This window comes from Paenibacillus sp. NPDC056579 (assembly GCF_042793215.1).
GTDB lineage: Bacteria > Bacillota > Bacilli > Paenibacillales > NBRC-103111 > Paenibacillus_S.
The window spans coordinates 1-115,343 of the sequence record NZ_JBHTVD010000006.1; the positions used below are offsets into that span (position 1 = coordinate 1).

The 115,343-nt window shown below is 42.9% G+C and carries 103 protein-coding genes and 7 pseudogenes (1 of these 110 running past the window's edge); 89 read left to right on the top strand and 21 right to left on the bottom strand.

Features of this window, described 5'->3' with window-relative positions:
* Positions 1 to 143: 143 nt before the first annotated feature.
* Positions 144 to 1,061: a GTP pyrophosphokinase gene (locus ACFQ88_RS22290; protein ID WP_379456878.1), complete on the bottom strand. Its 918-nt coding sequence runs from the start codon at positions 1,059 to 1,061 to the stop codon at positions 144 to 146.
* A 398-nt stretch (positions 1,062 to 1,459) separates the two neighbouring features.
* On the opposite strand from ACFQ88_RS22290, the gene ACFQ88_RS22295 reads away from it, so the two are divergent.
* From ACFQ88_RS22295 to ACFQ88_RS22305, 3 genes are all read left to right on the top strand, one after another.
* The gene (locus ACFQ88_RS22295; protein ID WP_379456879.1) at positions 1,460 to 1,726 is read left to right on the top strand and encodes a hypothetical protein; all 267 of its coding nucleotides are present in this window, start codon (positions 1,460 to 1,462) and stop codon (positions 1,724 to 1,726) included.
* Between the two features lie 197 nt (positions 1,727 to 1,923).
* Positions 1,924 to 2,118, top strand: a complete 195-nt coding sequence (locus tag ACFQ88_RS22300; RefSeq protein ID WP_379456880.1) for a hypothetical protein — start codon at positions 1,924 to 1,926, stop codon at positions 2,116 to 2,118.
* Positions 2,054 to 2,512, top strand: a complete 459-nt coding sequence (locus ACFQ88_RS22305) for a hypothetical protein (protein ID WP_379456881.1) — start codon at positions 2,054 to 2,056, stop codon at positions 2,510 to 2,512. Before ACFQ88_RS22300 ends, ACFQ88_RS22305 begins: the two co-directional genes overlap by 65 nt.
* Before the next feature lie 1,102 nt (positions 2,513 to 3,614).
* Here the strand turns inward: ACFQ88_RS22305 and ACFQ88_RS22310 are convergent.
* From ACFQ88_RS22310 to ACFQ88_RS22325, 4 genes are all read right to left on the bottom strand, one after another.
* A complete protein-coding gene (locus tag ACFQ88_RS22310) occupies positions 3,615 to 3,788 on the bottom strand; it encodes an epoxide hydrolase N-terminal domain-containing protein (RefSeq protein WP_379457860.1) in 174 nt (57 codons plus the stop codon).
* Positions 3,761 to 3,925: an epoxide hydrolase N-terminal domain-containing protein gene (locus tag ACFQ88_RS22315; RefSeq protein WP_379456882.1), complete on the bottom strand. Its 165-nt coding sequence runs from the start codon at positions 3,923 to 3,925 to the stop codon at positions 3,761 to 3,763. The genes ACFQ88_RS22310 and ACFQ88_RS22315 overlap by 28 nt, the downstream gene beginning before the upstream one ends.
* A 358-nt stretch (positions 3,926 to 4,283) precedes the next feature.
* Positions 4,284 to 4,595 carry a YbjQ family protein gene (locus tag ACFQ88_RS22320; RefSeq protein WP_379456884.1) on the bottom strand — a complete coding sequence of 104 codons (312 nt, stop codon included), beginning with the start codon at positions 4,593 to 4,595 and terminating at the stop codon, positions 4,284 to 4,286.
* Between the two features lie 275 nt (positions 4,596 to 4,870).
* Positions 4,871 to 5,554, bottom strand: coding sequence for a CPBP family intramembrane glutamic endopeptidase (locus tag ACFQ88_RS22325; RefSeq protein WP_379456886.1), 684 nt, complete (start codon positions 5,552 to 5,554; stop codon positions 4,871 to 4,873).
* Between the two features lie 548 nt (positions 5,555 to 6,102).
* Here ACFQ88_RS22325 and ACFQ88_RS22330 point away from each other — a divergent pair.
* From ACFQ88_RS22330 to ACFQ88_RS22440, 23 genes and pseudogenes are all read left to right on the top strand, one after another.
* Positions 6,103 to 6,828, top strand: coding sequence for a response regulator transcription factor (locus ACFQ88_RS22330; protein ID WP_379457862.1), 726 nt, complete (start codon positions 6,103 to 6,105; stop codon positions 6,826 to 6,828).
* Entirely contained in the window at positions 6,825 to 8,564 is a 1,740-nt protein-coding gene (locus ACFQ88_RS22335) for a sensor histidine kinase (protein ID WP_379456888.1), read from the top strand. Before ACFQ88_RS22330 ends, ACFQ88_RS22335 begins: the two co-directional genes overlap by 4 nt.
* 1,033 nt (positions 8,565 to 9,597) lie before the next feature.
* Entirely contained in the window at positions 9,598 to 9,831 is a 234-nt protein-coding gene (locus ACFQ88_RS22340) for a hypothetical protein (RefSeq protein WP_379456890.1), read from the top strand.
* Between the two features lie 1,273 nt (positions 9,832 to 11,104).
* A complete protein-coding gene (locus tag ACFQ88_RS22345) occupies positions 11,105 to 11,356 on the top strand; it encodes a hypothetical protein (RefSeq protein ID WP_379456892.1) in 252 nt (83 codons plus the stop codon).
* 359 nt (positions 11,357 to 11,715) lie between these two features.
* On the top strand, positions 11,716 to 12,390 hold the full coding sequence (gene radC, locus ACFQ88_RS22350; RefSeq protein WP_379456894.1) for a RadC family protein: 675 nt from the start codon (positions 11,716 to 11,718) through the stop codon (positions 12,388 to 12,390).
* A gap of 14 nt (positions 12,391 to 12,404) precedes the next feature.
* Positions 12,405 to 12,917 carry an AAA family ATPase gene (locus ACFQ88_RS22355; protein ID WP_379456896.1) on the top strand — a complete coding sequence of 171 codons (513 nt, stop codon included), beginning with the start codon at positions 12,405 to 12,407 and terminating at the stop codon, positions 12,915 to 12,917.
* Positions 12,914 to 13,897 (top strand): hypothetical protein, encoded by a 984-nt coding sequence (locus ACFQ88_RS22360; protein ID WP_379456899.1) that lies wholly within the window; start codon positions 12,914 to 12,916, stop codon positions 13,895 to 13,897. The genes ACFQ88_RS22355 and ACFQ88_RS22360 overlap by 4 nt, the downstream gene beginning before the upstream one ends.
* 219 nt (positions 13,898 to 14,116) lie before the next feature.
* On the top strand, positions 14,117 to 14,446 hold the full coding sequence (locus ACFQ88_RS22365) for a hypothetical protein (RefSeq protein ID WP_379456901.1): 330 nt from the start codon (positions 14,117 to 14,119) through the stop codon (positions 14,444 to 14,446).
* Between the two features lie 90 nt (positions 14,447 to 14,536).
* Positions 14,537 to 14,926, top strand: a complete 390-nt coding sequence (locus tag ACFQ88_RS22370) for a DUF6573 family protein (RefSeq protein WP_379456903.1) — start codon at positions 14,537 to 14,539, stop codon at positions 14,924 to 14,926.
* Positions 14,927 to 14,928: 2 nt separating this feature from the next.
* Positions 14,929 to 15,669 (top strand): hypothetical protein, encoded by a 741-nt coding sequence (locus tag ACFQ88_RS22375; protein ID WP_379456905.1) that lies wholly within the window; start codon positions 14,929 to 14,931, stop codon positions 15,667 to 15,669.
* Between the two features lie 749 nt (positions 15,670 to 16,418).
* Positions 16,419 to 21,536: an RCC1 domain-containing protein gene (locus ACFQ88_RS22380; RefSeq protein WP_379456907.1), complete on the top strand. Its 5,118-nt coding sequence runs from the start codon at positions 16,419 to 16,421 to the stop codon at positions 21,534 to 21,536.
* A gap of 312 nt (positions 21,537 to 21,848) precedes the next feature.
* A complete protein-coding gene (locus ACFQ88_RS22385; protein ID WP_379456909.1) occupies positions 21,849 to 27,290 on the top strand; it encodes a polymorphic toxin-type HINT domain-containing protein in 5,442 nt (1,813 codons plus the stop codon).
* A 16-nt stretch (positions 27,291 to 27,306) separates the two neighbouring features.
* On the top strand, positions 27,307 to 27,573 hold the full coding sequence (locus tag ACFQ88_RS22390; protein ID WP_379456911.1) for a hypothetical protein: 267 nt from the start codon (positions 27,307 to 27,309) through the stop codon (positions 27,571 to 27,573).
* A gap of 315 nt (positions 27,574 to 27,888) precedes the next feature.
* Positions 27,889 to 27,999 (top strand): annotated as a pseudogene (locus ACFQ88_RS39830) (RHS repeat-associated core domain-containing protein); the annotation flags it as partial.
* A gap of 668 nt (positions 28,000 to 28,667) precedes the next feature.
* Entirely contained in the window at positions 28,668 to 29,102 is a 435-nt protein-coding gene (locus ACFQ88_RS22400) for a hypothetical protein (RefSeq protein ID WP_379456915.1), read from the top strand.
* A gap of 160 nt (positions 29,103 to 29,262) precedes the next feature.
* Positions 29,263 to 29,356, top strand: a pseudogene (locus tag ACFQ88_RS22405) (carbohydrate ABC transporter permease); the annotation flags it as partial.
* 458 nt (positions 29,357 to 29,814) lie between these two features.
* Entirely contained in the window at positions 29,815 to 31,323 is a 1,509-nt protein-coding gene (locus tag ACFQ88_RS22410; RefSeq protein ID WP_379456917.1) for a stalk domain-containing protein, read from the top strand.
* A gap of 844 nt (positions 31,324 to 32,167) precedes the next feature.
* Entirely contained in the window at positions 32,168 to 33,295 is a 1,128-nt protein-coding gene (locus ACFQ88_RS22415; protein WP_379456919.1) for a hypothetical protein, read from the top strand.
* A complete protein-coding gene (locus ACFQ88_RS22420) occupies positions 33,273 to 33,425 on the top strand; it encodes a hypothetical protein (protein ID WP_379456921.1) in 153 nt (50 codons plus the stop codon). Before ACFQ88_RS22415 ends, ACFQ88_RS22420 begins: the two co-directional genes overlap by 23 nt.
* Positions 33,426 to 33,527: 102 nt before the next feature.
* Complete coding sequence (locus ACFQ88_RS22425) at positions 33,528 to 33,668, top strand: hypothetical protein (protein ID WP_379456923.1); 141 nt, start codon at positions 33,528 to 33,530, stop codon at positions 33,666 to 33,668.
* Positions 33,669 to 34,070: 402 nt separating this feature from the next.
* Entirely contained in the window at positions 34,071 to 34,766 is a 696-nt protein-coding gene (locus ACFQ88_RS22430; protein WP_379456925.1) for a hypothetical protein, read from the top strand.
* Between the two features lie 108 nt (positions 34,767 to 34,874).
* On the top strand, positions 34,875 to 35,432 hold the full coding sequence (locus ACFQ88_RS22435; protein WP_379456927.1) for a hypothetical protein: 558 nt from the start codon (positions 34,875 to 34,877) through the stop codon (positions 35,430 to 35,432).
* Between the two features lie 570 nt (positions 35,433 to 36,002).
* Complete coding sequence (locus tag ACFQ88_RS22440; RefSeq protein WP_379456929.1) at positions 36,003 to 36,740, top strand: hypothetical protein; 738 nt, start codon at positions 36,003 to 36,005, stop codon at positions 36,738 to 36,740.
* Between the two features lie 51 nt (positions 36,741 to 36,791).
* Here the strand turns inward: ACFQ88_RS22440 and ACFQ88_RS22445 are convergent, their stop codons facing one another.
* Both ACFQ88_RS22445 and ACFQ88_RS22450 read right to left on the bottom strand, forming a co-directional pair.
* Complete coding sequence (locus ACFQ88_RS22445) at positions 36,792 to 36,926, bottom strand: helix-turn-helix domain-containing protein (protein ID WP_379457864.1); 135 nt, start codon at positions 36,924 to 36,926, stop codon at positions 36,792 to 36,794.
* Between the two features lie 152 nt (positions 36,927 to 37,078).
* Positions 37,079 to 37,336, bottom strand: coding sequence for a DDE-type integrase/transposase/recombinase (locus ACFQ88_RS22450; protein ID WP_483875134.1), 258 nt, complete (start codon positions 37,334 to 37,336; stop codon positions 37,079 to 37,081).
* A gap of 355 nt (positions 37,337 to 37,691) precedes the next feature.
* Here ACFQ88_RS22450 and ACFQ88_RS22455 point away from each other — a divergent pair, with 355 nt between their 5' ends.
* Positions 37,692 to 39,182, top strand: coding sequence for an FAD-dependent oxidoreductase (locus ACFQ88_RS22455; RefSeq protein WP_379456933.1), 1,491 nt, complete (start codon positions 37,692 to 37,694; stop codon positions 39,180 to 39,182).
* Positions 39,183 to 40,069: 887 nt separating this feature from the next.
* Here the strand turns inward: ACFQ88_RS22455 and ACFQ88_RS22460 are convergent.
* Both ACFQ88_RS22460 and ACFQ88_RS22465 read right to left on the bottom strand, forming a co-directional pair.
* Complete coding sequence (locus ACFQ88_RS22460; protein WP_379456935.1) at positions 40,070 to 40,411, bottom strand: winged helix-turn-helix domain-containing protein; 342 nt, start codon at positions 40,409 to 40,411, stop codon at positions 40,070 to 40,072.
* A gap of 63 nt (positions 40,412 to 40,474) precedes the next feature.
* Positions 40,475 to 40,801 (bottom strand): winged helix-turn-helix domain-containing protein, encoded by a 327-nt coding sequence (locus tag ACFQ88_RS22465; protein ID WP_379456937.1) that lies wholly within the window; start codon positions 40,799 to 40,801, stop codon positions 40,475 to 40,477.
* A gap of 815 nt (positions 40,802 to 41,616) precedes the next feature.
* On the opposite strand from ACFQ88_RS22465, the gene ACFQ88_RS22470 reads away from it, so the two are divergent.
* The 6 genes from ACFQ88_RS22470 to ACFQ88_RS22495 all read left to right on the top strand — a co-directional run bounded on the left by ACFQ88_RS22470 (position 41,617) and on the right by ACFQ88_RS22495 (position 46,627).
* Positions 41,617 to 42,108, top strand: coding sequence for a MauE/DoxX family redox-associated membrane protein (locus ACFQ88_RS22470; protein WP_379456939.1), 492 nt, complete (start codon positions 41,617 to 41,619; stop codon positions 42,106 to 42,108).
* Positions 42,105 to 42,509, top strand: a complete 405-nt coding sequence (locus ACFQ88_RS22475) for a hypothetical protein (protein ID WP_379456942.1) — start codon at positions 42,105 to 42,107, stop codon at positions 42,507 to 42,509. Before ACFQ88_RS22470 ends, ACFQ88_RS22475 begins: the two co-directional genes overlap by 4 nt.
* Positions 42,510 to 42,557: 48 nt before the next feature.
* Entirely contained in the window at positions 42,558 to 43,046 is a 489-nt protein-coding gene (locus ACFQ88_RS22480) for a hypothetical protein (RefSeq protein WP_379456944.1), read from the top strand.
* Complete coding sequence (locus ACFQ88_RS22485) at positions 43,043 to 44,794, top strand: ATP-binding cassette domain-containing protein (RefSeq protein ID WP_379456946.1); 1,752 nt, start codon at positions 43,043 to 43,045, stop codon at positions 44,792 to 44,794. Before ACFQ88_RS22480 ends, ACFQ88_RS22485 begins: the two co-directional genes overlap by 4 nt.
* The gene (locus ACFQ88_RS22490) at positions 44,763 to 45,188 is read left to right on the top strand and encodes a hypothetical protein (protein WP_379456948.1); all 426 of its coding nucleotides are present in this window, start codon (positions 44,763 to 44,765) and stop codon (positions 45,186 to 45,188) included. Before ACFQ88_RS22485 ends, ACFQ88_RS22490 begins: the two co-directional genes overlap by 32 nt.
* A 779-nt stretch (positions 45,189 to 45,967) precedes the next feature.
* Entirely contained in the window at positions 45,968 to 46,627 is a 660-nt protein-coding gene (locus tag ACFQ88_RS22495; RefSeq protein ID WP_379456950.1) for a hypothetical protein, read from the top strand.
* Positions 46,628 to 47,360: 733 nt separating this feature from the next.
* Here the strand turns inward: ACFQ88_RS22495 and mreC are convergent.
* Positions 47,361 to 48,152 (bottom strand): rod shape-determining protein MreC, encoded by a 792-nt coding sequence (mreC, locus tag ACFQ88_RS22500; protein WP_379456952.1) that lies wholly within the window; start codon positions 48,150 to 48,152, stop codon positions 47,361 to 47,363.
* A gap of 615 nt (positions 48,153 to 48,767) precedes the next feature.
* Between mreC and ACFQ88_RS22505 the strand changes: the two genes are divergently transcribed.
* Together ACFQ88_RS22505 and ACFQ88_RS22510 are read left to right on the top strand one after the other, a co-directional pair.
* Positions 48,768 to 49,286: a hypothetical protein gene (locus ACFQ88_RS22505; protein ID WP_379456954.1), complete on the top strand. Its 519-nt coding sequence runs from the start codon at positions 48,768 to 48,770 to the stop codon at positions 49,284 to 49,286.
* Between the two features lie 152 nt (positions 49,287 to 49,438).
* Positions 49,439 to 49,924, top strand: a complete 486-nt coding sequence (locus ACFQ88_RS22510) for a hypothetical protein (protein WP_379456956.1) — start codon at positions 49,439 to 49,441, stop codon at positions 49,922 to 49,924.
* A 70-nt stretch (positions 49,925 to 49,994) separates the two neighbouring features.
* Here ACFQ88_RS22510 and ACFQ88_RS22515 read toward each other — a convergent pair whose 3' ends face one another.
* The 3 genes from ACFQ88_RS22515 to ACFQ88_RS22525 all read right to left on the bottom strand — a co-directional run bounded on the left by ACFQ88_RS22515 (position 49,995) and on the right by ACFQ88_RS22525 (position 52,624).
* On the bottom strand, positions 49,995 to 50,771 hold the full coding sequence (locus tag ACFQ88_RS22515; RefSeq protein WP_379456958.1) for a DUF4367 domain-containing protein: 777 nt from the start codon (positions 50,769 to 50,771) through the stop codon (positions 49,995 to 49,997).
* A complete protein-coding gene (locus ACFQ88_RS22520; protein ID WP_379456960.1) occupies positions 50,768 to 51,268 on the bottom strand; it encodes an RNA polymerase sigma factor in 501 nt (166 codons plus the stop codon). Before ACFQ88_RS22520 ends, ACFQ88_RS22515 begins: the two co-directional genes overlap by 4 nt.
* 1,221 nt (positions 51,269 to 52,489) lie before the next feature.
* Entirely contained in the window at positions 52,490 to 52,624 is a 135-nt protein-coding gene (locus ACFQ88_RS22525; protein WP_379456962.1) for a hypothetical protein, read from the bottom strand.
* Between the two features lie 187 nt (positions 52,625 to 52,811).
* Between ACFQ88_RS22525 and ACFQ88_RS22530 the strand changes: the two genes are divergently transcribed.
* The 8 genes from ACFQ88_RS22530 (at position 52,812) to aac(2')-IIb (ending at position 58,731) form a co-directional block, all read left to right on the top strand.
* On the top strand, positions 52,812 to 53,303 hold the full coding sequence (locus tag ACFQ88_RS22530; RefSeq protein WP_379456964.1) for a hypothetical protein: 492 nt from the start codon (positions 52,812 to 52,814) through the stop codon (positions 53,301 to 53,303).
* Positions 53,242 to 53,850 carry a hypothetical protein gene (locus tag ACFQ88_RS22535; RefSeq protein WP_379456966.1) on the top strand — a complete coding sequence of 203 codons (609 nt, stop codon included), beginning with the start codon at positions 53,242 to 53,244 and terminating at the stop codon, positions 53,848 to 53,850. The genes ACFQ88_RS22530 and ACFQ88_RS22535 overlap by 62 nt, the downstream gene beginning before the upstream one ends.
* Positions 53,851 to 54,140: 290 nt before the next feature.
* The gene (locus ACFQ88_RS22540; RefSeq protein ID WP_379456968.1) at positions 54,141 to 54,434 is read left to right on the top strand and encodes a hypothetical protein; all 294 of its coding nucleotides are present in this window, start codon (positions 54,141 to 54,143) and stop codon (positions 54,432 to 54,434) included.
* A 344-nt stretch (positions 54,435 to 54,778) separates the two neighbouring features.
* Positions 54,779 to 55,081 (top strand): hypothetical protein, encoded by a 303-nt coding sequence (locus ACFQ88_RS22545; protein ID WP_379456970.1) that lies wholly within the window; start codon positions 54,779 to 54,781, stop codon positions 55,079 to 55,081.
* 84 nt (positions 55,082 to 55,165) lie between these two features.
* Positions 55,166 to 56,035 carry an N-6 DNA methylase gene (locus ACFQ88_RS22550; RefSeq protein ID WP_379456972.1) on the top strand — a complete coding sequence of 290 codons (870 nt, stop codon included), beginning with the start codon at positions 55,166 to 55,168 and terminating at the stop codon, positions 56,033 to 56,035.
* A 147-nt stretch (positions 56,036 to 56,182) separates the two neighbouring features.
* Positions 56,183 to 56,956, top strand: coding sequence for a DNA cytosine methyltransferase (locus ACFQ88_RS22555; protein WP_379456974.1), 774 nt, complete (start codon positions 56,183 to 56,185; stop codon positions 56,954 to 56,956).
* Complete coding sequence (locus ACFQ88_RS22560; RefSeq protein WP_379457866.1) at positions 56,902 to 57,633, top strand: DNA cytosine methyltransferase; 732 nt, start codon at positions 56,902 to 56,904, stop codon at positions 57,631 to 57,633. Before ACFQ88_RS22555 ends, ACFQ88_RS22560 begins: the two co-directional genes overlap by 55 nt.
* 378 nt (positions 57,634 to 58,011) lie before the next feature.
* Positions 58,012 to 58,731, top strand: coding sequence for a kasugamycin N-acetyltransferase AAC(2')-IIb (aac(2')-IIb, locus tag ACFQ88_RS22565; RefSeq protein WP_379456976.1), 720 nt, complete (start codon positions 58,012 to 58,014; stop codon positions 58,729 to 58,731).
* Positions 58,732 to 59,174: 443 nt separating this feature from the next.
* Here aac(2')-IIb and ACFQ88_RS22570 read toward each other — a convergent pair whose 3' ends face one another.
* Positions 59,175 to 60,065 carry a hypothetical protein gene (locus ACFQ88_RS22570; RefSeq protein WP_379456978.1) on the bottom strand — a complete coding sequence of 297 codons (891 nt, stop codon included), beginning with the start codon at positions 60,063 to 60,065 and terminating at the stop codon, positions 59,175 to 59,177.
* A 1,163-nt stretch (positions 60,066 to 61,228) separates the two neighbouring features.
* Between ACFQ88_RS22570 and ACFQ88_RS22575 the strand changes: the two genes are divergently transcribed.
* The 9 genes from ACFQ88_RS22575 to ACFQ88_RS22615 all read left to right on the top strand — a co-directional run bounded on the left by ACFQ88_RS22575 (position 61,229) and on the right by ACFQ88_RS22615 (position 66,735).
* Positions 61,229 to 61,504 (top strand): VOC family protein, encoded by a 276-nt coding sequence (locus tag ACFQ88_RS22575; RefSeq protein ID WP_379456980.1) that lies wholly within the window; start codon positions 61,229 to 61,231, stop codon positions 61,502 to 61,504.
* A gap of 182 nt (positions 61,505 to 61,686) precedes the next feature.
* Entirely contained in the window at positions 61,687 to 62,070 is a 384-nt protein-coding gene (locus tag ACFQ88_RS22580) for a hypothetical protein (RefSeq protein WP_239633566.1), read from the top strand.
* A 128-nt stretch (positions 62,071 to 62,198) separates the two neighbouring features.
* On the top strand, positions 62,199 to 62,597 hold the full coding sequence (locus ACFQ88_RS22585; protein WP_379456983.1) for an Imm26 family immunity protein: 399 nt from the start codon (positions 62,199 to 62,201) through the stop codon (positions 62,595 to 62,597).
* Positions 62,598 to 62,960: 363 nt separating this feature from the next.
* Entirely contained in the window at positions 62,961 to 63,350 is a 390-nt protein-coding gene (locus ACFQ88_RS22590) for an OsmC family protein (protein ID WP_379456985.1), read from the top strand.
* A gap of 188 nt (positions 63,351 to 63,538) precedes the next feature.
* Positions 63,539 to 64,171, top strand: coding sequence for a hypothetical protein (locus tag ACFQ88_RS22595; protein ID WP_379456987.1), 633 nt, complete (start codon positions 63,539 to 63,541; stop codon positions 64,169 to 64,171).
* Between the two features lie 488 nt (positions 64,172 to 64,659).
* Positions 64,660 to 65,082 carry a hypothetical protein gene (locus ACFQ88_RS22600; RefSeq protein ID WP_379456989.1) on the top strand — a complete coding sequence of 141 codons (423 nt, stop codon included), beginning with the start codon at positions 64,660 to 64,662 and terminating at the stop codon, positions 65,080 to 65,082.
* Positions 65,083 to 65,247: 165 nt separating this feature from the next.
* Positions 65,248 to 65,817: an adenine nucleotide alpha hydrolase family protein gene (locus ACFQ88_RS22605; protein ID WP_379456991.1), complete on the top strand. Its 570-nt coding sequence runs from the start codon at positions 65,248 to 65,250 to the stop codon at positions 65,815 to 65,817.
* Between the two features lie 226 nt (positions 65,818 to 66,043).
* On the top strand, positions 66,044 to 66,247 hold the full coding sequence (locus ACFQ88_RS22610; RefSeq protein WP_379456993.1) for a hypothetical protein: 204 nt from the start codon (positions 66,044 to 66,046) through the stop codon (positions 66,245 to 66,247).
* 293 nt (positions 66,248 to 66,540) lie between these two features.
* Positions 66,541 to 66,735, top strand: a complete 195-nt coding sequence (locus tag ACFQ88_RS22615; RefSeq protein ID WP_379456995.1) for a hypothetical protein — start codon at positions 66,541 to 66,543, stop codon at positions 66,733 to 66,735.
* Positions 66,736 to 67,028: 293 nt separating this feature from the next.
* On the opposite strand, the pseudogene ACFQ88_RS22620 reads toward ACFQ88_RS22615, so the two are convergent.
* Positions 67,029 to 67,520 (bottom strand): annotated as a pseudogene (locus ACFQ88_RS22620) (MerR family transcriptional regulator); the annotation flags it as partial.
* Between the two features lie 68 nt (positions 67,521 to 67,588).
* On the opposite strand from ACFQ88_RS22620, the gene ACFQ88_RS22625 reads away from it, so the two are divergent.
* The 6 genes from ACFQ88_RS22625 to ACFQ88_RS22650 all read left to right on the top strand — a co-directional run bounded on the left by ACFQ88_RS22625 (position 67,589) and on the right by ACFQ88_RS22650 (position 72,411).
* A complete protein-coding gene (locus ACFQ88_RS22625; protein WP_379456997.1) occupies positions 67,589 to 68,446 on the top strand; it encodes an SDR family NAD(P)-dependent oxidoreductase in 858 nt (285 codons plus the stop codon).
* A gap of 587 nt (positions 68,447 to 69,033) precedes the next feature.
* The gene (locus tag ACFQ88_RS22630) at positions 69,034 to 69,624 is read left to right on the top strand and encodes a TetR/AcrR family transcriptional regulator (RefSeq protein ID WP_379456999.1); all 591 of its coding nucleotides are present in this window, start codon (positions 69,034 to 69,036) and stop codon (positions 69,622 to 69,624) included.
* Positions 69,625 to 69,685: 61 nt separating this feature from the next.
* Entirely contained in the window at positions 69,686 to 70,909 is a 1,224-nt protein-coding gene (locus tag ACFQ88_RS22635) for an MFS transporter (protein WP_379457001.1), read from the top strand.
* Between the two features lie 207 nt (positions 70,910 to 71,116).
* A complete protein-coding gene (locus tag ACFQ88_RS22640) occupies positions 71,117 to 71,416 on the top strand; it encodes a GntR family transcriptional regulator (protein ID WP_379457003.1) in 300 nt (99 codons plus the stop codon).
* A gap of 132 nt (positions 71,417 to 71,548) precedes the next feature.
* Complete coding sequence (locus ACFQ88_RS22645; protein ID WP_379457005.1) at positions 71,549 to 71,899, top strand: hypothetical protein; 351 nt, start codon at positions 71,549 to 71,551, stop codon at positions 71,897 to 71,899.
* Positions 71,900 to 72,168: 269 nt separating this feature from the next.
* Entirely contained in the window at positions 72,169 to 72,411 is a 243-nt protein-coding gene (locus tag ACFQ88_RS22650) for a hypothetical protein (RefSeq protein WP_379457007.1), read from the top strand.
* A gap of 131 nt (positions 72,412 to 72,542) precedes the next feature.
* On the opposite strand, the gene ACFQ88_RS22655 is transcribed toward ACFQ88_RS22650, so the two are convergent.
* Entirely contained in the window at positions 72,543 to 72,899 is a 357-nt protein-coding gene (locus ACFQ88_RS22655; RefSeq protein ID WP_379457009.1) for a stalk domain-containing protein, read from the bottom strand.
* A 580-nt stretch (positions 72,900 to 73,479) separates the two neighbouring features.
* Positions 73,480 to 74,626: pseudogene (locus ACFQ88_RS22660) on the bottom strand (IS110 family RNA-guided transposase).
* A gap of 389 nt (positions 74,627 to 75,015) precedes the next feature.
* On the opposite strand from ACFQ88_RS22660, the gene ACFQ88_RS22665 reads away from it, so the two are divergent.
* The 20 genes and pseudogenes from ACFQ88_RS22665 to ACFQ88_RS22760 all read left to right on the top strand — a co-directional run bounded on the left by ACFQ88_RS22665 (position 75,016) and on the right by ACFQ88_RS22760 (position 92,147).
* Positions 75,016 to 75,708, top strand: a complete 693-nt coding sequence (locus tag ACFQ88_RS22665) for a response regulator transcription factor (protein ID WP_379457868.1) — start codon at positions 75,016 to 75,018, stop codon at positions 75,706 to 75,708.
* A complete protein-coding gene (locus ACFQ88_RS22670; RefSeq protein WP_379457011.1) occupies positions 75,705 to 77,162 on the top strand; it encodes a HAMP domain-containing sensor histidine kinase in 1,458 nt (485 codons plus the stop codon). The genes ACFQ88_RS22665 and ACFQ88_RS22670 overlap by 4 nt, the downstream gene beginning before the upstream one ends.
* A complete protein-coding gene (locus ACFQ88_RS22675) occupies positions 77,159 to 78,058 on the top strand; it encodes a carbohydrate ABC transporter permease (protein WP_379457013.1) in 900 nt (299 codons plus the stop codon). Before ACFQ88_RS22670 ends, ACFQ88_RS22675 begins: the two co-directional genes overlap by 4 nt.
* Positions 78,059 to 78,080: 22 nt before the next feature.
* Positions 78,081 to 78,938: a carbohydrate ABC transporter permease gene (locus ACFQ88_RS22680; protein ID WP_379457015.1), complete on the top strand. Its 858-nt coding sequence runs from the start codon at positions 78,081 to 78,083 to the stop codon at positions 78,936 to 78,938.
* A 19-nt stretch (positions 78,939 to 78,957) separates the two neighbouring features.
* Positions 78,958 to 80,091 (top strand): efflux RND transporter periplasmic adaptor subunit, encoded by a 1,134-nt coding sequence (locus ACFQ88_RS22685; protein WP_379457017.1) that lies wholly within the window; start codon positions 78,958 to 78,960, stop codon positions 80,089 to 80,091.
* Between the two features lie 13 nt (positions 80,092 to 80,104).
* Positions 80,105 to 81,463 carry an ABC transporter substrate-binding protein gene (locus ACFQ88_RS22690; protein ID WP_379457019.1) on the top strand — a complete coding sequence of 453 codons (1,359 nt, stop codon included), beginning with the start codon at positions 80,105 to 80,107 and terminating at the stop codon, positions 81,461 to 81,463.
* Positions 81,456 to 82,013: an RNA polymerase sigma factor gene (locus ACFQ88_RS22695; RefSeq protein WP_379457021.1), complete on the top strand. Its 558-nt coding sequence runs from the start codon at positions 81,456 to 81,458 to the stop codon at positions 82,011 to 82,013. Before ACFQ88_RS22690 ends, ACFQ88_RS22695 begins: the two co-directional genes overlap by 8 nt.
* Before the next feature lie 3 nt (positions 82,014 to 82,016).
* Entirely contained in the window at positions 82,017 to 82,328 is a 312-nt protein-coding gene (locus tag ACFQ88_RS22700; protein ID WP_379457870.1) for an LPD1 domain-containing protein, read from the top strand.
* A complete protein-coding gene (locus ACFQ88_RS22705) occupies positions 82,319 to 82,564 on the top strand; it encodes a Spo0E family sporulation regulatory protein-aspartic acid phosphatase (RefSeq protein ID WP_379457023.1) in 246 nt (81 codons plus the stop codon). Before ACFQ88_RS22700 ends, ACFQ88_RS22705 begins: the two co-directional genes overlap by 10 nt.
* 592 nt (positions 82,565 to 83,156) lie before the next feature.
* The gene (locus tag ACFQ88_RS22710) at positions 83,157 to 83,660 is read left to right on the top strand and encodes an RNA polymerase sigma factor SigV (RefSeq protein WP_379457025.1); all 504 of its coding nucleotides are present in this window, start codon (positions 83,157 to 83,159) and stop codon (positions 83,658 to 83,660) included.
* 1 nt (position 83,661) lies between these two features.
* Complete coding sequence (gene rsiV, locus ACFQ88_RS22715) at positions 83,662 to 84,549, top strand: anti-sigma-V factor RsiV (protein WP_379457028.1); 888 nt, start codon at positions 83,662 to 83,664, stop codon at positions 84,547 to 84,549.
* 181 nt (positions 84,550 to 84,730) lie between these two features.
* Positions 84,731 to 86,167 carry an acyltransferase family protein gene (locus tag ACFQ88_RS22720; protein ID WP_379457035.1) on the top strand — a complete coding sequence of 479 codons (1,437 nt, stop codon included), beginning with the start codon at positions 84,731 to 84,733 and terminating at the stop codon, positions 86,165 to 86,167.
* Positions 86,164 to 86,724 carry an SGNH/GDSL hydrolase family protein gene (locus ACFQ88_RS22725; RefSeq protein WP_379457039.1) on the top strand — a complete coding sequence of 187 codons (561 nt, stop codon included), beginning with the start codon at positions 86,164 to 86,166 and terminating at the stop codon, positions 86,722 to 86,724. The genes ACFQ88_RS22720 and ACFQ88_RS22725 overlap by 4 nt, the downstream gene beginning before the upstream one ends.
* Before the next feature lie 237 nt (positions 86,725 to 86,961).
* The gene (locus tag ACFQ88_RS22730) at positions 86,962 to 87,174 is read left to right on the top strand and encodes a bacteriocin immunity protein (protein ID WP_379457041.1); all 213 of its coding nucleotides are present in this window, start codon (positions 86,962 to 86,964) and stop codon (positions 87,172 to 87,174) included.
* Between the two features lie 73 nt (positions 87,175 to 87,247).
* A complete protein-coding gene (locus ACFQ88_RS22735) occupies positions 87,248 to 87,523 on the top strand; it encodes a hypothetical protein (protein ID WP_379457043.1) in 276 nt (91 codons plus the stop codon).
* A gap of 412 nt (positions 87,524 to 87,935) precedes the next feature.
* A pseudogene (gene tnpA, locus ACFQ88_RS22740) lies at positions 87,936 to 88,328 on the top strand (IS200/IS605 family transposase).
* A gap of 9 nt (positions 88,329 to 88,337) precedes the next feature.
* Positions 88,338 to 89,411 (top strand): IS200/IS605 family element RNA-guided endonuclease TnpB, encoded by a 1,074-nt coding sequence (gene tnpB, locus ACFQ88_RS22745; RefSeq protein WP_379457045.1) that lies wholly within the window; start codon positions 88,338 to 88,340, stop codon positions 89,409 to 89,411.
* A 667-nt stretch (positions 89,412 to 90,078) separates the two neighbouring features.
* The gene (locus ACFQ88_RS22750) at positions 90,079 to 91,335 is read left to right on the top strand and encodes a toprim domain-containing protein (RefSeq protein ID WP_379457047.1); all 1,257 of its coding nucleotides are present in this window, start codon (positions 90,079 to 90,081) and stop codon (positions 91,333 to 91,335) included.
* Positions 91,336 to 91,433: 98 nt separating this feature from the next.
* The gene (locus tag ACFQ88_RS22755) at positions 91,434 to 91,601 is read left to right on the top strand and encodes a hypothetical protein (RefSeq protein ID WP_379457049.1); all 168 of its coding nucleotides are present in this window, start codon (positions 91,434 to 91,436) and stop codon (positions 91,599 to 91,601) included.
* Between the two features lie 96 nt (positions 91,602 to 91,697).
* Complete coding sequence (locus ACFQ88_RS22760) at positions 91,698 to 92,147, top strand: GNAT family N-acetyltransferase (RefSeq protein ID WP_379457051.1); 450 nt, start codon at positions 91,698 to 91,700, stop codon at positions 92,145 to 92,147.
* Positions 92,148 to 92,389: 242 nt separating this feature from the next.
* On the opposite strand, the gene ACFQ88_RS22765 is transcribed toward ACFQ88_RS22760, so the two are convergent.
* Positions 92,390 to 93,121, bottom strand: coding sequence for an NAD-dependent protein deacylase (locus ACFQ88_RS22765; protein WP_379457053.1), 732 nt, complete (start codon positions 93,119 to 93,121; stop codon positions 92,390 to 92,392).
* Positions 93,122 to 93,545: 424 nt separating this feature from the next.
* On the opposite strand from ACFQ88_RS22765, the gene dnaN reads away from it, so the two are divergent.
* The 6 genes from dnaN (at position 93,546) to ACFQ88_RS22795 (ending at position 100,377) form a co-directional block, all read left to right on the top strand.
* Entirely contained in the window at positions 93,546 to 94,721 is a 1,176-nt protein-coding gene (dnaN, locus tag ACFQ88_RS22770) for a DNA polymerase III subunit beta (RefSeq protein WP_379457055.1), read from the top strand.
* Between the two features lie 87 nt (positions 94,722 to 94,808).
* On the top strand, positions 94,809 to 95,855 hold the full coding sequence (locus ACFQ88_RS22775; protein ID WP_379457057.1) for a DUF6094 domain-containing protein: 1,047 nt from the start codon (positions 94,809 to 94,811) through the stop codon (positions 95,853 to 95,855).
* 26 nt (positions 95,856 to 95,881) lie between these two features.
* Entirely contained in the window at positions 95,882 to 96,532 is a 651-nt protein-coding gene (locus ACFQ88_RS22780; RefSeq protein WP_379457059.1) for a hypothetical protein, read from the top strand.
* The gene (locus tag ACFQ88_RS22785; protein ID WP_379457061.1) at positions 96,533 to 99,397 is read left to right on the top strand and encodes a DEAD/DEAH box helicase; all 2,865 of its coding nucleotides are present in this window, start codon (positions 96,533 to 96,535) and stop codon (positions 99,395 to 99,397) included.
* Positions 99,398 to 99,612: 215 nt separating this feature from the next.
* Positions 99,613 to 99,849: a hypothetical protein gene (locus ACFQ88_RS22790; RefSeq protein WP_379457063.1), complete on the top strand. Its 237-nt coding sequence runs from the start codon at positions 99,613 to 99,615 to the stop codon at positions 99,847 to 99,849.
* Positions 99,850 to 100,026: 177 nt separating this feature from the next.
* Positions 100,027 to 100,377 carry a hypothetical protein gene (locus ACFQ88_RS22795; protein ID WP_379457065.1) on the top strand — a complete coding sequence of 117 codons (351 nt, stop codon included), beginning with the start codon at positions 100,027 to 100,029 and terminating at the stop codon, positions 100,375 to 100,377.
* A 2,012-nt stretch (positions 100,378 to 102,389) separates the two neighbouring features.
* Here the strand turns inward: ACFQ88_RS22795 and ACFQ88_RS22800 are convergent.
* The 3 genes and pseudogenes from ACFQ88_RS22800 to ACFQ88_RS22810 all read right to left on the bottom strand — a co-directional run.
* Positions 102,390 to 102,638 carry a hypothetical protein gene (locus ACFQ88_RS22800; protein ID WP_379457067.1) on the bottom strand — a complete coding sequence of 83 codons (249 nt, stop codon included), beginning with the start codon at positions 102,636 to 102,638 and terminating at the stop codon, positions 102,390 to 102,392.
* The gene (locus ACFQ88_RS22805) at positions 102,623 to 103,153 is read right to left on the bottom strand and encodes a hypothetical protein (RefSeq protein ID WP_379457069.1); all 531 of its coding nucleotides are present in this window, start codon (positions 103,151 to 103,153) and stop codon (positions 102,623 to 102,625) included. Before ACFQ88_RS22805 ends, ACFQ88_RS22800 begins: the two co-directional genes overlap by 16 nt.
* Positions 103,154 to 103,637: 484 nt before the next feature.
* A pseudogene (locus ACFQ88_RS22810) lies at positions 103,638 to 103,774 on the bottom strand (ATP-dependent DNA ligase); the annotation flags it as partial.
* A gap of 1,103 nt (positions 103,775 to 104,877) precedes the next feature.
* On the opposite strand from ACFQ88_RS22810, the gene ACFQ88_RS22815 reads away from it, so the two are divergent.
* The 5 genes and pseudogenes from ACFQ88_RS22815 to ACFQ88_RS22835 all read left to right on the top strand — a co-directional run.
* Positions 104,878 to 105,558 carry a stalk domain-containing protein gene (locus tag ACFQ88_RS22815; protein ID WP_379457071.1) on the top strand — a complete coding sequence of 227 codons (681 nt, stop codon included), beginning with the start codon at positions 104,878 to 104,880 and terminating at the stop codon, positions 105,556 to 105,558.
* 220 nt (positions 105,559 to 105,778) lie between these two features.
* A pseudogene (locus tag ACFQ88_RS22820) lies at positions 105,779 to 107,210 on the top strand (IS4 family transposase).
* Between the two features lie 625 nt (positions 107,211 to 107,835).
* Positions 107,836 to 108,225, top strand: coding sequence for a hypothetical protein (locus tag ACFQ88_RS22825; RefSeq protein WP_379457073.1), 390 nt, complete (start codon positions 107,836 to 107,838; stop codon positions 108,223 to 108,225).
* Positions 108,203 to 109,615 (top strand): right-handed parallel beta-helix repeat-containing protein, encoded by a 1,413-nt coding sequence (locus tag ACFQ88_RS22830; protein ID WP_379457075.1) that lies wholly within the window; start codon positions 108,203 to 108,205, stop codon positions 109,613 to 109,615. Before ACFQ88_RS22825 ends, ACFQ88_RS22830 begins: the two co-directional genes overlap by 23 nt.
* A gap of 16 nt (positions 109,616 to 109,631) precedes the next feature.
* Positions 109,632 to 115,343, top strand: partial view of a golvesin C-terminal-like domain-containing protein gene (locus ACFQ88_RS22835; RefSeq protein ID WP_379457937.1) — the 5' portion only. 264 nt of this gene lie beyond the right edge of the window; only the first 5,712 of its 5,976 coding nucleotides appear in the window; the start codon lies at positions 109,632 to 109,634; its stop codon lies beyond the right edge, outside the window.

Consider the following 115,343-nt stretch of genomic DNA (forward strand, 5'->3'; position numbering starts at 1 on the left):
GATGCTTCTCAGTCTAATACTTATTATCTGATTTGATTCTATTTTGAGGACTCACTCGATGTCACAGTCTAAAACTTATTTTTTAAAACCTGACGTTTTCAAAACGGCAAACCGCGTCAAATCAACAACTCCGGTCTAATACTTTATTTTCCCCATACAGTAACTCCTGCATTCGATAAAAAATGTACCCATTTATCCTTCATTACAAACATGAGATCTCTGTATGCACTTCCGAAGAATTTATCTGCGTCGATTGTTATCATTACAAGTCGCAGAAAATCTGTGAAGTCATTAGTATAAAAAACTAAATCTGGTGGTGTAGCATCTATAAGCTGATCAAGGTCGTTAATGGTGCTAATTCCAAATAAGAGCAGTTCGTCGATAGTTGTTGTTAAACCGGAAGTACCAAATACCGGATTTATTTTTCCGAAACGAATACGCTCGAGAAGTTTTTTATTAAGATAATTCAGCAAGGTTGTTGCATTAATGGGGATGTTTAATTCGCCATCTTTCGTTTTTTTCGCCGTTTCCTGTTCATATTCTTCTAATGCTTTGGCTATGGAATCAAATTCTCTATCTACTAGTTCGAGGGTGGCAGAAGCAAGCGAGAATCTTCGCTCAATATCGTACTCCGCTGGGAACTTTCCCTTATATTTGTAGCTGCGATCATGAGCAATATCGGCCCAAGCATGTTCTAAAATGGTTCGAACTTGGATTTCAAACCGTAAATCCTTGTAAAGAAGGATTTCCCTTAACGCTGCCCTATCCTCGGTTAGGGTCGCAACGTAATGCACGGAGCGGTAGCCTACTTTGTCTGTTCCTAATTCTGTGGTTTTATCTCCGCTATTTTGCTCATCGATCTTGAATAGCTGCTTGATGGCTTCGCAACATTGATATACTTCAGATTTTACATAGGTGATCACGCGAATCCCTGCCAAATCGGTGATTTGATGAAGTGGGTCGGTGTACTTATCTTTCGATGCTTTACTCATAAAGCTAGCCATGGTTTTTTCTCTGCTTGAGATGGAATAGTAGGTCAATCCCTCATCATCAAGCAGCACTTTTTTAATAATTCTTTCGATTTCTTGAGCAAATTCTTATATGTAGGTTGCAGCGATGCATATTGTTCCTTAATCGCTTTTCCCCCAGCTCGTCCGGTCCGGAAGTCAAAGCGACTGACCGGCTCTAAGGCGCAACGGCCGCGCTTAAAAACCGGTAGCATTCCATTGGACTTCTGATCGTCCCTTGCGTTCCGAAGCTCTTTTGAAAGGAAATTCCGGTCCCCGGAACCGCGCGGCCAGATTTGGCCCATTGCCACCTTTCACCATGTTATCATACCCGCCGAACCGTTCCCGGAAGAGAGCGGGGGAGCTTATTCGAGGATGTTTTTCGATATGATGCCTTTGTGCCAGACGGCAAGCGAATAGGCCGATTCTTATTTTGAAAGGGGCACATCCCAATGAACAACCCTCAAAAGATTCAATTGTTGGATGGATCGGTATTTTGTCGTACGGAATATACGCGCCGATGCGAGATGTCTGGCAGGATGTTTCCTGTTTTTAAAGACGAATCCGATCCGAGCCGAACGATTTTACTTCATGATTGCGGTGATTGGTTCAATGGTGAACCTTCTTGGCTTCCCGGTGATGAGGAAGTGTTGTTTACGGAAAGCAGCGAAGCCGCGGTTCGCTTGGGGGAAGGTTCAACGTTGGTTGAAGAATGCTAACCCGTCTCATTACGCAATGAGTTCTCAAGTAGAAATTGCATTGACTATATGCTATGTCTGATTCAAAACGATGGTTAGTTCGAGTGGAGCAGCTGGATAGTAAGTTCTATACAAAGTTTGTATTTAACGGTCCCAGTGCGGCGATCGGGAAGGAAGCCGAAAGAATTTATGGTCCGACTCAAACAGGGGGCATTACGATGGCCGAAATGAATGGTGACAAGGTTCCTGTTTATCACTGCCCGCGATGCGGTCAGGTGGCGCAAGAGGTTGGTCGTCTCGTTTACATCGAAGTAGGGGCATGGGATGCATCCGAGAAGCAGTTTGAAGGTGAAACGGACGCAGAAGAATTTCAGTGTACCTCCTGCAATATCGCGTTTTTTATTGAGTTTTAGAATAAATTTGCCGGGGCTAACGCCACGGCCACTCAATCCGATGATGGTAGAGGAAACGATAGGCGAGCAGCTGGATTTATTTGCGCTGGATATTCATTACGAGATCACAGAAGAACAGGTTCAACAAGCGCTGCAAAAGGTCATTGCTCAGGCAAAGAAGGCAGGGAATCACGATTCCTTTCATGTGTACGGGGCTAAAGGTCGCTTATTGGACATGTCTACCACGAATATGCTGCCGGAGCTAGAGAAGCGCGGGTATTTACAGCTTTGGAACAACGGACGGAGGTGCCATTTGTTTCAGGAGTATCGAGATTGGCATGATCCAAAGGAAATTGCTGATGCCTATCGTGATCTTTGTTTACAGGCCTTGGCCAATGGAAGGCAGTTTTTATGACTTACATACGATTTATTTATGGTGAGAAGGACCGGGCATCCGTGAAGCGGTTGGCGAGGTTTCGATTGAGATTGCGGAGCAGCTGGGACTCCAACATGCAAAGGACAAGCCAGGTACTTTGGGGATGAAGAGTAATCTGATCAAAAAGCGTCATGTTGCGGCCGTTCAAATGATCTATGAGGGAATCAGGGACGTGCAAGATTTCAAATCATTTGTGATCGAGCAGCCCGCAAGTTATCTGAAGGAAGGGTTTGTATATTTCCAGTTACGTCCTACGGTTTTCGAGTGTGTTTGCTTGGTCGAAGCTTCGACGATGGAGGACATTTCTTGGATATTGCTCTACGTTGGGGGATGTTCTTGGGGACCAAGCCGGAGCTTGAAGGGTGTACCCTATTCCGAGATCATGTTGGACAGGAAGAATATATGGAGGAAGATGCAGCGAGATTGATGAGTTGGGACTTGAAGAAGAATGGGAAGAAGATTTAGAAGATGAATAACGGGTTCGCAGCGGAAAACACCGGAATCCGGTGGGTTTTTTATTGCTCGGCTGAAGGTAACGAGCTGCGCTGCAGCTCCTCTTGAATGAATTTTGTGTTAATAAAGTAGTTTAAAGAACTAATCCTTGATATTTCCTAGCCTTTTCACAAAGCCATAAACAAAACTCCCTATAACGTAATCGGACATAATGGGGCGCAGTATTTAGCACCGGATTTCGGCTTGTTCTCGTTTACAACCTTCCAGACGTAATTTGTATACGTCTTCAACTCGCGCGCAATATCCACCTGTTTCATCCCCTTACTGTGTAAACGAATAATCTGTTCCTTTAGCACATGTTTTCGTAAGGCATCGTTCAATTCCTCCCCTGAAACGTTCTTTACTGGATTATATAACGAATTGAAATATTGCGTAAGTAATGCTGGGTATCTATAATAAAAGCAGTGTACAAAATGAAAAATATCCTGCTATCTATTATGTAGACTTGATTTACAATAAGTATGACAATTGTGCATAAATAAAAGTGAGCATAATAAGAAAAAAATTATGCTCACTTTTCTATGTATATAAGCAAAGTTATGAATCAATATTGATATGTCATCTCACCTTATCCAATTGTCATAATCGAGTTGATTAAACTATCTGGCCATCCGTGGGTTAGAATAATAGGTATGGGATTGGGACCCTTGCCGCACTCATGAACAAAGTGCACATCAATTCCATTGATGTTGCAGCGAAACTGGGAAAAATGGTTTAACTGAGATTCATGTTCGCGCCAAATTTTAAATAAGTTAAATCAGCACCTCGATCCCAGCCTGAGTTTTCCAATTGATCCGGCCAGCGGATGTGGTGTAATCTTCTCTTTAAATCATCAAGGACTTCATCTGCAATGTGAGTATGAGAACGTTCAATGGACATTATAATTCTCTTCCTTTTTTTGTGCACATCTTAATGATATCCCTTGAACTTCTGTGGTACATTCCAGGCAGTCTTGATCAAGTATTCCCCGTTTGGAACCCTATTTGTAGGAACTTCAATGTGACCCAGTGGCGGTAAAGAATGTGATTTCTCGTGTCTCGAGGTTTTTCTCGCCCTCGCGGGTCTGTTCGCCCGCAGCCAGTGCCGCTAGTATCAGCTCTGTCGCCTTCAGTGCGAAAAAGGTTCCGCCGAGAAGTCGGTTATTGACATCCAATATCTTGGCGAGGTCGGGGTACTCACGTTACGATGTTGAAGAAAAACGCCGCTACCTGAATCGTAGCGGCGTTGGTGAGGTGGCTTAAACGATCACAGCCGTCCCACTTACGGCGACCATCAGCATGCCATCGCGAATGACTTCATAATCAATGTCGACTCCGACAATTCCATTAGCTCCCATCCCCGAAGCTTTCTGGGTCATGTCAGCAAATGCCACATCGCGCGCTTCTTGAAGCTTGCCTTCGTAAGCGCGCGAGCGCCCCCCTACGAGGTCGGTAATCGAAGCCTTAAAGTCTCTGAATACGTTGGCTCCCATAATGACTTCACCGGTGGTAATGCCCAGATACTGCTTGATCGGGGAGCCTTCAATAGTTGATGTAGTGGTTATAATCATAAAATATCCTCCTCAATTAGCCTGGCTATATGGAGATACGCTTGTTGCTGTTTTCCGCTTCAGGCCTCAACCGACCTTCTTCGGATGACCTCCCAAAGGTTTTTCCAAAGGCGGCTTGACCTCGGTAGACTTGCTATCGACCGCTGGCTGGTTCGACGAAGCCGAGGCGGAGAACGAAAATGACGACATAAATACAACAAGAGCTGCGGCGACTAGGGACAAACTCAGTCTGACCGAGCTGTTTGTCTCTGCTACGATGTCTCATGAAATTAGATCTATAGCGTAGAATAGTAGAGAAGGTTGAGGCCGTTATACACGATATGCACCACGACCCCGGGCCAGATGGAATCCGTCTTACGGAACAGTATGCCCGTCAGGATGCCGACCATGAATGCGTCGAACAGGATGACGTTGAATCCATGAACGACGCCGAAGATCGCAGCGCTGCCGACCACGCCGGCCCATGCTCCGTAACGGTTCAGCGCATTGGCAATAACGCCACGGAATACAAACTCCTCGCCGAGCGGCGTGAGGATGGCGCCAGAAATAATCAGAACGAAGAGTGAGAGCGCGCCGCCTTTCGCCGCCGCCTGGAAGTCCGCTTGGTTGTTCGGCTCAGTGATGAAGTGAAAATACACCCCCTCTATAACGAAGCATCCGCCGAACGCGACAACACCGAGGGCGGCTCCCACAAGCAGCCATTTCCGTTTGATCACCCGGAAACCGAAAGCGCGCAGATCGCGAACTCGCAGGGCGTAGGCTGCGAACAAGGCGACGAGGCCAACGAGACCATTGCCTACACCCCCGATGTTAATTCGCAAGATGGCTTGCTCGTCAGGGATTTGCGTCATCCAAAGACCGAGCATAATAATGCCGATCAGATAGAGACCCAGTGCAGTTAGGCTCTCTGGCCAGCTAGGTCGGGCTTGGGGCATAGTGGACGTGGACGGGCTACTCATTTCTAGCCTCCGATAGTGTTGATCGCAACGTTTTCAATTGATGTGGCCAGTTCTTGTCGCTTGAGAGTGCACAACACGCAGGTGCGCTCCGCACGAATTCGCGGCTAATCCCGGCCTGCCTCCCGAACGCTAGTTGGCACCAGCTTTTACTCATATATCTTTCCCCTTCCGCTCTCTGTTTTCATCTGTCTTTTCATACTAATCATTTGATTGCGTAATATATCATTCATTACGTTTATAATCGTGATCCTTCGTCCGGGTTGGACTATGGCCATATGCCGACCTCCCGAATGACTTTGGGTCTCACGTGACCGGGAATGCTGTAAGCTTCTTGACGACATGAGTACAACGACAGTAGCGGCGACTTAGGACGACTCCTCATCCCCTCCTCCTGGATATTCGAATTGGCTGCTCATTCCCTATTCTACCAGCCCCAATGAAACAGAACCTAAACGGCTAGATAAACATCAGCTTAATTTTTCTTCCGCCGTTTAGGTTCTGTTAAGGTGAATATGCTACTATGGGAATGGGTGAAAACGATGACAAGTATATCCGATATTAAAATCGCAATCGTCGACGACGAGCCTTCGATTGTCACCATGCTTCAAATGGTACTTCGCAGAGAAGGGTTTCATCAGCTGTACGCGGCTTCCACCTGCGCGGAAGCTCTCGATTTAGCGAAGCGTGAAGCCCCTGATATCGTCCTGCTCGACATTATGCTTCCCGACGGCAGCGGCCTGGAGCTCTGCTCCAAGCTCCGCGAATACGGGAATCCGCATATTTTGTTTCTGACAGCCAAGGCTTCCGATCTCGATGTCCTGCGGGGCTTCGCCATGGGCGGGGACGATTATATCACGAAGCCCTTCAATCCCCTGGAGGTGGCCGCAAGAATTCAGGCGCGTATACGTCGTCTAGAGCCGGAAGCCCCCACAGCCAGTCCGGCGAAGCGGTCCGATCTGGGGGTTTACCGGTTCGGCCGCTTCACCGTCAACGAGGCGGAGGGCGAGCTGACTGTGGAGGGACAGCCCGTTCCTTGCCCCGCACAGGTCTTCCAACTACTGCTGCACTTCTGCAAATATCCCGGAATTGTATTTTCCAAAACACAGCTCTACGACAAGGTTTGGGGGATCGACGGACAGGGCGATGACTCCACCGTGATGGTGCATATCCGGCGCATCCGGGAGCGGATCGAGAGCGATCCCGGCAACCCGACGCTGCTGCTTACCGTACGCGGGCTCGGCTACAAGCTGGTAAAGGAGCAGCAGGAGCGATGAAGATCCAGCGGCGCATGGCATTCCACTTCACGTATCAATTGATTTTTTATGCCCTGCTGATTGTGGCCATTACTCTGGTTGCCTGCATCATGTTTTTCCAGAACATGACAAGTAATGAGATACGCCGGAACTTTCCCGTTGGCGTCCTGCAACATATCGCTCAAGAAGCTCATTACAAGGGCGGGACGATTCAGATCTCCCCCGAGTGGGACAAGCTCATCGAGGAGAAAGGAATGTGGCTGCAGGTTATCAGTTCCGTAGGAGAGGTGATCTACGCCGTCAATACAACTCCGCATCATGCTCTACCGACCTCATACTCCATCGCTCAACTGCTCGATATTCAGGAGACACGGACGCTTGGGACGTATGCCGTACACACTCAGCTGAATTTTTCTTTCCAGGAGCCTCTTCTGTATATGCTGGGCTACCAAAATCCTGACCTTGACCAGCTCGTGGCCTGGTTCGACGCTTACGGACAGCACGGAATGGTGCGTAGCGAAGCGGTTCCCTTCTTGGACCAGCGGCTGCGCGAAAACTTCAGCTATCTGCAGGTGATCGATCCCGAGAGCCATACCGTACAAGGCATCGGCGATGGAGCATACGAGCAGAAGGCATATCGACCGATGGATATCCTGGCCATCCAGCAATCTCCCAGCAACTATGACACGAATATTGTCTCCCATCGGGACAAGCTGAGCGGAATGACCTGGATCCTTTATACGACCCATGCAGCGGGAGCCCCTCTGAAGCATCCTGTAATGGAAACGGCAACACGTGGACTCATCCGGTTAGCAGGTCTGATCCTGCTCTTGGCACTGCCGATCTCAATCTGGCATGGATACCGCTACGGTCAGCCGCTGATTCTGTTCGCAGGCTGGTTCGAACGTATGGGCCGGAGACAGTACGACCAGGTGCTGACCGCTAAGGACATGCGCAAGGTATTCCGCCGCAACGGCACGATGCGAATCAGCTACAGGCTCTATAAGGAAGTGATCGAATCCTTCTATCAGATGACCCATCAATTGGCTCAGACGGAAAAGGAACGGGAGCGGCTAGAGAAGGCGCAAGCCGAGTGGATGTCTGGAATCTCTCACGATTTGCGCACGCCCTTGGCCACGATTCAAGGCTATGGGTATATGCTGGAGAGCTTGCCTGAGCAATGGAGCCATAAGGAGATGCGGATCATGGGCGCGACGATTCGGGAGAAGGGCAATTATATGCTGGAGCTGGTCTCCGACTTTTCTTTGATTCATCAGCTCAAGCAAGGCGATTCGATCATGAAGTTTCGAGAAATTGACTTGGTTGAGCTGGTGCGCTGCTCCGTACTGAAGTACGTCAACGATCTCATGATGTCTGAGTATCGGTTCCACTACATTGGGGATGATTCTCCCTTACTGATACAGGCCGATGAAGCCTGGCTGCTGCGGTTGATGGACAATTTGCTATCCAACGCTGTGAAGCATAACCCGCCTGGCGTGATCGTCACCGTCTCTGTCGGCAGGATGAACGACAAGGCATGTATACGAATAATCGATAATGGCAAAGGGATGGACGAGGAAACGCTGCATCATTTGTTCAATCGCTACTACCGGGGAACGAATACCGATGAATCGACGGAAGGCTCTGGGCTCGGGATGAGCATCGCCAAAACCATCGTGGAAGCGCACAGCGGGGAAATCCAGGTAAAATCCAAAGTGTGGCAAGGCACGAAAATTGAGATCTTATTGCCCAACTGAGCGTTTGGCTGGGACTGATTCTATGTAAACGCTCAGCTGAGCAAAATCAGGATTGAAGCGTTGGTCAAACACTTTGGGCTTTTTTAATGGGTATTCTATGACGGGCATTGCTTCTAAGCTTTCAAAAAACAAGTATGGGAAGTTATACTTATTTAAGGTGAAGTACGGCCTTGCCGGAAATGTTCCTGTCCAAAAGATACTGGGCAACATAGTGTAAAATACTCTTTATAAACGTTTGAATTAATCTAACTACATTTACAAACATTCCATGGTATAATATGGATGTCTAATTGCTGAGAATCTAAATCCTAGGTAACTGCATCACTATGGTTAAAATGGTTTTTAACTAGATAAGACTCAGAATATGTAAGTCATCGAAGTTAAACCAACTAACATTAATATCAAACCTATTGCCCCTTTTCCATGATTAGGCTATAATACAAGGTATTACGAACCTTTATTCATTTTCTCCGCTGTCAATTTATTCAGCTGGAGAGGGAGCTGTTGTCTTTACCGACAACTTATAGAACAACGCCTAGAAGTAGAAAAGTGTATGACCAGTTTTATTTGGCCGTGCCTTTTTTAACATTCTGGGCTTTTTTGTGTCAAAAACACGAGAGGAGGCTTAAGAGATGGATCATCGAAAACAATTTGGTCCGAGGAGTGGAGTGTATCAGAAAAGGTATGGAACGAGCTATGAAACAACCATCTCAAAAGCACTATATGGTTGACCATTACGGCAATGATGAGTATCCTGAAAGGGTTTTTGACGAGCTTGATATTTTTTAGAAATTGCCCATGGTTGCATCGTCGAGGGCTTCGATCATGGGGAGAAGGGCCTTAATCGGGACCCAGAACGCACCATTATAGGTCTTGTAATGTCTTTCCGGCAGAGCGGGAGCGGTACACGGATACATTCCTGTATTAGGGAATTCAAATTCAGCTGGAGTTGGTATTAACGACGCCTCGTTTGATACAATCCATGTAAGGTCATTGGAGGGATGCTTAATGTCTCGTTCAGGAGTTTATAAAAATGCTCATAACGAATGAACGCCCATTTCAAGGCGGGACCTTGGTTGTAACCGGTGTGCCCGCTCAAAAGTGTGATTGTGATGAACTGATTTTGCTCGGTGATAATGCGCTGATGGCAGGGTACGCTAAGTTCCTTGCGAAGCAAAACATTATCGGCAAAGTCACGGTTTTCTTGGAAGAATTGAAACAAAAGTTTTTTCAAGATTTCCTTCCTGGGAACGTTATTCCATCGTAATAACATTAATGGACTTATCATTCATAGGTTTGGAAATAGGAGGACGCTGCGGCGTCCTCTTTTTTTATGCCAAGAATAGAGATGATAAAGCGGATACCGATTCAACTGGATCAAAGCCTGATTTGTGGTGGTATGGCGATCGTGGAGCGGGATGGGCTGGAAGATTGCATCTACTTTGATGTTGTCAAAGGACTCATTCCACAAGCATTGTCGGCGGACGCGGTAAACAGGTTTCGGAAGACGAGGCTGATCAGCTCGAAGCAGAACTGCTCGATTTTTTTTAAAAGCACAAGGTGCAGATGAAGCTGGGGAGATTTTCTTTCTCAGCATAACGAATAAATATCAAATCGGAGAGTGGCAATAGGGATGCAACAACTTACACAAAAGCAAGTTTGCCTCTTATTAAGTCTTGGAGGCTTTGAGACCCGAATGGATGAAAATCTGGATCTTGCCAGGAAATATGGAAAAACCATTTACTCCTTAACCGGAGATGGACAGATAGAGGTTCAAGAAAAGGCGCTTGTACCCGTCAATGTGATAACCTTGACCCCGGCGGAGCTTATGATTTGGTCTTCATTGTCAACGAGCAGCTGCATCAAGCAGGCTTTCAAACCGAGGAATTGTAATCCTGGCTGCCGGTCGCTAATACCGCGGTGTCCTACCCTTAGGGACAGCCATTAGCGAAGGCTTTGGGTTAGGAGCGTGACAGGATGAAGCTGCGCTACATTGTGGCATTTGGACGCACCGATCGATGTAGTTCCATGTGTTTTCGATCAAGTTGGGCTTCGTTCAAGTAAAAAACATGTCTGGATTCGCTCCATCGGCGAGCACACTCTGCAGGTGGAGTATCGGGCAAGTATGAGTGGCCAACAGCGGTACTATTTCTGGATCCGATTCTTTCATCCAAAGTCGTCAACCGATTATTCGGTGTTGGATCGTGTGTTACTGGTTTTTCACAATGAGCAGGCATTTTCCAACATACGTCAATTGGATGCAGGTTGCTCTGGAGATTAAAGAGTTCCGTCCTATTTATGGCTTCACCGAGAGTTCACCAAAGATATGGACCAAAACGGAAAAGCAGGTTCGCTTTTCGGTTTCCTTATCAAGACCATTATTTATTTGAGGTCAAGAACAAGGACTTACAAAAAACGATCCAGCATCAGCGATTTTCCTTTTGGATCGATGAGCTGAACCATAATGTACTTGGTTATGAAAGACCTGATGACCAAATTCGGTTTGATCTGGTTGTTTAGAAAATGAGAGGGTGGTCCTTATGTACGAAAAAATAATGCGGACAAAATATCAAATCTATGAACCGTCTACAGGGTTACTACACGCTGAGCATTGCGGGCAACTGGGAGATGTGAATAGAGAAGAAGCTATCAAAATGACAACGAAACTAGTGAATGCCTATAAGCTCAAAATTCTTGTTATTGGCATCCACCAGGTAAGTGGTGATTTTGTCGAAGCGATTCCTGTTGATAGCACTTTAGTAGACCGTGTGGAAAACAACAGTATCTCATAGCAAACCTTGTTATGCGCTTCACCAAGTAAGAAGCTGGCGGTAATAAATAGATAATTTCGTAGTGCGAGGAGGTAGCCCAAAGCCGGAGTGAGTGCAAGGGGGAGCTCCCCAGCACAATGGAATGGGCAAATAAAAATGAGCAAACTTCAATTAATGAAGGTCCAGTACCAAATGGAAGTTCGAAAAAGGCTAAAGGGTTACACTGTGATCGGAAGATTACTTTCGAGATCCTAGTCTCCCCTGGTACTGTTCAAAGCTAGTAGCCATAAATAACAATAAACGATATGTGAGGAGGCAGCCCCTCTGCCATTTGTGCGAAGGGGCAATGCCTCCTTTCACAATGCATGGGCGACGAACAGATGTCAATTAAAGCCTTAAATAAGACCGCCGTGAGAGAAGTCCGTGATGTTTATTATCGAAATTGTGACGCAAACCGTCTCTCCGATAGAGATCTAATGATCCTAGTGCTGGAGCCGCTAATCCGCAATCATTGTCTATCTGTGGTTGCCGACCAGATCCTTGAAAAAGGATTGTCATATTTGGCGTCACTCTCCGAATTTGAACTATCGGTCCTCCTTAATCTGGACGAGAAGCAGAGCTTTCATTTAATGGCGGTATTCGAGATTTCACGTCGTATGCAGGCACGGAAGTGTGACAGTGCTATGATTATCCGTTCGCCCGAAGACTTAGTCAGTTTTGTTAGCGATCTTCAGTATCTGGATAAAGAGCACTTTGTTTTAGTCTACCTGAATACGAAAAATCGGGTTATCGGTCGGGAAACCATTTCTATTGGTACGCTGAACGCCTCTCTGGTACATCCGAGAGAAGTGTTTAAAGCAGCGATACGACGGGGGGCAGCTACGATTTGTGCTGCTCATAATCATCCGAGCGGGGATCCAACCCCCAGTCCTGAAGATATAGACACAACCAAACGCCTTATTGAGGTCGGTGAATTGGTTGGTATAGAGTTCCTCGATCACGTGATTATTGGTGGAGAACGGCATATAAGCCTAAAACAACAGGGGTATGTGTGAGGAGGAAATAAATCATGAAGCTTGCCGGGTTGGATGTCTCAGGATTTAAGCTCTATGGGCAAAAGCAGTCCTTTACCTTTGGTATGGTGAATGAAATTATGGGCGACCGGGGGAAAGGGAAGACAACACTCTGCGAAGCCATCATATGGTGTCTCAAAGGGTGCGATATGAAAGGAAACTCCCGCGGGATCCTGAAGCACTTGAAAAATGAGTCCACCAAGGAAATGACGGTCGTAACTCGTTGGCATTTTCCGAGTCCTGATGGGGGCATAGCCCACCATGAGCTAAGCCGAATGAGTAAAGGGCGGTCCATGCGATTACTTCTCGATGGCGAGCAAGCCGATCAAGCGGCCTTTGATTCCTTGTTTGGCCCAACCGATGTCTTTTTGAGCGTTTTCCTCCCAGGATACTTCGGTGGGCTTGCAGCAGCAAAGGCGAGGGAAGTTCTTCTTGCTTTACTGCCGGCTGTAGATGTTCATGCCGTTTTCGACAGTTTATCTGGGGACACCTCGGCAGCTGCGATATGACAGACCCGCTTCGGTGCATGAGAGAACTTCAATACGAGCTGAAAGAATGGAACGAGTATATCCGGGATGTGGAATCAAGAATCAGTACCACTCGAATGGCTGAATCGATAAATGGCGGTAACTCCTTCGCCTCGGAAGATGACTGTAAACTCAAAGCAATGAAGGAGCACATGGAGCAACTCCTCCAGATGAACCCTCCAGCCCTTCCTAAACTCATTCTCGAATGGGAGGAGGAACGTATGGTCATGGGCAAACAATACCGGGAACTCGTTACGAAATGGAACGAAGTAAAGAATAAGGGGATGCCTGGTCTCAATCCGCAGATCGAAAAAGCAGAACGTCGCTTACATTTAGATTCCATTGCATCCAAATGTCAGACGTTGTTAGAGCAAGGTTTTGTGCTTTGTGACCAGATAGAACGTGAACGGAAGCATCATGAGCAGGATGTGGCTGATTTTGAAACACACCAACAGAACGAGATTCAGCAACTTCGTGGGCACATCCAGCGGTTGGAGGATAAACAATCACTTCGTTTCCAACATGCCCAGCACGCGAAAAGATTGCCTAAGATGGAGGAACGGCTCAAGGATGGGAACGAGGAGCGTCATAGGGTACTGGCTGCCATCGAGTCTGTTCAAAATTTCTTACTCCGTTATGCTGCGATGCAGGTTGAAGAAGCAAACCAAGTCTTTCACCATGCAGAAATATTGCTAACAACGAAGCGGGAGACCGAAGGAAGTATAACACTTCAGTATCGACTTCTCTATGACAAAAAAGTGTATTACTCCCTGTCCAGTTCAGAAAAAATTAGTTGCTCTTTTGATCTATCCAAGCTGGCGGCACTTCAAGGACAAGGCCGTATTCCCGTTTTCATTGATGGTGAAGAATCTAAGGAGGCTTTTTGGGCTTCACAAATCCAATATTTTGTGACAACTAGGATCCCTGATGCTGCCTTATCTTATGAAGTCATTGTTGCTTAAAAAAAATCAATTGAGGACTGCAGGTATATTGAGCTTGCGTCCTCCCATGTTTCAGGAGGGTCATATATTATGTTTCTGACTAAAGGTATTCTCGAGTATCTTCTAATCGTTACTGTGGTTACAATCCCATCCGCTTCTATCCTCTACACGGTAATTACAATTGCTTCTGGCGGTATTTGAATCGATATTACGTATTCAGCCGCAAGGGAAATAGCGTTTTTGAGCAATCCGGCGTTTGGCTATTACTATAGCTTGCCAGGAAGCTATTACGAAATTCGTGAAGATGCTATCCGCAAATTCAAAAAACACTATCCTCATGGACAACTGTATGCAGTATCTTCAACACTTCAAGGCTTTTATGCTCGAGAAGGGATCCAAGGGACACCGGTAGCGGAAACACGCTTCATGCGGAAGCTTGGAAAGATTATGAATTATTTCTTGATTCTGCGAAATCTCGCGAATTACCGGAAGCGCGATGGATACGAGTGGCAGGTTGCCCATTTGATACGCCGAGTGAAGCATGCTACTCCACAGCGTTACGACTTATAGGATGGTACGAACTTTCATAACAAGGCTAGAACTACAGGAAGAATTACACCTGTACTTTGATTATATAAAAATGAAAAGAGGACGATCTATATGATAGAACTGTTTGGGGACCTTGAAATCCATCAATATACCCGAGACGATATGATTCAAGACGGACGTCTGATTGATGTAACAAGTACTGCTAAGGAGATCGGCTTTCATTTACCTGTCACCATCACGCGTGCGGTATGGACCGATAACATTGAGCCTTCTGACGGTAAAGGATTACATGAAAACAATGAATCGAGTACGCTCTGGCACTGCTTAGAGATGCTATATATCGGGCTCAGACATACGAAAACAAGTGAACCGCAATTCATGTTTCCGGTTATAGTAAAGGATGAGAAAGGGGAGGAGCAGATCATTATTCTGAAAGCCATTCTGTGTAAGGATACTGAAGGCGAGCCCGTCATCACGATTATGGAGCGGGAGGAAGAGTAGCCATGCCTAATCTTGGAGCCTCGGAGATGATCATTAATGGAAGGGAAATAGACTCGACTGACATAAAAAGCGATAAATCGTTTGAAGGGTTGGTACGGACCGGTTTGGTCCGTACCCTTTACCCAGACATTCAAATGCACATAGAGCGTTTCTGTGGCTGTCTGAGGACACTATTTGGGCTGGTGCCATGGATAAACGTATACACGGTTTCCCGTGCTTTTGGAGGAACAGAGGCGGGTGAGAACTGGTACTATCGGAAATACACTTGCATTGATAGCCGCCAAGTTTGGTTCAAAGAGGCTGATCCCATTCAACTAAAGCTCCGTCAACGGTTCTCCGGGCTTACCTGGGGAATCATATCGTCTGAAACAAGGGGACAGGAAGTAGCAGTGTTCATTGAAAAGGAGAGAGCAGCTCTAGAAACGACAGAGCGACCGACCTATCATTCAGATCTTGTTATCGGACCTTTGCCGGAGGAATATCCATTGACTGCTAAGAGTCATCACGCTGCAGTAGATAGTAATGAAACCATTGCAGCACTTCAGTCTCATCCAACAGTACACGCACCATCCAGAATTCGGCTATACCGATCCACAAGTGAACCAAGAAAGCTAATCAATTCGTTATTAGAAATGTCTGGTTTACAGAGACGTTGTATTCGTTGTGGTGGTACCGGAAAAACCCAGTGGACTCACATAAAGATTGGTATTTGTTTTAACTGCAAAGGAGAGGGGAGCATGTGAGATACCCCCTGCAAATGATGAAAAACTATTTATCATAATAATTCAACAAGCCGATCATATCTGTTATGGATCGGTTTTTATATTTTGTAAAGAAAGGTAAGGGGTATATACGTAAGCAACGATGATAATGCAAGAAAAAAGCATAACGAATTTGTAATGCAGTTTGAACAAAACAGGATATTGTCCATAAAAAATATGCCTCAGAGCCTTCCAAACCATTTGTGAGTGTTTTTCATGTTCTGAAGGCATAGAACTCATGATCTTCAATATCCTAAAATGTTCGAATAGAATGACAAGTATCGTGCCCCCTGAAATTGATATGTATTCAGTTTTCTGTGTGAAAGCAATCGTCAAAACCTAACTTCTTTCAGGAGCCGCGGTTTAGAAAATAAATAGAATGAGAGGGTACTTCAAAGATTCTAATTATTTTTTTACTTGAAAAAGGGAACGTTTGTTCCTATACTAAGATTGCCAAATAAATACTGTAGTTGGAACTTGGGGGAGAACGTTGCCTAATGTTCCCCAGACCATGAAAGGAGTTTAAATATGGATAAATAGGTCTATATGACTATTATAACAAAGTATCTATTCGACAAATAATGACAATTTCCACCCCTATCCATAGTCGAAGTTTTCAATTACACTGTGAGTTGTGGAATTTTTTGTTGAAAAAGGAAAGAATGGAGGTTGTTTTTATAGGTCTTAAGTATTTCAATGAGTCATCATTACTATTACAGGGGGAAAAATCCTTGCATCGTTGGAATAATGCTAAAAAAATATTGATAGTTTGTTTTAGTATGTTTTTATTGTTATCTTGTGTTCCTTATTTTGGATACGCAGAGACAACACCTATGGAGTCTTTCCGCAACATTCCTGGGATGTCCAAAGGATCGGATTTATCAAATAACTCATCTGATCCGCAAAAGACCTCTTTGTCTAAAGACCAAAGTGGAAGTAGTAAGCTAGTGGCTCAAGATGTATACCAGGAAAATAAAAGAGAACCAATAGATGTACCAGCAGCTACATATGGTGATGTCTTTACACAAATCCCTTCGACAACACCAGATGCTTTAAAACAATTTCTCGATAAGCATTATAAGCATGAAGTGAAATCATTTCCAAATATTAGTAGGATTAGTGCCGTTGGTAAAGCGACCTACACTCCTTACTACTACTATAGCGGGCAAGATTGGAAGAGAATTGATACTGGGATTTATCAAGATAATACCAATTCCAATTTTACACATAGTATGTTAAGTAATTACTTTAACGTCAGGCTGAATAATAAAGAAGCAAACCCATACATTACATTTTCATTAGAGGATCAAAGCGTTACATATCAACCCTATGGTATGAATAACGTCACAGGTGTTGTTTATGATAATAGCATCATTTTCAGGGATGCATGGCAAAGCACTGATTTGCTCTATCAAGTACTTAATGACCAACTGAAGATGGAAATTCATTTGGAAAACAATAAAGCCCCCTCAACTTTTGAGTTTGAACTTAAAACAAAAAATGTGAAGTATTATTCAAATGCTAATGGTTCGATAGATTTTATTGATGAACAAGGTGAAGTATCTTTCCGAATTCCGCAACCATGGGTCATGGATGCAGCAAAGAATATTAAGCGGTACGATAAACTAGACGTTAAAGTACTACAAAAAGGTAATAAAACCTTTGTAGAGTATACGTTGGATGATCGTGGACTGGTTTATCCTATCGTCATAGACCCCACGACCACTACAGTTGAGATGGGTAACTCTCATTCGATCAGATTAACTGCAAACGGAAGAGTACTGGCATGGGGAAGTAATTCTAATGGACAATTAGGGAACGGGTCAAACTTATCACAAAGTTTATACCCCATTGGTGTGTATGGACTAACAGATGTTATTGATATTGCAACAGGATGGGATCACTCCATAGCACTAAAACAAGATGGCAGCGTATGGTCGTGGGGAATGAGTTTTGTCGGTGCTCTCGGTACTGGAATAACCATAGACACAAAAGTTACCCCGACACAAATTACTGGATTATCCGATATGATTGCTGTTGCATCAGGAGATGATCATGGACTAGCACTAAAACGAGATGGAACCGTGTGGTCATGGGGATATAACAATTATGGGGAATTAGGGAACGGAACCAATACGACGAGTACTACACCGGTTCAAGTAATTGGATTAACGGACGTGAAAGCTATTGCAGCTGGAAAAGATGCATCACTAGCCCTTAAGAAAGATGGCTCTCTATGGGCATGGGGAGGTGTGCCATTTTTAGGGAATGGATCAATGAATAATAGTTATGTTCCGGTAAAGGTCAGCAACTTATCAAATGTTATTTCCATGTCGGTAAGCGAAATGAATGCCTTTGCCGTACAACAGGACGGTTCAGTTTGGGCATGGGGATTAAATCAATACGGATTGCTCGGGGGAAATGCAACAAACTTACAATACAGTCTAACACCGGTTCAAGTTAAAGATCTTTCAAATATTACAGACATCAAGACGGGGCGTAACCATGCTTTAGTTTTAAAGCAAGACGGCACCGTATACGGATGGGGAAAAAACAATAATGGACAAATGGGTAATGGAGCAACTACAGATAGCTTCACTCCAGTCCAAGTCACTGGATTATCGAATGTAGAGTCTATTGCAGCATCATGGTCGAGATCGTCAGCAATATCACAAGATGGGTACTTTTGGTCTTGGGGAGAAGACAAAAGTGTTTCTGGTGAATATCGAACTATTCCTACTCGTGTAGATCAACGATTAGAAATGGAAGACATCCAACCCCCAACATCACCAAATTCACTAGTGGTATCCAAAACTAAGCCGACTGCACTAACATTAAGTTGGGATCGATCAACAGATAATGTAGGCGTGTTTGGTTATCATATTTACAAGGGATCTGAGCTAATTGGTATAACAATGGATACCTCTTTTATCATTAAGGATCTCACTGAACTAACATCTTATACTTTTGAGGTGAAGGCTAGAGACATAACTGGAAATGAGTCTCAGGCCAGTAGTATCACAGGCACTACCTCGGAGTTTATACCATCAATTGATTTGAACATAACCAAGAGAACTAGCACGAGCATCTCACTATCTTGGAAACATAATCTGTTCCAACCTGCCAAATATCAAATTTTTAATGGAGATACATTAATCGCAACGCAAGATGCAGTAAACGAAAGCTATATTGTACAAGGATTGAATGAGAATACAACATATACCTTCAAAGTAAAAGGGATTGATACGAATGGTATCGTATTGGAAGTAAGTAATCAAGAAATAGGGAGTACGGATGTGACGCCCCCAACAGCTCCTACTTCATTAATTGTTACCGACCGGGAAATAGAAAGTGTAACTCTTGCCTGGGGTGCTTCCTCAGATAATATTGGAGTAAAAGGATATTATATTTATCTTAATGGATGGAAAAGATATGAGGCTATAGTTGATGGTTCAATGACAAGTTATACAGTAAAAGGTATACGACCGAATTATTGGCACACTTTTACTTTGGAGGCTATTGATTATGCGGGGAATATTTCTCCAATGAGCAATAGTGTGACTGTAAGTACAGATGTATCTCCCCCAAGTTTTGTGTTTTCCAATCTTACAGTTTCCAACAGGACTGAAGACAGCATCTCATTCTCCTGGGATCGAGCAACTGATAATATTGGGGTTACGAACTATGACATTTTTATCGGGGGATCCCTAGTAGCAACAGTTGATGGAACAACAAGGAGTTATACGATTTCAGGACTTGAACCAAATCGTACTTACTTGCTTGAAGTTAAAGCAAGAGATGCAGCAGGGAATACATCTAGTAAAGGTCCTGTAGCAAATGTAAGTACCGATTTAACTCCCCCAACAGCACCGATAGTAAAAGTAGATAGCTGGACAGGGTCAAGTATTACGATTTCTTGGACCGCTTCTACAGATAATATTGCGGCTATTGGTTACGAGATTTTTATGGGTTCATCTAGAGTCGGATCCGTTTACGGAGAGCCATTAAAATATACAATAACAGATCTAAACGCCAATACTTCCTACACTTTAACCGTTAAAGCTATAGATGGAGCTGGTAACTATTCTGAATCAAGTAACAGCGTGTCAGCAAGCACAGACGCTACGCCTCCGTTACCACCAGCCTCAGTGTTTGTAACCAACCGCACGGCGACAAGTGCTGAACTAAATTGGTCTGCATCATCTGATAATATCGGTATAGCAAGTTACAACATTTATCGGGAAGGTTATCAACCAATATTGATTGCAACAGTAGCAGGTACATCTTTGAATTACACGGTTTCAGGATTAGGAGAGAATTTAAAATACACATTTTCTGTGAGGGCAAAGGATGCTGCAGGGAATATTTCAGAACCAACTCATGTGGTAGTAAATACTGATGTAAAACCACCATCTATCCCAAATGTGTATGTATTCGAGCGAGCAGCAAACAGAGTTGGCATCAAGTGGTTTGAATCGTATGACAACATGGGAGTCACGAATTATGACATCTATAACGGATCAACATTGGTTACCTCATTACCTCGGACAGCCCGGAATTATACTTTAACAGGACTTATAGAAAATACAACATATTCCATATCAGTAAAGGCAAGGGATGAAGCAGGTAATGTCTCATCTGAGACCGTGACAGTTAGCACCGATATAACGCCACCTAGTGAGCCAAATGTAAGTGTTAAAAATAGAACTGGTACAAGTGTGACATTGAAATGGTATGAAACTATCGATAATGTTGGGGTGGTTAGCTATCAGATACGTGAGGGTGATAAAGTCATTGGAACGACAACTGCAACTACGTATGAGGTGACAGGGTTAATTGAAAATACAACATATAGGTTTTCGGTTTATGCAGTAGATGCTGCTGGAAACTCTGCGTCAGATTCTATAACAGTAAGTACAGACATTACACCACCGACTGCTGTTGACTCAATCAGTTTAACAAGCCGAACCGGAAACACGGTTGTGGTATCCTGGGCACCAGCAACTGATAATGTTGCTGTTACTGAATACATTCTTTATATCAATTCGCTGCGTTTCCAGGAGCTTGCAGGGAATGTAACAAGCGCTACGATTAATCTTCCATTTAATGAGAATAGAATATTTGTGAGAGCCAAGGATGCAGCAGGGAATGTATCAAATTCCGGTTCCAAGGTGCTGTTTTTACCGAAAGAAATAGATACAACACCGCCAACAACTCCTTATTCATTAAGAATATCTAACCGTACTGATTCAAGCATCACTCTAGCTTGGGGAGCATCCAGCGATAATTTCAAAGTTGATGGTTATGACATCTACAATGGCTTAAACAAGATAGGAACTACGAGTGCGACTGTGACTTCGTATACAGTCACTGGCATAAACGGTGCTGTGAAGAATGAGTTTACTGTAAGAGCTAGAGATACTGAGGGGAATATATCGGATGCGAGTAATCTCGTCTTTGTTGGACCACCGACAGCTCCTACTTTTTTAAGGATCTCTAACCGTACTGATTCAAGTATCACCCTAACCTGGGGGGCATCCATAGATGATAGCCAGATTGCAGGTTATGATATCTACAATGGCTCATCCAAGATAGGGACCACAAATGCGACCACGTATACATTATACAGCATAAACAATACTTTAAAGTACGAGTTTACGGTTAAAGCCAGAGATGCAGAGGGGAACGTATCGGAAGCGAGTAACTCCATCTTGATTAGTCCTTCGGCAAAAATAGGCTATCATTACGATAGTTCAGGAAGACTTGATTATATTCAACTAGATGATGGAACAGTCATTGATTATCAGTATGATGCAAATGGGAATTTAGTTGCAGTAATCAAGCAATAAACATGTAAAAGTCAAGCGGAAGTTCCTAAGTACTTCCGCTTGATCAAACTAAGGTGGTTCCTATGAACGTGTAAAGTGCTTATCATCAGTCACGGGCTGCGGCGGTTTGAGGCATAGAAAAGCTATGGTTCTTCAGCTTGGCAGTTAAGTCCCTGAATGGTTCTTAGTACACCACTAATATTGGCGAACTCAACTAGTAAGTACTGAGTTGATTAGAGTAAAAGTGCTCAAGGGGAATCTGGATACAAATCAAATATTATGCTACAGGACTACGGAGAAAACGTTTGACACCAATCTTAGTTGGAGGCATCTATGGTAAAGAAAACACTAAAAATAATCTTATCTATCAGCCTGTTGTTATCATCCATTGTTCCTACTTTTGCCGCTGCAGAGGTTGGTGGAAGAGTTCTTAACGAATCTTCAGAAGAAATCGAGAGCTTAGAGAATGTATCAGCAAAACCAATCAACGAATCGCAGATAGCAGTAGGGAAAGTGCATGCAGATCCTCATTCTGTGGTCTCAGAAGTTTATGGAACGCAAACTATTCAGTCATCTGTCTACCAAACACAGTCGGTTCAATCTTCAGTTTATGGCATAAATACTTTTGCTATGGCAGCTGCTTCTGGAGAGACTTATGATATTATCGGATTGGGTCAGGTTAATATTAATCCTGATGAGTCGCCGTATAAAATTGATTCACAGAATGAAAGTATTTCGACGTTAAGTGGAGGGCTTTCCATTGTTACCAGTGACTTAACATTGCCTGGACGTGGAGATGCATCATTTACTTTAGGGCGCATTTACAGTAGTTCGGATACTGAGATCTATAAGCCAACAGTTAAATCTGTGGTACCAGGAAACTACACACTTCAATTTGAAGGCGTGTATTATAAACAGTCTCTGGTCAATGGATCTGTAATAACCCCCTCTAGACCCAGCTATCGGAATATAATCATTGCTTACGATAATTGGTTTGATCGAGAATATATGAAGGATTGGATTCTCAATAATAGAGGGCAAATAAAACCCCTAACAGACTGGTACGTAGAGAATGGAAGTACGGTCCGTGAAGTGGTAGAAATCAAAGAAGGAACAAAAGTACCCCATACAGATGAACCTCTTATACCAAAACGAGATTTATACACAAATTGGATTGAACCGCCAGCCTTTGAGTATATTTTTGATAAGCCTTCCCCTTTAGGAGTTGGTTGGCAATGGAATATACCTCATATGACAAAAAGCGGATACACAAAGTACCTTGTCATGATGGACGGAAGTTCCTACGAGGTCCTAGAGGATAACGGGTCGGTTATCGGTTTGAAGGACTACCCTTGGTGGGACTATGGGTTTTCTGGAAATAATGAATATGGCGAATACGAACTTAGACATATCTCAGGAATGAGATACATATTCAGTGGCTTAAAGTTATCTAAAATAGTGGATACTTACGATAATGAAGTTACATTCAGCTATATCTCACATCCTACTTATGGTTCTATCATTGATACGATTACAGATTCCATAGGTAACAAGATGGAATTTAAATATTATGATGATCGTGTTGAGGTTTCACTTGGTGATCGCACAATCCGATATAACAAACTAAAAAAAGAGATTTATTATCCTCATCCTAGCAGGAATAAACCATTTTTAAATACTACCCGTGAATTTTTGGAATCTTATGTGGATGCTCAAGATCGAAGACAAGTTTATGAATATACGATTAACAACGAATCAAGATTTTCATTCACAGGACCGACACCGACTTTTGCTAATCCAACTGCAGCACTAACAAAGGTTACACATCCAACTGGGGCTGCTTCAGAATATACCTATGGATCTACCCCACGTTTAATAGGAGAATATTCACGTAAACATGTTCCGAAAGTAAATTCTCGTGAAGATGTTATTAAATATGATAATGGTACAATCGAACGAAAAAACCGTCGTGATTTTTCTTACGATGGCGATATGGCAGGGAATGACGTTCAGGACTACGATAGTGACTCGACATTCTCTACCATAGTAAAAAATGGGTTAACCGAAATGAAATATGATTATAGGAGAGACTGGATTGATAAAAATACAAGCTCTCAGATGTACAATACGAAAGTTGTGGAGAAAGGCCCTATAGATGGAGGGTTACAAGAGCGCATTACTGAATATACCTACGATGAAGCTAAGCGTCGACCGGCTCCACTTACGATAACGAGCAAAACGGTTAATACCGTGAATAACGTTAGAACAGAGTCGACGAAGTTACTAACAACGCGGACGTATAATAATGATGGTAATGTGTTAACAGAAACCAATCCTTTTAATCTAACGACAACTTATACGTATGGACAGTATGGTAACTACAAGCGGTTATTGAAATCAGTTACTCAGCCGATTGACAATAGTAAGTCTATTTATACGGAATACACTAGAAATGATCGTGGCAGAATAACTGAGAAATTGGTCAGAGAAAATAATGTTTCTGGTAAAATTATACAACAGGTACAATACCCAAGTTTCGATGCATACGGTAATCCATTGAAAATGATCATAAAGGATGACCAGAGAGACATTATAAGTGAGTATGAATATGGGGAACAGTACAAAGCAGCCTTCCCCACCAAACAGACAAAGTATTGGACTGACGAAGCGGGTAATCGTAGTTCCGCAGTAAACGATTTTAGCTATAATAGTTCAACAGGTCAATTAACGCAGTCTATCGATGGGAATAGGCACACAACCAATTATGAGTACGACAAGCTGGGACGAATCACTAAAGTTATTTTCCCAGACACAAATGTTAAAAAATGGAATTATGATGACTTAATAAACAAACTGACTGCAGTAGACGAGACAGGCATTTCCGTTGCGACAGAGTACAACCCGTTAGGGTGGAAAATCTCGCAGGGTATAGTAAATAGTGGATTCACGAAATATGGGTATGATCAGTTTGGACGAAACACTTGGATTCAAGACGCAAGAAGTAACAGAACCGATAACAACTATGATGCTTGGGGACGATTGACTCAAACCTCGTTTCCAGGAGATGGTGCAGCTACAACATCTTATGATGATATAAACCGTACCCAGACTTTGAAGGATGCGGAATCAAATCAGTACCGAGATACCTATGATGAATTAGGTCGCATGATAAAGAAAGAATGGATTAAAGGAGCAGGTAACGTAACATTAGGTTCGTTTACCTATGATAATGTTGGTAACAAATTGTCGAGTACAGATGGAAACAATAATAAAACTTCATTTAATTACGATGTACTGGGTCGTGTAATTTCAGTTACGGATCCAGAAGATCGGACAACGCAGTATAGCTATAGCCTTGCAGGGAACATGACTCAAATTCAATATGCTGATGGAAATAAGCAGCAGAAGCAGTATGACGAACTAGGGCACGTTATCCGGAAAGTTGATCCTGCAGGATTAGTTGAAAAATATTATTATGATGCAAATGGTAACATAAGCAAGTATATTGATCGTAAAGAACAGAAACAAACGTACAACTACAATAACCGAAATCTCTTAACGAGTAATGTGTCTGCTAATGAAACTATCACTTACACTTATGACGCGGCAGGCAGACGATTAACCATGGAGGATGCAACGGGGAAAACCGTCTATGAATATGATTCAATAACCAAGCGTCAAAGTTCTGTGACTTTCCCAGATAAAAGGACGTTAACTTATCAATACGATGTTCAAGGTAATCGGACACAGATGACCGATCCGTTTGGTTATAAAATGGAATACGATTATGACACAAGAAATCGATTGACAGCAGTTGGCCCTTCCAAAAATGACTGGGATGCTTCGTACGTATATAAAGAAAATAATTTGTTATCGTCGGTTCAACTTAGAAACGGAATTAAGACAGAGTATAACTACGATGGAGCAAACTTAACCGGTTTAGTTCAAAAACAGAGCAATGGGCAAACACTTAATTCGTTTAGCTACGGGTACGATAATAACAGTAACCAGACTAGTAGAAATGAAAATGGTAACCCGTACAACTTTGGTTACGATAAGTTGGATCGTATCGAAACATCAAGTCAATTTAATGAAACCTACACATATGACTCACGAGGCAACCGCCAGACAGTAGTAAGTAGTAACGCAATGAATATAGGAGGTTCTTCATTTCACTACGATGATCGGAATCGGCTTACACAGGTTATTACGGGTGATGGTAAAAATGTTTCCTATCGATATAATGGAGATGGGTTGCTGTATGAACGTACTGAGAATGGTCAAACTACACGTTACTACAATGATGGTGCAAATATTATTGCAGAAGGTAATGTGACGAATGGGTCTGCGTCCTTAAAAGCAAGATATATTCGTGGTAAAGGCTTGGTTGCTCTTACTGATGCTAGTGACAGTAAGTCATACTATGTTCAGAACGGACACGGCGATATTGTCGGACTAACCAACGGTTCAGGTAATTGGGTATCTCAATATTCCTATGATATTTGGGGTAACCCATTATCAACGCCTGGAAATATAGATCAACCGTTCCGATACAGTGGTGAGCTTTGGGATAGCAGTACAAACTTACAATATTTGAGGGCGAGATGGTATGATCCTAGCATAGGAAGGTTTATTAATCAGGATACGTATGAAGGGGATATAACGAATCCGCTGAGTTTGAATTTGTATACGTATGCGCATAATAATCCAACAAGATATGTTGATCCAACTGGTCATAATATCTTCGATGTATATTTATATGAAAAAACGGGCTACCATCGTTATAATTCACAATTTGAATATTACAATGATAACTGGAGAGACATCGGAGCATATTACGTCTTCGGAATGGAAGAAATTCTAACTTTAATTTATTCAAAAGACCCACAAGAAATTACGGATGCAATTAATAGTTTGGGAATGTCATTTGTCCCAGTAGGAAAAGCGGGGAAAGTTGCCGCTAGAGTAGGGAAGTGGTCAGATGAAGTTGGAGATGTTACCAAAGTTGCAAGAAAAGCAATGGGGTGTAATTGTTTCGTTGCTGGAACAAAAGTATTAACGATAAATGGGGAAAAAGCAATTGAAGATATTGAAGTAGGTGACAAGGTTCTCTCGAAAAATGAAGAAACCGGTGAAATTGCGTATAAAGAAGTGATTCAGCTCCATGGTAATGAAAAGGACGTAACCTACAAACTGTCGGTTGGAGAACAAATAATCGAAACAACCGATAACCATCCTTTCTGGGTGAAAGGAAAAGGATGGGTACTAGCATTGAATCTGAGGATTGGTGATGAATTACAGCAGAGTAACGGAGACTATCTAATTATTAATAGCATCGAAATAGTGAAGCATCAGGAAAAAGTCAAAGTATTTAACTTTACTGTCGCTGATTTTCACACCTATTTTGTAAGTAATCTGGGAATTTGGGTTCATAATATTAGCTGTTATGACGGTTTTAAAAGATTTGAGAGTCATTATGATAAACATGTTTTAGGTAAGAACGGTGGAATGAGGGAGTATGGTGACGATTTTACAAAAGAAGATTATTATCATGCTGCATTTGATTTAGCTAGTTCTACCATTGATGGAACTAACATCATCAAAAGATTTCAAGGAGATACTGAAGTTATTTTTAGACGTTCAACTAATGATATAGTTTATATTCATAGCGATGGGGAAATAGGTAGTTTTTATAAACCTAAATTTGGAAGTAGCAACCCGAATGCTGGATATGATTATTTTATTAGAACAACAACAGAAAACCCATCACCTTAAAAATCGGGAGGATTAAATGGATAATTTTGTTTGTGTTGTATGTGGCTATGACAAATTAGATGTGCCACAATGGAATAAAAATGGGTTTCCAACCCATTCCATTTGTTGTTGTTGCGGGTTTCAATCTGGATTTGATGATGACGCGAAAGATAACCCCGAAACAATTGAAGAATATCGTAATAGATGGTTGAGAAATGGAGCTATTTGGTTTAGTTCGACTGTTTCTAAGCCAAATAACTGGGATATAAAAAAACAGTTAGTTAATATCGATGTCATCCTTTAGAAATAGAACCGCAATGCGACTAACCCTCGCATTGTGGTTTTTCTTTTTCCTTAGCCGCGCTTAAGGCAACACGAAAAATCACTCAAGTTGTACGCGCGGCGGAACCTAAGATTTTCCGAAAACTATTGACTAATTAATTAGTCTATTGGTATATTACCATCATTTGTATTATGCGGAAATTGGTCGATGTGATCTTTGCCATGATGAAAAATAAAACGGAATATGTGAAGCCGATTCTTTTGACAAAACAGGCGGGATGATATAATTGGTGGTAACTGGAATTGCTGGTTGCCGCCTTCTTTTTTTTGAATGGAGCGCTTTATTAAAGAGGATACGTATGAAGGGGATATTACGAATCCGCTGAGTTTGAATCTTTATACGTATGTTCACAATAATCCATTATCTTATTGGGATCCTAGTGGTCATAGAAATGTAGTAGCAGTAATAGGGGAGCGCTATGATTCTGGGAATGTATTTATAAATGCCGCCAATACATGGAAAAAAGAACATGAGAGTGACACAGTGAAATTTGTCCAAGCTGGGAAAAATGGTAATACTGGTGTAGAAAAGCTTATGAAGAGTGCTGGTGAACAATTTGGAAAAGCTGGAGTTGATGTATTCCTGTACTTCGGACATGGAACTGGTGAGGGGCATAGCGATTTATTAGGGGTGTTCGAAGCAGCTGGAGAGGATACAAACATAGATGCAGATACTGATTGGGATGATATTATATTTAATGACGATGCTGTTATTAAATTATTTTCATGCAGAACTGGTGGGGAAAATGGGAGTGTAGATTCTGACTCTATTGCTCAAATAATTGCAACAGAGACTGGTGTTGATGTGTATGCTTATGTAAGTGGATCTATATTTACAAATGACTCGAACTTAGGTCACTATAATCGTTTGCCAAAATCCGCCGATGGGCAAAAAAGGATTAAAAACGGTGATACTTGGTTAGTTCCATGGAATTTTGCTTCAAGTGGAACTGGCGATGATAGTGCTTTCGCAAAATTTTCTCCTCAATCAGTGTGGTATAAGCCTTGGACTTGGTTTAGATGAAATGTAAATTAATTTACTTAGGAGAGTTTTAGTTGAAGAATAAATTGATTGTTATTATTTTATTTTTAATTATTGTTTCGATTCTCGTTGTTAATATAGGTTGTTCAAATAATAAGGAAGACAATTCAAGCTCTATAAACGAAAATATATCAAGCCTAAATAAGCTGGTAAAAGCTTCTTGGGTAAATACTGGAACATGGGTCTCAATATTTTGTGATCAAATTGCAGATGATGATCCTGATAGAGGCTTAATCGGTGAGTTATCAGGGGATAAAACAATGCATAGGGGTACCGAGAAGGCAAAAGTTATTGATGAATTTATTACTAATGTTCAGAAGAAATATAATGCTAAAATCAAAGTGCTAAGTTATAAAAAGGACAAAAAAACATTTGCATTATACTATGAGGATGGGAGCAGTATTATTTGGGATAAAGTAAACATGAAAAGTTATTCTAAAGAGAAATAGAAGGTTTGATTCCCGATTCTCAGAGACCACAATGCGTCTAACCCTCGCGTTGTGGTTACTTTTTTGTCTGGATTCCTTCTGCCTAGCTTACAATATCACGAGAAATCGCTTGGAGCGTGCGCGCGGCGGAGATTAGGGATTTCCTCACAGGGTTTCTTTTATCTTGATCATCACGCTGCCCATACTGTTGGTGTATCCGTTCATTCAGAAATATTTTGTAAAAAGGAACTTTTGTTGGTTCCATTAAAGGATAGTTACGAATTGCGAAGGTATCGGTAAGATCGTAACAGTTACGGCTCCTATGATAATCGTGCAACGTCTTTGGCTTCCACCGGATCACCCTATCGGGACAATCAAGCCATGAATTCTTGAACAAGAGAGCTGACTTTTTGATCTTATACCTAAAATTAGAAAGATTAGGCTTGCCACCATCTGTGTTCTTTTGCTCGTTGCTGTAGAACAACCGGTAAGGGCAAAGACTCCCTAAAATCGGTCCAAATCTACCGTCATGTGAAATGAGCTTATAAATGGGTGAGACCTCATATAATCTTTTTGAACTAGGAAAACCGACCTATGTATCATATAATGGTAGAGAAGGATATTGTTAGAATATATGTAGTATAGGATTTACCATTCGTATAACATCACAGTATTGAGAGAGTTCAACCCAGAGAAAAAGTAACTATGTGAAGGAAGTCGAGGGGGAGAAAGCATGATTAGAAAGGTATTACTGTTAATGTTCGTTTTAGCTATTTCATTATCGAGTTTAGTAAGTGCTCATCCTGGAAGATTAGATGCAAACGGAGGTCATAATTGTTCAGCACAATCTAAAGCAAAAGAATTGTGTACAGGTTATCACTATCATAACGGAAGTAGTAGTAGTGGTGGCAGTAGCGGAGGTTCATCCTCATATGATGATAATGAAAGTGATGATTATACGGCTCCAGCACCAATTGAAAAATCTACATATATTGAAAACGAGAAAGCCCCAGCAACCTACTGTACTCATGTAACTGATGAGTTCCAGCGAAGCACGGAATATACTGACTATTACAAACGAATTTGGGATTGTAGCCTTTACTCTGATAACGGGATAAAGTATGCACATTCTAAGATAAATATAACTTTAAATGGGAATCCCATTTTTTTTGAACAGCTCCCTGTCACTATAAATGGTTCAACATTGGTACCCTTTCGAAAAATTGCAGAAGCCCTTGGAGCTACGGTTACTTGGAACGGAGAGCTACAAACCATTACGGTTGTTCGATCAGATAAAAAGATTATTTTAACATTAAATGACAATAAAGTAACTATTAATAATAGCGAAATTATTGCTGATGTTGCACCTCTGACCATAAATGGTTTAACATTTGTGCCACTGAGACTTTTATCGGAATCACTTGGAGCGGAGGTCTCTTATATTAGTGATACCAATACTGCAATTATCAGTGCACCGGTGTTTGCCAAAGTTATCAAAGTAATTGAAGGAGACTTGGTTAGAATTCAGCTTGGAGAGAAGGAAGAAATATTAAGATTTAGTGGTATAGATGCTCCAAATTTCGAACAACAAGGCACTGAAAAACAGCCATTTGCAGATGAAGCATTTGAATATACCAAACAGAAACTGGAAGGTAAAGAAGTTGCTCTTGAATATGGCGAGAATGAAAGAGATGCTAAGGCAAATACACTTGTAGCTTTTGTTTGGCTTGGAAATGAGATGTTCAATAAAACTATGCTTTCTGAAGGTTACGCAAAGACCTCTATAAATAGCGGTACTACATCCGCTCCTTTAAGTTTTAAATATGGCGGAGAATTTTCAAGCTTAGAGACGCAAGCCAAAGAAGCTAAGAAGGGCTTGTGGCAAGATATTATTCAGTTTCAATATGAAGGTGATAAATCGAATAGAGCTGTTGTAATGTCTGGGTTGAATGAAAAACTCATTACGCAAAAAGAACAATCTACATTAAGTTCTAGTGAAGTAATCGTAATATTAGACATTGCAACTGACAAGGACTTGCTTAGATATAAAGCCTTATCTGATACTGCAAAGAAATCAATGATATTTGACCATATGAAACACAATATTAGAGGCGATATCTCTTTTGCAAAGACGCGATTTGTTAGAATTACATATAAAGACGTTATCTATATGGAGGCAACTATTAAAGAAAAAGATACAGCTAATTCTTTTGAGGTTAAATTCTATCCCACAGGCAAGTAATTTGCTTAATTTGTTTTCAAAAGATACAAGTTCTGCATTAGCGGCTCATTATAATGAGTCGCTTTTCTTTTTTATGACTTTCCTTTTCGAGGGGCTATTTGAATTACATCCCGACCAAATAATATGACTTACTATCAGGAACTATTTAGATAACTGGATTAAAGAACGCTGATTAAAATGGGGATCAATGCGCCGTGCTTTTCAACACATCTAGCTTCGTATATAATAGCAGTATTACCATATTAACAGTTTTTCCTTGCAGTTCAATTTATGATACAAGCAGGGAAGGGGAACAGATGCTTTAAACAGCACTAATAAACACTGGTTCAAGTAAATGGAGACCCAAAGGGATACGGGATACGTATGCCTTTTTTGGCGTCTCCTTTTTTTTATCCAAAAGAGGAGGCAGTAGATCGGATAACGCCGCTTGAGGCAAAAAGAAGAAATCTAGCAGGGGACAATAAAAATTAAATCAGGAGGAACAATTCCATGTGAAGTCACTATCCTATCATTGATGTTTTGTTATGGCAGCTGCAGTACAATCTCCTTTTCGATTTTGTCTACAAAATGGACAAAGAAGGGTTCTTTGAGGCATCTGAAGTTCTTCGTCATATAAAAGAGTTAGATGCGGATCCTATATTAAAATTAGCAAGCTGCGATTATATGTCTAGGGGCTTATAGAATGCTCTAATACTAACACGGAAGAAAAATCCATTATGTATAAACCAGTACACCGCCTGTGATTCTTAGAGAAATGTTAAACAAATCTCTTCATGTCTTCTGGGGTTACATTAAAGAATACTTCTCATAGATGCAGAATATATACAAGCAGTAGGTGATAAAAATGAATCCAGAAGAAATAAAGAAAAATTACCATAGCTATATTGATCAAATTAAAGATCCTTTTGATCAAATTGTTCTAAAGATGAGAAGCCAGAAAGGTGAGAGCTGGAGGGGAATTGCTTGGAAAGGACCTATTACTCAGTTAATAGGCTATACGAAGCATTTTAAAACCTTGGCGGCTATAAAATGGGCAACCTTACCGATAATTGGATCCTCATTTGTAGCAGTCATTGGATGGTACAAGCAACTGCCGATATGGTCCCTTGTTTTGTGTAGTGGTGCCCTATTATTTTTAATCTATTATGTTTATGTACGTATTTATATAGGCAAGATGGCCACTTTAGGACACCCTGAATTTCATGTGGAAGCGCTCAAAGCCACTAGACCAGATGAGTATAAACTTTGGCAGCATTTTATACAAAAGGATGATTTCACGTTCAATGGCTTATATACAATACTGAATACACTCCTTGTTCCTCAACCAGATAATAGTATTAATAACGTAATTCAATATTCAAAAGCACATGAGGAGCAACTTCTACTCACGATCCAAGCACAAAAAGAGAGAATCGAGGAGTTTGAACAAACCATTAACAGTATCATGGTGGATGTTGATATTGCTGATAATGCTATTGATTATTTGGTTCATCTTATTGCAGATATTACTACAAATTTGTATCGTTTAACCAACAATGTACTTGACTTCTACGATCTACGTTTTATTACACCATTTACGATTTATAATTTGAAGGATAATGTTTTAAGAAAAATTAAAGATATCGGCACTTCCGGAATAAGTCCAGGTGAAATAGATATTACTGCACCGGGGAATGAAGACTATGCGGCTGTCATCGCAGCAAGAAGTAAGGCAAACGAAGCTTTTATGAATAATCCTTACCCTGGCAGGTACATAGTTGCTTTCAAAATGCAAATGCTAGAAGGTGAGGAGTGGGTATTCTGCTTTCATTTCGATACATCGGATGAGCGCGCCTTGTCCCTATTACTCTCAAATGATATAATAGAGGCAAGACAAATTCGAAGATTGGTTCATGGGTTTTGCTTGATATTACATGGAATCATGATATCGAAAAAGGAGGCTGCCCAATATGTTGCAGAAAAAGCCAATTAAAGTTGAAGATATTCCGCAAAGTCAAATCATGAGTCAAAGGCGAAAATTGCGTGAGAACATGCTCAGACAATTGGGTGAAAAAGCCGCTGTTACAGAAGAAAGAACTGACAAAGTTCTGTTGAAAACTTAAAGAATAAATCCTCGGGAAACCGAGGATTTTCTAATTCTCATGTTTAAATCAAATTAACCTGTTAACAATAGATGCTATTACTTCTTTGAAAGGAAGAATAGCATGAATACAGGAAAGAAAGTGTTAAACTTTATGAAGAAGCCGAGTAAAGTGGCCGATAGAGCTCAAGAAGAAATCTTACGTGGTAGAAAACAAAAAAGAATTGAATTGATAGAAAAAATGAAAAGAAAAAAAAATACGTAAACGTCTCTCTTTATTCAAAATATATCGTTCGGAAAATTTTCATTGCAGTAAAGTCACGCTTCATGAGTATATTTGTAGGTTTTTATGCAACATACAGGAGTACCTTGTCTTAGTCCCATGTACTTAGATGTAAATAATCATTTTGACCTACCTCAGTCTGTGGAGTAAAATGGAAGAAAACTTAGGGCTAGAGGCTAGGTGAATCGGAAATTGCTCCAATCCACTTTAAGAATGGAATCAATATTTGATATACATGAATGGTTAAATAGATGTGCCGATATTAATGAGAGACTAGAGACGAGTGATAATCTTTTCGTTAGTTTAGGGAAGCTAAAGTGGGTATCACCTGTAGGCATAACTGTCCTGTTATCCTCCTTAAATTACTTAGATCGCAGATTTTCATTGAAAACAGAATCACCCGAGTATGATAACGAAAATGATAGAATGGATATTATCGGGTATCTGGAACGCATGAATTTCCTGCAATTATGTCCTTCGAATGTCAAAGAGTCCTTTGAGTTTAGTAATAATATGGAAACTTACTATCACCGTAATCGAAATAAAAAGGACGAGGAACTTGATGAAGTGCGAGTTTCTAAATCTGACCTTGACATTATTGATCTCGATAAGTCGGTTAAGAAAATAATGAAAGCAAAAGGGCTTCACAGGAACCGAGTCACCGATATAGCTGGCATTGTTACTGAGCTTGCTCAAAATTCTGTTGAACATACTGAAACTGATTGTTACTCCTGTGTTCAGTATTATAAGAAAACAAATACACGTCCCGAAAGAGTTGCAATCGCTATTTGCGACACTGGTAGGGGCCTTGTCAAATCTTTAAGGAATCATATAGCCTATAAGAACTACCATCAAATTGTCGAGAAGGCGATCTTCACAAGAGCGACCAGTAAACCAGAGGAGGATCGTGGCAAGGGCCTCATGGATGTTAAGCAAACAACATTCGATTGGTCGTCTGATGCAGAGTTCTACGTAAGAACACATGACAGTGCCTACCGCATTCACAATGACAAGTTGGAGTTATTGGACGTTGGCAAGTATTTCTATGGAACGTATTACTACATCGTAATAAATGTTTAAATGCTTGACACCCGGTAAAAGATGCTATAAATTTGAGAAGAGGTTGTTTTCAATTAAAAAATTGAAATCGCCCCTTCAAACAAACTATTATAGAAATGGTGAATCATTATGCTTAAGATTAACTTACTAACTGATGGGCAATTGAAGTTAAGCTTAATCGGTAGACGAATAATGATTCCACTGAACCAAATAGTAATGCAGCAAATAATTGCCGCTCCTTTTGGAACAGTACTCGTTTACGATATGGAGCAAGTAGAAGGTATGAATGGTTCTGGAATCGACGAGGTAATCGTCAAACCTCTAAAATGGCTTCGAAAAGAATACAAGACTCAAGACAAGTATCTATATCTTATTAACTTGAGTGAAGAGGAAGACCATTTGTATAACCTTAAGAAAACTTTGCGTGATGAAGATGTCGTGGTCGTTGCTAAAAATGGGATATCACTCGAGGTCATTGGCGATCTTGGAGAGGCATCAAAAGAACTGCTTGAATTTACCTATAAACACAAACTGACTACCGCAAGATTTGCATCTGATTCACTGGATAAAAAGCTTAATCTAGTTAGTACCCAGCTTACCAAGCTCCATGAACTGCGGTTATTAAAGCGCCAAGAGGAACAGCTTGAAGAAGGCGGAAGACAGTTTGTCTATAGCAGTTTATTTTAGGGGATTAATCCCCTATTAATATAAATCGTTTTCAAATAACGGATTGAAATCGGTGATTTCAGTCCTTTGTTCTAGAAATGGGTTTCAATTTTTCAATTGAAGTCCTTTTTAAAAGGAGATAAACGAAAATAGAGTATTACAAGTAAACCATAAATGTCATATTCAGAAACGGAGAACATTTTCAGGAGGGAGAGACCTTTAGATAACAGAGGATATGTAGGATGGAAATGATATGCCTTAATTGTCAAGCAGAAATGCAGCATTACGCTCAAGTATAGTACCGGCCGTTAAAACAAAAGTTGATATTAACTTTACCACCACTGATATGTTTTGATACGTGTGCAATACTGCATCAGGAGATCCATCAAATAAACACATTGTAGGAGGTTCGACGCAATTCATGGTAGTGAATGGAAACGGGGCAATACGTCATCCAGCTATTGGACAAATTATGATCAGAAAAAAATGGGTGGAAATTATATATCTAAAACGAAGTACTTCTGTATGTGATGTTAACTTGTTTATTTTTTATTCGATTCCGAAAAGCTAAATAATCTAAAGGAGAATGGAATGGACACAGTTCTGAAAATTATGTTGAGCAGTACTATTATCCCTGTGATCAACTTTGTATTCAAGACAGTAACTGCAAGTAAATTTGATAATCTCTTTATTCCTAAATATCAGAAGGCTTTGCAGATGGTTTGTATGTTTATTATCTGGTTATTAGTATACATTGGTTACGGTGCATTTTTTTCTGTTCTTTATCATCAGGTAAAGGAGATGAAGTATACTGCCATGGTCGAAGGTAGCATTTATCTTATCTATATATTTGGTTTCATGTTTTTAGCTACAACTTGCCTTGTTAAGTTTTGGATTGCTAAGAAAAATGGAAAAGTGATTAGTATCGCAGAGAAAAAATTGAGTTTTATGGTGTTAACGTTGATAATTCTAAACCAATTTATTTACTCTATGATGCTACATGATATGGTTTTCACTTCGGGTCTAAGTAGCTTTGAATATGTAGGAAACATTATCATATGTATCGGTGAGTTTTTCTTTTTAACTTATATCTTATTAAAGGCTCAATTATACATTCAAGGCTACAAGAAGAGGGAGTGGGGCTATGCTCTTGTGCCAACACCAGAAGATGTTAATAAAAAATATCTGAATGTCCTTTATTCAATATCACCAACTCAACTTGTACTTTCTGAAGAAAGTAATAATGCGAATTATCCAACAAATATTTATTTATACGATGTAACTAAACAAAGTTTTATTCATTTTGAAAGAGTATTGAACATTAAGTAGTCGATCGTTTCTGAGAAATCCTACAATTAAGGGAGAGCTGCCGAACCCGTTCTACCGTTGAGCTTCCCTCCTGAGCGCATAAGCTGCTCTCCAACGGTAGTATGTAGCACGAGGGACTCCTAACCATGTGCATGCTTGGGAGATACTTACTTCCCCTCGAATGGATTCGATCCACGGGATGACGATTTCCGAGACACCTCCTTTTCAGTTCCTTGTACTTTTTTAGCACATCCAATTGTTGATTCAGAAACCGGATCTCAGCTTTCCTCCAATAAGCGGACATTGAAGAAAAATCTATACTACAAGCTGACGTGGGTACTCTGCGGGTGTCAGCTTGTTTAGCTTTCTTTGTGCTTGTTCTTCGTTGTAAAAAAGCATGAATTTTTCAATACGCCTTTGTGCTTCCTCGATGCATCGGATATCATAAGGATAGAAAAGCTTCCACTTTCAAATGTGAAAAGAAGCTTTGAGGCATTGTAATAACAATTGCCTCTTCGAGACATGCTGATTTTGGCGCCAACCTTGGGTAGCATGTCGCGGTGTGCATGGGACGTGTACTGGCTTCCCTGGTCGCTGTGAACAATCAGTCCAGTCACGTCTTTATGCGTTTCAAAAGCTTTCCTGAACGTCTCTAATAAGAGGTTGCTAATATGGGAGGTAACAGTTTCCAAAGATTTTTGTTGCTTTTCGGTCAGGAGAACTTTCTAATTCCGCTTCTTATTTTAGGACCGCATAAAAATAATTGGATACAGCACTGAGTCCTATACAGCCGATTTCAAATTTTGATACACTGTATTATCTTTAAAATAAATTATCAGATATCATATTTATTAATCAGAAAATATATGGCTTACCTTTACTAGAAATCACAATTATCAAAAATAGGAAAATATGGTATAATGATATAATCTTTTAAAAAGTATTTTGAGAAATATAAATCTAGGAGGAAAAATGAATAGGTTAACAAAAAGTTTAATCACTGTATCATTATTCTTGTTGTGCTCGTGCGATAATAGTATTGTGAAGGAGCCTATAGATAATAATGGTAATCCCCACATAGTAGTAATTGGCTCAGAGATAGAAGGTATATACCTTGCACGTGCAGCAGTGGATGAAGGTCTATCTGTTCTGGTGCTAGATCCTAGAGAAAAGGTTGGGGGCCAATTAATTCAAGGTGAAATGCAATTTTTGGATGAGCCTGTCGATGATAAAAATAAAACGCTTTTACAAGGTAGAGTTAAAGAGTTATTCAATAGTTATAAAAAGGGAGATATCAGGAAGGCTAGTGAGTTTGAAAGCTATTATAATAATCTAACCAAAGGTATTAAAATCGAAACAGGTATTAAGATTGATAAAATTGAAAAAAAATACGATAGCAAATCGGGGAAACAAAAAATCGAATCTATTACATTTCAAAAACAAGATGGAACAAAAAGTAGTTTAAAATCGAATTACTGGGTTGAAAATACTGATTTTGCTTCTTTAGTAAGTCAATTGGACATTGAAACTATCCCAGGAGTTGAGACAGTCTTTGGTGGCCCTAGAGATTACATGGCGGCATCAATAATGATGAAATTTCGTAATGTAGATTGGCCAAAATTTCAGAATGAAGTGAACCTTTTAAGCAAGCAAGAACGAGAAAAGAAATACGGTTCAATGACAACAGTTACAGATAAGTTTACATGGGGGTTTGGAAATGTAGGGGCGAATTATAAGCCAACTAGAAAAGAAGTTTTTCTTCGAGGGTTAAATACAATAAATCAAAGGGATGGAGAGGTACTAATTAATGCTCTTCTCCTATATAATGTTGATCCCTCTAAGCAGGAAAGTGTAGAAGAGGCTTTAAAATTAGGCAGGAGTGAGACAGAGAGAATTCTCCCACATCTTCAAAAAGAATTACCAGGATGGGAAAAGGCAGAAATCAACGGGTTTCCAAATTATTTGTATGTTAGGGATTTTACCAGATATCAAACAGAATATGTATTACAAGCTTCTGATATTATGAGTGGCAAGATGTTCTGGGATAACGTAAGTATCGCAGGATATCCCATTGATCTGCAGGGGACTATCAATCGTACATGGGGGCAACATTCTGGAGATCCTGATAAATACGGTATGCCCTTGCGTTCTTTTATCCCGAAGGGGTACAGTAACGTGATTCTTGCAGGTAAGAATGTAGGTGCATCTGCAGTTGCTTATGGCAGTGCTCGAATTCAACCCAACACTTCACTTGCGGGGGAAGTAATCGGAATTATACTAGGTAGTCTGAAAGGAAAGGAAGGGCTTACTGATTTAAATGAAAAGGACATGAAAGAGATCCATGAATCATTAAAGCGAAAATACGATATTGTCCTAAGTGGAGTAGAATCAAATGATAAAATTAAGAAGCTTACTGAAGAGGAGCGAAAACAGTTGGACATCGGTAAATTAACACTTCCATAATATTTATAATTGGGATTTAATTGCAGAATATTTTGGACTATTATGAAGTACTATTCTGAGTTTTAAATTAAAGTCAAATCAGCTCACATATCTAAAGGAAAACTTAGTTAGCAAGTACTAATTTAGTGGCGATCGCTTCCCTAAATTTATCAGGGGAGAGATCGCCCTTTTTTCTGGGGACCGTTCGGCTTCACAGAGTTAGCTTTTTTGAGTTAAGCTGGTGTTATCACATTCTGAAAGAGCAATGATTTATTACATAAATTTCTATTTCTTACGTACGACAGGCTGGATCCCAAGATTTCCGAAAGAAGTTGTACCTACTTTGATTAACGATCAAACCTTCTTCTTAAAGTGTTGTAGTGGTTAAGGAAATAAACGTAAATGATTACAAAAAAAGGTGACTTGAGGGATGCTGTTCCTTGAAGTCGATATCCTTATCGATTCGCGTACTCCTAGGTATCCAGCCATATGTAATAGCAATTTTCGGGAAATCTTTGCAATATAAACAGTAGTTTAATCGGTTAACAAGATCTCGAACCGTTCTTATTCATCTGCCCGGTTCGAGCTTTTTTAGAAACTCACGGGTGCCTTCAAATAGTCACTCATTAAGCTGTGGCGCTTCCTAGATCTTTGCATTATCGTTACGACTTAACACCTACCCCTTTTTCGTCAAAAAAAATCCCCTCAGGTCACAGAATTGAGTCTACCATAAGGGGATAGTAACTATTTATCATATTAACGCAATAACGTAAAAAGCTGACTCTGGTTCTGGTTAATACTACCGCAGGAAGAGCCACTGATATCATTGCGACATTTCCATTTATGCCAAAGGCATAATTGTAAGAATCGATGATACTTTGTACTTCATTAGAATATAAGAATAAAAACTAGTAACTTATAATAAGCTTGTATCCGGGTTTGACATTTAGTAGTGCCTCTGGATTCCTTGGATTAGTTTCTATCTTCTTTCTTATGTTATAAATATATCCATAGATATTTTGCATCGAATAGCAGTGATCTTTGTATTGTGACAAATGATCAATTAATTCCCCTGGAGTAGTAGTTTGGTCAGAATTGTTAATAAAATAGTTTATAATTCTATACTCGGTTAGAGTTAAGAATTTCCTAACTGATCCTTTAGAAACAAATCCACCAGAATAATAAAATGTATATCCCGAAGCTAGTTTGATTTTATCATTTGAAGTAACTCGCACGTTAATTGTACTCACTTTCCTAAAGCTCCTTTCCAGTTTTTAGAAAGCAAACGACCAGTATTTAGTAAAACAATTAAATTATTCAATTAAAAATATGTATCCCGGTCTGACATTTAAAAGGATCTGTGGCGACTGAGGGATAGGTTCAATTTTTTTTCGAAGCTTACAAATTGTATTATATAGATTTCGAATATCTAACAGTGCATTAGACGATAATGAGAGATGCTCGATCAGTTCTTCCGGAAGAATTCTCCTGTTTGCATGGTTAATAAAGTAATAGAGAGTTCTGAATTCAGTTAAGGTTAAATAACTCCTTACATCTCCTTTTTGAACATATCCCCCTTGAATATTAAAAATCACATTATTGTGAATTGAGACTTCAAAAGTATCAAATGATGGAATCATCTCTCTTAATCCCTCCCTATAAAAATTAATACATTCTCCTGTTTACTAGTATGTTATTTATCATCTGTGAGGCAGTAAGTTTCAAAAAGCATAAACGTAACGCCAATTATATATATATTTGTAATTTAATTCAAGTTAATTGAATAATATTACCATTAATGTTGTTAAATTGAATCTATTGAGTCTTTCTTATAAAGAGATGGTAAAGCAAGAAAGCTTAATAATGGTCCGATTATGATTCAGCCTATGCATGCTTAAGGCAGGCTACACAATTTAATTCTGTGGAGTCTATACGGAAGTTGAACAGCAGTTTCAAACCGCATAGTATCAGTTATTGTACTATGTGCATCTCTCCACACAGGATCAGCCCTTTCAGTAATAATTCGGTAATTGCAGGAAACGAATATCCTTACCGGTCCAGGGCTCCCCTACGATCTTGCCCATCCACTTTACGCAAATCATATCGATTATGAAGCTGGTTACTCCTAACGCAGAGAAGTGACTCTCTGGCATTCTAATCCTTAGAGAACGTTGCACCGGACAGAGAGCACTTAAAAAAATTCGACAGCTGAGACAATTGAGATGGAAGGTGGCCAAACGATTTCCCCACTTAATTAGTCCCAACGCATAATAAAAGAGGATCACACGATTAATTATTTAACATTTATTAGCAAAAAATATATTATATGGTTCTAATGTACTTAACTGTATAAACTAGGCTTATTCATTTTACGATATGACTATGACAAAATGTAATCAAGCTAATATAAATCAATGTTTATAGGCTGTATCCTAATTATAAGTGGAGGGTAGAAATGTATTGGGTATTAGATATTTTTCTTTCAATGATTTTCCTATTGGCATTATATCCAAAAGTTATAAACATTACAGATTTTGTATACGAAATTAAAGGGTATAAGGTTATACCTTATAAATTCGAAAGATTAGCTGCATACTTTGCAATCTTGACGGAATTTTATCTATTTTTTGCATATTTAACTAAAATCACAATAAATGCAAGATTCATTATCGCTATTGGATTTTTATTAATACTCACTCTAATGCAAATAAAAAGGAGGATAGTAGAAAAACAAAATAAGTGTAATTGTTTTGGTGAGTTTAGCTTATTAAATAAATATCCTTTAACCAGAAACATAGCGATTTTATTTTTGATTTGTTTGAGCAGAATGTTCGTTGAAACTGTTAATCAGTTTGATTGGATTTATTACATACCAATATTATTAATTGCATTGCTTCTTTATGATTTGGGTGTTCTGATGAAAGGAGTAAGGAGTGCATCAAGTTGAATCTTTTAATAACACAGTTAAGCTTATATGTTTTAATACTATTGTTATTTCTAATAAAAATAAACTTATCCAAAGTTATTAAAAAAATTGAGAGTGAAGAGGTAGCATTCATCACCAAAAGTCTGGGATCTGAAAATGAAAAGACTGTATTCGTCATTTTAGTAAACAGCAGCAATGAAGACTTTAAGAAAATTGATTCTTTATTGAAAGAGGACTTTAGAAGACGTCTTACTGTTTTTTTGATTGGACCATCCTGGTTGTATCAATTGAAAATACTAGCATGGCGACAACATACTGTTTACCACTTAGACAAATCAGTGTGGAAAGGTTCATTAATCCTACTTAGATCAGGAAGTAAAATTAAAAAGATTCATAATGTTGTTGAGTTTTTAGACAATTAGAACATTTTTATGAATTAAAGTTTATTCTAAGTAAAAGAGGTAAGCGAGATGGATAATACTAAAACTAATAGTTCTAAATTTAAGAGAACTCAGGTCTACGAAATTGAAGGTGGACCATTAATTGTAGGGGATGAACTTCCCAATCTCATCCTAGAATCCGCCTCTGGAACTGTTCATTTACATGACTACATAAAGTCACATTTAATAGTGGCATTAATTAGCACTTCTTGTAATGTTTGTGAAGATGCCCTCGAAGCCATTTACGAATATATATCCCAGAACCCTGAGAAATTAAATATCCTAATATTATTAAATGCTAATGCACTTCAAGCTAGAGAGGTGCAGAAAATTATGGATAAAAGTGCTGTAGTTATTAATGTAACTCTAGAAATGCTTTTAAAAGGATTTAAAACAACATACCTACCATTGGGATTTGCAGTCGATGGGGAAGGTCGAATTAAATCAATAGAGGCTTTTTCAAATAGATCGAAATTTGAATCGCTAATTACTCCTATCTTTGATAGGGAAAAAGTATGATTAACAAATTCTTAAGCTTAAAACTATTGAAAAATGCAAGAACAGAACTACTTATATTAGCCATTATAACCATCATCTCAACATACGTTGTTACAAAATACATCTCAAATACGCAAATACTTTTTGACTCTTTTATTTTATCAGGGGACTATACTAAATGTATTTTTTCCTTAGCAATAATATGTGGTGTCAGAATAATTCAAATAATAATTCGACAATTTCAAACATATGTTGAAACAAGAATTCGGGGAAAAATGGCTAACAATATTGAACAAGAGATGTACCAAACAATTTACCCCAGAACTATTACCAATATAGAAACTTTCAATTATCAAAATGATCTACAAAGTATAACTTACGGAGTAAATACAATCGCGCAACTGTTCTTGTCTAGCATTACTGTACTGCAAAACTTAATATTAATTATTGTGTATGCTTATATACTATTTTCCCAATTATGGTTTTTGCCGCTTATTGTATTAATTTATAATGTGCCAAAGATCATATCTGATGTAAAGTTGTCGAAAATTAAATTCCTATATGTAGAACAAAATTCGGATTTGAGTCGGCAGAAAGCACATTATAGCCATTTTTTCACAAAGCCTGATGCACAAAAAGAAATAATCGTGTTCTTTTTAAGAGATTACCTTTTTACAAAATGGAATAAATTGGCCCAGAAATTATTTTTTGTTGAAATTAAACAAAAGAAAAAAGAACTGATGCTATCATCAACTTTATCAATAATCGCACCAATTGGTTATTTCATTACGCAATTTATTTTATTAATCTATGTATTCAATAAAGTTATAACTTTTGGGAACTATATGTCACTTACAACTACGGTATCATTGTTAGAAGCATCTTTATTTTCCATATCCCCAATAGTTGGTAATACCAGTCAGTTAACAACTTTTAAAAAGAAGATGGATGATTTTTATAAAAGATATCTAAATAATCCAATTATTACGAAATTTGAGTGTGTTGAGAAAATAGAAACAATAAGATTAAATAATTTAATATTTAAATATCCAAATAGCGACAGTTTGGTATTAAAAAATATTAATTTAAAAATCTCACTTGGTGACGTTGTTGTAATTTTAGGAGGTAATGGCTCAGGGAAGTCAACATTGGGTAAAGTTCTTGTTGGATTACATGAAGTGCCTGAGGGAACACTGGTTTTTAATGATTATGATGTCAATTCTATAGATCGACATGATTTATATAAAAATGTTTCTATTGTGACACAAGATTTCAACAAATTTCCCTTCCCAATAATTGAGAATATTACATCAAGTAATGACTATGATACTTCTAAACTAAATGAGTTGGTAAATAAATACCCTTATTTGATCCCTAAAGATTTATTTGAAAATACAGAAACTTTATTAGGAATTGATTTTTTGGGATCCCGGCAATTATCCGGAGGTCAATGGCAACGAATCGCTATAGCTAGGGCTCTCTATAAGCAAAGCTCCATACTATTGCTAGACGAAGCCACTTCTGCTATAGACCCAGAAACAGAGCTTAAACTGATCAATGAAATCGTCCAATCCAGAAAGGATAGAATTACCATAATTATTACGCATAGAGTGGATCTTGCAAAATATGCTAATAGAATATTGGTAATGAAGCATGGAAAGATTTCTGAACTCAGTAATTATTCTGATCTGCTGGATGCTATGAATTCTAAGGAAAACATTATAAGGAGTAATGAAAATGAAATCAGGTCTTTTTCGGGAGCTATTTAAAAATAATGAGATTAAGCCCTACAGTATAGGTGATAGTTTTCCATTCATTAGCTCAAATAATAGTCAGAAATTGCAGTTAGCTATTATCGCTTCTCTTACTTGCTCAACATGCATTGAATTATTAAATAATATTAGTGAACTAAACAAATATACGTTTCCAATATATCTTTTCCTTGCAGGAACTGATCAGGAAGTCTCTGGGTTTGAAAAACAGTCAAGTCTACATATAGAAAAAACTACTCCTATATCTGACAATATGATCAGTACAGATTTTAGAGCGAAGGGAACACCTTTTATTTACATATTGGATCGTGAATTAAAGGTATTGGATTCCGGAATAGTAGATGAAATTAAAGATATAGACGAAATATTGTTAAAACATCTTCACGCATGAAACAAAGATTTAATTCCAGACCTAAAACGCAATGAAAGGAGGTGAGAATATGGCTTGCCCAAAAGATTATCCAACTGATACAAATACCGATTGTCAAGACACAGTTTGTGGACAATATTGCGGAAATGGACCACTTGGACCTACGTACTATATGGTTACGCAGTATTATGATCGTTGCAAAAACGACGCTGGTCAAACAGTGTGTAACTACACTGGTTCAGACATTGGCACTTGCTCTTGTCTAGATTAAGTTACTAATTCTTAACAGGAACTAATTATTTGCAGGGCCACTCTACAACCAATTTTATGATTTGGGAGGAGTGGCTTTTGTTTTAAATCTTATACCTTTTTAAGGAGTTGTTATTTTATGAGTTGTCCAAGTTCCTATCCTATTGATACTGAAACAAAGTGCACTAGCAAAGATTGTGGTGGTGATATTTGTTCTATGGAAGGGTCTACAATAATTGCTCATTTTATTACGAAATACTATACAAGATGTAAAGACTCGTCTGGAAATACTGTGTGCAATTTCGAATATAGCGTAAGCGGCGAATGCGGTTGTATCCTTGCAGGTGGTTCGTTTGCGCTTTAATTCGTATAGAAGACTTTAGAATACCAAAACGAAGTCCGTTTTAGTCGAATCGATTAGAACGGACTTTTTGTGGGAACCATTTCTCCTACAATTGCAGGAAAATCATACTGGATTGGAGGATGGACCATGCCATGTAAGTTTAAACAGAATAGTAGGAAAATACTAATATATAAAGGAGTGTATCTAATTGAAGAAACTACTGTTATCCATTCTAATGGCTTTATTATTCCATATATCATCAACCACAGGCGCATTTGCGGCAGCAACCGGTGAGGGGGCTGTTAGAGTTGCAACAACCGATTATTATTATGGGGTTTCGGCGTCGCTTACCATACCAGGCGGTGTCTCTATCCCATTGGATAATAATAGTTATATAGCCTTCTATACAGGTCTCGGTGAAAGATGCGAAGGTGGTGTTTCATATAAACAAGGGTTATGGAGAAAATTCCTGAACTGTGGTGGAGGAGAAACTGATACAACAAGTAATGAATCAATTGTGTTGAGCACACAACCCACTGCAGGGACTATATACAACATCAAACTTGTCAACAATTTAGATGATACAGCTAGTTTATATATTAATGGAAGTTTGCAGTTTACAAAAAAAGTCTATTCAGGAACGTTAAGATCTTCTACACCGGTAAAAGTTGTGCATAGCACTTATGATATTAGTGATAAGAACGCATACACAAATGCGATATTTAGCGATCTGCAGGTAAGATCAAATTCCGGAGCATACTCAGCATTCCCTTCTAGTATTCAGAGTAATATTTATCCTTGGGGTAAAGGAGATTACTCGGTACCAAGTCTTAATCCATTACAAACTTCTCTAAAAGCAGGTAGTTAAAAAGTTTAATATGTTTTAAAATAAAAGGTCAATCTTTCAGACTTTGTAAGCATGATTATAATTATGGGTGGGCTAATTAAATAGCCCCCTCAAGTACAGAAACAAAGAGAAAAAAAATTAAGCGGCCTTGATCCTATGATCCATCGGACTAAGGCCGTTTAGTTTTGATTGTAATTGTTCGCTAAATAGAAGGAGACAGATATTGGCCTCATCAAGAACATCCTATGGCTATTTTATGGGTATAAGTTCATCCACGCAGATGTGGTCGACCCGATCGTTCCAGTAAAAGTTAAATCATATAGGCTGTATTGACCTCGATCTTAGTGTAACTTGAGTCACCTTTCGATTCAGACTGCCGGATTCAAGGCAAAGAGAAATGGTGAAGCACTACTATGCCAGAGCGACTGCGTTGGGTCGTTTGTATTGACTCGCAGACGGGTGTACAACGCGAACTATAAGCCTTAGGTGTTTCCAGCCTTCACTATATACCGTGAAGAGGGTGGGGGGCGAGCATTCTTTAGGTCGGAAGAAAGCAGTATGTGATCACCGGTGGGACATTATTGTGATACATTGTAAGGTCTGAGTTTGTACTCAAAGCGGGAATTAAGTGGACTGTTAAGATTAAGAATGTATACACCAAGAAGGGGGCGCTCCGGTATGATGGTGTGAAAGGGTTAACTACTCAACGCCATTAAGGATGCGCTCCATAATATTCAGCTATAATGTTTTATATTCAATCAGTTATGTTTTCGACAATAAATACATAAGAAATACGGCTAGGATTAAAATCAAGGTTTATTTTAGCCTCTTTAGTTAAAGTTGCAGCATCACTTATTGAGTCTACTGTTCCTACTCTAATTCCCTCTGGGAATACGTCCCCGAGTCCACTAGTTATTACAATATTACCAATTTCAATCTTGTCTTTTTCCCCAATCTTTTTCATTACAAAATATTGTTCTCCACTCCCTGAATTTTGAGTGAGGTTAATAAAATCTTCAATTACACCCGTTGTATCATTATTTTCTTTTAGCTTAACAGATATTGCCTTGGAATTTTGTTCATCGTCCAGATTAGTAATAAGAGAAACGATAGAATTGTACTCATATACATCGCTTATTAATCCAATTAGACCAGTAGTTGTAATGACCGCCATATCTTTTTTTATACCATCATTAGAGCCAAGATCAATACTAAGTGAGGTTACGATTTTCCCATCGTATGGGACTGGAGAACTTGAAGCATATCGTAGTATGAAGTTTGACTCTTCTTCATATTTTTGTTTGAATTCCAATGCTTCTTTTAGTACTTTATTTTGATACTCAGCGTTATTTAGCTCACTCTTGATTATAACCTGGGATTTTAGTGCATCTTTCTTTAGCACTTCATTTTCTTCAATGACAATAGAAATTTCTTTTACAAATAATTTTGTTTGAGATAAAAAATCTATGATTTCTCTCTTACTGTTGAGCAATAAGAATAAAATAATAACCATTAAAAAGAGAATAATCCATTTTATTGCTGACAAGTAAACACCTCTTCTTTAAAACTATGATTCTTAAGACGATGCGAAACTTATGAAGTATTAACTTTTATGTTTTTTATATTACTTTTATACGATTTACGACTTTGTTTATATTTTTCTAATATAGTAACATGATGGTTTAAAAAACAGATAATGGTATAAGTTATTGTAAACGAATTAAAATTTTTAGACAACCTATAGCCTATAGTCCACAGCGCAGACTTCAGTTATGCGGAAGCTATCACACCGATAAAATACAAAATGTTGGGTGCAATAGATAACTAGAGATTGAAATTTTTTGAATTTCAGACATATTTTGATGAACTATGTCCAAAAATTGCAACCTAATTATAATTCCTGGTGTTCTAATGGAGTAAGGGAAGATAATGCTAAAGAAGCGGCCAAAACAGTGAAAGTTGATAATTTTCTCATTGCCACATGCTATTGATACCGCTCTTCTTCCTACAATTGGTGGAGGGAATAAGCTGTTCCATGATGTGTTCAAAGGTTATTGGGGCTCTAATTGGGATTAAAAATTGAGACGTAAGTCATAAATAAGCGGCCAAGGATTCTTTGGCCGTCTGAATATCCAATTTCTACTTCGATGGGAGCGTTCTAGTGAAAAAACTGATAATTATTACTGCTCTGGTGTTTGTTTTTGGGTGTTCTTCTTCAGATGAAAAACCAAGTGTTGTCCCAAAAGAAAACGAATCCTTACCTAGTAAGGGTTCTGAGAAGACGGGGGAGACTGAGTCTGCGGTATTAAAAATGATCAATGTTTCTCTATATTCTACGAAGCATCCGGAGAAAGCACAACCCATGTTAATTAAGGTAGTCTCGCAGCCGGATGAAATCAAGCTCTACAATAAGATCCTAAAAAAGAATGGCACAACTGAAATTGCTCTTACAAATATCTCAGAAGTATACTATCTTCAATTTGAATATGTAAAAAGCGGAGTGTCCGAATACAAGGACATCTTTTATGTCAAAGGTTCAGAGAATAATGCATTTTATAAGGAATTTAAAATGAAACCGGAATTTAATTTTGATAAGTTTGATCAGCAAACTAGGGAGATATTTATTCAATCCATTGGAAATAAAGATTGGTATGTAGTAATTGACCAATTACCGATATAAAGTTCTGAGGCTGGGCCAACTTGATTGGTCTAGTTTTTTTGTAACAAAATAGTATGATTCGGATAAATAATTTAAATCAATAATAGTGCAACCAATTTCACAGAATCGGTGTTAATTCTAATGAAATGGGATACATAAAATGGGAAGGGTGTATGAATGTGAAAAGATTAAAGAATCAGGTGTTTGTTTTTTTGGTAATGTTATTCGTAATATCATTAAATCCAGCAGCAAGTTATGCAGCGGAACAGAGTGGAAAAGTGGCTTTGACACCGCCACCACCCAAAGAAATGCAAATACAATCATTTTTCGATCCTTCAAACAAATACCTAGACCAGGGCAAGGCGTTTATCAAGGATAATTTGAATCAGTCCGTCACTGTGAGCGTAATTACTGAGGCTAAATCGGATGTAACATCCATAGGGGGTACAGTTTACCTACAAAAGTGGACAGGCTCGGAATGGATTGATGTCGGGTCAGGTACAACAATCCAAGACTCAAATACCTGGTATTTCTCAGGGGAAGTAGTTAAATCAGTGGAAAAGGGGTACTACTTCAGAGCCCGCGTTATGCACTGGATAAGTAATAATGGCACCTATGAACAGGGACAAACCACTTCCGATTACATACTTGCAGGCTAAAGAAGAGAAGATAACGAACCCCAAACGTTTAAATTTCTCTACAATAAGAGAAGGGCCTAGGTGCCCTTCTCTACTTTATATTCTTTGCAATTTCAATAATTTCAGCTTTTATTAAATCGCCAGATATTGAAACATAAATATTGCCTAACAAAAACTCCAAACTCGAACGATCATCATTTGAGATAACAAGAAATGCATCGGTCCCATTCAATTTAATGGTTTCTACTGTCCTTCCATCTTTATGGGTAGCTGAGGTGATTGTCTCATTAGCTTCGAGGAGACGGAATGTCACACGAAAGCGACTATTGGTTCCGTCAGAATATGATATAACCGCCTCGTTGGATTTATTTTGAGAATCCTTAAAAAATAGAAGAACTTCATCCATTTGATAACCTTTTGGCACATAATTTAGCATGATAGGGCGGATTGCAAGTAGTGGTACTGCCTCATCCCATGTTGCAAGTTTTTTTCTTGTTTTTACTCCAGATGAAATATCCGAACCAGTTGAGTCAGGCTCCTTTTCAGGAGGAAGTGTTTTGGGTTTTGTATCGTGGTTATCCCTTGAACCGAAAACAAAACTAACAACATCAGACTGGATATTCTTTATCGTTTGAAAAAAAGGATTAAATGCATTTGACACAACAGGTGTTCCAAAAATAACTGCACCCAAAAGGAACGAGGCAGCGAGATAAGGGAGAAGTTTCAATTTCTGTCTTCTCTTGCGTTGACGATACATCTTGCTTTCGATCTGCTTCCAGGAATTCATGGGATCAGGCATACCGTTATGATTTTTAGCGGCTGTGTCGAAGGATTCATCGAACATCCTATCAAATTCTTCTTTGTTCACCTTAGATCACCCCACTCCTTTAGAAATCGCTTTTTGATTGCCACTCTAGCTCTATGCAATTTATACTTTACGGTTTGTTCATTAATATCCAAAAAATCGGCGATTTCTTTATAACTCATACCATGCTTCCATCGCAGCTCAACTAGAACTTGATATTCAGGTTTCAATTCTTTTAGACATTTATCAATGGCTTCAACCATGACCTTTAATTCGACTTCATTTTCTAAAGTCTCCGCATCTGTAGCATAATCAACACTATCTTTAATAAAAACACTCTCAACATCAACTTCGTTGCGATTCTTCTTGTTTTTCCTTAAATGATTGAATGTTGTGTTCTTTACAATAACTCGTATCCATGCCCTTAATTTACTTTCGTTCTCCAATGTAGGAATGCTCTTAATAACCTTTAAAAATGATTCCTGAATTATATCTTCTGTCGCCGCGTGCTCTTTTACTATGATGATAATAGCCCCGTAAACAAATCTATAAAATTCCATGTATATTTCCTGTTGGACTTCAGCGCTAAGTGCACTGTAACTGCAGTTTAATAATAGAGCAATCCTACTTCGCATAAGCCCCCCAAGTATCTTTCTATATGTTAGGTAAATCTACTTTATTTTACATATGAATATTATAACTCATTAACATTCGATTTGGCATTAGTGATTACTACACCCAATCTTGACTGTGTCATGGACGAATATTCATTTGTTGGAGTTTCGTTTTTGACATATTGCGGTAAAATTTTGGTTTTTGAGAATCTTGTACCTTTATTGTAAGTTAACTCTGGATAAGGAAACCATATAATCGGATTTTGAAGCTGAGTTTTTACGTATGTTTTAGAGGCAAACGGCGCAGCAGCTTTATCCGTCGGACTGAAGGCTATTGATTGCTGTATTCGAATGTTGGTTTGTAAGAAATTAACTCGAGGAAACCTACAAGTTTATGAGACGGTCCACCTTCTCCAGAACCTCGAAGCCCGGATATTATGGAATATCTTCTTTCCTCAACGGAGATTCGTTATCGAGGCCGTAGCCTAACCGCAAAAGAGCGGAATAAGATCTTACTGATGATTGCGGTTATGTTTGATTCATAATGAGTATATAGGGAGGAAGCTCCGCTGGAACCACTGGCGGGGACTCACTCCTTTGGTTTCCTGAGGGATATATATGAATTTTTCGAATGGATTGATTAGGTATTCGTAACAATAATCACGACTATATTTTCTTACGGGATTTTGCTAACAAATGGTCTTGTTTGGCGAATGCCGGAGCGGGAGTAACCTGGATGGCACATTAAATTTCAAAAGGGAGAAAGGTTTGTTGGGCTCGTTTGGGAACTAGGAGAAAGAGAAGTATACACTGATATTTCGGCCCAGGCGCATGACATCTTTGTAAAAAGGTGAGAGAAGATATCCGAGCCGAGAGGGAACAAAATCATAAAACAAGCAAATAAGATATGTGAAAAAATTACCGTGTGTGAAAAAGGTAAGGAAGCTTTTAAAAAAGGAAAAGATTGTTGGTCGGCTGCGCATAGAGCTTGATCTTCCAGTTAATTAAAAGTGATATGACCTAATCCTGGAAGTCATTTTCATGGTTTTGCAAGGACACCATGCTTCAAAATAAATAGCGGCAGTCTAGGACTTGTTTTCATGTCCAAGACAACCGCTATTTTTTAAGCTGAGATACATGTAGATCGTAAATAAATAGTCCGATACATTAAAGCGATTTCTTTCCATACACAAAGGCAAAGCCATTTTTAGCGTTTGATTTTTTTGCAGCTGCAGCAAATCGGATCACGGTTTCCAATGTAGGGGAATTGCTTTTTATTTTATCATCTTTCTTCTTATTCATTTCTATTAACCTCCTTATTTGAGCTTCATAGTATCCATTTTATCCCGATCTTTTCTGTCTAAACCTTGCATATCCCCTTCCTTGTCCACATATAGTGAAGTGAAAAAAGAATATCGATAATCCGGTATTTTGACCCTAGCGTTAAGGGAGACCACATCCATTTAAAGAAGGGGAGGGGAAAGACTCCTTGTTCCTGAATCCAGTATTGAATCAGATGAAGACAGTTGAACCACCAAAGCAAAGGCCTTCAAGGTCTTCACGAAAAGAACGAAGCGATAAGATCAAGGATGTAAAGATTCCTTTGTCAGCGGTATCCTGGGGCTTTCTCAGGCAATATAAAAATAAGCTGGCTCTGCAGGATCCAGATATTTGTTTGACCGATAGCAATACCCATTTACTGATCACGGCGATTCTTGATGCCGAGAAGAGCCCGGACCTTATCCCTGAGGTAGTTTACGATGCGAAGCTTGAGTTTGTGACGTGTAAGCCAACAGTATACTATCGCGAAAAGATGGACGCTCTTTGTATTTTGTGGAATACACGATCCGTCCGAAAAGTAGCACATCGACTGATGTCATATGCAATTGCAAAGGAGGGCGGTCCAGGTGCGGAAACACTTGATTCAAGAAAAAATAAGTCAGATGATTCGTCCGGCCCCGTCATCAAGATTTACTCTTAGTCGTTTATTTAGTCCGCCTCCTGAGGATGAGTACATCACCTTACGAATACGAGCTCCTCGGTATTTCTTTCTTAGAGCAACGGTCTTCATTGATGATATTCGTGAATTATCCCGTGGAAGGGTTCATCTGCAGCTGCCAGATTTGATTTCTCTGCTATATGATAACTTCTTGGCCAAGATTCGAACGGGAGTCGATATGAAGGCTCACTTACATTCACTCCGAAAAACACTTGAATACTTTGAGCCGCCTCTTGAACTATCCCAAAAAACAGATAATCACTGGGCTTTAACTAGCTCTACCACTGGTGAGCGGCAGAAAAAAGCTTGTTTAGACTTAGCGGTTCGTAAGGCAACTGCTTACCGTGGTGAAGTTTTTCTGTACGATCTTGAACACGTAGACGCATCTTTTTCCATGTCTGTAGAAGAACTCGTGACTCTTCTCTTTATGGAATTTGTAGAAGCGATCCGAATTGGTAACGTAGAAAAAATTATGAAAGAAATCTTACATTTTATTGAATCTCAACAAGACGATCTCCAGTTTTATTAAAGCAACACCCGACAAGGGAGATCGACAATTCAGGTAAATCTTCAACGTTATTCAATTAAAGAATAGTCTGGAGCAATGTTCAAATGATGAATAGTCTGATATAATGACTCTATTACGTTATTTTTTTCGTTTCCTTGCCGTCCATCATGATTCGTCAGGGAAGGAGCCTTGCTATTTCGATAGCAAATAAATATAGGATTGAACAATAGGAGACCATAAGGGTATACGGGATACGTATATCCTTTTTTGCATTTCCTTTTTGTCGTTCCGAAAACACGGAGGTAATCAAAATGAAGAAAAATCTTGTTGATCTCGTGACGTATGTGTGGGAAAAAACGAAGCAGGATCCTCTAACCAACCTCGAATTTCGTCCGTTTCTATTTAACGACGGTACAATCGTTGTTTGGAAAGATGAGAAGGGTACGATGCGTATTCGTATCGTTGCAGGTGCTCCAGAACGTATTGACTTTACCCTGCAACCAGATGACCCTTCAGAATATGAAATTCGCTCTATGAAGGAATTCGAGTACGTCATTGGTGAAAAAGAGAGTAATTTGCTCGTGCATTTTAAATCAGAAGTGTAAAGCGAATGGGTTGCGTAGGCTGACGAGAGGGCTTGGCGTTTTTATGTGCCAAGCCCTTTTTATATCATTCAAGATGGGGGAGCCTTCTTATGCAAATGACAACGACATGTTGTCTGGCAGCGGCTCTGGGAGGATGAGCAGACCATACGCTTGTCCATGCCCGTACGTTGCCTTGAGATAAACCCTACAGGTGGAAAAGCGGCAAAGCCCGGTAAATGGAAGTTTGAGGTCGAGGTCAAAATTTAAACCTGAAGCAGAGCACGTGGATCACTACTGGAGATGGTTAAGTGATTCAGTCTGATGTAATGCTGATGTGGGCGTCGTTAACATGAAGAGAGATCACTATGAATAAAGAACGTGCTAAAATAAAAGAACAGGATATCGTAAAAATTGTTGTAGACGTTGAGGAGCGGGGACGCTTTGCCAAAATGCTTCGAGTCCAAAAAGGGGAGACCGGTGAGCTAATGTACACCTTAAAGGTGAGCAATTACTGGAACTTCTCAGAAATGGTCAATCTTTATGGTGAGTGGGAAGGGCAGCTATGGATTGCTATGGTTTTTACCGCTAGTGACATCGAGCTGCGAAAACCGGCGCCGCAGCCTCACCCTTTTCTCACCTCCAAAACACGGTTTAATACCAATTACTAGCCTTAAATATGCTTGCCCTTCTGCACAGGGAATCTTGAACCTCCCCGTGCAGAAGGGGGGGATTTTTAGGGAGGACTCTTCAATATGTCCAAGCAGAAAGATAAAAGCCAGTTATATCGGATCGAACGGTTTTCGTTGGAGCAACTTGAGCGGCTTCCGCATGAGATTGCGGGTTATGCCGCAGCCATTAATGGAATGCCACAGAATCCTAAAGACGTCTTTGAGAAGCGCGGATGGTTGCTGCCCTTTCTCTTCACTTACGACGACTTATTATGGGGACGCTGGTCCTACTGGACGGATATACTTCAAAAGGGAACCGTTGTTGGAAGTGGTCCTATACCTCAAATACAATGGACGGATCCGTCGTCACCGCGGGCCGAGGCAACCAAAAAAATGTTCACTAGGTGCCTCAATCATCATGAAGCTAACATCGATTCGTTTGCAGACTGGCTCCTATGGGGTATGGCCAGCACGAACAAAAGGCCCCGGATATCTGAGAAGCTTAATGAACACTACTATCGTGAATTTGACTTGTTCCTCGTTTTGGATAATCCGACTGATTATTTATCCCAAGTGCTGTGCGACGAAACAGGTAAAGGATATAAGTCCGGTCTAGGATACTTTCCCACACCGTTCCAAGTCACTTGCATGATGGTGGAAATTGCCCATGGTGGCGGGGATCCAGAACGTATGAAAAAACAAACCGTACTCGACTCTTGTGTGGGGTGTGGTGCAATGCTATTACCAGCTTCGAACCATTTCCTTCGTGGCTACGGACAAGATATTTCTGGTATTGCCGTAAATCTTTGCACCATTCAAATGTATTGGTATGCGCCGTGGTATGCTAAACCTGGTAAGGTCGACGGTTTTGATGAAGTCGAAGCCCCAATCCAACTTGTACCAACCATACCAAATAAAAAGGTAACTGTAGATCAGCTCGCTTTTGCGTTTTAAGGTGTCACATTATTAGAAACATGAACGTATCGAATCAGGAGAATTAGACAAGAATTCTAGTTATAAGATCATATTCCCTGCCGGAAAGGAGGGAGTCCCCATTCACACCATCGGGGATTCCCGATCCGGCTGTATAGGGACGTTCCTATGAAATTTACAATGCCTCTTTTAAAAAAAGTTTACAAGGTAAGTAAAAAACATGATGCTCCCCGTTTATGGCTGCAGCACATTGTATGTGAAGCCGCCGGATTTACCCCGGGAGCGGATTTATTTGTTAGGATTGATGAGAAAGAGAAAATGATCATTATTCAAAATCAGCCATACGATGATGATGGTTTTGATCATGAAATTAGCGTGTCATCTCGGATTAACCGAACCAGCGGGCAACCACGACCGCTCGTTGATACATGTGGGTCCAGATATGCCACCATTTTGAATGTTCAAGAGAAGATCGAAATCAGTGTCTATCGAAGAGGAAACATATCTCAAGTGGTCGTACGCCCGCTTCGATATCGTCTTTTCGAAAGCGATAAAGTGGAACCACCTTCTGATGAGCGGATTCGCCTTTTATCGATTTGTTCGGGGGCTGGATTGGGTACTGCGGTCTTTGTAGAATCACAGTACTACACAGCGGTACAAGAGATTGAGATTGATGAAGATAGCGCTGGAGTTTCGAAACATAACTTCCCGTACTCCTATCTTTTCAATGGAGATCTACGAGACTGTCACACGGTAGCAAAAGCCGATGTTGCTTTTGTTACGCTGGATTGTTCGGAGCACTCGTCACTAGGTGACGGGGGCAAGGATATTTTGACAACCTTGTTCTTGGCACCTATAAAATACTACAAGCTGCAGAATCGCGTGCCATTCTTTTTGAGAATGTCCCGAGTTTCTATAGCTCATCAAGTTATCTTGCATTGAAGGAACTCCTTAATCCCATCTATCCATATGCTATCGGTCCCATTCAGATTGATAGTTATGATTTCGGCAGCATCGCGCATCGAAATCGATCCTATGTAGTTTATCTTCGAGAAAAGGAAGACTTCGAGAATTTCCGTGTGCCGAAGGCGCCTGTCTTCCGACGCTTAAAATTACGTGATTATCTTGACTCGAAAGGCGCAGTACACGAATGGAAATCGGTTAGCACATGGTTCGATAGTTTCGCCTCTAAAGGAGAAAAGAATAATTCGTGGGCGCTGCGAAGCACAAAGAAAACATTCGTTCATCCTGAAAGTTGTACGGAGATACAGTGTATTCCACGCCGCTACCGTTCGCAAAGCGCAAGCAACTCTTATGTTCTAAATGATGAGGGTACCCATTGGCGCTTTTTGACCGTTAGTGAACTTCGTCGCATTTTTCATATCCCGAAATGGTTCGAGTTTCCTTCTTATATCCCGGTCTATCGTATGGTCGAAATGATAGGCCAAAGTATTTGTGGACTCGTAGTTCGGGCCTTTGCTAATGAAATTGCGTCGATGTTCGTCAGACGAAATTCCCGCGCTGCATCTGCTAGGAGTGATAGTAGAATTGAAGAGAAGCAGTATGATACTGGATTGACTCGAGATCATGACGGTCAAATCGGATTCGTATTTGCATAAAACAAGGGATATTTTTAAAATAATAGAGGCCGTCCCAACGGAGCATTAACCAGTTCATAAAAGTACTATTATAAAAAAAGCAAAGGTGTTACGCGGCATTCGCTGCTTTACTCCTTTGCTTTCTTCTGTTTTACTCCCACATTTTTAGGACTTTATTTCTCGGCCATGGCTGCTGCAGTTTCGTTTACCGCGTCAGTCTAATACTTATTTTTTTGGAGTTTGACAGATTGTATGTCGATAAATTGCACGGATACAATACATGCAGTCCAATACTTTGTTTTCTCATGACAACAGTTAATTATATTAGAACTATACCAATTGAAAAATAAAAAAAGATGATAAGATTTTAAATATGGATGAATATTGGAGGTTGAAAAATTGATAGGATATGAAAAAATCAAACCGACTGCTCATGAGTTGATGGAACTCCACACGGAGGCGATGTTTACGCACGATCAGCGTATGCGGATTCACGAAGTAAACGAGCCTTGGCCGGGAAGCCCGCCTGCTCCTCGGTTTTTCTTGGGCAGGACGATTGAGGGAACGACTGTTTGCCGGTTTCGGCACGACGTTCCCGATCCGCTTGTAGAGCGGTTGAACATACTGTGTGCCGGCGAACCAATTGTGAGGGATTTCCATACGAAGCCGAAGCAATTTGAAACATATATGGAGCTCCTGCAAGGGGAAAAGTTCACGATGGGACCCTGTTTTCTTATTCCCGACAAAATCGCTCCTTTAGTGCAAGTGGTAAGCATCACCCGAGACAATATTAGCGAGATCAATCTTGACGGATTCGAATGGCTGGCCTCTGAAATAGACTATGTCCAGCCTTGCATGGCAATCGTATGTGAAGGCCGAGCCGTCTCGATCTGTCAAAGCGTTCGCATCTCACCGCGTGCGCACGAGGCGGGGCTTGAGACATTGGAAGCATTTCGCGGTAGAGGATATGCTGCTAACGTTGTGGCAGGGTGGGCAATGGCCATGCGGAAGATGGGGCGTATCCCCCTGTACAGCACCTCTTCGGACAACGTGTCATCCCAAAGAGTGGCGAAGAAATGTGCCCTTGAGTTTTACGGAGTCAATTTCTCAATCATCTGATCCGATATTGCCTTATGAACAATGATAAAATGGAATGAACAAAAGGAAAAGACAAGCGATTAAGCTAACGGGTACTATAGTGTGGAGCTGCCGTAATGGACAGCTCCTCTTTGGTATTCGTTGATGTAAGGGCAATAGTTGAAGATTAATTCAGCTGAACCGTATCACAAATAACAGCGAAAATTTTAATGTAAGGATGAGAATTGGGCGACAGCATACAAGGACAAGCTGGGAGAATGGGGACTGAAAAACAAAAATCCACGGCTGACCAAGCTGATTAAGAACATCTCCAAAGTCTTGATCTCCAGGGGTATGAAGGGATGCTTCATGTAATGTCGTGACCCCGAGATCCGGGATTATCTAAAGGCTCAATTAAGTCGGACTATGTTGCTGGATACCACATTACTCTCCCTAATAGAGGGAGACTAGTGCTAGCCGCAAAATCAACCGTCCGACGGGGCGTACTTCCCCACGTCCGGCTCGAATGCCGCTCCACTCGCCAGGTCCAGCTCCACGTGGGTGGTTCCGCGGTCGTCGATCAGCACGATCATTCGCGACCCGACGACGGGAACGCGGTCGGCGCTGGTGCGCATGTGCGCTGAGACGACACGAGGAGTACCGTCGACGATGTAATTTATCTCAACCGTGAACATCGGGAAATTAAAGAGCCAACTGTTAGTAAAGTTCACGGCGGTCAACGTCCCGGTGCAAGATGAACCCTCCATGCGGAGTCGCTCGATGTCCACCTGACGCCGCCGGGCGTGGGCGATAGAGCCGGGCAACCGCAGGAGCGTGATGGCGGCCCAGAGGCCGAAGCTAGCTCCAACGACGGCGCCGAGCTCTGGCGGGATCGTCGGCGATGTGGCTATGGCCTTGAGGTCAAAGGGGCGTGACGGATCGCTTGTCAGTGTCCAGAACAGGAGGACTCCCGCGACTGCTGCGAGTCCTCCTGCTATCGCTAGCGCCACGAACAAGCCGGCGACCCTGGTCTGTCCGAACTGCTCGACCGCTCGCGAGTACACTCCGCCGGTCGTACCGATCGCGACGAACAGCAGCAAAACGGCGACGCCCACTGTGACCGGATGACCGAGGAGCATGCTGATCGTCGGTGTAGGCGCCATGCCGAGCAGTGCGCCGAACGGCACGGAGCCTGTCAGCGCCCACAGTACAGCGGCTGTGAGCAGCCAGGGCATCAGCGGAGCCGCGCGTCCGACGCGACGTCCCGGCCGGAGCATAGTCATCCGTCCGTTCTTATCCGTGGTGGAGAACAGCGGCAGTGTCTCGACATGTTCTTGCTGCCCGTGCTTCTGCTGCCCCTCCGCAGCATCCCTCATTGGTATCGCCCTCCCGAGGAAGATACTCGTACCCTGAGCGGCGGAGGGCGATTCCCCGCGGCGGGGTCCGGACGATCAACTATAATACGGAGGAGTCTCTTCCCTTTTTCCCCCTCATTATTGAACGTTTTTATGTAGGTGTTATGATAGTCTAGGTGCCGTAATAAAAAGTTCAACTTCCTATTATCTTTGTAATCAGCCATACATACCTTCACCTCCAATATTTCTTATCTATATTTTACCATTATAAGGTTGTACGCTGTAAATACCCCCGAACGAAACAAGCAGATCATCGCGCAGCAGCTGTTCCTTTCGCATTTTTCGCCGATAGCATCGTTAAGCTGAACCGTACCACAAGTAGCTTCGAGTTTTCGAATTGCGTGCAAGTTTGCTTTATTGATTATAGAGTTCGACCCTCATCCAGTTCCAGTTAGGTCATACAGTCAGGCGACGAAAGGTGAGGGTTTCCCAGTCCCCATTAGCTTAGAATTCCGATATGGGTTACATTACAAGGTGATGAAATCCTGCGAATGAGTGAGTATATGTGAGATAAACCCTTAAAACCGGACGGGTACGATAGCTGAATATAAACAACACGAAGGCAGCCGGCCAGTACGATCGGCTGCCTTTGCTCAATTACCAGGATAGTGGGGCAAACAAGCTGGACTAAATACATATGAGGTTCTGCTGAAAAGTACTCTTCAATCATGGATTATAATTAATCAGTAACATGAAAATGAAATAATTTCTCTTAAATTAAAATCGATGTCCTTCCGACAAAAGTCAGATAAAACCAAAAGCTATCCCCATTATTGAGCCATATGAAAGTGTATTGATCCAAACAACTTGAAATTGTCCCAAGGTCAACAGCATATGGAGACATTTGAGGTACATATGAGGGTGGAGGAGAAGTTGGATCTTCTTGCGATATAAATCCCATTCGATTTATTCACTCCTTTAAACTGGGCATCTAACTAATTGTATGCCAAGATAGTATTAAGGATTGGATAGATGCCCATATCTATCTCGCAAATAAGTATGGAATATTTTTGTGTTCCGACATCCCTAACGGGCAGTAATGCAAAGTAACATGTCAACTCTAGAGGAATTTAATGGAAAATACTGAATTCAATATTTAATCACTCATAGAAAGAAGGACTACAGTGGGAAAGGTCGCTGGGTTTGAGTTAAATAGTCAAGACACCGACAAAGCAACAGAATTTTATTCTAATGTATTTGGTTGGGAAGTTAGTGAACCCAGCAGGGGTTATTGCACTGTCAGCACAGGAGGAATCTCTGGAGGTATCACTAAAGGTCCACATGATTTGGCACTCGAATTCAAATTGAAGTCAATTTTATTGATGAAACGATTTCAAATGCTAAGAATTTCGGTGCTTTGGTTGTACGAAAGAAAATGGAATTGGATGATTTTTTCCTAGCATACTTGGTTGACCCTACTGGACTTGGATTAGCCCTTATTCAAAAAATGAGTCGAACTAGCGATTACGGGCAGGATAATACAGCTCGCAGAATACCCATTTTTTCTGATACCATTCTGGCTAAATCAATCTAATATGATAAACTTAGGATAAATCTAGTAATTAAAGGAGAAGAAGCCCTTATGTCGGAAAGCTTATTGTCGTTACTCGAACAGATGAAAACAGCCAGAACAGAACTAAATCAAGTAACTTCTTTGGCAATTAATGTTCGAAAATTAGCTATCCAGTTGGAAAATGAGGTAGCTTTAGCAACAGATGCAGCCGATGATGCAACGCAATATTTAACTCATGTTTCAGACAATCCTTCCTTGTTACAAGTGGCTGAAATAATACGGAATGAGGCTGTTCAAAAGCTTATTAAAACATCTCAGCTAGCCGAAGAATCATTAAATAGGGCTGATGAGGCTGATGCAGCTGTGGCTAAAGCTTTTATTATCGTGAAAGAAGCTGCTGAAAAACTTTCAATTGCACTTAAAAATGCCACAACCAAGGAAATGGATATGTAAGAAATGTTAATCACTTTACTGTTAAGCTAACGGGTACGATAGTTTAATAAACAACGAAGCACGGCAGCCGAGTTAGGCTAACTGGCAATAATTTAGAATGAAACTATGTTTTTAGGGAGCCTTGCTGAATGCCATCAAACGAAAAGTTTAATGAACTGCTAATGATGAAATCATCGAGAAAAAGGCCTACCTCAGGGGACACTTTTGTAATTCAACCGATGGAGGGAAGATACTTTTTTGGGAGGGTGGTACTAACAAATATTGAAAGTAAGCACCCATTTTTCAAAGGTTGGAACCTATTGTACATCTATAACAAAAGCAGTATCAAGAAAGAGGTTCCTCCTGACCTGACACAGTCTGAATTAATCATTCCTCCTGTAATAATTAATAATCAGGGCTGGGCAAAGGTTATTTTGAAACAATCGGTTCCTTACCTATTACCAAAGAAGACTTATCTGTGGACTTTGGATTTTGGCATGAAACCACTCAAAAATACTATGATGTTCACGGGAATGAATTGGCGATAGTTCCAAAGGTTATTTCGAATTACGGTCTTGTAACATATAGTGGAGTAGGTAGGGCCATTCACCAAGTATTAAATGGTGAGCCTCATCTTTTATAAGGTAATTTCATTATGGCTGTTATCATATGTAACGCACCGTAATACGCTATCGGGTACGTTTATTTCCATTAAAATCCACGTTAAGCCGGCCAAACGATCGGCTGCCGTTTCCACGCTAACTGGCAGCATTGCGAATCAAAATGTTTCGATTATGGATGAAACTTATAGGTAATATCTATTGAGTAAATTACTTTAATATATTTCACTAATATCGTTGTAAGAGTTATCCTAATTACTCAAGGGAAAAAATTCAACTGGAGGGAATACAATGGTTATCTCAACAAGTGGAAGCGAAGCTTATATTACTGAACTTTTTAACGGTACTTCGAAAATTTATTCCGATGTTGCGGAGGATAAAGGGGGAAGTGGCAAATATTTTAGGCCACATGATCTGATAGAATCTGGCTATGCTTCTTGTTTAAATATTACAACGCGAATGGTGTTGGATTCTATGAGTTTATCTTATGACAGGGTTACTGTTAAAGTTGAATTTGATAGAAGCAATGAAGAAAAGACTACATTTAAGTATCAAATTGATATTTCCGGATCAATCGCTAATGAAACCAGGGAGGAAGTATTGAAAAGGGTAGCGAACTGTCCCGTAAAAAAAACTTTATCTAAACAGCTAGAATTTATTAATGAATGCAATATTATTTGAATTAGGACTTCTCCGATTGTTATTTTTGTGAAATGATCTGGTATTTCCGCTAACGGGTACGACAGTTTAATAATCAACCAAGATGCGGCTGCCGGCATAGATCGGCAGCCGCGTTATGCTATATGGAAGGATTAATCAATATTACCATCGAATAGGAAAGAGAAAAGAAAAGTGGGAGGCGAAAAGAATTGAAAAGGGAAAGATTTGAAAGGATTGACGTTGAAAACCTCAATATTGTTGACAAAGATGGAAATATAAAAATGACACTTTTTAATAAAGAAAGCATCCCTCCAGCAATGATGGATGGTGAGGATATTTTGCCCGGACATAGAAAAGATTGGCCGATATCTGGAATTATGTTTTATAACGGTGAAGGTGACGAATGCGGTGGATTGATATTCGGAAGTGAGAAAGATGAAAATGGTCATTACAAGTCTTCTGCTTCACTTACTTTTGACCAGTATAAGCAAGATGAAGTTGTCACAATGTCTTACTATAATGAGAACGGAGTAATGACTTACGGATTCAAAATAAAGGATAGACCACAAATTCCACTATCTGAGCAATTAAAAATACTACAAGAAATCAACGAATCAAACAAAGATACTGAAACAAAAAAGAAAGAGATTGACGCACTATGGGAAGGAAGTACACAACGAGCATTTATGGGGAAGAATGAAAAAGGGGAAGTGACGATTTGTCTGATGGATAGTAAAGGAAAACAACGGATAAGAATGCTAGTAGATAAAAATGATAATCCTAAAATGGAATTTCTGGATGGAAATGGACATGTTACATATAAGCTACCTCCTGAATTGTAAGTTCGTAGTGGATTGAACTAACGAGGAACGTTACTTTAATTAAACAGCCTGCCGGCGTGATCAGGCAGGAGTTGGAAATGCTGGTCTGATTGTATACCGAGAGGATCGCCGCTCGAGTTTCATTGAACGGTGGAACGGGAAGAAATATATGTCGTGATAGTCGAGCTGCTTCGTCCAGGACACTAGCATATCGATTTTACAGACCTTCCAGAAAAAGATATAATAGATTCATTACGAAACACAATTAACTTTTCTTTGCCTTACTTGATTCGGCAGAGATGGGGAAGCTAAATTATTAGCGATTAAATACTAGGCATTGAAATAGGAGACCAAAAAACATACGGGATACGTATGTTTTTTTGAGTCTCCTTTTTTTATGCCAAAAAGAGGGAGGCAATTCATATGCACACTATAATTTTGTTCTGCCTGCGATTCGAGTAGGACGTTTTGTAAGGATCAATTTACGAGTAGAAGGGGTGATAAAGAAAATGGAGCGGTATGAGTTTGTGGAAAGAGAACACTGCGTTTCGATTACTGAGCGTTTAAAAAGCTATAACCTTATTGCGGCAGATATATGGGACCACCTCGAAGAGGCTGGTTTTACGTTCCATGGCGTGGTTCGTGATTGGTCAGCTGTGTTTTTTCACAGCTTGTATTATGTACTACATCACTTCATCAATGACAAGCCACAAGAGGATTGTATTCCCCCGGACAGTGGGTTTACATGGCAGACGATTTTTCAACTCGAATCTGAAGCTGGCCAACTCTTTTCCTTCTTGGAACGCTCTGGGTTTCGTCTAATGATTCCCGAGCAGGCTGTAATCGATGCCATGTTGGATAATGGGACAGATTGGCATTATATGAGCCCGAAACACAAGTTCCAGGTGTATGCCTTCCATCCTAATTGTTAGCTTTTGATAGAAATTTATATGCAAAACCTGATACCTCCTTACGGTGCTAACAAAGATCCACTTCCATTTCCCCAAGATCGGGTTCAAGTACTACTAGATTTTGATGTTGAAATTATTGGAACAAAGCAGGATCGTCATCGTGTTATTTAGGGGGAGAGTCTGGATATGTTAGAAAAAGTGGATGAGGATTTACTCGCATCCACACGAGCCAGGATAAAAAAAATATATGATGAGCACTCATTGATCGGTTTGCTTAATTCAGGTGGGATCGATTCACGACTTACGCTACAGCTCATGATCGAGCATGCACTAAAGCATCCGGATCCATCAAAAAAAATATGGGTTATCTCCGCGGATACACTCGTCGAAAATCCTGGGGTCAAAAAAATCATTCATGAATTGCGCGATACGCTTACTGCCAATATTCCGTGGATCGAATATCACATTGTTGAGCCACGGGAGGACAATACGCTTTTGGTTTGTATTATTGGCAAAGGTTATCAAGCCCCAAGCATATCCTTCAAATATTGTGTAATCCGCCTGAAAATCGAACCGGCTCAGTATTTCCTTGAAGCTGTCTTTCTTGCGGAAGGTGCCTATGATACGTGTCTTGTACTCGGGACTCGTGAGAATGAAAGTGGCCAACGAAAACGGAGTCTTTCTAAGCACTTTGGTGAGGATTTTTTTTGGCCAGCATCCCGTAGGAAATATCCGGACCGCGAGTCCCGTCCGTGATTGGACACGACAGGAGGTTGTTACGCACCTTGCATTCAATAAGGCCCCTTGGCGAAAAGGTGCCCGTAACACTGAGCTATTAGTCTTCTACAGTGGAGCGGCCGGAAACGAGTGTCCTCTTGGAGCAGCTGTTGTCAACGATAACGAGGCAGTCATGGCCTGCGGGAAAAATGCTCGTATGGGTTGTTACTTGTGTACGAAATCCAATGATAGAAGCATGGGGAACTTGATCAAAAATTCATACCCCGAGTATGAAAAATACTATCGTTTTCGCTCCATCTTAAAGGCTATCGGTCAAGATATCCGTTATGGCGGTATGACCGGCTGTCAACGTTTTGGTGGGTCAGCGGCAAAGATGAAACCTGGGAAAGTATCTGGTGGAATCGGAGATCTTACGAAGATTGTCGAACACACCTACTACAAGCCATGAGGCAACTAGATATTTAATGGCGGGAGAGCGAAGTTTTAACTGCATATAGCATGGTTCTCCAGCGAGAGTCGATCGAAGGATTTCCTGTAACTGAACGGTTTCGAAAAGCGATTTATGCTTTCCTTCCGTTTTATGATACGGGATTCAAAAAATTGCTTTGTCATCCTCTATTCGATCCTTATGGTACGGGCGTTGATCAGTTTACAGCCGAAGATGAAGCAGCCATTCGCCGGATCATGGACGACGAGGCACGAGCAGCTGTGGAAGTCATCTAAATAAGTGGAGGGTCAGTCATGGAAACGAAAGATATGATCAGTCAATTCATTCAAAAAGAGCGCTCTTCAACAAGGCAACTGCATCTAAACGGAGTATATTCTCTTGAATTCGCACTTGGCTTGTTGGCAGGCTTGAACAATCTTGCTGGCTTTTATGGTCTCCGATCTGTAACGGAGGACATTCGGGGTGACATTGAATATCTCGGGCAATGAATCCGGTTGGAGATGACCGTAGTAACCCGGATTTCAATAATAATCTGAATACTACACGTTACCGAATGTAAAAAAAAGGTTGTCTAACACAGTTTGAATTACCCGATCAGGCGGGAATCAATCCCGCGGCGGCCTCATGATGTGTTTTTCGCTATCGTTCCCGTTAACGGTCTGCAGCAGTTGTGCAATATAAGTAGCCACCGCTCATCGAAACTAGAACCCTTTAAGAGGTTTACAAATGTTTTCCTGCGGTGTCAGTTTCAATGGCCTTCCCCCTTGTTATTGCGAGCTTATCATACGGAATCCGATGACTTGCCTACTCTAGCCGGTACGGAAAAATAACTCATCTCAACAGGAGAGACGGGCTTTAGTTTCGGTTCTCCCATCATTTTCTCAGACGCGCCGTCCTGACTTTCATCCGAGCAGTTCCGTCTGTACCTCCCTTCCTCCAACTTCATGTCGATAAAATCAACGACCTGCTGCAAAGAGGAGATTTGGCTGACGATATTTGCCCGATGGCTCCTTAAGTGTTTCACCAGTTCGGGGTATTCCGCGGGATCGGTATCTGCTGAGACCGCCAAGAAAGGCCGCATTTCCTCAAGAGGCATCCCCGCTTTTTTCAGGCAAGCTATCAGCCGGATCCTACCGATGTCTTCCTGCCTGTAGACTCGGTACCCGTTATCCTTCCGGTCTGCCCGGGGCAGCAGCGCGATCTTTTCGTAATAACGGATCGTATCTTCAGCCTCATCCTTGGGACAAAAACGTTGCTTTAGCGTCTTGACTTGGAGTCGACTCTAAGTTGTAGAATGTGCGCTATCAGGGGAAATATCCCGATATCAGGAGGAGACGTACAATGAACAAGAACCGACGTGAAAATATCGCATTGATTACGGGCGCAAGCTCCGGGATCGGGTTAGAATTAACCAGGAAATTGCTGTCGGAGGACTGGCAGGTGGTTGCTATGAACCGTTCCGACTTTCCTGCGGACGATATGAGAATTCAAAAAGCCGTCAAGAGTGGATGGCTTCGAATTTACAAAACGGCTGATCTTGCCGATTATGCCAGCTTGAGGCGGATTCTTGAAGAGATCAAAAACAAAGAGCAGAGGATCGATATTTTGTTCAACAACGCCGGTGGGTCCTTTCCCGAGCTGAGCTATTCAAAACAAGGGCACGAAGAGCATTATGAGCTGCAGACGGTCGTTCCGTATATCATTCAGATGGAATTGAAGGAACTCTTAAAATGCGGTCGCTTAAAAACGGTGATCAACACCTCATCTTCAGCCCTAAAATTTACGAAAGAGTTTAATATCGAAATCCTAGAGCACCCCAAAATCTTCCGAAAGCTAATTGGTCCTTACGCCACCTCAAAGTTAGCCCTCTCGCTGTGGACTCAGGCCATCGCGCCGAAGCTTGCCAAGGACGACATTAAAATCCGCAGTGTTGACCCGGGTAGCAACAATACACTAAGAAAAGGGAAAAAATCTGGACTGCCCCTATTGGTTAAACCGTTGATGAAGCTGTTTTTCTCTTCGCCGACCCATGGCGCCAACATGCTGTATGAAGGTGCTCTGGGGGAACACCGTAATGAGACCGGCGTGTTTTTGCTGAAAGGTCAGGTAACAGAATTAAAATTTAAAGATCAAGCGCAAAACGTTTTGGAAAGGATTCATGCGATTTACGAACACGAATTTCTACAGCGTAATTTTTAACCTTGAGGCTGTATTAATCTGCACGTTACTTCAATGGCCATTAAAAAGAAGCTGTCCTGGCGCAGCCCCACACTATCGTTCCTCGTTAGCTACCCATGCCCCTGACGGGCACCACAGAATAATGAAAATTTTAATGCGGCGTTTTATACTATTCTTACGGCTGGTGAGGAAGGTCGTTACGTTATGGTGTCACGAACCCATCCGTTAGTCTGACTACGACGATCACGGTGCACCACAGAATGTCACTCCTTCACTGGAAGCACGCGGGGTAGATTAACCCTTTACTGGTTGTTACACCAGTCCTAATATTAATTGCCGTAGAAAGGTGATTTTTATGAATACTCTTATCGAGCGTGCTTGCGGTTTGGATCTTAAACAAGCTGTTCGAAGGCTAGAGAATCTCGGCTTTAGCGTAACTCTCTCTGCGCCAGAGGCATCGTAATTATCCTATCCATATGATTGAGAGGAAGCGTAGTCTTTTTTAAAAAGTTCAAGGCTACACTTAGTTTCGTATAGCCAAGCAAATAGAAATCCCTTATATTCTTAATAGACCGGACGGTCGGTTTGATGATAAAGGGAGTGACGGCATGACTAAGTATACGGACCATGGCGAACAGACAAAGCGCAACATAGCGGCCAAGGCAAAGAATTTGTTCGAGCTGAAAGGCTACTCAGCGACCACAATGGACGAAATTCGGCAGTTATCGGGATCGAGTAAAGGCAGTATTTATCATCATTTCAAGAACAAGGAAGCGCTTTTTTTGTACATCCTTGAGCTATCAATGCTCGAGTGGATCGGTAAGTGGCACGACATAGAGAAGCCGCTCGGTACGGCACGTGAGAAGTTGTACTGTCTTGCCGAGCATTACGCCGAGGATTTCCGGAATCCGCTACTGCGAGCTGCGGAAGAGTTTTTGGGAAGCGAAAACGGGGATCACGAGATTCGGAACAAGCTGCTGGTGCTGACACGAATGCACTACCCGATCTTCCAACAGCTATTGGAGGAAGGAATGCAAAGCGGCGAGTTTCGACCGATACCGCTTGAAGATCTCACTTTTATCCTATACGGTCTAGTTGTAGGCTTAGGTGTTTCGTATGACAAATACGAAAATGATCGGATTGTCGGCTTATATCGGACTGCGATCGACGTCTTGCTGCAGGGGATAGAGATGCACTAATTATTTTACCCTAAAATTAGACCGGACGGTCGGTTTGATTCCGTCCTTAAGGGGATATTTTATGAAAGCATTGTTCACCAACCGGGTATTCCGAATCGTAGCGTTCGCTGACCTTCTGCAGCAGTTGGCGATCTGGATCCGAAATATCTCGCTGCTGTTCTACGTGATGGAGCAGACCGACAGTGATCCCGTCGCCGTTTCCCTGCTGAACGTGATGGAATACGCGCCGATATTTCTGTTCTCTTTCATCGGAGGCGCCTTCGCCGACCGGTGGAATCCGAAGCGGACGATGATCGCCGGCGATCTGCTCAGTGTACTGTCGATTGGAGTCATTCTATTGTTCGTGCTCGCGGGTTCTTGGCAGGCCGTATTCGCCGCGACGGTCGTGTCGGCCATCGTCAGCCAGTTCTCACAGCCATCGTCAGCCGTTATGTTCAAGAGACATGTGCCCGAGGAACTGCTGGCGCCGGCAATCGGTATTTCTCAGGGGATCATGTCCTTGTTCATTATTGTAGGTCCGGTCGTAGGGACGCTCATCTATTCATCGCTCGGCCTGATCTACTCGCTGGCTGCAATGATCGGGTTGTTCCTTACGGCGGCAGCCGTCCAGTTCTTCCTTCCTCCTTCGCCGCGCCAGCCTGAACGAGGCGCCGTGCCGATTCTCGTGGATGTGAAGGAGGGGGTCCGCTATATCCGCAGCCATCGGAATTTGATTGTTATTGCGCTTACGTTTGCCTGTATCGGGCTTGGGTCTGGCTTGATCCAGCCGTTGGACATCTTTATCGTGACCGAGCGTCTCCAACTGGACAAGGAAAACGTCCAATGGTTTTATGCACTGTCCGGCGCAGGAATGCTGGTTGGCGGCGCGGCGGCAGCGTTCCTCGGTTCGAAAATAAATCCGCGTATCGTCATTTTCGCAGGTATCGCCTTCCTTTCATTCTCCATCCTCGTCGAGGCTCTATCCGTCTGGGTGTATCTGACGGCTGCCATGCGCTTTATGGTCGGCGTCATGACGGCGTTCATGCAAATTGTGCTCGGAGCTATTATGATGAAACTGGTTGAGGAAGCCTACATCGGGCGTGTGAACGGTACGATTACGCCACTGCTCATGGCCGGAACGCTGACCGGGACCGCTATGGCGGGTCCGCTAATGAAGTCAATTACGCTTGTTCCCGTCTATGGCCTGTCCGCCGCGATTATTCTGGTTGCTGCCTTTGCGAGCCTCGGTATGAAATTGGGGGGGACCGCAGCTAAAGCGAATCAATCCGGAGCGCATCCGGATTGATCCGCGCTACTCAAGCAGGAACTGTCGTACATTCGTCACGATTAACAATTGGATGGCAAATCTCCTGCGGGTAAGTCCGTTGATGAGGAAGCTCCTCATCTTGAAGCCGAACGATAAGACGAAAGGCTTCCGAGTTGGGAACGCGTTGGTCGAACTTGTTGCCCTTTTTGCTTTCGGCAATAAGTTCGAATGAAAATGGGGGATTACATGTTAAAGGATGAAAAGCCTCTCTATATTAATATAAAAATACAGATCCGAAATGCCATTATTAACGGAAAATATCCATTAGAATCTAAACTGCCGTCTGTACGCGAGTTATCAGCCGAATTCGATTGCAGTTCGATCACGACGAAGAGGGTATATCGAGACTTAGCACGCGAAGGATATATTTTTACCTCACAGGGGACGGGGACTTTTGTTCACGCAGATGAACAGAAAATCAAAAATCGAGGTTTCGGTCGTTTTGGACCTGGTTTTGGACGCCGGGTGGGTAGAAATATCATTTGATAATTGGTCAGATGAATAACATGAAATATCAAGAGAGCGTCCTTAGCCGAGCATTTTCTTTTTAACATAAGGGTTTTCAATGAGGTAATTACCTCTATTATGTTTTAGATAAGATAGGAGGAGAGAAAGAACATGATTGATTTGGTCGAAGAATTTAAAGATGAATTAAGTCAAGGTAGCCATCTTGTAGTGATGCCTTTATCCAGGGTTTTGATAGAGGATGAGTTTCGAATTGGGAAGTATAGAAACCGCAGGCAAGCCAAAATAAAGGCAAGTTACTTACAATGTTTGGGGAAATTCTGTCTCGTCCATACCATAACTGTTATTAGGGTCCCGTATTGGAAAGGGCCGATCTTTTTATACACAAAATGGAGAAATGAAGGGCATAATTTTATTGGTGACATAGTGCCGGACCGGCTGGCGGCAATCCGCCGCAATCGACCTCGGAACACGAAGCGGCTCCGGTTTAATAATGGCATTTGAATCCGCAGCCTTCCGCCCCCTCGTTCGAGGGAAATGTGATCGCCACGGCAACTGCTGTCGTGGCCGATTTTTGCCGAGCTTTTTCCCTGCGTCTAAATCGAGATTTCTGTTGACCGGTAACTAAATATGGAAAACGGGAAAACTGTCGAAGGGCAGCGACGCGGATCCTCTCACTGTTCAAGTGATGCCGTCAGGTTACCCAATTTGCCAAACACGGTCTATGGGTCGTGTTTTATTATTCGTATTTCTGGAAAACAAAGAAGAGTATTATGAGATTGAAAGTAGACGTGCATCGGGAATTACCGGCGATGGCAGAGAAAAGTAATGAAAATATTAATATTTTGTTAGCAGACCGCGATCAGGAATGGTGCTGTCGCTTTACAGGTTTACTTCAAACAGAGACGGATATTCGTCTCATAAACATTTCTACCACGAAAGAAGAAGCGGTACGAGCTACTTTACAGTTAGACGTGGATGTTGTAGTGGTGAATGCATTGAGGATGATGGCATAGAAATACAAATAGCGCCCGATAAGTTCGGGCGCATCGTAGAAGCATTACTTGTCCTTTTGCAATACCCTCTCCACTGGAAACTTTAAAACCGTTGTTTTTATAGATCGAGAATGGAAATCCGATCTGAAAGATTATTTCACATCTTCAAACCCTGCGTCCGTTTTCTGAATCGCTCGACCGGCAGCACCGTCGAGAACGGGTGTTTGCAACGAAATCGTGCGGGTTGCATCGTCATAGCCTACTTCGACGCCGAGCAGCCCTGCGACTTCGCGAACTGGTAAATAAGACGTGCCGTCCACGACGATAGGCGAGGTCTTAAGCTCCTTCTCGGTTCCATTGACCTTAATAACGAACTTCGTAATAGTCGCCTGTACCGTTTCGTTCGTCGCGGCTAAGGTCGTCGTTGCTGATCCGATCAGCAGACAGAATGAGAGGGCAATGATTACTTTTTTCAATGGTATCAGCTCCTTTAAATCATTTATTACCATAATAGACTTCTTTGTTACCGTCCACGTTTTTGATCCGAAGCGTCACCGCATAGGCGGAAGTACCACCGATGCCTCTCGTTACCGAGATGGTTTGATCGGATATTTTAAAGGCTTCAGTTGCATAATGGGTTCCAAGTGAGCTCCGCCCAATCGACCTAGGCACCTCTAACGGTTGATCCTGGGGAGCTGCTCTCGGCGTCAATTCCTGTAATTAAGACTTCCTGTAAGTATTGTTGCCGCTGTGATGTTCTCACCTCCTTCTAAGCTTGTATTTCCTCTACAAGATAAATGGTGTACATGATGATCTCCCTCTAATGTGGGTTCGTTAACAATGTATCAAAACATTTTAGTAGAAATATCTTAGAATTATCTGAAATTATCTGAGCGGATAGGCAGCGGACACAAGCGCATTTATTTGAATGTAAGATCCAGAAAAAAATACAGCAATTACGATCTTTTTCTGTGAAAATCAAAAATGTACTCATGTTGGGTTTCGTCTTTAGAAGTAGCAGGGTTTCAGAAAAATGACAATAAGATGCCCGAGCCCACAGGTTTTTGGGGGCCATGTATAATGTTACAGTCAATCGACTGCCAGCGTTCCGCCTACTCGGTAGGCTTGCTTGTTTTGTAGCATGTGGTAACTGATGACGAGTATTTTGCGTGCGATGGCGATGCATGCTTTCTTCTTACCCCGCCGCGATGCAATTTTCCAAAGCTTCGTTGCAAGTTCGGTGTTTCGTGAGCGAGCGATTGCCCAAGACGCTTCGCTTAAGGCTACTTTGGCATGCGTGTTTCCTTTTACGCGTTTTGTACTTTTTTTTGCCAGCACTTTCGTGATGGTCCGGTGCACACCAGCTCAAGATGCGAGGTGATCCGCTGTTGGAAATTGATCCATATTGACACCAATTTCGGCGATCAAGGCTGCTGCGGTGACTTCGCTAACACCCGGAATGGTTTGCAATAGCTGGAATTCCTGATGATATGGCTCTAAATGAGCATGGATTTCTTCTTCCAGACGAGCTTCTGACTTTTCCAGATACTCGATATGCTCCCAACAATCTTTAATTGACTCTAATCTGATGAGCTGTCATCGTGCCAAATAGTGAATCGGTGACTTGCGCTTTTTTGTTTCGAATGGTTCCTCTCACACAATCGTCCACATCATCGGCATCGACATATCCTTGTTCCACAAGCCACTGAAGCAGATTGCGTCTGGACACGCCGAATACGTCAGAGATGACGGTTCCCAGTTTGACATTGCAGGCTTCCAAGTACTGTTGAATCCGATTCTTCTCTGCCGTTAGCCCACCAATCCGTTTCTTCCGAAGGCGACAAAGCTCACGCAATTCTCTCCGATCTTCCGAAGGAACAAAGCTCGGCTCAATGAGGCCTACACGAAGCAGTTTAGCGATCCACTCGGCATCACACACATCGGTTTTTCGTCCAGGTACGTTTTTAATTCGCTGCGCATTGGCAAGTACGAACGTGATGTAGCCCTCCAGAATATTGAATACCGGCTTCCAGGAGATTCCCGTGCTCTCCATCGCAATGTGGCTTACGCGGTGGCCTTCCAAATATTTAAGTAGTTCGAACAGGTTCTTCGTTAGCGTACCGAAGGTACGCACTTCGCTCTGTACTTCGCCTGATGAATCTGTCGTTAGCACACAAACAACAATGGTTTCTTGATGAACATCCATGCCTGCACAACGTTCAAGTAGATCTTCCATGGAATGACTACCTTAAATGAAATACATGACGGTGGATGAATTCGAGCATGAGCATTTTTCTGTTCGCGGTTCCTGAACGGGCATTCAGAGCCGGCATAGGTTTGTTATGAACAGGAAACGTGGCCTTGTATATGTGTGTCACTGAGTCGGAACAGGACGGCAGTTCCGAAACAGTCCGTTTCATTTTCTTCAACAGAATGCAATACGCTCATTTTAATCTCACGGGTAAATAAAAAGATCGTAATTGCTGTATTTTTTTCTGGATTTTACAATCAAATAAATGCGCTGGTGTCTGCTGCCTATCCGCTCAGATAATTTCAGATAATTCTAAGATATTTCTACTAAAATGTTTTGATATATTGTTAGCGAACCCACATTAAGGGGAGATCATCATGTACACCATTTATCTTGTAGAGGACGAAGTTAGTTTAAATCAGCTTATTTGTTCATACATGCGGCGGGAAGGCTGGAATGTCGTTCCCTTCACGGACGGGGGGGAAGCCAAAACTGCGATTGCGCAAGAGCCTCATCTTTGGATACTCGATATTATGCTACCTGGAATGGACGGTTATCAACTGATTCGCGAAATCCGGAAAGTGAACGAGTCCATCCCGGTCATCTTTATTTCTGCGCGGGATTCCGATCTGGATCGGATTAACGGCTTGGAACTGGGCAGTGACGACTATTTGGCTAAGCCCTTCCAGACGCGTGAACTTATCATCCGTGTCCGCAAGCTGATGGAGCGCGTTTATGGAAAAACACTTCATACTCAGCTAACTAATTCGCCTCTCGCCCAGGTCGAATATCCGCCCTACACGATTGATAGACAAGCCCGCATGGTGAGGGAGAATTCGGGACAAGAAGTGGAGCTGACTTCCAAGGAATTTGATCTATTGCTATATTTTGTGTCGCATGCCGGACAGGTCGTACAACGCGAGCACATTTTGAATGAGGTTTGGGGCCGGGATTACTTCGGCACAGACCGCGTAGTGGACGATCTCATTTGGCGCTTGCGCAAAAAAATGCCGGAGTTACGGCTGGAAACCCTGTACAGTCTCGGTTATAGGTTGGTGAAGAGATGAAACATTGGCCTTTGGCAATCAAAATATGGGTCGTCTTCGCCTCTTTGTTGCTGTGTATATTCTTGATCGTGTCCATGGTTCTCCCTACTTTACTAAAAAACTTTTTTACCGAGCAAACCTATGCGATGATTCGGGATTCCCAGCAGCAGTTAACCTTTGTTCAGGCAATCGTTGGCGTTGGCAAGGAAGGGGTGGGATTAAAGTTAAGGGAAGACGACAGTATGGAGATAGCAATGCCCCTGTCAACGGATCAAGCAGCGTCGAATGACGATAGTACAACCGGGCATTTTGAAAAAGTTCAGCCGACCGGATACATGGGAGGGCCTGCTATTGGCCATCTTTTACTGGTGGAAGGTAAAGCGTACTTTTTGAACCGTGATAGGGGCTTACCCGATACGTTAACCAGGCGACTAGAGCAGGAAGCGGCAGAGCAAGTCAAGGAGGTTGAGACGAACTCAGTCAAAGTGGAGGGCCAGACACTCTTTTACTCCATCTCGAAAACCATTAATGGCGGTTCCGGGGTGCTGATCTCCTATGCATGGGCCGAGTATCGCAATGAGATGGTTGGAACGATGTTCCGCAATTTGCTTCTGCTCCTGATCGTGTTGCTGCTGCTCAGCTCGATTCCATGTATCTGGCTTGCTCGGTATTTGTCCAGCCCGCTCACCCGAATGGAGCGCCAGGTGAAACGGTTGTCGGAGGGCAACTGGCATGAGCCGTTCGAATCGGGACGAAGAGATGAGATCGGCAGGTTGTCCCATGCCTTCGACGAAATGCGCCAGCGGCTGCTGCGCCAAGATGAGACGCAGCAAGTACTGCTGCAAAATATTTCCCATGAATTAAAAACGCCTGTGATGATTATTCGCAACTATGCTCAGTCCATCATCGATGGCATTTACCCGAGAGGATCATTGGAGGGAAGCGTGGACACCATCGTGCAGGAAACTGACCGGCTTATGGAGCGGGTTTACGAGTTGTTATCGCTTAGCAGACTGCAATACGTTTTTTCGCGCGAGGTTCCCCACCAATGGTTTAACGTCGATGACGTGGTGCAAGACACGGTGGAGCGGCTGCGCTTCCGTCGGCCGGAAATTCATTGGGTTGTTGAACCGTCTTCCTGGCGCATCCATGGTAATGTTGACCAATGGAAGATCGTGTTTGAAAATCTGCTTGACAATCAAATCCGCTATGCCCGTCATCAGATTTCCATTACGGCTTCTGTGGACGCTTCCCAGGTTCGCTGCATTGAAATCCGCAATGACGGACCACAACTGGAAGCCGCACTGCTGAAGGGCCTGTTTGAGCCGTATCGTACGGGGGCTAATGGTCAGTTCGGGCTGGGACTTTCCATCGTCAGGCAAATAGTAAACAGCAACGGGGCACAGATCGAGGTGAGCAATGAAGAATCCGGCGTCATATTTCGGCTGGTGCTTTCCAAGGAGGACAGAGAATGAAGAACGAAGCGATCTCAAGTACCTTCAGCCACCGGATCACACGGCTCATCCGATCAGAGGCAATCAGCGCAATCTGGCTATTGGCTCCGAGCTTGGCGGGATTTTCCCTCTTCTACCTCATTCCGTTCGGCCAGAGCGTCCTGAACTCGTTCCAGGACCGATTGGGAGGAAGCTTTACGTTGTCCAACTACGAGGAACTGCTCCTCAGTTCCTCGTTCCAGAAAGCGGCGTCCAACACATTCTGGTTCACCGCGATCAGCGTGCCGATTCTTGTCGTTGTATCGCTCTTGCTGGCGCTGCTCTTGAATCAACGGGTGTTCATCCGGAATTGGCTTCGCACCGCTTATGTACTGCCGCTTGTTGTACCGGTCGCATCGATCGTGCTGGTCTGGCAAATCCTGTTCGATTGGAATGGGGCATTAAACGCGGTCTTGCAGCATTTCGGCCTTGACCGCCACGACTGGATGAAATCCGAATGGGCTGGTTTTGTGATCGTTCTGGTCTATGTATGGAAAAACATTGGTTACAACGTCATCCTGTTTCTGGCCGGCTTGCAGAACATTCCGGAGCAATATTATGAAATCGCCGATCTGGAAGGGGCCGGCCCCGTTCGCAGGCTGTTCGGAATTACGCTCACGTATTTGACGCCGACGACGTTTCTGGTGGTACTTATGTCCGTGCTGAATTCGTTCAAGGTGTTCCGCGAGACGTATCTCGTCGCTGGCGCTTACCCGCACGACCGGATTTATATGATGCAGCATTACATGAACAATATGTTTTTGTCCCTCGATATCCAAAAAGTTTCATCCGCCGCGGTGTTGATGGCGCTTTGCATTATGGCGCTCGTGTTCGTCCTGTTCCGCACGGAGCGGATGTTCCGCTCTTATATGGAGTAAGTGCAAGAAAGAGGTGAATGACGTGATAAAGGGATGGGTCACACCGCTGTTGCGCTCGTTCCTGTTAATTCCCATCGCCGGTTTGCTGCTGATGCCCGTCGTCTTGACCGTTGTCAATTCTTTTATGACGGAGCGGGAAATTATGGCGAATTACGGTATGCTGGGCAAACCCAATACGAGCCTATTCGTCAATCTGAAATGGATTCCCGACTGGGTGTCATTCCAGCAATATGACAAAGTATTGATCGCGACGCCGAAATTTCTGTACCTGTTCTGGAATTCCGTATCCATGGTGGCGCCTATCATCGCCGGACAAGCGTCGGTGGCAACCCTCGCCGCTTTCGCATTCGGAAAGCTGCGTTTTCCGGGCAGGGAGGGATTGTTCTTTCTTTATTTGATGACGATGCTGATGCCGTTCCAAGTGACTCTCGTGCCCAACTACTTGATGGCCGAACGGTTGGGCCTACTGAACCATCCCAGCTCCATCATATTGCCCGGCGTGTTTGGCCCCTTCGGCGTGTTTCTACTCAGGCAATTCATGCTCCACATCCATTCGTCTTATATCGAAGCTGCCAAAATGGACGGTGCGGGAATTTTGCGCATACTCGTATCGGTTGCGCTGCCGATGGTGAAGCCGGGCATTGCCGCGCTCGTCGTGCTCCTGTTCGTCGACTATTGGAATATGGTCGAGCAGCCGCTTATTTTTCTTCAGGACGCTGCGATGCAGCCGCTTTCGGTCTTCCTCTCCCGCATCCAGGAAGATGTACTCGGCGTATCGTTTGCCGTTTCGGTTATCTATATGATGCCTATGGTTCTCCTGTTCTTAAGCGCCGAACGGTATTTTATTGAAGGAATCCAGCTTTCCGGCGTGAAAGGCTGAGCGAAAGGAGAGTGGCAACATGGTACAGCGGAAACAACGGATTGCCGGCATTACATTGATGGTGTTACTTCTCGTACTGGCGGTGTTCACGTTGTTCAGCCAAACGATTCAAACTGCATTGCTGCCCAAAGTGACGACAGCGAAGCCCGCGAAAAAAACGTTGGCCCATCGCATCGAAGGCAGCGGTCTGATTAAGCCGCGGCGGCAAATCGAGTTAAACAGCGATAGCGGCTGGAAGGTAGCGAAGGTGTATGTCGGCAATGACGAACAAGTAAAGAAGGGCCAGGATCTCGTTACGTTCGACGGAATGGAGGCGCAGCAGCAGCTTCTCGATATGGAAGACGAGCTGAAGAAACGGAATTTGAATCGGGAGCTGCTGCAAGAACAGTTCGTGGCTGCCCAGCGAGCAGGAGACGGGGAGGTGATTCGCAAAGCGAAACGCGACTTGGAATTGGATCGGCTGGATCGGGACATAGCGATGCGGAAAATCGAAACACTGCGCAAAGATCTGGAACGAAAACGCACGTTGACAGCGCCTGCGGACGGCAAAGTGGCAAATCTTCAAGCCCGGGAAGGCATAGGCGTTCCCCAGGGGCAGCCGGTGCTGACGCTGATTGAAACAGGCGAGGGGTTCCAATTCACCTTCACGGTGGATAAAGATTCCGGCGATTTGATGCGAAAAGACGAGAAAGTGACGGTTAACGTGAATGGGGATAAACCGCGGCAGATCGAAGGAACTGTCGCCGAAATTAAGGACGCTTCCCCGGTTAGCGGCGGAGGCAAGCCGGATGATGAAAGCGGTAATCCGGGCGGAGGCGCCAAGGATCGAAAAACGATTGTCTTCTACGTGTCGGGAGACAATCTCAAGGGAGGTGAGTCGGCCAGCTTTAGCTTGGAGAAGCCGTTTCAAGAGCAGGGGCTTGTTATCAACAAAAAATGGCTCAAAAAAGACGGAAACGGAAGCTACGTGTTTGTCGTTCGCGAGAATCGAAGCTCACTTGGAAACACATACACGGTCCAGAAGGCTTACTTGAATACGGGGAAGGGGAACGACGAGGAGATCGTCGTACTCGGAGGCGTTTACCCGGAAGAAGACATTGTGACGGAGTCGAGCGAACCGTTGCAGGAAGGCAACCGCGTTCGATTAAATTGAGAGGATGATTCATTTGAGAAAATTAGGGTTCTTCGTGATGCTGTCCATCGTTCTGCTGTTATCCGCTTGTTCCGGAAACGGGAGTGGCGCTCCCACAGGCTCTCCCACAGGCGATTCCAAAAGTTTGACGAAGGGCGGCAAGAAAACTGTCGTCGTATCTGTCCTGCGGAATAATCGTTTCTTGGAAACCGCTGTGCGGTCATTTGAGGAAAAGCATAAGGACATTCATATCGAAATAAAGGAATACAAAGCGTCGGAAGGAACCGAAAACGGCAAGTCCAGGGAGGCCCTCTCGATGGCAGACGTGGAAAAGTACGTTCAATCGGTGACAACTCAGGTTATTTCCGGCAAAGGGTCCGATCTTATTCTCATGAACAACTTGCCCCAAAACAAGTTCGTCACCAAAAAACTGTTGGTCAACTTGAACGACCTGATGGCCAGAGACAGCTCGTTCGCTCGAAACGCGTTATACGCCAATATTTTGAAGGCATCCCAAGACGGGGATGGCCTGTATGTCATGCCGCTCTCCTTATCGCTCGAAACGGTTCAGGGAAATACCAAGTTATTGAAGAAGGCGAATATTTCAGTCGACAAAAATAACCCCTGGAGCTGGAGCCAATTTAAGGATGTGGCCAAGAAACTGAAGCAACAAGGGGATAGCGAAGGATACTACAACCTGATTATGTCGCCGCTGCTCTACGATTATATCGAGGACAATTACGTTCAACTCGTCGGACAGGGCAAGCCGAACTTCGACTCGGATTTGTTCCGAAACATGATGAAGGAAATCAAGTCGATATATGACGAAGGCTTGCTCAGCGAGGGATTTACGTCCGACCCCAATAAAGCGATATTTAAAATGGTCGGCATAACGAACCCCATGGTGGCCCTGACGATGCCCTCGGACTTTGATTATTATCAGAAGCCGAGCGCAAGCGGAAAAAAGGAAGGCGTACCGTTCAAGACCATGGACAGTTTTGGAATTAACAGCAAATCCGGCGTTCAAGCTGAAGCATGGGAATTCATCAAGTTTTTACTCTCCGAAGAGGTGCAAGCTTCGCCAGATCTTTTTGGATTGCCGATCAACAAAGTCGCCGCCGATAAGAAATTGAATGAAGTTTTGCAAATTATCGAGAGTGGATCAATTGAATTGCCGATCTCGAAAGACATGCTGCCGAATAGCGAAACGATGAAAAAACGGATTACAGAGGTACAGAAGCTGATCTCGGAGGTGGGCGCCCGAAGATCCAGCGATATGAAAGTGTTAACGATTGCTATGGAGGAGTTCGAAAGCTTTAAGAATGGACAGAAATCCGCAGAAGAAGTCAGCAAGCTGATCCAGAACCGGGTGACAACGTATTTGAATGAATAACGAAAAAGAGCAACAGGGCACGTCGAACGTCGAACTGTTCCAAATGCTGTACGCCCGTTATTTCAAGCTGGTTTATTTTTCCGCGTACTTGGTCGCCAAGGATCATGAGCTGGCACAGGACGCGGTTCAAGAAACGTTCTTAAAGGCTTATCGTCACATCGACTCGTTGAAGCAGCAAGATCAGATAGTAGCTTGGCTCAAGGTGATTTCCCGCAATGTGGCAATTGACATGTATCGCAAGCGATGCCGTGAAATGCGCAACTATCATGCGTTGCAGGACGCCTATTGGAGAGAAGCCAATGTTGAACAGGCAATCGCCGATCAAGATTTCCTTCGTGGATTGCTCTCTTCATTGGAGCCTATCAACCGGCAAGCGCTGCTGCTCGTCTACGAATACGGCTGGACATATGAACAGCTCGCTGGTTTTCAGAATACGTCGATCAGCGCCGTGAAGACCAGAGTCCACCGGGCTAAACAGAAGCTGCGCAGCGTAGCTTTGCAAATGCAAACCAATTTAGGAACGCCAGCACATTTTTTTGAGGCAAAATGAACAATTGACGAAGATTGGAAAGGCTGCCGGACTCGCAGAGAAAAGCGGTCTGGCAATTGCGCATATCTTGATGCAAAGGCACGTGGTGCTTATTGGAAGCGAGACCATGAGTTATTTGCAAGAGCGTTTGAAGCTTGGATCGAGGATGAACTAGCCGATCGTGGAATGACCAATTCTTATTTGGTAAGCGATACCCGGCATGGTGGACCTTATCCGCAAGGAAGTGAACGTGAGTCGATCAATTCAGCATTCCGCCGAATGTGGGAATCGCTCTCGGAATCCAAAATCCTTTGTGATGACCGGTTATGGAAGTAAAGGTTGACGAATTGCCTGTTAACTACTACATTCTTATTGGAGGTTATTTACAATTGGATAAGGTATCTGAAATCGAAAGATTGATCGAAGTGAAGCGTTCGGAATTAAATCTAGCTGGAAGAAACTATACTCTTACTTCGGACGTAGTCTTGAATTTATCGCAGGAATTGGATGAACTCTTAAATATATACTATAAGATCAAGCGTGGGGGAAGCTTTACTCCTCACATGACATAACCTTTTAGACAGGTAGACAGAAAGTCGCCTGTCTTCTTTTTGTTGGTACAATCTCATTTATCAAGGTACGTGTAAACTGTAAAACAATAAGAACTTTCATTAGCAGACGAGTAAGATAGTGTCTCTCACCCACCAGCCGGCCATTCGAGTCGGCTTATTTTCGTTGAAGTAACACGAATAAATTGATTAATTCAATTTTAAAAAGGGCAGACGCCACGGCGATCTGCTTCTGTTCGTTAAACTATTCTGCGAATCGCTATTACTATTTAGGGCTCTCCGGATTTTATAGGAGACGATGCAAAATATGCATGCAGCTAACCGTTTTTATACGAAATACTGTCAGCTGAAAATAAAGTACTAGACTGAAAAATAAAGTATTAGACCGTGAAAATAAAGTTGTAAACTGCCGCAGCCGTTAAGCTAACGGGCAACAGATGTAAGGCCGAGCGAGCTAACGGGCGTTTATGTCTTTTACCTATCATCCCTGATTTAAAATAGATTTTCTGAAAAACAAACTTTTTATTGTAGCTCATACGTCTTTCATATGTAAGGTAAGCGAATGATACGCGCGTATCAGGAGGAGAGCTTTTATATGGGCAGTAGGACAGAAAAATTACTTATTCGTTTTATTATGGAAAATAAGGAGAATGTATATCGATTAGCTTTCAGTTATGTAAAGAATGAAGAAAATGCACTGGATGTTGTTCAGGATTCTATCCATAAAGCTTTGTCATCCCTAGAAACCTTAAAATCAGAAGGTTCGATGAAAGGCTGGTTCTACAGGATCGTGGTGAATACATCGCTCGATTTCCTGAGAAAACAAAAGAAGATCCAACTTATGGATGATAAAACGTTGGAATTATGCAGCCCGCTAATTGAAGACGCCTATCATGACATTGATCTGGAGAAGGCATTGGAAGAATTACCACATAATTTTCGGACTGTGGTTATACTTAGATATTTTGAAGATTTAAAAATTGAGGAGATTGCGGAAGTGATGAATGAAAACATCAGTACCGTAAAAACACGATTGTATCAAGCACTTCGCAAACTTCGAATTAAAATGAACAATGAATTATTAGAGGAGGAAAAATAAAATGGACAAAATGTTGCAGAAGCTCAAAAAAGAATACCAAGCGACGCCGATTCCGATCGAACTTGATCTTGTTGTAAACAATGCGTTAAAGCAGAAAAAGACTTCGGGATTCAAATATAAGTGGATTGCCGGAGCGGCCGCGGCCGCGGCGATTTTCATCGCAGGAGTGAACAGCAGCCCAACGGTCGCGAACGCAATTGCCAAAGTGCCGGTATTAGGCGAACTTGTTAAAGTTATTACATTCAAAGAGTTCAAGGTGAATGAGGAGACCTACAAGGCGGACATTCAAGTTCCTGCAGTTACGAATTTAGAAAACAAAACGCTTCAAAACAGCTTGAACGAAAAATATTTAGCAGAGAACAAACAATTGTACGATTCATTCATGGAAGAAGTAGACAATTTAAAGAAAAACGGAGGCGGGCATGCAGGCGTTAAAAGCGGCTACGAAGTAAAGACGGACAATGATCAAATCCTGTCCATCCTCAGATACAACGTAAGCACGGTCAATACATTTGCGACATATAAATTCGACACGATCGATAAGAAAAACCAAGTATTGCTCACGCTGCCAATCTTGTTCAAAGACGAATCGTATGTGAAAGCGATCAGCGAATACATTAAAGTGCAGATGATCGAGCAAATGAAAACGAATCCGGATAAAATGTACTGGCTTAATTATCCCGGAAAGAAAAAAGATGATCTCATTCCTGATGATGCACAATTCCAGAGCATCAAGAAAGATCAAAGCTATTACGTCAATAAGGATCACAAATTGGTCATTTGCTTCGATAAATATGAAGCCGGCCCTGGTGCTATGGGACTTGTTGAGTTTGTGATTCCGACAGATTTGATTGCGAATACCCTTGTTGGCAACGAGTATATTCAATAAGTTTTGTCGCCCACCAGCTTGGCAGATCGTTTAAATTTTCGAGATTGAAAGGGCAGATTGCACATGATCCGCGTATACAAAAAGGACCGAAACCGATTCGTCCCCGCCGTCGTGAATGGCAGCATGCAACACCAACTGAACCCCTCGCCGGTGCGTGATCATATAACGGGAGACGGCCGCCATGCCTAAACCGCTGAACGGCAACGGCCGCTACATGCCCGGACTTGACGGGCTGCGAGCATTGGCCGTGCTCTTCGTCATCCTCTACCACCTGAACGTAAATTGGGCGCCTGGCGGACTACTTGGCGTAGGTATTTTCTTCGTTTTGTCAGGGTACTTAATTACGGACATTCTGATCGCCCAGTGGAGAAAGCGCGGGCGACTCGATTTGAAGGAATTTTATCTGCGGAGAGCCCGGAGGCTCATGCCGGCGCTGCTCGTCATGATCTTGGCTGTCGTTGCCTGGATTACGCTCTTCGACCGCGGCCGGCTGCCTTCGCTGCTCGGAGAGGTCGTATCGGCACTCTTGTACGTCAACAACTGGTGGCACATTGTTCACGAAGTATCGTACTTCGAAAGCTTCGATCCGCCTTCTCCGTTCGGTCACATCTGGTCGCTTGCGGTGGAGGAGCAGTTCTACTTGCTCTGGCCGATTCTGCTCGCGCTCGGGCTTATGCTCGCGCCGCGGCGCGGCCGGCTCGTCGGCCTTACGTTGTTGCTGGCGCTCGTTTCCGCGCTGGTCATGGCGTTTCTTTACGAGCCGGGCACCGATCCGAGCCGGGTTTACTATGGAACGGATACGCGGGCGTTCGCTCTGCTGATCGGGGCCGCACTCGCCATAGTCTGGCCGAGCGGGAAGTTATCCGCAGGCGCTTCCCGCTCGGCGCATCTATTGCTGGACGGCATCGGGGGGGCGAGCTTGCTCGCAGTGCTGGCCATGATCTGGCTGACCGATCAGTATGATAGCTTTCTGTACCGCGGCGGCTTCGTACTGCTGTCGATCGCGGTCGCAGCGCTCGTCGCCGCGCTGGCGCATCCGGCGAGCCGCCTCGGCGCAGCGCTGGGCTGGTCGCCGCTTCGGTGGCTGGGCGTCCGATCGTACGGCATTTACTTGTGGCATTACCCGGTTATCGTATTGACGAGTCCGACGGTCAATACCGGCAGCACCTCTATCCCGCTCGCCTTGGGACAGATGGCGCTCTGCATCGCGCTTGCGGCATTGTCGTGGCGGTTTATCGAGGAGCCGATCCGCCAAGGCGCCCTAGGACCGCTGTGGAAGCAAGTGCGCAGCCGGGAGTGGAGATGGGACCGCGTGCTGCTGAGCCGCCGGATCGTTTCGGTTTGCGCGCTGCTCGTGCTCGCCATGTCGTGCGTCGGCGTGGCAGGCTGGGCGTCAGGCTCAACGGCAAGCTCGTTTCCACACGGAACGGGTGGCATCAACCGGTGGCGGATCCAAAGCAGGATGCACAGCCCAACTGGCCGCTGCCACCGACAGGGGAGCATTCCCAGGACGGTACCACGCAACCGGGCGGCGGCAGCACCCAGAATCCGGCTAACACGGCGAAGCCGCCCGGGAGCACGGAGAAACCCGTCGTCACCCCGATGCCCGGGAACATGACAAAACCGGGCGGCATGGGAAGCGTGGGTAAGGAAGAGCTGAAGCCCGTTTCGCCGGCGGCGGGGAAAGGCGTGACGGCGATCGGCGATTCGGTAATGCTCGATATCGAGCCATACTTGGAGAAGTTTTTGCCCGGCATCGTCATCGACGGCGAGGTTGGCCGGCAAATGTCGCAAGCGAAGGATATCGTCGCGCAGCTTAAGGCGAATGGGAAATTGGGCGACGTGCTCCTTCTTCAATTGGGCACGAACGGCACCTTCTCCGAGAAAACGCTCGTTTCGCTGCTGCAATCGCTGGAGGATGTCCGGCAGATCGTGCTCGTAAATACACGAGTGCCGCGTCCGTGGGAAAGCGACGTCAACGCGATTCTTTCGAAGACGGCCGCCAAGTTCTCGAACGTGACGCTTGTGGATTGGTACACTGCGAGCGCCAACAAAGACACGTATTTTGCTCCCGACGGGGTTCATCTCGGAGCCGAAGGCGCGAAGGCGTACGCCTCGCTCGTGGCGGGGGCAGTGAAGCCGAAGCAAGAGCCAAGCAAGAAGGACGGGAAGTAAGCAGAGGCATCTACGGCTGCTGCCACGAAGGGCTAGTGCTCCGTTCGTTACTCGTCGCAATGATAAAAGGACTCTATACAAACACGATCAAGGAGCTGCCACGGCAGCTACTTTTGACATCTTCACAAATAAGTTACTTGATAGATATGTCCTGCTGGTCGCGTTGAACTAACTGGCAGGATAGCGCAGTGACTACGCAGAATTAATTATTCATCATTTAGAGGATGGGTGACCGTAATGAAGGCGCTAAGTAAAGAGGAATTGATCGAGTTGGTAAGAAAAATTATGAACGTTGAAGGTAGTGAAGAAGAAATCGATAATATGATTGATCTTCTCAAGTATAGCGTCCCACATCCCGAAGTTAGTGATTTAATTTACTGGAATGAAAATGAACTGACAGCAGAACAAGTCGTTGAACAAGCATTAAGTTATAAGCCCATTCAGCTATAAACATTGAGCATAGCGTTGAACTAACGGGTACGTTAGTTGAAAGAGCTTACCCATTATCAAGGAGCTAAATAAGATGAGAGATTACCGAGCATTTTATTTATCATCAGAACATTGTTTAAAATTTCTCATGATTTATCCCCTTGAAAGTGAAAGAGATATAAATGGCGAATTGCAAATAAACGAATTGATATTTGAGAAACGTCCTTTTATTGAGGAAGTACCAACGATACATTACACAAGTCATCCGTTTAATGGTCACATAAAAGATAGAGAGATAATATTGACTTTCACAGGGGAAGCAAAATCGCTAAATCCTAATTGGAAAGACCCGATGAATGGGGTTATATGAAAGGGAACTTTAGGGTCCGAGGAAATTGTTTTTTCTAATGAAGCATTTAACGAACCGGTATATTTTAGAGTTTTAGAAGATGATGAGGCTTATCACAGGATGCTAATGGACTTAGCTGAGAGTTTAAATACCCATAGTGATTGAACTAAAGGGTAACGACCACCACCGTTTATCTTATCACCAATGTAGCGCTGGATTAGTATGGTCAGCGAATGCTTTATTTTCATCGGACAATTTCTGCTTAAAATGGGAAGCGCGTGTGAACTGCTCGAGAAAGTAGGTGTTTTAACCATCAGTTGTCAGAATTCACCCACTTCAAAAGTAGTGGAATGAATGGCAACGGTCCTCTTCTTTGACGAATCTAACCTAAAACACTATAGTAAAAGTATTCAGTCGTATTATAGAGTTATCAATGGAACTAGACTCTAATAACCATTCAGTGTTCTCGCTTCAATATCATCTTATTCTAGTCGTAAAGTATCGAAGAAAAGTAATAGGTGATGAAATATCTAATAGGCTGAAAGAGATATTCGAGTATATTCAACCCATTTACAATTTACACTGCAAGAATGGAATCATGACAAGGATCATGTTCACGTTCTTATGAAGGCTCATCGAATACCGACATTTCCAAATTCCTCAACGCTTATAAAAGTGCTTCCTCTCGACTTATCAAGAAAGAACCTAGCATTCGCAAACAACTGTGGAAGGAATATTTCTAGTCGAGAAGTTATTGACTTATAATACAGGTGGAACACCTATTGATGTCATCAAAAATTATATTGAAACCAAGGTGAGAAAATGAGGTGAAAACTTGCTGAAAGCTTACAAATACCGCATCTATCCCAACCATGAGCAGCAACAGTATCTAGCAAAAGTATTCGGTTGTGTTCGCTTTATCTTCAATAAGATGCTTGCGGATAAGATCGAGTACTATAAGCAAACGGAAAAGATGCTTAATAATACACCTGCTAAATACAAGAAAGAATTCCTGTGGCTAAAAGAAGTGGATAGCCTTGCACTAGCAAACGTACAACTCAACCTGGACAAAGCCTATAAGAATTTCTTTCGCGATAAGAGCGTTGGCTTCCCTAAATTCAAAAGCAAGAAGACGAATATCCATAGCTTCACAACGAACAATCAAAATGGAACCGTGTCCATTAAAGATGGATATATTAAAATTCCCAAGTTAAAGGCAAGAATAAGAATCAAACAGCATTGTCAATTCACTGGGCTCATCAAATCATGCACCATATCCAAAACACCATCAGGAAAATATTTTGCTTCCGTACTGGTTGAAACAGATAGAGTACCTTTACCGAAAACAGAAAACAAGGTTGGCATTGATCTAGGACTGAAAGACTTTGCTATTACTTCTGATGGTGAAGTTATCGCCAATCCTAAACCTCTTCGTAAATCAGAAAAACGATTAGCCAAGTTACAAAAGGACTTGTCGAGAAAGAAGAAGGGGAGTCACAACCGGTATAGAGCAAGGATGAAGGTTGCCAAACTTCATGAAAAAATATCTAATCAGCGTAAAGACTTTTTGCACAAAACGTCAACCAAAATGATAAGCGATAACCAAGTGATCGTTATGGAAGACTTGCGTGTAAAGAACATGATGCGGAATCACAAATTAGCTAAAGCCATATCAGAAGTATCTTGGAGCATGTTTCGTCGGATGCTCGAATATAAGACGAAATGGTACGGCAGAGAATTGATTATTGCACCTAAAAACTTTGCAAGCAGCCAATTATGTTCTTACTGTGGATATAAGAACAGTGAAACAAAGAGTTTAGGTCTTCGAGAATGGACGTGTCCAGAATGTAACACTCAACATGACAGAGATATAAATGCTGCCATTAACCTGCTAAAACTAGCAATGTAAATTGCACTTATTGGGTTAGGGACTAGCCTATAAGCTTGGGTAAACTTGGAGCGGCAGCTCTATTGACCAAGAAGCACCCACCTCATAGGTGGTGTGTAGTTCACAAACGATGTGGTAGAATTTAAACACACCACAAATGTTGTTTAGAAATGGAAGCTCCTATTCTTCTCGCATTTATTGTCCTGTCCATCGCAAACAGTAAATGTAGCACATAAAAGGGTGCAGAAAGGGTATACTAATAGAGTCTAGTGAATCTACTTTACCTGTTCGGTTGCCGATGATATAATTCAAGTATTCTATGTAGTTCATTGATTTATTTTCTTCGCTGTCCTTTGAATCAGTGAAGATTGGGAAGCCGAAAGGCTATTAGGGAAATGTAATGGACGTTCTGGGGACATACACGACACGTATGTCCTTTTTTGCTGCCATTATCGCATCGGAGACACATTTCATTGAAATGTGTCTTTTTTTGTTACCAAAAGACGAGGGCTGGATCATGATTTTCTGATTTCTGCAAGAATAAAGATTGATATGAGTAATAGCCGAAGCAGCTGATACCATCTCATGGCCGGAGATTGTACAGACTTGCGGGAAGGTCGAATTGTTCTAGGGAGAAACTAGATAAGGTAGGTTTTAAAATAAACATCGCTACTTGGAGGAGAATGGTATGAAGCTGCGCAGATTAAGAAAACAGCCCGGTTGGTACGAGATCATCTCTCAGTGTCCGGTTTGTGGACACAAAGGATGGTGTGCTATTGACCATGATCAAACAACGGTACACTGTATGAGGCAGCCTTCGGACGATTACTTTGATTCAACGATGGGACGTCAGTATCGACATTATCTCGATCCGCACGCCGTACCGAAGACGAAGGTTGAAATCGTGTTGAGTAATGCCATCGAGAAAAAACCAAATTATCATCTTAATCGGGTGTATCGTGCTTTGACACATGAACTTACCTTATCCAGTTTTCATTCAGATCACCTGCGTAACTCGCGTCATCTAACGGACGAGATGATCTATGTTCGTGAGTATCGAACGATGCCTGGTCCAGAACGTTATAAAATTGCGAAAAAGGTTTTGAACCGTTTAAGCGATCAAAACGATCTATTAGGTGTGCCTGGTTTCTACGTTGAGGATGGACGATATGGTCCCTACTGGACAATGGCCGGCGCTTCTGGACTTATGTTTCCATTTCGTTCGATTACGAATGAAATTACGGGATGGCAAATTCGCGTAGATAGCCCCCCACTTGAATTGGATTTGGAAGGTTCCGTTAAGGGTGAAATACTTCAGGAGATTGAACCTGATCTAACTGGAAAACGAAGGGCGAAATGTCTGTTCGAAGTGTCTGGTAAAGAAATGGAGGTATTTCTGACTGAGAAAGATAAAAAGGTATGTCATTCCAAGTCGGGGCAATTTGTGTATAGTATCGAGCTCAAACAAGGTCAAAGATACTGGTGGTGGAGCAGCGGATCAAAGGATAATGGAGCCTCTATTGGTGGGCCAATTCCATATCATCTTGCTCTGCCATATCCATGCTTACCATACTGGAAAGTTGGTGAAACACCAGAATCTTTGATCGATTGTTCTGAAGTATGGGTGACGGAAGGTCCTATCAAGGCGGATAAAGGAGCTGACGCGCTGCTTAAGCCGTTTTTTGGACTACCAGGTGTAGGTTCATACCCGTTGATACTCGAACCATTGAAACAGCTGGGATGCAAGCATGTTGTTCTTGCCTTTGATGCAGATAGCGTGACCATCCCTGAAGTAGAGCGAACATTGGAATTATGTGCAGAATTTTTTGCGTTGAATACCGATATGAAGCTGAGTCTAGCTTTATGGGATATTGCGCTAGGCAAGGGAATAGATGACTTGGCCGACAACGGCTATATCCCTCAAGTGTCGGTAATGGTTGAATAATAATATATATATATTCTGATGATGGAATCTATCAGAGGCAAACAATGTTGACAAGTCTAGTAGCTGGGTTGATAATAAAATAAAGGAGAGTGACAACGATGAAAAATATTCATGAAGTGATCGTCGTACCTCATCAAACAGCCAAAATTATTGTTGAGGGTATGCGAAGCAATGAGTCGTCTCCACGAAAAAAAGCGTTTATCCGGGAATGTATTAAAACGAGTAGCCAAGTGAAAAGAAGCGAAGCTTTACACACGCTATCTTAAACATATTGTCATATGATTGAGCCTAATGACTTAACGCTACTACCCCTGAATAGGGTATCGGATGACCTTATTCAGGGCTTTTCTTGTGGAAACTCATTGATCGATAGTTATATTAGAACGCATTACCTCGCACGTAGAGACCATTCTTTAGGCATTGCTTCGACAACGGTTGTTTATTTTAATAAAGAAGTTGCTGCCTTTTTCACAGCTTGTTGTACCCGGGTTGGAATTCCTGAAGAAGAGAGTAGAATTCTCGGTTTATCTAATCTTTTTGTACCAGCAATTGAAGTTAAATTCATTGCTGTAAGGGAAGACCTTCAGGGAAATGGGATAGGTAGTGCTATTTTAAAAACGATTATAGCGGATGCTTATTTCTTTTCTGAAAAGTTTGCTTGTCGATATATATTTTTGTGGTCCGTACCTGATCCCAGATCTTTAAAGTTTTATAAAGATAATTTTTTTGAGGAGACAGGGCTTGTCAATTCAGATGGACTACACATGATGATGCTACGTTTACCTGAAGATATTGATGAGGATGAGTATTAAAACAACTTCAATCACCGATAATGGATTTAGATAATTCATTATATCCATTTTGGGCGGTGATAGGTTTATGGAATTAAATGGCCATAAATTAAGTGAAAAAGCATCCCAGAAAATAATGGAAGACTTACGACGTCCACAGAAATCTTCTAGAGAATTCAAGAAATACATAAAAGAAGCGATTGAGATAAGCAAAAAAGTGAATAGAAAGCCATAAGAAGCGACCTTAATTAAGGCGCTTCTTTTTATAATAGTCGGTTTATTTTTTGAAATGTCGTATTAATGTCATCATGAACAATCAAATTAAACAAACTATCCATAGGTGTGGGTTCCAAATTAATAAGTACCTTATAAATATTATGTGCCTTTTGGATATATCTTGGTAATTCTTTGATCGGATACACTTGCAAGGATGTTCCTACCGCTAAGAATACTTCTGCTTCGCAAGTTGCCTTATATGCATCTTCTACGTGTTTCACTCTTCCCTCATAGAGCACAATATCTGGTTTTAATACCGTCCCATCGTTGCTGCATTGCGGAATATTCTTGTGTTGAAGGTATTCTAACCCAAATTCCATTTTACAATTTGGACAGCGTGCTTTTCTTACATTTCCATGCACCTCAAGAATATTTTTACTTCCTGCTTCTGTATGAAGGCCATCAACATTCTGAGTGATAATCGTAACTTCTTTACCCATCTCCTCCAGCTCTTTAAAGAAAAGATGACCGGGATTGGGCTTTATATTTTGTAGGGTGTTTAGTCGAAAAATATCTTTGAAATATTTCCAGAATAGTTCTGGATTAGATATATAAAAAGTTTCAGACAATATGTCTTCAACCATAAGATTTGAATTGCTTTTGTAAATCCCACCTTGAGAACGAAAATCGGGAATCCCGCTTGCTGTGCTTATTCCTGCTCCTGTTAACACAGTTATTTTGTTTCTTGATTGTAAAACTTGAGCCAATTCATCCAGCATGATTTCAATCGACTCCTTAGTAAGATTAGCCGTTTATAAACCATTGGTTCGCAATTCACCCATCGAGTCCGGAAATGCTTGCAACTAACTTAAGTTTATCTATATTTAATTTCCTTATCAATTATTAATAGGTAAATCTAAAACAAATTGGTGTGACTCAAAATAATCTGTTTGTCTCAATTGGTTTCTTTTGTGATGTCTCCCTATTGCTAGTGGTGGAATTTACCTGATATAATAAGATTATTATGAAACACCATTTATTTTCACTGCCGTCAATCTATTCGGCATGTGAGGGAGATGTCCGGCAACGGACGTAAATAATTAGGCATATTATAGCCATGGAGACTTTAAGAACTTACCACCGGTATGTTCTTTTTTAGTTTCCATGGCTTTTTTTGTGCCAAAAAACAGGAGGAATTATACAATGAGTGCACTTTTGGAGTATCAGCAAGACGAAGGATCCATGGAGACCACCGTCAACGCAACAAAACAGATGTCGTTTCATGTAGAGCATGATGTTATCATGAACGCTCTAACGCTATGTGCAAAAATCGTTCCTCGATCAGGAGCCGTTCCGATCCTAGGCAACATCAAATTTGATCTTATGGGACACACTTTGTTTATTACAGCGATGGATGCGAGCCAGTCGACGCTCCAGATGGTGAAAGTAAAAAATGAAAGTAATCTCAATGGTTCTTACTTGTTTCCTGCTAAAGAAGGGATAGAACTCGTCAAACGATTACCGCATGGTAATCTCACCTTCACGAAAGAGGATTCGACGGTATTTATAACTTATGGAAAACGGGGGAAAGCCAGTATTACGGTTCTTAAGGCGGAAGAGTACCCACAATTACCAAAACTCGAACAAACAGAAATTTTAAACATTCCAATTGAAGTTTTGCGTAAAGGTGCGATGGCTTCCCGGTTCGCTTCTGCAGATGAAACTACGCCTTCCATTACAGGTATCCATATTTACAACCAAAATGGGAAGCTCGCGTTCATCGCAACAGATCGACATCGGGCCTACCGATTTATTTCTGAAATAAGCATTGAGAATCAGGAGACATTTGAGAATGCGATAATTCCTGCTCTAAGCTTCAAGCAGATTGTAGATTCGCTCAAAACCGATCAGGTTGAGTGCTTTGTTACGAGTAGTTATCTCGTACTGAAGGATAAGAACATCGTTTACTTTGGTCGGCTGATCGATGCTATCTATCCCGATCTCTCTCATATTTATGCTGGGGTAGAAGAGGGGACATTCGTTACACTTCTACGTAGCGAGTTGGATGAAACACTCAACCGAGCACTTTCGTTGGATGCTGAAAATAATCGAGTCACCCTGGAAGTTAATGAACAAGGAACATTTGTGCTTCACACCCGATCACAAACGAGTGAACTATGTGAAGAATTTTCAAATGTTAAGGTGGGGCCTGGTTTTCCAACAATGAAATTTAACGGGCGATACTTGCGTGATGCATTACTCGTAGGTGATCGCGAGGTCCAATATGTCACACTGAAAGTTAGTGGCAACATGAAGTCCGGTTTCATGAAAATGGATAAAGACCCTACCGTTGTTGTTATTGTGAATCCAGTTAAGTAAGTGCTACTGGGTGCAAAATAGGTGCTGGACTTGGAGCTGCGCTCATGCGACAGCTCCTTTTTATTCCCAATATGGAGGTTATAGATAATGTCAGCTAATAACATGAAGAGTATGTTTGACAGGATTACAAATAACAAAATTCGTATGGGTAATTTTGAAACGAAAGATCAGGATATGGAATGCATCCGAAGTCTATTTCATTTTCCAGATCAGCCGTTTTCAATAGCGGATTTTTGTGCCGGCAGCGGGCGCGCATTAGAAATTTTGGCTCAAGGGTCCACTGCAGTAACTTTCGGAATCGAGCCCAATGAGGATAAGTACCTGGAGCTCCGAAGTCGTACGGATCACGCGTTATTTGGTGGTTACGAGGAGTGTCGAATCAGCAAAGATACCTTTCGGTTGATATATCTCAACCCCCCTTACGATGCGGATAGTGAAACCGTTGACGCGAAGATTGAGCGGAAAGAAAAGCGATTTTTGCGTCATCTTCTGCAATACGTATCCGTAGGAGGGATTATCATTTACAACATCCCCCGAAGGCGTATGACCAAAGACATTGTCAATTTGCTTGTCGCCAATTTGGATGAGATTCAGGTGTATCAGTCACATGATAACACTTATCACCAAGTCTATACCATTGGGCGGAAGCGGGCAGAAAAGTTCATCAACCGTAATGAGGTACAGCGGATTGTAGCCCTCATGGAGGAAGAAAGCGACTTGTTACGACTTCCTTTATTGGATGAACCCGTCTACAAGGTCTTATCTGGTAATACGACACCGAAGCTGTTTCGCTCAAGCTTTATGGACGTTGACCGAGTACGGGAAGTTTCACGAAATTCGTTGCTCACCCAAAGAGGAATGGAATGGACCACACCTAGGAAGCCTTCTGAACGCAGGCAGCCGTTATTACCTGACAAAGAGATGCATCGGGTGCTCCGAATGGCCTCCGGTAAATTGAATGGAAAGGTTGGCCAAGGCGATCTGCTGCATGTGCTTAAAGGGATTGTAAAAAAGGTAACGGTTGAGGATGTAGAAGAAAATTCTAATGAAACAGTAATTACCGAGACAGAGGTCTATAAGATAACGTTTAAGCTCGTGGATCGTCACGGAAATATGCGTACGCTTCAGAGCTAGGCTAGAAGAAGCTGGAGGAATAGATAATGAAATTTATGGAGTTCAAACACAAAGATATTTATGTAAGAGTCCACACTTCCCTGATAGTAACACGTGTTGTTATGGAAAAGGGTAAGAGACTGCGGGAAGAGCTAGTTTATGCGAATATTATCGATATTGACTCTCGGGTTCAAGCCGTTTTTGCACAATTTCACCATGCCAGAAAGTCAAGCGACGTGAGTTTTTATCTCTCCTATGCTCCAAAGATTGGTGAAAAAAACTACGATAAGACCTCCTTTTCGGTAAAACCTGCAGGTAAATACAAGCATCATTCTCAGCGGGAAGACGAGACCTTCGTTACTGGCATTATTGCAAGTGAGAAAGTGCTCGAACGTCAGAATGACGGATATGTGATTGTTGCTTGGGATGGAAGGATAGAGGAGAAATTGTTTTGGGCGATCGATCGTTATTATGAAACGCCTTTGCTTGAAGAGTGGACTCCGTACCTGTTCGATCAACTTGTTAAGGACAATCGTTTCGTTCCCTTGACAGTACATGACTTCTCTGGCGACTACCCTCAGTTGGCTGCATATGAGCTTCTTGTCGGTGAAGACGTGCTGGATGAAATGATTTCATATGGCCTTAGGACAGGAGCTATTGTGCTTACCGAAGAAGATCCGGTGAAGGAGGCTATGTAAATGATACATGAGATAGTGGTAGAGACGGTAAAGAGCAGTGATCAGGTTCTAAATGCGGGGCCGTCTATTGAGGCTTCGAAAACATTGAATGATATCGAATCCATTGGTGATTATTTAGGGATGTTCGGTGCAGATCTTATCCGGCGCCTGAATGATGAATACGTTCCCGTTCATCACCCGGGTACAGACGAACCGTTAGAGATTTTCAATCGATTCAAGCGGCCTTTGTTTACCTCGCAGTCCCATGTGGTAACTGCTTTAATCAAAGGGCTTCGAAGAGAACGCAACTTGTTTTTGATTGGTGAACCAGGGACGGGAAAGACAGCCATGAGTATAGCGACCTTTTTTGCATTGTTACATGACACTCTTGGTGGCCGTGGGCGTGTGATCTATATGGTGCCTAACCATTTGATCAACAAAACGAAGCGGGAAATCGGTCTTCTTGTTGAGAAGTCCATGTTTGAGGTTCAATTTCTAAACGATTATACCGATGTTATTCGACTTCGTGATAGCGGAAAGATGGACCGTAAACCTCAGAAAATAGAAGTGTATATCATCGCCCGTGATACTGCTAAACTTGGCTATATATTTGAGCCGGCAGCACTTTGGGTAGAAAGGTCGTACAATAAATCGACCATCTATAATGACGATGTGCAAGTGGATAAAAAAACGGTGTTTCAAGGTTGGGTCTGCCCGGATTGTGGCGGCCAGCTGATGAAGGAGGAGGAAGGTAGCATGGTCCCCATGGATATTTCTGATTTCTCCAACAAGCATGGAAAGCCAACTCGACGTACATATAATCTTGCTTGCTCCAACCAGATTCGCTTGTACCGAAATACGGACCCGGAGAAAGATGAATATCGGACATGCGGTGCACGGTTGTGGGCAGCAAAGAATAAGGATAAGAGTAGTTTTTCCGGGAAGTCCAGGAGGCTTTCTGGACCCGCTCCAAGGAAAGTATCCCCTGCGGACTTGTTCAAGCGATATTTCAAGCATAAATTCGATCTTGCTATTGGAGACGAAGTTCATGAGCTCACCGGTGGCAGCGCCCAGGCTCATGCATTTCATGTGTTGATAAAGTGCGCAAAAAAGGCAATCGCAATGACCGGAACCCTTATGAATGGATATGCTTCCAATTTATTTGAGCTCATATTCCGGATGTTCCCTCGACGAATGAAGGAAATGGGCTTCAGCTGGGGCGAAGTCGGTAAATGGATTGATCTCTATGGAGTGCGGGAAAGAATTACAAAAATAAAGAAGGATACTTCATTAAATCGATCGAGTAACGGTGCAGTTTCAAAAACGAGCACGAAGGAATTGCCGGCAGCGGCACCGCAATTGTTTACCGATATGCTGAGTGATGTTTCCTGCTTTATTCAAATGTCAGATATGTTTGAAATCCTTCCTAAACTTCAGGAAGGACCAATGAACGTATCTTTGGAGGGCGAGCGGAGATTTGTGTCCTGCGTAACGAAAATTGAGCGTAGAGCCGGACGAACGAAACGAAAAGGAGCGAGAGCTTTACGGCTGGTCGCACCTTCATGGTATCTCAAAAACAATTTAGAGCGAGTGACTGGATTGCTGCGTAAAGCAGTCGAAGAGGAGTTGGTGAACGGGCAAACGGTTTTGCTCGGAAGCCTGTTGAATACACTACTTTCGTATCCGGATGTACCTTTTAATTTTAAAGGGGTGTACCACCCGGATACCGGTAAGGAAATTGTTTCTCCTGATTTTCGATTAAGTGATCGAGTTATCTATCCGAAAGAATTGCAGCTGATAAAATTTGTGCGAGCGAGACTCCGGGCTGGGAGAAAGGTTGGGATTTATGCAACCTATACCGGCGAGTTAGCTACGTTACAGCGGATCCAGAGGTTATTGGAGGAGCGGGGTATTAAGACGGCAGTATTAGAATCGAATGTAGATGGCCCTAAAAGGGAAGAATGGATCGCGGAGCGGGAGAAGGAAGGCATTCAAGTATTGCTGACTAACCCCATTTTAGTATCCACAGGCTTGGATTTACTTTCCTTCCCGTCGTTATATTTTTATCAAACGGGATACAGGTTATCGATCGTTCGTCAAGCAAGCCGGAGACATTGGCGAATTGGGCAGCAAGAGGTTTGCGAGACGGTGTATAGCGGCTATAAGGATACAATGCAAGAGCTGGCCATTAACTTGATGGCTGCTAAGATGAGTGCCGCACTTGCTCTTGAAGGTCAGTTTAGCCAAGAGGGACTGGCAGCCTTGACGGAAGGATCGGGTGGTAGTCTTGCTACCGAGTTGGCAAAACGTTTTGTTGGAAATAAAGTGGAGGGTGTTGAAAGTGCTGAATCCATTTGGGGCAAAATGACGCTTGATACGACTGAATTTATTTCAAAGGCTTCCGCTGCAGAAAACGAACTCATTTATAAGGAAGTCTTGAGAGCAAATGAAATAATGGATGTTGGGACGGTGCTGGACAAATCAGAGGAACAAGTGGAACCTGCATCACCGATTCGTCATTATATTGGACAGTCATTAGAGCATATATTGCTCGATTGGGCGCTTGAAACCATTCCTTCTGATCTACATGGAAGATTTGAACAACAGCTATCCTATGTGGTTCAAAATCTGCAGAAGGGTATGGATGGGTTTACCGTAACTAGAGAAACGTTGCTGGGTGATTATCATTTAGTATGGGATCCACGTGTGGCACCGACCGAGCCGGCTGAATATCGCCGATGGATCTACACGTTGACAAACAAACCTCTGGAAGAGCGAACAATAGGAGATTGGAAGTCTGAACTTCGTGTAGAAGGTAAAAAGCCACAAACGAAAACAAAAAGGATTTATAAGGTTTCTGAAGGACAAATAGCATTCATCTTTTGAATATTTGCAGGGAGCGGTATCCGCCCCCTGCTTTTTTCTGTTCTTGTTGCGGGAAAATATAGTGTTAGACTGAAAAATAAAGTATTAGACTAAGAGAATAAAGTACTAGACTGCTGGGTATTCAAGCGTAACTAAAAATAAGGGCATCATTATTTCCAGCCAGAACTAAGTTAATGCTATAATATAATCAACCTTCATAATTAGGTGGTGTGTACATGATTGTTGCATATCTAGGTCTTGTTGGAATTTTAGTTTTTTATGCTATTTTATTTATTGTAGTTTTAAATATTATTCGAAAAAAATTTGGTGCTAAACCAGCTATTATTTTTTTAGGTTTAATGCTTATTGCTATCTGCGTATATTCGATTTGGAGTCATAATTGGTTACTGGCCGCATCTACTGTTATTTCGAGTATCAGTATTAAAAAGGGTCTATACAGTAAATTAGTGTAAAAAAGCTTGTCGGGAGTAGCACAATATAACAGCGATAGTCTAGGACTATATTTTCTAGTCCATGGCGCTCGCTGTTTTAATTTATTGGTCAGTCTAAAACAGTTCTAATAAATTTTTTCAAATGATTTTGTGTTTTTGGTTTTCCGTTATATGATATCAAATAATGGAGGATTCAATATGTCAGGAAAACCAAAACAAAAAATTTATCCTACTTGTAGGTTATGCGATAAGATGAATGCAGAAATGACGCACTGTGCTATCTACGGAGCAGTAGCCCCTGAGAACATTAATAATACTGCCATAGGAGCAGCTTGTGTTAAATCGGGGGATTATGTTCGATTGTTGCATGCCGTACCCAATGATTACAACTATGGTCGGATGTCTAATGGAAAGCCAGTTGATGAAGATAAGGATAGTGAACTCTTAGTTTTTAGTGCAGTTGATGAGAGAGAAGGATTTAAGCAGCAGCATGGTATTTCCTTAGAAGAGTGGGCGGAGATGGCTTTTAAAGGGAAAAACAAGGAATAACCGATTTGAAGTAACGAGTCGTCTTATGTAGAGTTAAAAAGGTGGGCGAATAGCATTTGTCGTACCTTGTGTTGAAGGAGGAGTGCTATGATACAATAGCCTGTCCTCTATGCATGAACAATCCTGATTGTCCTTGCTGTGATGGTTCCGGACACTTACAACAGCGTATGCCATCAAGCGAATACATGTTCCTTATAACTACCTAATTTTTCCGAACAATGATTTAATAGAAGTAGATAACTGGTGAGTATTGGTCACGCGGCGCAGCCTCTTCCACAAAGGGGGTGAACGCCCAATCAAAATAGCAGTTTCTATTATTTGCCTTTGGTTTAGTGGAAGGAAGCTGTATCGTTGGTATCGTATGCGTAACAAGCGAAAATCCCACCGCTAAGGTTGACCGCCTCGGTGGTATTTTCGCTGACTCTTTATTGAATGTCTAAGCGCGCCGTGGTTGATTTCAACCACCTAGTTGTCTGGGACGGGGGTTGCACCCCGTCTTGTTTCTATTCTAAACATATCATGAACTATAGGCAATGCAGGAAAGCTGTTTTTTATAGTCAATGTGTGAGGAATTTGAATCGAATTGTTATTAGGGGGAGAAACTGATGCTTTAGTAAAATAATAATTACCAAGCCGAAGTCTTCTTATTGGAACGTTATGAACGTTGCACGTAAATAAACATAGAGTAAGAGGCGGATTCTCCGCTGGAACGCGGGGGGGATACGCCTTCTCAATTAGTAGGCAACCAATCCGTTTCTATGGGCTGATGTATCGGACCCGAGTGTGATTACCTGCCGGTACAATCGGCAGCCGTTTTACGCAAAAGGACAGCTATGTTTACTGACCATTTGCCGGCTGGTTTACGGATTTAACGGAAAGGGGAGATATGTGGGAAATAGCATTTAACTGGTGAGTATTGGTCACGCGGCGCAGCCTCTTCCACAAAGGGGGTGAACGCCCAATCAAAATAGCAGTTTCTATTATTTGCCTTTGGTTTAGTGGAAGGAAGCTGTATCGTTGGTATCGTATGCGTAACAAGCGAAAATCCCACCGCTAAGGTTGACCGCCTGGGTGGTATTTTCGCTGACTCTTTATTGAATGTCTAAGCGCGCCGTGGTTGATTTCAACCACCTAGTTGTCTGGGACGGGGGTTGCACCCCGTCTTGTTTCTATTCTAAACATATCATGAACTATAGGCAATGCAGGAAAGCTGTTTTTTATAGTCAATGTGTGAGGAATTTGAATCGAATTGTTATTAGGGGGAGAAACTGATGCTTTAGTAAAATAATAATTACCAAGCCGAAGTCTTCTTATTGGAACGTTATGAACGTTGCACGTAAATAAACATAGAGTAAGAGGCGGATTCTCCGCTGGAACGCGGGGGGGATACGCCTTCTCAATTAGTAGGCAACCAATCCGTTTCTATGGGCTGATGTATCGGACCCGAGTGTGATTACCTGCCGGTACAATCGGCAGCCGTTTTACGCAAAAGGACAGCTATGTTTACTGACCATTTGCCGGCTGGTTTACGGATTTAACGGAAAGGGGAGATATGTGGGAAATAGCATTGTGTTTGGAAGGTACCTGCTACTTGATATGGGGACATTCACTATTTTGGAAATGATTGATTCGCATCAAGTGGGTTGATGCTCGAGACCCAGCATGGTCGGAGTTTTTGAATTCCTTGTGAGGTATCACGAGCTTCATAATACTTGCCACATTATTCTGGCTGCCGTCAATACTTTCAATCGTTCCATAATGCAATTGAGCTGTACCGGCATCTCCATGAGTGGAGAAGAAATGAAATTGAATAGAAATTACAATGGAGCGATGATATAAAGAAATAGTAATCGAGAATGTTTGGATAATGATTGGGCTGTGTCTTAATAGAGAGAACCGGAAGAACTTAAAAGGGACTTCTACACAAAATAAAACAGCATTTAGGTTTACACCAGAAATGCTGTTGTTCATTTAGTAATATCTATTAAAACCTATAAAAACCTATTAAATGATCATTTAACTAAAAATTGCTCTTTTTCTTCCTTAGTCATTTCCAAGGGATCAATTCCCTTTTTACAACAGTAATCATACATTGCCCTTATATTCATTCTTGGAGTTTTTTGGGCTCGTGGTATAGCGTAGACTCCATCACGAAAACCTTCTTCAAACTCTGAAATTTGTTTATCCATGTTCTCACTCACCTTTTTAACAGTATATCCTTTGTGAGTTCGTATTAAAACATCTGTTATTTGTTTTGCCACCACGTAACACCTCCAGGAAAAAATTCTTGAACTATCTTTTGTGCAGCCTTATCTGAAAATGTCATATTTTGACCGAAAGCTGGTCTTGCTCCTAATTTTAGATAAAAATCAAATTTTGAAGATTTTGATGTCAATTCTACAAATCCCTCTAGTTCTTTATCTATGCTGTATTGGCAAGCAAATGCCACCAACGCAAATCCTACATCTTGATACAATCGATTCGGATTGAGTTTTTTATTTTGATACTTTTTGTTCCAAGGTGCCGACTCGAGTATCTCTACATCAACGCAACGAAAAGCATCATCATAATTTGGTCTTAATGCAATTAAACCTTGAACATCTGAAGGATATTCATCTACAACTAGCCCAAAGACATCAAACCCTTGAGTGGTAGGTTTTGACCATCTGAATTGCCAACCACCATGAGGATTATACTTGTGATCATCAATCTCACTTCGTTCTACTTTTCGGAAATAACAGGGAATACGTATATCTGTATTGGCTTTTCTGATCATAACGAACTTCTCTTTCTTTTCTTTATTTTATTATATCATATCTCAAATCATAAAGTTACCATTCTCACAACCTATGTTGTATGTATGCTTTTCTGTTTAACAAGATTAGCTGAGTATTTCCAAAATAAAAAAGAGTCAGTTGTAACTGACTCTGTAACTGGGATAAGAAGATTGAGAAAGATAGACGAGTTGATCAGAAAGCCCGATGTATTGATAACGAAACATCTAAAAGCCAAGCAGATTAAGCAGGAAAGAAGCCCGTATCCAGAGGATTATACAATAGTGCTATTCGCTGTTAAGTCTTCGCTGGCAAGTAGAAGATAGCTCTGTTCGTCCTCATTCGCAATAACTACCCGACCCTCAGCGTCATAACCCATATCCAAAATATCCTGAGCGCTAATGTTATTAGTTCCCGCGTCTCTATATGGATGGCGATACAGCATACAAAACACAACCTTTCACAATAGGACGAAATCAACGATGCCGGCGACCGTAGCAGCCCTGCCTTCGTCCAATTTCGAAATTTCACCTTTGCTTTGCTTTCAGCCGCGGCTTCAGATATACAAAGTCGTTGTCTTCCCCTCGAATCAGCTGATCTTTAACACCATAAAAGGCCATTTTAGGTTGGTTTGCCGTGTCAGGGCAATAAACATCCTCGCTTACTAAGGGGCTAGAAATGAATTTTACAACCCGGATCTATTTCTTTTTTTTAGATCTGCCGCAAATGTGGTCAGATGCACGATTCCAGCCACACGACAGGGAAGAGAACGTGGACCGGGCTCGCCCCGGTATTCCTCCAAACACGTAACGTGTTAAGTGGAAAACTAGGCCACTCTTGCATACGTTCCACCACACACGTCCCCCAACTGCCCGTTATTTTGAGATACTTTATACTTTCGTGCTGACCTGAACTTCTTTTGCCTGTGTGTTTGTTGCCCTTCTCACCGGGTTTAGTTACGTAGCTAAATGTTACGTAGCTAAATTAAGATCTGCAGGCAGCCCCGTGCCGCGCCCCGCGCGCCCACCCCCACCTACTAAACCAGTAACGACACGATCTAGAAACTAAAACTGCAGGGAGGAGCTAGATCCGGATTTAGCATAACCAGGAGCAAAACCAGTCAAAGGGTCTAGAAAGGGAAAAAGTCGGAATGATGGAGGAGCGTGCCGCGTTGTTCCATTTAAGACGTTGCGTGATTGGTGGAATAAATTCCGGATTTATAGAAGGAGAATTGAAACCGACGGCCCTTGGCCAGGTAAGCCCGGAAGGTGACACTGCAGAATTAGAAGGAAATCAGTAATAAATGCTCCATATTTTACCGATATATATGCAAGATAATAAAATGAGGAGGGACAATGCGCAAATCGCTTGTTTTAATATTGGAATTTGTTATAGGTGTGTCTGGGATCCTTCGTTATCATTGTTATCATCCATGGACTTCAATTCTTCAACCGTCCAAATAGGGGTACCGCCACATGCCCATCAAGCTAAAATTTTCGAGTACCCCCAAAACGAAAAAAGCCATCCTTTATTAACAAATAGAATAGCTTTTTTCGTTTTGGGGGTGTATTAATTTCTTAGCTTGATGGCTATGGGGTACCACCAACAAAACGCGGAAAACGTAAGGAAATCCGGCTTGTTTTGTGTTTTTGGTTTTGCAACCATTTTATTATCGGAAACGTATATAGTTTATGGTTCACCATTTGATATCAGGAGGAGAACATTCATGAGAAAGAAACTAATCGCTTCAGTCGCAGGGATATCTTTGCTGTTGGGAGCAAGCGCGGGTGCTTATGCAGGCGCCAATCTTGAGACGATTCAAGCTTATTTGAATCGCACTTTGGCCGTTAAGGTGAACGGAGTGCCAACACAATTGAACGACGAACAAGGGAACGCCATTGTACCAATTACTTATCAAGGCAGTACATACTTGCCTGTGCGGGCAATTGCAAATGCGTTAAGTGTTGCTGTTGAATACGACGCGGCTACAACAACCGTGCTTCTTGGCGAGAAAGTCGACGGTACCTCCATTTCAGGTGAAAAGTATGACGGGGGCAGCTACCTTACGTCCGATCCGAAGCGCACGACCTATCAGAACAAAGACTATAAAGAAGTATTTTATAACAATGCAGAAGACAACAGCAGTAATGGAAACGGTTCTTTCATGCTTACCCCAGATAAAAAATATCAGAAGCTGTACCTGCAGGCAGGCGCTATAAACAAAGAGTTCATGATCAGCATTTATGAAAGCGGCTCGCTCAAACTGCTTAAGCAGGATACCGTAACTGTCGAGGACAAGATGAAAACGATTGAGGTCGATATCGGAGGCATTTCTGAATTGTATATTGAGATCAAAGGGTCTGGCGGCGGATTTGTCGTTCCATTGACGACGTCGTATTACAAATAAAGTTCGACAGAAATGGAATTCAATAGACTGGTGTAAAGGGGGCTGCGGCGGCGGCCTTTTTGTTTTTGTGGAATGTATGTGGGGGTACCGCCAACGTTAATTTGTTGGCGGTACCCCATGCCCATCAAGCTAAGATGAATCTATACCCAAACTGGTAAAATAAGCTATCCTTTCTATATCAAGCATAATTCCATAGAAGGGATGGTTTGCCATGAACTCTATTCCACTTTCTATCAGCGAAGAAATGCAGTTACTAGCCCAACAGCTTCAACATCATTTTTCTCCTACCCAACTTGAGGAGCTCGCTAGAAAAGCTGGCTTCGTCCAACGAAAAAGCAAATATACCGCGCAAGATTTGGTTTCCTTATGTGTCTTTTTAAATGATCATGTATCTGTGACTCCCCTCGCACGATTATGTAGCCAACTAGATGCTTCCAATCAGCTTTCGATGAGCGCAGAAGGATTGAACTAGCGGTTCAATCCTTCTGCAGTTGCCTTCCTTCAATCCCTTTTTTAACGCTTCTCCAAGAAAAAATCTCGACTTCCTTTTCGCTGCCTTGTGAATGTAACTCCTATTTTCATCTGATCCGTATTCTGGATTCGACTGTTTTTCAACTTCCAGATCCCTATGCCGACCGTTATCAGGGATCCGGAGGAAGTTCTCATACGGCTGGCATGAAAATACAACTCGAATACGAGTTGAAAACCGGAGAATTCTTACAGGTGGATGTTGGCCCCGGAAAAAAACAACGACGGTCTGTATGGCTCAAAACGAGCGAAAACGGTGGAAATGAACGATCTTTGTATTCGAGATTTGGGCTACTTTTGTTTAGAAGACTTCGAAGAAATAGAGCAGCGAGGAGCTTTTTATGTTTCGCGGTTAAAATTGAATGTCCGCGTATATGAACAAAATAAGGAAGTTGAACAATTCAAAGATGGCAGGGTAAAAAAACAATCATTGTTCAAAGAAATCGATCTGGAAGCGATCATGAATTGCCTTCAATCCGGAGAAATGGTAGAACTTCCCGAAGTGTATCTGGGTCTCTATAAAAAATTTCGTACACGGCTTCTCATTTGCAAACTTACGGAAGAACAGACTCAAAAGCGGCTCCTGATGCGCGCTAAACAGGAGAAAAAGAAAAACATGACTTACAAAGAAAGAACAAAACGCTTAAGTGCCATCAATATCTACATGACCAATGCCCCTGACATTTATTTAAAAAAAAGAGCATGTCCATGACCTGTATTCCCTACGCTGGCAAATCGAGATTTTATTTAAAACGTGGAAATCCATCTTCCATATTGACCGATGCAAGCCGGTCAAAACCGAACGTTTTGAATGTCATGTATACGGGCAGTTGATCGCCATTTTGCTGAGTTCTTCTCTCATGTTTCAGATGCGCAGGCTTTTGTTGATGAAGAAAAAGAAAGAAGCTAGTGAATTCAAAGTAATCTGTATCCTAAAAGAATATTTTCTTTCTCTACATGATGCCATGAAAAAGCAAGCGGATGATGTACAGCGGGTGCTTCTCCAATTCTTTCGGATGATTGAAAAGAATGGACGCAAGTCACATCGGTATGAGAAGAGAACCGTATTTGACATTCTAGGTGTAGTCTATGAGTATAGACAGAAATCACGATCTGCTGCTTAGGAAATTGAAATTTTTAAAACCGAAGCCACCAAGGCTTATTTAAGTCTGTACAAAATCCAGTTCTAAGCTAATTGATTTGGATCAAGCGACGAAAGGTAGCATCTGTTCCTTTTTCTTTGTTCTTAGCTTGATGGACATGGGGTACCGCCAACAAAACAAGGATCCTTGAAAAATAGCCGTGAAGAAATCGTTAGTAAACGACTCTTCACGGCTATTTTTATAGCTAAAATTATGAATCAGAGGAGGCGGTCGTTAAAGGCAAACAAGTACTTAATGTACTTACGGCATTGCAACTTTTGAACTGCCTCTCTGGAGACGAGAAAGTAAGAGATCACTATATGAAGTTAAGTTTCTCGACCCTATCGTTGAATTTATTCCGTCGCACTGAAAACAGTGTGGCACCACCTTATACCCGATCGGTCTGGCTACGGACAGTGACAGTCTTATTACCTAACACATAGGTAATAGAATCTCCTTGGGTTAATCTTCTTTCAGCTCTCAAAACGTACGGGCTTTTTTTAAGCTTTTCGAATATTCGTGAAATACCAAAAAATTTCCTCAGATATTGTAATGTTTTCTTTCCTATCCCTCCTGATAATAGAAACAAGAAAGGAGGATCCATGACATGAAAGCAACGATTCCTACAGTAGTGGAGATTATGCAATACGGCGCGAGGCCGGACTCGGGGGAGGATGCGACGTTGGCTGTCTTCCGTGCGCTGCAGAAGTGCAGGGAGATGGAGTCGGCGGTACTCTGGTTTTCGCCTGGCCGGTATGATTTTTGGCCGGATCTGGCTTATGAGAAGGAGGTGGTGATCTCGAATCATGACAACGACGGGAGGAGGAAAATAGCGTTTCCCTTAGTCGACATGAAACAAATCTCCATCGAGGCACCTGAGGCGGAGTTCGTGCGGCCTCATCATTCCCTTCCTGCTAGAGAACTCCAGCAATATCCGACTGAGCGGCTTCGCCATCGATTGGGAAGTGCCTATGATGGCGCAGGGCTTCATCACTGATGTGTTCGAAGATGGATTCGAGATCCATGTAGATGAGGGGTATGCGTACGAGCTGGCCAACGGAAAGCTGTCGTTCCAAGGCGAAGGTTGGAGTCGTGAGGTATGGGGGCTGATCGAATACGATCCGGCTACACAGGCCACGGCCTATGGCAGTGCAGACCAATGGAGTTGGGGACATTACAAGGAGCTTCAAGTGAGTGAGCCTGCACCCGGGATTCTGCGGTTCAGCGGCAATCGCACTCGGAGAAAGCCGATCCCAGGCAACAAATTGATCTTCCGATTCGGACGAAGGGATCATCCGGCCATTATCATATCCGGCTGTACCGATACCGTCGTCGAGGAGGTTACGGTCCATCATGCTCTAGGGATGGGAGTCATCGCGCAGAACAGCGAAGTTACCCGTCTGAACCGTTTCCACGTAACCGGAAGGACAGACACGGAACGGGTTTTTACCACAATGGCGGACGCGACGCATTTTGTTTATTGCACCGGCCTTATCGAGCTGAAGGAATGTCTGTTGGAGCATCAGATGGACGATCCTTGCAACGTGCACGGAATTTACGGCCGAATCATCCGCCGTGTGGCTCCCGATACGCTGCTCGTACAGCTGATGAACCGTCAGCAGAAAGGAGTGGATATCGCGGCACCGGGGGAAAGGATGAGCTTCGTGAGCGGTCAAACGCTGCTCACTTACGGGACTGCAGAGCTTACGTCCGTACATAAAATCAACATCGATTACATGCTCTTGACGTTCAAGGACGAGATTCCTTCTGATCTACAGTCTGGAGATGCGGTGGAAAATATCAGCCGGAAAGCCAAGGTAGTAATCCAAGGATGTATGGTTCGCCGGAATCGGGCTCGGGGCTTTTTGATTACGGCAGCCGGGGAGGTACTGTTAGAGGGCAATACGATCAGCAGCCCGGGGGCAGGGGTTAAAATTTCGGGAGACGCGAACTTTTGGTTCGAATCCGGAGGAACGCAGAGCATCGTGATCCGGGGTAACACCTTCCTTGATTGCAATTATGCTTACCCAAGCTGGGGAAAAGCCGTCATTGATATCGACCCTGAAATCAAAGATCCGGAGTCAGCAGGCGGCTATTATCATGGACAGATTCGCATCGAGGACAATGTCTTCCGCACCTACGGCAAACCTTTGGTGAAAGGACATTCGGTAGCGCAGCTAATATTTACTGGCAATCGTATCGAGCGATCCGGCACGTATCCTCCTCATGGCGGGGCGGAGCATGTGCTTGAGCTGAAGGCGTGTGGAACGGTGGCGCTCGAAGGGAATGTCACCATAGAAGATCCAATCGCATCGCTTCTAATCGCAGGTCGGCCAGTCTCGTGGAAAGTTGAAGAACGATTGGTTGTTGAAGCAAACCATAACTAGGAGAGGTTGGGTTGTGATGTACAGCTTGATGGTTCGAATACGAAGAAAAACGGCACTTTGGCTAACGATGCTGCTGGTTGTCGGGATGCTGCCGCTGCAAGGCCTGTGGACTCTTGATACGATTGTCCTTGCGGCAGAGGCGGAGGGAGCGATCATCCTCGATAACGGGGAGGCAGGATACTCGGAGTCCCCTTCCTGGAGTGCCAGCAGCATCAAAGGCTATAACGGCACGGCCACCCGAGTGACCGGTGGCGTAGGGCATACGGCGTCCTGGAAGCCGTCGCTGCAGAAGGGGACGTACCGCGTGTCCTTCTACAAGGTCGTGCGTCCTACCCCAAGCACCGGGGATCCACAGATGAAAGTGGAGGTATTGCATGGGAGTGCGGTGCACACGGCCTCGATCAACGCTACAGAGGGCACGTCCGGCTGGGTGGAGCTCGGAACGTTCGCTTTTGATGGAAGCGGCAATGAGCTGGTGAGGTTGACCCGTACCACGACGCTAAGCGGGACGTTTACACATGCCGACGCGGTCCGTTTCGAGCCGGTGCAGGATGCTCCGACAGCCGCTTTGTCCGGATTAACGGTGCAAGGAGCAGCACTCAGCCCGGCGTTTGACCCGGCACAATTCCAATACGAGGCGCAAGTATCCGCTTCTGTGGAAGCGGTAACATTGACGGCTACAGCATCGGAACCGTCGGCGGTCATTCAAGTAAACGGCCAGACGGCCGCAGGCGGCGTTCCCTTCGGACCCATACCGCTTGTCGGAGCGGAAACGATCCTAACGATCGCAGTAACCGGCAATAACGGCATTTCGCAGTCTTACGTCGTCAGAGTCCTTCGGCAGGCGACGACGGCCTTTGTTATTGACTTTGGCGATTATGGCTACACAGAGAACGGCAGCTGGACCGGGTCGACGACAGTGAAGGGCTATAATCAGTCTTCCACCCGATACACAACGACGCAGAACTCGTCCGTCCTGTACCGTCCGAACATCGAAGCGGGAATAGCCAACATATCCCTCTACAAGCCGGATTGGCCGGATAAGGCGGATCCGAATATTCGGGTGGACATCGTGCATAACGGCCGTACGGATACGGTATATGTGGACTTTACCAAACCCGGTGCCGGTTGGTTGGAGCTGGGCACGTATGAGTTTGTTGGGGATCCGATCCATGAATATGTTCAGGTGACACGGACGGCGGCGAGCGGGTCGACTATTTATACCCGTGTGGATGCCGTCAAGTTCGAAGGAGATATCGTTCGCAAGGATCCTCCGCCGAGCGCCTTGAGAACTCGTCAGCTGAATAACCTGACCTTCACGGAGAAGGCGGCCATCGAGAATGCCGATTATCGGGTCGTTTTCTATGAAGCTGCTTGGGACGGGGGCAAGACGATCGTTAAGGACCTGTTCCTCCGGAGGAATGGTGACTGGGTTCCGGTTCATGGGCAGGCTGAGCGTCTGGAGGAGCAGTGGGTCGTGCTCAGTGGAGCTTCGGGCAGCCGCTTGAACTATTACGAAACGATGACCCCCGTATGGGTGCTCCCCGGGCAAATCCGGCAAATGGATGCCCAAACGGTGGAGCTTACCGATACGGAGCATGCAGATCAGTTTGATTTCAAAGTGAACTGGTCGCTAGCCTCCCAAACGCCTCAGATTTCATTGGAGTTTGTGCCGAAGGCAACCGGAGATTATGTCATAGGCTATCAATCGTTCACGGAGGAGAAGCTCGAGACGGTTACCGAAGTGCTCAGCGGTGGACGCAACCGGGCCAAAGTGGTAGGTACCGTAGAATCGACGGGTCTCTGGGAGTTAACGGCTCCACTGGCCTTGGTGGAGAAGCCGGGCACTAACGGACCGCTTACATACGGCGTGTACATACCTGCTTCCGAGCTGCCGCTCCGCTTTGAACCGACCGGTACGGGGAGCAATCAGCCGGTGGGGATCAGCTTGGTGAACAATGAAAATACGGTTCAGCCTATTCTGTATGCTCCTCAGCTCGGCAACTACTCGAAGCTGACGGCAGGTCAGCCCTACCGCTTTAAGCTCGGCCTTTATGCAGGCGAAGGCACGATCTACGAAGCTTACACCAGCCTACTACGGGAGGAATATGGCTACAGCAACTATCGTCAGAATGTCAAAGGCCAGTCGTTGACGGATGCGATGTTCAACATGATCGACCTGCTCAAGATCGATCCGGCTGGAGACGATACGGTCAATTATGTGCCGAGCGTCAGCGGCTGGTGGAGCCGGGCAAAAGGTTTCATCGACATCGAGAATGACCAGGCGATCCGAACGGCGGCAAGTAGCACGCTGATGGGTGCCTATTATGTGACGAACGACGGAGAGCTCTACGATAAAAGGGCGCTGCCGATGCTGGAACACGGGGTCTCCCGCAATGAGCGCGGCTGGTCGCCTAAGCAGAAGCCGGTCTACGGAGATCCTTCCCTGTGGAAAATGGCTTCCGTAGCCTTTGACGTGACGACACTATCGACCTTTTACCAGATGACGAAAGGGTACAATGCCGGACTGTACCAGATGGGGCAGGACGATTTCAAGGTCCGTAATGAGGGGCAGTATGCCCGGGGACCGGTCATTCAGCCGCTGATGATGTACCGGATGACGAAGGATGCGTCCTATCTCGAGAAGGCGAAGGCAGCTGCGGATAAATATATCGCAGAAGAGATCGACACCCCGGCGACGAAAAACGGCGACCGGAACAGCTTTTTCTACCAGTACGGGAAGCTGTGGGTGGAAATTCTGGAGCTGTATGAGGAGACGAGGGATCCGAAATACCTTGCCGCTGCACATAAGGAAGCGCAAAGATATGTCAGTATCTTTACGGTAAGGCCAGTACCGGAAGGGACGATCTCGATTCCCGATCCATCCCCGTTCCGTTATTATTTGGCCAATAACTGGGAGGATCAAGGGAAATATCAGTATCCGCGGGCGAAGCTGCCGGAGGATGAATCGGGGGCTTCGATGCAGGCCGAAGCTTGGATGGTATCTCCGAACGGATTGACGTATGAGGCAGGAAATACGAACTCGGCTTACCGCATGAATGCACAGGAAGCACCGTTCCTACTGAGGTTGGCGGAGTATACAGGGGATACACTGATGGCCGATATTGCGCACAATGCCGTAGTCGGCCGCTATTCGAACTATCCTGGATATTATTACAGAGGTTTCATCACAAGTCAGCTCGATCCGGATTTCCCGATCCTGGGTCCGACGGAGGGAACGTCAATCTATTACCATCACGCTCCGGCACAGCTTGGGCAGACGATCGATTATCTCATAACAGAGCAGATGGCTCGCTCGAACGGGCAAATTTCGTTCCCGTCTGTATTTGAAACGGACTTCCTGTGGTTTAAGTACCATGTGTTTGGGGCGAAGCCAGGCACCTTCTACGGCCATCCCAACGTGTGGCTGTGGATGCCAAAGGGCATTTTGAAGTCCAGCAATCCGCAAATCAACTGGATTACGGCGGAGAGCGGCGATAAGCTGTTTATCTCCTTAGCTAACGAAGCCAAGTCGGAGGAGCAGGTGAAGCTGACGCTGAACTCCACGATGATCGGGTTCGATCCGACGAAGTCTTATCCGGTCACGATCATCCGGGATGGCGGGGCTCCGGAAACGACAGTACTTATGGGCGGGGAGCTGAATGTTACCGTATCGGCTAAAGGTCTCACGGCCATCATTGTCGGCGGAATGAACATTCAAGTGCCCCTCCATCGAGCGGAGCCGGAGCAGGACACATCGGATGCGAGCTATTTCTTTGATACGCACAGCCCAATGGACGCGGTAAAGGGGATGCTGCTCGTTAAGCCGGATAAGTCCTCTTATCAGGCGTATGTTCAAGCCAAGACGACAGACCCGGCGATACTGCATTATTCGCTCGACGGCGGACAAACGTATCAGTCCAGTCCGGACGCCGTCTATCCGATGGAGTGGTCCATACGAGTCGATGAGCTAAGCAAGACCTTTACGTATTATGTGGAATCGAACGGCAAGCGTACCAGAGCGCGTACGTTGTATCTGCCTTATGCGGTTTCAAGCGTGCCGGAGCAGCCTGCGTACGGCGAGCAGCCGGGCGTAGTCCGTGTGGATAATGTCGAGGCGGAGCTCAGCGGTACATGGATGCGGAACACGGCTGCAAACGGCTATTATTATGACAATTATATAGTGGCGAACACCGTACCGGGAGCACCTGCCGCCAAGGTGGCATGGATACCGGAGCTGCAGCTGGCAGGCAAGTACCGCGTGTATATCAATGTACCGGTCGGGCGGTCAGAGTGGTCTCCTGACGCGACGTATACGGTGTATGATGCGGCCGGGACCAAGACGTACACGGTGGATCAATCCGCCTCCAAGGGTCGTTGGCAGCTGCTCGGAACGCATGAGTTCACAGCAGGCAAGAGCGGACGTGTGGAGCTGACCAATACCGGCAGCAAGCTTCAAGTGGCAGCCGATGCGATCATGCTGATTCATGAATCGATACCCGATGAGTGGAGCAGTATCAATATCGAAGCCGATAAGCAATCGTTAGTCAGGTTCGAGTCGGCCCAACTGCAGGTGAGAGGTACCTTAACAACAGGAGTGGACGGCGATTTGTCGCAGGCAACCGTGACGTATCATACGTATCATCCGGAGCTGATTCACATCGATGCGGCAGGAAAACTGACCCTGAAGATGTATAACCCGGACATTCAGGAGCTGGAGGTATGGGCTGAGGTCGTTTCGGATGACGGGCAGAAGCATGTGACGGAACCGGTCCGCTTTTCACTCAAAGAGCTGGAGATCATTTTGGACACTTCGCAGACGGGCTACCTGGAAACAGGCAAATGGTCCGCCAGCGGGCTGACCGGCTACAATAAAGCCGTCAAAAGCCGCTATACCGAAGAACAAGACGCTACTGCCACATGGACGCCAGTGCTGCATGCCGGAGAATATGAGGTCTCCTTCTACAAAATCGTCCATACCTCTGGGAACGATGCTTCCGTCCAGGTAGAAGTACGGTATGGGGACCGGATCGAAACTCGTACAGTCAATGCTACCGAAGCACCTTCCGGCTGGGTTAGCTTGGGGCGGTTCAAGTTCACCGGCAGCGGAGCAGAATACGTGAAGCTGACGCGTACGGCACCGACACTGCCGCCGGAAGTAGTAGACCGAACCTACACGCGGGCAGATGCGGTGAAATTCCGCTGGGTTCCGGTGGAAGCGAAGCTGGTGCAGCCGAACGACCCTTCAAGCGCATCCGTCACCGATCCGCTAGTGCTGCAATTTACAGCGCCGATGGCTCCCGAGACCTTCACTTCTTCCACGGTGAAAGTAACGGAGGCCGTATATGGTGCCGCCGTACAGACGACACTGCAGTGGGATGAAGCGTCTCGCCGCTTGACCCTAACGCCGGCGGTGCCGCTGTCCTATGATACGAAGTATGCGGTTCTTTTGTCAGACGAAGTTCAATCGAAGCTCGGGACCTTGCTCGATACGCATAGCCGTTCCTTCGAGTTTCACACTGCGAAGGATGAAACTCCACCGGTCATTACATTGACAGCTCCAGAGCGAGTTTCGCCGGCGCAAACCTTTATCGCGAGCATTACGTTCGCCGATACGGTCAGCGGTGTGGTATACAGCAGCGTTCAGCTCGACGGTATGCCATTCACGGCTCCGTATCAAGCGGCAGCGTTTTCCCTTGCTTCCGGCAGTCATGAGCTGCTGGTACGG

Coding starts and splice junctions, on each gene's coding strand:
- radC (WP_379456894.1), top strand. CDS start 11,716: ATGTCAATTAAAGCCTTAAATAAGACCGCCGTGAGAGAAGTCCGTGAT.
- ACFQ88_RS22295 (WP_379456879.1), top strand. CDS start 1,460: ATGAACAACCCTCAAAAGATTCAATTGTTGGATGGATCGGTATTTTGT.
- ACFQ88_RS22640 (WP_379457003.1), top strand. CDS start 71,117: ATGTTAAAGGATGAAAAGCCTCTCTATATTAATATAAAAATACAGATC.
- ACFQ88_RS22625 (WP_379456997.1), top strand. CDS start 67,589: ATGAACAAGAACCGACGTGAAAATATCGCATTGATTACGGGCGCAAGC.
- ACFQ88_RS22410 (WP_379456917.1), top strand. CDS start 29,815: ATGATTAGAAAGGTATTACTGTTAATGTTCGTTTTAGCTATTTCATTA.
- ACFQ88_RS22340 (WP_379456890.1), top strand. CDS start 9,598: ATGCTCATAACGAATGAACGCCCATTTCAAGGCGGGACCTTGGTTGTA.
- ACFQ88_RS22470 (WP_379456939.1), top strand. CDS start 41,617: ATGTATTGGGTATTAGATATTTTTCTTTCAATGATTTTCCTATTGGCA.
- ACFQ88_RS22555 (WP_379456974.1), top strand. CDS start 56,183: ATGAAATTTACAATGCCTCTTTTAAAAAAAGTTTACAAGGTAAGTAAA.
- ACFQ88_RS22635 (WP_379457001.1), top strand. CDS start 69,686: ATGAAAGCATTGTTCACCAACCGGGTATTCCGAATCGTAGCGTTCGCT.
- ACFQ88_RS22590 (WP_379456985.1), top strand. CDS start 62,961: ATGGTTATCTCAACAAGTGGAAGCGAAGCTTATATTACTGAACTTTTT.
- ACFQ88_RS22630 (WP_379456999.1), top strand. CDS start 69,034: ATGACTAAGTATACGGACCATGGCGAACAGACAAAGCGCAACATAGCG.
- ACFQ88_RS22785 (WP_379457061.1), top strand. CDS start 96,533: ATGATACATGAGATAGTGGTAGAGACGGTAAAGAGCAGTGATCAGGTT.
- ACFQ88_RS22710 (WP_379457025.1), top strand. CDS start 83,157: ATGGGCAGTAGGACAGAAAAATTACTTATTCGTTTTATTATGGAAAAT.
- ACFQ88_RS22750 (WP_379457047.1), top strand. CDS start 90,079: ATGAAGCTGCGCAGATTAAGAAAACAGCCCGGTTGGTACGAGATCATC.
- ACFQ88_RS22735 (WP_379457043.1), top strand. CDS start 87,248: ATGAGAGATTACCGAGCATTTTATTTATCATCAGAACATTGTTTAAAA.
- ACFQ88_RS22490 (WP_379456948.1), top strand. CDS start 44,763: ATGAAATCAGGTCTTTTTCGGGAGCTATTTAAAAATAATGAGATTAAG.
- rsiV (WP_379457028.1), top strand. CDS start 83,662: ATGGACAAAATGTTGCAGAAGCTCAAAAAAGAATACCAAGCGACGCCG.
- ACFQ88_RS22780 (WP_379457059.1), top strand. CDS start 95,882: ATGAAATTTATGGAGTTCAAACACAAAGATATTTATGTAAGAGTCCAC.
- ACFQ88_RS22320 (WP_379456884.1), bottom strand. CDS start 4,595: ATGATTATAACCACTACATCAACTATTGAAGGCTCCCCGATCAAGCAG.
- ACFQ88_RS22685 (WP_379457017.1), top strand. CDS start 78,958: ATGGTACAGCGGAAACAACGGATTGCCGGCATTACATTGATGGTGTTA.
- ACFQ88_RS22385 (WP_379456909.1), top strand. CDS start 21,849: ATGGTAAAGAAAACACTAAAAATAATCTTATCTATCAGCCTGTTGTTA.
- ACFQ88_RS22580 (WP_239633566.1), top strand. CDS start 61,687: ATGTCGGAAAGCTTATTGTCGTTACTCGAACAGATGAAAACAGCCAGA.
- ACFQ88_RS22420 (WP_379456921.1), top strand. CDS start 33,273: ATGTTGCAGAAAAAGCCAATTAAAGTTGAAGATATTCCGCAAAGTCAA.
- ACFQ88_RS22830 (WP_379457075.1), top strand. CDS start 108,203: ATGGCGCAGGGCTTCATCACTGATGTGTTCGAAGATGGATTCGAGATC.
- ACFQ88_RS22755 (WP_379457049.1), top strand. CDS start 91,434: ATGAAAAATATTCATGAAGTGATCGTCGTACCTCATCAAACAGCCAAA.
- ACFQ88_RS22655 (WP_379457009.1), bottom strand. CDS start 72,899: ATGGTAATAAATGATTTAAAGGAGCTGATACCATTGAAAAAAGTAATC.
- ACFQ88_RS22325 (WP_379456886.1), bottom strand. CDS start 5,554: ATGAGTAGCCCGTCCACGTCCACTATGCCCCAAGCCCGACCTAGCTGG.
- ACFQ88_RS22775 (WP_379457057.1), top strand. CDS start 94,809: ATGTCAGCTAATAACATGAAGAGTATGTTTGACAGGATTACAAATAAC.
- ACFQ88_RS22355 (WP_379456896.1), top strand. CDS start 12,405: ATGAAGCTTGCCGGGTTGGATGTCTCAGGATTTAAGCTCTATGGGCAA.
- ACFQ88_RS22510 (WP_379456956.1), top strand. CDS start 49,439: ATGAATGTGAAAAGATTAAAGAATCAGGTGTTTGTTTTTTTGGTAATG.
- ACFQ88_RS22315 (WP_379456882.1), bottom strand. CDS start 3,925: ATGTCCATTGAACGTTCTCATACTCACATTGCAGATGAAGTCCTTGAT.
- ACFQ88_RS22670 (WP_379457011.1), top strand. CDS start 75,705: ATGAAACATTGGCCTTTGGCAATCAAAATATGGGTCGTCTTCGCCTCT.
- ACFQ88_RS22545 (WP_379456970.1), top strand. CDS start 54,779: ATGAATAAAGAACGTGCTAAAATAAAAGAACAGGATATCGTAAAAATT.
- ACFQ88_RS22300 (WP_379456880.1), top strand. CDS start 1,924: ATGGCCGAAATGAATGGTGACAAGGTTCCTGTTTATCACTGCCCGCGA.
- ACFQ88_RS22805 (WP_379457069.1), bottom strand. CDS start 103,153: ATGATCAGAAAAGCCAATACAGATATACGTATTCCCTGTTATTTCCGA.
- ACFQ88_RS22520 (WP_379456960.1), bottom strand. CDS start 51,268: ATGGAATTTTATAGATTTGTTTACGGGGCTATTATCATCATAGTAAAA.
- ACFQ88_RS22720 (WP_379457035.1), top strand. CDS start 84,731: ATGCCTAAACCGCTGAACGGCAACGGCCGCTACATGCCCGGACTTGAC.
- ACFQ88_RS22675 (WP_379457013.1), top strand. CDS start 77,159: ATGAAGAACGAAGCGATCTCAAGTACCTTCAGCCACCGGATCACACGG.
- ACFQ88_RS22645 (WP_379457005.1), top strand. CDS start 71,549: ATGATTGATTTGGTCGAAGAATTTAAAGATGAATTAAGTCAAGGTAGC.
- ACFQ88_RS22725 (WP_379457039.1), top strand. CDS start 86,164: ATGACAAAACCGGGCGGCATGGGAAGCGTGGGTAAGGAAGAGCTGAAG.
- ACFQ88_RS22815 (WP_379457071.1), top strand. CDS start 104,878: ATGAGAAAGAAACTAATCGCTTCAGTCGCAGGGATATCTTTGCTGTTG.
- ACFQ88_RS22480 (WP_379456944.1), top strand. CDS start 42,558: ATGGATAATACTAAAACTAATAGTTCTAAATTTAAGAGAACTCAGGTC.
- ACFQ88_RS22435 (WP_379456927.1), top strand. CDS start 34,875: ATGCTTAAGATTAACTTACTAACTGATGGGCAATTGAAGTTAAGCTTA.
- ACFQ88_RS22525 (WP_379456962.1), bottom strand. CDS start 52,624: ATGAATAAGAAGAAAGATGATAAAATAAAAAGCAATTCCCCTACATTG.
- ACFQ88_RS22705 (WP_379457023.1), top strand. CDS start 82,319: ATGGAAGTAAAGGTTGACGAATTGCCTGTTAACTACTACATTCTTATT.
- ACFQ88_RS22825 (WP_379457073.1), top strand. CDS start 107,836: ATGAAAGCAACGATTCCTACAGTAGTGGAGATTATGCAATACGGCGCG.
- ACFQ88_RS22465 (WP_379456937.1), bottom strand. CDS start 40,801: ATGATTCCATCATTTGATACTTTTGAAGTCTCAATTCACAATAATGTG.
- ACFQ88_RS22570 (WP_379456978.1), bottom strand. CDS start 60,065: ATGAGGGATGCTGCGGAGGGGCAGCAGAAGCACGGGCAGCAAGAACAT.
- ACFQ88_RS22605 (WP_379456991.1), top strand. CDS start 65,248: ATGTTAGAAAAAGTGGATGAGGATTTACTCGCATCCACACGAGCCAGG.
- ACFQ88_RS22600 (WP_379456989.1), top strand. CDS start 64,660: ATGGAGCGGTATGAGTTTGTGGAAAGAGAACACTGCGTTTCGATTACT.
- ACFQ88_RS22425 (WP_379456923.1), top strand. CDS start 33,528: ATGAATACAGGAAAGAAAGTGTTAAACTTTATGAAGAAGCCGAGTAAA.
- ACFQ88_RS22360 (WP_379456899.1), top strand. CDS start 12,914: ATGACAGACCCGCTTCGGTGCATGAGAGAACTTCAATACGAGCTGAAA.
- ACFQ88_RS22455 (WP_379456933.1), top strand. CDS start 37,692: ATGAATAGGTTAACAAAAAGTTTAATCACTGTATCATTATTCTTGTTG.
- ACFQ88_RS22375 (WP_379456905.1), top strand. CDS start 14,929: ATGCCTAATCTTGGAGCCTCGGAGATGATCATTAATGGAAGGGAAATA.
- dnaN (WP_379457055.1), top strand. CDS start 93,546: ATGAGTGCACTTTTGGAGTATCAGCAAGACGAAGGATCCATGGAGACC.
- ACFQ88_RS22485 (WP_379456946.1), top strand. CDS start 43,043: ATGATTAACAAATTCTTAAGCTTAAAACTATTGAAAAATGCAAGAACA.
- ACFQ88_RS22550 (WP_379456972.1), top strand. CDS start 55,166: ATGTCCAAGCAGAAAGATAAAAGCCAGTTATATCGGATCGAACGGTTT.
- ACFQ88_RS22790 (WP_379457063.1), top strand. CDS start 99,613: ATGATTGTTGCATATCTAGGTCTTGTTGGAATTTTAGTTTTTTATGCT.
- ACFQ88_RS22440 (WP_379456929.1), top strand. CDS start 36,003: ATGGACACAGTTCTGAAAATTATGTTGAGCAGTACTATTATCCCTGTG.
- ACFQ88_RS22695 (WP_379457021.1), top strand. CDS start 81,456: ATGAATAACGAAAAAGAGCAACAGGGCACGTCGAACGTCGAACTGTTC.
- ACFQ88_RS22615 (WP_379456995.1), top strand. CDS start 66,541: ATGGAAACGAAAGATATGATCAGTCAATTCATTCAAAAAGAGCGCTCT.
- ACFQ88_RS22795 (WP_379457065.1), top strand. CDS start 100,027: ATGTCAGGAAAACCAAAACAAAAAATTTATCCTACTTGTAGGTTATGC.
- ACFQ88_RS22650 (WP_379457007.1), top strand. CDS start 72,169: ATGAGATTGAAAGTAGACGTGCATCGGGAATTACCGGCGATGGCAGAG.
- ACFQ88_RS22540 (WP_379456968.1), top strand. CDS start 54,141: ATGAAGAAAAATCTTGTTGATCTCGTGACGTATGTGTGGGAAAAAACG.
- ACFQ88_RS22415 (WP_379456919.1), top strand. CDS start 32,168: ATGAATCCAGAAGAAATAAAGAAAAATTACCATAGCTATATTGATCAA.
- ACFQ88_RS22730 (WP_379457041.1), top strand. CDS start 86,962: ATGAAGGCGCTAAGTAAAGAGGAATTGATCGAGTTGGTAAGAAAAATT.
- ACFQ88_RS22390 (WP_379456911.1), top strand. CDS start 27,307: ATGGATAATTTTGTTTGTGTTGTATGTGGCTATGACAAATTAGATGTG.
- ACFQ88_RS22345 (WP_379456892.1), top strand. CDS start 11,105: ATGTACGAAAAAATAATGCGGACAAAATATCAAATCTATGAACCGTCT.
- ACFQ88_RS22765 (WP_379457053.1), bottom strand. CDS start 93,121: ATGCTGGATGAATTGGCTCAAGTTTTACAATCAAGAAACAAAATAACT.
- ACFQ88_RS22335 (WP_379456888.1), top strand. CDS start 6,825: ATGAAGATCCAGCGGCGCATGGCATTCCACTTCACGTATCAATTGATT.
- ACFQ88_RS22585 (WP_379456983.1), top strand. CDS start 62,199: ATGCCATCAAACGAAAAGTTTAATGAACTGCTAATGATGAAATCATCG.
- ACFQ88_RS22370 (WP_379456903.1), top strand. CDS start 14,537: ATGATAGAACTGTTTGGGGACCTTGAAATCCATCAATATACCCGAGAC.